At 61.9% G+C, this 111,615-nt stretch carries 112 protein-coding genes, 2 tRNA genes and 1 pseudogene (2 of these 115 cut by a window edge); 59 read left to right on the forward strand and 56 right to left on the reverse strand.

Translation table 11 applies throughout. The features are described from left to right. The 3 genes in view from AACW87_RS13345 to frdD are tightly spaced (at most 16 nt apart) and all read left to right on the forward strand, a layout consistent with a single transcriptional unit that may run on beyond the window. Nucleotides 1-80, forward strand: the final stretch of a protein-coding gene (locus AACW87_RS13345; RefSeq protein ID WP_241325188.1) for a succinate dehydrogenase/fumarate reductase iron-sulfur subunit. The gene continues 655 nt to the left of window position 1, outside the view; only the last 80 of its 735 coding nucleotides appear in the window; the start codon falls outside the window, past its left edge; its stop codon occupies nucleotides 78-80. A gap of 16 nt (nucleotides 81-96) precedes the next feature. Continuing rightward, nucleotides 97-495, forward strand: a complete 399-nt coding sequence (locus AACW87_RS13350) for a fumarate reductase subunit C (protein ID WP_021138209.1) — start codon at nucleotides 97-99, stop codon at nucleotides 493-495. A gap of 11 nt (nucleotides 496-506) precedes the next feature. Continuing rightward, nucleotides 507-863 carry a fumarate reductase subunit FrdD gene (frdD, locus tag AACW87_RS13355; protein ID WP_042867662.1) on the forward strand — a complete coding sequence of 119 codons (357 nt, stop codon included), beginning with the start codon at nucleotides 507-509 and terminating at the stop codon, nucleotides 861-863. Nucleotides 864-917: 54 nt separating this feature from the next. On the opposite strand, the gene AACW87_RS13360 is transcribed toward frdD, so the two are convergent. The 3 genes from AACW87_RS13360 to AACW87_RS13370 form a co-directional block, all read right to left on the reverse strand. Continuing rightward, nucleotides 918-1,694 carry a substrate-binding periplasmic protein gene (locus tag AACW87_RS13360; RefSeq protein ID WP_241325189.1) on the reverse strand — a complete coding sequence of 259 codons (777 nt, stop codon included), beginning with the start codon at nucleotides 1,692-1,694 and terminating at the stop codon, nucleotides 918-920. 56 nt (nucleotides 1,695-1,750) lie between these two features. Continuing rightward, nucleotides 1,751-2,971: a winged helix-turn-helix domain-containing protein gene (locus AACW87_RS13365; protein ID WP_241325190.1), complete on the reverse strand. Its 1,221-nt coding sequence runs from the start codon at nucleotides 2,969-2,971 to the stop codon at nucleotides 1,751-1,753. Nucleotides 2,972-3,104: 133 nt separating this feature from the next. Next, complete coding sequence (locus AACW87_RS13370; protein WP_241325191.1) at nucleotides 3,105-3,743, reverse strand: class I SAM-dependent methyltransferase; 639 nt, start codon at nucleotides 3,741-3,743, stop codon at nucleotides 3,105-3,107. A gap of 219 nt (nucleotides 3,744-3,962) precedes the next feature. Between AACW87_RS13370 and AACW87_RS13375 the strand changes: the two genes are divergently transcribed. The 7 genes from AACW87_RS13375 (at nucleotide 3,963) to AACW87_RS13405 (ending at nucleotide 10,421) form a co-directional block, all read left to right on the forward strand. After that, entirely contained in the window at nucleotides 3,963-4,607 is a 645-nt protein-coding gene (locus AACW87_RS13375; RefSeq protein ID WP_241325192.1) for a thermostable hemolysin, read from the forward strand. Then, complete coding sequence (locus AACW87_RS13380) at nucleotides 4,604-6,070, forward strand: AMP-dependent synthetase/ligase (RefSeq protein WP_241325193.1); 1,467 nt, start codon at nucleotides 4,604-4,606, stop codon at nucleotides 6,068-6,070. The genes AACW87_RS13375 and AACW87_RS13380 overlap by 4 nt, the downstream gene beginning before the upstream one ends. Continuing rightward, entirely contained in the window at nucleotides 6,067-6,726 is a 660-nt protein-coding gene (locus AACW87_RS13385; protein ID WP_241325194.1) for a TenA family transcriptional regulator, read from the forward strand. Before AACW87_RS13380 ends, AACW87_RS13385 begins: the two co-directional genes overlap by 4 nt. Beyond that, nucleotides 6,723-7,568 carry an SDR family oxidoreductase gene (locus AACW87_RS13390; protein WP_241325195.1) on the forward strand — a complete coding sequence of 282 codons (846 nt, stop codon included), beginning with the start codon at nucleotides 6,723-6,725 and terminating at the stop codon, nucleotides 7,566-7,568. The genes AACW87_RS13385 and AACW87_RS13390 overlap by 4 nt, the downstream gene beginning before the upstream one ends. 1 nt (nucleotide 7,569) lies before the next feature. Further along, nucleotides 7,570-8,208: a tetratricopeptide repeat protein gene (locus AACW87_RS13395; RefSeq protein ID WP_241325196.1), complete on the forward strand. Its 639-nt coding sequence runs from the start codon at nucleotides 7,570-7,572 to the stop codon at nucleotides 8,206-8,208. 84 nt (nucleotides 8,209-8,292) lie between these two features. Further along, nucleotides 8,293-8,982 carry a response regulator gene (locus tag AACW87_RS13400; protein ID WP_043555117.1) on the forward strand — a complete coding sequence of 230 codons (690 nt, stop codon included), beginning with the start codon at nucleotides 8,293-8,295 and terminating at the stop codon, nucleotides 8,980-8,982. Next, nucleotides 8,979-10,421 (forward strand): ATP-binding protein, encoded by a 1,443-nt coding sequence (locus AACW87_RS13405; RefSeq protein ID WP_241325197.1) that lies wholly within the window; start codon nucleotides 8,979-8,981, stop codon nucleotides 10,419-10,421. Before AACW87_RS13400 ends, AACW87_RS13405 begins: the two co-directional genes overlap by 4 nt. Nucleotides 10,422-10,499: 78 nt before the next feature. On the opposite strand, the gene rloA3 is transcribed toward AACW87_RS13405, so the two are convergent. Next, a complete protein-coding gene (gene rloA3 / locus AACW87_RS13410; RefSeq protein ID WP_241325198.1) occupies nucleotides 10,500-11,006 on the reverse strand; it encodes a retropepsin-like aspartic peptidase RloA3 in 507 nt (168 codons plus the stop codon). Between the two features lie 393 nt (nucleotides 11,007-11,399). On the opposite strand from rloA3, the gene AACW87_RS13415 reads away from it, so the two are divergent. The 5 genes from AACW87_RS13415 to AACW87_RS13435 all read left to right on the forward strand — a co-directional run bounded on the left by AACW87_RS13415 (nucleotide 11,400) and on the right by AACW87_RS13435 (nucleotide 16,366). Then, nucleotides 11,400-12,443 carry a GMP reductase gene (locus AACW87_RS13415; RefSeq protein WP_042867634.1) on the forward strand — a complete coding sequence of 348 codons (1,044 nt, stop codon included), beginning with the start codon at nucleotides 11,400-11,402 and terminating at the stop codon, nucleotides 12,441-12,443. A 94-nt stretch (nucleotides 12,444-12,537) separates the two neighbouring features. Beyond that, nucleotides 12,538-13,785 (forward strand): elongation factor P maturation arginine rhamnosyltransferase EarP, encoded by a 1,248-nt coding sequence (earP, locus tag AACW87_RS13420; protein ID WP_241325199.1) that lies wholly within the window; start codon nucleotides 12,538-12,540, stop codon nucleotides 13,783-13,785. Nucleotides 13,786-13,830: 45 nt separating this feature from the next. Then, nucleotides 13,831-14,397, forward strand: coding sequence for an elongation factor P (efp, locus tag AACW87_RS13425; protein ID WP_042867629.1), 567 nt, complete (start codon nucleotides 13,831-13,833; stop codon nucleotides 14,395-14,397). Between the two features lie 119 nt (nucleotides 14,398-14,516). Beyond that, nucleotides 14,517-15,281 carry a DUF3530 family protein gene (locus AACW87_RS13430; RefSeq protein WP_103470965.1) on the forward strand — a complete coding sequence of 255 codons (765 nt, stop codon included), beginning with the start codon at nucleotides 14,517-14,519 and terminating at the stop codon, nucleotides 15,279-15,281. Nucleotides 15,282-15,409: 128 nt separating this feature from the next. Next, nucleotides 15,410-16,366: a D-2-hydroxyacid dehydrogenase gene (locus AACW87_RS13435; RefSeq protein WP_241325200.1), complete on the forward strand. Its 957-nt coding sequence runs from the start codon at nucleotides 15,410-15,412 to the stop codon at nucleotides 16,364-16,366. An 80-nt stretch (nucleotides 16,367-16,446) separates the two neighbouring features. Here the strand turns inward: AACW87_RS13435 and AACW87_RS13440 are convergent, their stop codons facing one another. Together AACW87_RS13440 and AACW87_RS13445 are read right to left on the reverse strand one after the other, a co-directional pair. Next, entirely contained in the window at nucleotides 16,447-16,917 is a 471-nt protein-coding gene (locus AACW87_RS13440) for a YMGG-like glycine zipper-containing protein (RefSeq protein ID WP_043555106.1), read from the reverse strand. A 210-nt stretch (nucleotides 16,918-17,127) separates the two neighbouring features. Beyond that, a complete protein-coding gene (locus AACW87_RS13445) occupies nucleotides 17,128-18,687 on the reverse strand; it encodes a sensor domain-containing diguanylate cyclase (protein ID WP_241325201.1) in 1,560 nt (519 codons plus the stop codon). A 288-nt stretch (nucleotides 18,688-18,975) separates the two neighbouring features. Between AACW87_RS13445 and AACW87_RS13450 the strand changes: the two genes are divergently transcribed. Then, complete coding sequence (locus AACW87_RS13450) at nucleotides 18,976-19,578, forward strand: nitroreductase family protein (RefSeq protein WP_103470961.1); 603 nt, start codon at nucleotides 18,976-18,978, stop codon at nucleotides 19,576-19,578. Nucleotides 19,579-19,635: 57 nt separating this feature from the next. Here the strand turns inward: AACW87_RS13450 and AACW87_RS13455 are convergent, their stop codons facing one another. After that, nucleotides 19,636-20,289 carry an HAD-IA family hydrolase gene (locus AACW87_RS13455; RefSeq protein ID WP_103470960.1) on the reverse strand — a complete coding sequence of 218 codons (654 nt, stop codon included), beginning with the start codon at nucleotides 20,287-20,289 and terminating at the stop codon, nucleotides 19,636-19,638. Further along, nucleotides 20,286-20,531 (reverse strand): hypothetical protein, encoded by a 246-nt coding sequence (locus AACW87_RS13460; RefSeq protein ID WP_043135721.1) that lies wholly within the window; start codon nucleotides 20,529-20,531, stop codon nucleotides 20,286-20,288. The genes AACW87_RS13455 and AACW87_RS13460 overlap by 4 nt, the downstream gene beginning before the upstream one ends. A gap of 114 nt (nucleotides 20,532-20,645) precedes the next feature. Here AACW87_RS13460 and AACW87_RS13465 point away from each other — a divergent pair, with 114 nt between their 5' ends. Beyond that, on the forward strand, nucleotides 20,646-21,554 hold the full coding sequence (locus AACW87_RS13465) for a LysR family transcriptional regulator (protein ID WP_043555101.1): 909 nt from the start codon (nucleotides 20,646-20,648) through the stop codon (nucleotides 21,552-21,554). A gap of 28 nt (nucleotides 21,555-21,582) precedes the next feature. On the opposite strand, the gene AACW87_RS13470 is transcribed toward AACW87_RS13465, so the two are convergent. The 4 genes from AACW87_RS13470 to AACW87_RS13485 all read right to left on the reverse strand — a co-directional run bounded on the left by AACW87_RS13470 (nucleotide 21,583) and on the right by AACW87_RS13485 (nucleotide 25,328). After that, nucleotides 21,583-22,539: a sensor domain-containing diguanylate cyclase gene (locus AACW87_RS13470; protein WP_241325202.1), complete on the reverse strand. Its 957-nt coding sequence runs from the start codon at nucleotides 22,537-22,539 to the stop codon at nucleotides 21,583-21,585. A gap of 262 nt (nucleotides 22,540-22,801) precedes the next feature. After that, on the reverse strand, nucleotides 22,802-23,452 hold the full coding sequence (locus AACW87_RS13475; RefSeq protein ID WP_241325203.1) for a cold shock domain-containing protein: 651 nt from the start codon (nucleotides 23,450-23,452) through the stop codon (nucleotides 22,802-22,804). A 118-nt stretch (nucleotides 23,453-23,570) separates the two neighbouring features. Then, complete coding sequence (locus AACW87_RS13480; RefSeq protein ID WP_241325314.1) at nucleotides 23,571-24,131, reverse strand: cysteine hydrolase family protein; 561 nt, start codon at nucleotides 24,129-24,131, stop codon at nucleotides 23,571-23,573. A gap of 33 nt (nucleotides 24,132-24,164) precedes the next feature. Beyond that, nucleotides 24,165-25,328 (reverse strand): FAD-dependent monooxygenase, encoded by a 1,164-nt coding sequence (locus AACW87_RS13485; protein WP_241325204.1) that lies wholly within the window; start codon nucleotides 25,326-25,328, stop codon nucleotides 24,165-24,167. Nucleotides 25,329-25,595: 267 nt separating this feature from the next. On the opposite strand from AACW87_RS13485, the gene miaB reads away from it, so the two are divergent. The 6 genes and pseudogenes from miaB (at nucleotide 25,596) to lnt (ending at nucleotide 31,556) form a co-directional block, all read left to right on the forward strand. Next, complete coding sequence (gene miaB, locus AACW87_RS13490) at nucleotides 25,596-27,029, forward strand: tRNA (N6-isopentenyl adenosine(37)-C2)-methylthiotransferase MiaB (RefSeq protein WP_241325205.1); 1,434 nt, start codon at nucleotides 25,596-25,598, stop codon at nucleotides 27,027-27,029. A 56-nt stretch (nucleotides 27,030-27,085) separates the two neighbouring features. Continuing rightward, nucleotides 27,086-28,126, forward strand: coding sequence for a PhoH family protein (locus tag AACW87_RS13495; protein ID WP_241325206.1), 1,041 nt, complete (start codon nucleotides 27,086-27,088; stop codon nucleotides 28,124-28,126). Further along, nucleotides 28,123-28,593 carry an rRNA maturation RNase YbeY gene (gene ybeY, locus AACW87_RS13500; RefSeq protein WP_241325207.1) on the forward strand — a complete coding sequence of 157 codons (471 nt, stop codon included), beginning with the start codon at nucleotides 28,123-28,125 and terminating at the stop codon, nucleotides 28,591-28,593. Before AACW87_RS13495 ends, ybeY begins: the two co-directional genes overlap by 4 nt. A 104-nt stretch (nucleotides 28,594-28,697) precedes the next feature. Further along, nucleotides 28,698-28,793 (forward strand): annotated as a pseudogene (locus tag AACW87_RS13505) (rRNA maturation RNase YbeY); the annotation flags it as partial. 95 nt (nucleotides 28,794-28,888) lie between these two features. Next, the gene (corC, locus tag AACW87_RS13510; RefSeq protein ID WP_042034712.1) at nucleotides 28,889-29,773 is read left to right on the forward strand and encodes a CNNM family magnesium/cobalt transport protein CorC; all 885 of its coding nucleotides are present in this window, start codon (nucleotides 28,889-28,891) and stop codon (nucleotides 29,771-29,773) included. 286 nt (nucleotides 29,774-30,059) lie between these two features. Next, nucleotides 30,060-31,556 (forward strand): apolipoprotein N-acyltransferase, encoded by a 1,497-nt coding sequence (gene lnt, locus AACW87_RS13515; RefSeq protein ID WP_241325315.1) that lies wholly within the window; start codon nucleotides 30,060-30,062, stop codon nucleotides 31,554-31,556. Nucleotides 31,557-31,631: 75 nt separating this feature from the next. Here lnt and AACW87_RS13520 read toward each other — a convergent pair whose 3' ends face one another. After that, nucleotides 31,632-32,114, reverse strand: coding sequence for a zinc ribbon-containing protein (locus tag AACW87_RS13520; RefSeq protein WP_043135733.1), 483 nt, complete (start codon nucleotides 32,112-32,114; stop codon nucleotides 31,632-31,634). A 145-nt stretch (nucleotides 32,115-32,259) separates the two neighbouring features. Between AACW87_RS13520 and leuS the strand changes: the two genes are divergently transcribed. From leuS to AACW87_RS13600, 16 genes are all read left to right on the forward strand, one after another. Then, nucleotides 32,260-34,839: a leucine--tRNA ligase gene (gene leuS / locus AACW87_RS13525; RefSeq protein WP_241325208.1), complete on the forward strand. Its 2,580-nt coding sequence runs from the start codon at nucleotides 32,260-32,262 to the stop codon at nucleotides 34,837-34,839. Nucleotides 34,840-34,955: 116 nt separating this feature from the next. Then, nucleotides 34,956-35,438 carry an LPS-assembly lipoprotein LptE gene (locus AACW87_RS13530; protein ID WP_042867584.1) on the forward strand — a complete coding sequence of 161 codons (483 nt, stop codon included), beginning with the start codon at nucleotides 34,956-34,958 and terminating at the stop codon, nucleotides 35,436-35,438. Between the two features lie 13 nt (nucleotides 35,439-35,451). Continuing rightward, the gene (holA, locus tag AACW87_RS13535) at nucleotides 35,452-36,486 is read left to right on the forward strand and encodes a DNA polymerase III subunit delta (protein WP_241325209.1); all 1,035 of its coding nucleotides are present in this window, start codon (nucleotides 35,452-35,454) and stop codon (nucleotides 36,484-36,486) included. Nucleotides 36,487-36,562: 76 nt separating this feature from the next. Further along, nucleotides 36,563-37,207, forward strand: a complete 645-nt coding sequence (gene nadD / locus AACW87_RS13540) for a nicotinate-nucleotide adenylyltransferase (protein ID WP_241325210.1) — start codon at nucleotides 36,563-36,565, stop codon at nucleotides 37,205-37,207. 173 nt (nucleotides 37,208-37,380) lie between these two features. After that, nucleotides 37,381-37,722 (forward strand): ribosome silencing factor, encoded by a 342-nt coding sequence (gene rsfS, locus AACW87_RS13545; RefSeq protein WP_043135742.1) that lies wholly within the window; start codon nucleotides 37,381-37,383, stop codon nucleotides 37,720-37,722. A gap of 22 nt (nucleotides 37,723-37,744) precedes the next feature. Next, nucleotides 37,745-38,212 (forward strand): 23S rRNA (pseudouridine(1915)-N(3))-methyltransferase RlmH, encoded by a 468-nt coding sequence (gene rlmH, locus AACW87_RS13550; RefSeq protein ID WP_042034723.1) that lies wholly within the window; start codon nucleotides 37,745-37,747, stop codon nucleotides 38,210-38,212. A gap of 101 nt (nucleotides 38,213-38,313) precedes the next feature. After that, entirely contained in the window at nucleotides 38,314-40,230 is a 1,917-nt protein-coding gene (gene mrdA, locus AACW87_RS13555; protein WP_043135745.1) for a penicillin-binding protein 2, read from the forward strand. Then, nucleotides 40,223-41,326 carry a rod shape-determining protein RodA gene (gene rodA / locus AACW87_RS13560; protein ID WP_043135747.1) on the forward strand — a complete coding sequence of 368 codons (1,104 nt, stop codon included), beginning with the start codon at nucleotides 40,223-40,225 and terminating at the stop codon, nucleotides 41,324-41,326. The genes mrdA and rodA overlap by 8 nt, the downstream gene beginning before the upstream one ends. Further along, entirely contained in the window at nucleotides 41,326-42,324 is a 999-nt protein-coding gene (gene mltB / locus AACW87_RS13565; protein ID WP_241325211.1) for a lytic murein transglycosylase B, read from the forward strand. The genes rodA and mltB overlap by 1 nt, the downstream gene beginning before the upstream one ends. Beyond that, nucleotides 42,266-43,246, forward strand: a complete 981-nt coding sequence (locus tag AACW87_RS13570; RefSeq protein WP_241325212.1) for a septal ring lytic transglycosylase RlpA family protein — start codon at nucleotides 42,266-42,268, stop codon at nucleotides 43,244-43,246. Before mltB ends, AACW87_RS13570 begins: the two co-directional genes overlap by 59 nt. Nucleotides 43,247-43,441: 195 nt before the next feature. After that, nucleotides 43,442-44,632, forward strand: a complete 1,191-nt coding sequence (locus AACW87_RS13575; protein ID WP_043555087.1) for a D-alanyl-D-alanine carboxypeptidase family protein — start codon at nucleotides 43,442-43,444, stop codon at nucleotides 44,630-44,632. 279 nt (nucleotides 44,633-44,911) lie between these two features. After that, nucleotides 44,912-45,175 (forward strand): DUF493 family protein YbeD, encoded by a 264-nt coding sequence (gene ybeD, locus AACW87_RS13580; protein ID WP_042867550.1) that lies wholly within the window; start codon nucleotides 44,912-44,914, stop codon nucleotides 45,173-45,175. A 93-nt stretch (nucleotides 45,176-45,268) separates the two neighbouring features. Next, a complete protein-coding gene (gene lipB, locus AACW87_RS13585) occupies nucleotides 45,269-45,958 on the forward strand; it encodes a lipoyl(octanoyl) transferase LipB (protein ID WP_241325213.1) in 690 nt (229 codons plus the stop codon). 85 nt (nucleotides 45,959-46,043) lie between these two features. Then, nucleotides 46,044-47,009, forward strand: a complete 966-nt coding sequence (gene lipA / locus AACW87_RS13590) for a lipoyl synthase (RefSeq protein WP_042867544.1) — start codon at nucleotides 46,044-46,046, stop codon at nucleotides 47,007-47,009. A 163-nt stretch (nucleotides 47,010-47,172) separates the two neighbouring features. After that, a complete protein-coding gene (locus AACW87_RS13595) occupies nucleotides 47,173-47,676 on the forward strand; it encodes a GNAT family N-acetyltransferase (protein ID WP_241325214.1) in 504 nt (167 codons plus the stop codon). A gap of 137 nt (nucleotides 47,677-47,813) precedes the next feature. Next, the gene (locus AACW87_RS13600; RefSeq protein ID WP_241325215.1) at nucleotides 47,814-48,386 is read left to right on the forward strand and encodes an RBBP9/YdeN family alpha/beta hydrolase; all 573 of its coding nucleotides are present in this window, start codon (nucleotides 47,814-47,816) and stop codon (nucleotides 48,384-48,386) included. A gap of 41 nt (nucleotides 48,387-48,427) precedes the next feature. Here AACW87_RS13600 and nqrE read toward each other — a convergent pair whose 3' ends face one another. The 4 genes from nqrE to AACW87_RS13620 all read right to left on the reverse strand — a co-directional run bounded on the left by nqrE (nucleotide 48,428) and on the right by AACW87_RS13620 (nucleotide 52,289). Continuing rightward, nucleotides 48,428-49,027, reverse strand: coding sequence for an NADH:ubiquinone reductase (Na(+)-transporting) subunit E (gene nqrE, locus AACW87_RS13605; protein WP_042867538.1), 600 nt, complete (start codon nucleotides 49,025-49,027; stop codon nucleotides 48,428-48,430). A gap of 154 nt (nucleotides 49,028-49,181) precedes the next feature. Beyond that, complete coding sequence (locus AACW87_RS13610; RefSeq protein ID WP_240485592.1) at nucleotides 49,182-49,625, reverse strand: hypothetical protein; 444 nt, start codon at nucleotides 49,623-49,625, stop codon at nucleotides 49,182-49,184. A gap of 251 nt (nucleotides 49,626-49,876) precedes the next feature. Then, entirely contained in the window at nucleotides 49,877-51,607 is a 1,731-nt protein-coding gene (gene recJ, locus AACW87_RS13615; RefSeq protein WP_241325216.1) for a single-stranded-DNA-specific exonuclease RecJ, read from the reverse strand. Next, nucleotides 51,573-52,289: a disulfide isomerase DsbC N-terminal domain-containing protein gene (locus tag AACW87_RS13620; RefSeq protein ID WP_043555080.1), complete on the reverse strand. Its 717-nt coding sequence runs from the start codon at nucleotides 52,287-52,289 to the stop codon at nucleotides 51,573-51,575. The genes recJ and AACW87_RS13620 overlap by 35 nt, the downstream gene beginning before the upstream one ends. Nucleotides 52,290-52,549: 260 nt before the next feature. Here AACW87_RS13620 and mscL point away from each other — a divergent pair, with 260 nt between their 5' ends. Then, complete coding sequence (gene mscL, locus AACW87_RS13625) at nucleotides 52,550-52,957, forward strand: large-conductance mechanosensitive channel protein MscL (RefSeq protein ID WP_005317444.1); 408 nt, start codon at nucleotides 52,550-52,552, stop codon at nucleotides 52,955-52,957. Nucleotides 52,958-53,023: 66 nt separating this feature from the next. Here mscL and xerD read toward each other — a convergent pair whose 3' ends face one another. Continuing rightward, nucleotides 53,024-53,935, reverse strand: coding sequence for a site-specific tyrosine recombinase XerD (gene xerD / locus AACW87_RS13630; RefSeq protein ID WP_241325217.1), 912 nt, complete (start codon nucleotides 53,933-53,935; stop codon nucleotides 53,024-53,026). A gap of 207 nt (nucleotides 53,936-54,142) precedes the next feature. On the opposite strand from xerD, the gene fldB reads away from it, so the two are divergent. The 6 genes from fldB (at nucleotide 54,143) to AACW87_RS13660 (ending at nucleotide 58,810) form a co-directional block, all read left to right on the forward strand. Continuing rightward, on the forward strand, nucleotides 54,143-54,661 hold the full coding sequence (gene fldB, locus AACW87_RS13635) for a flavodoxin FldB (protein ID WP_042867526.1): 519 nt from the start codon (nucleotides 54,143-54,145) through the stop codon (nucleotides 54,659-54,661). A gap of 14 nt (nucleotides 54,662-54,675) precedes the next feature. Further along, nucleotides 54,676-54,825 (forward strand): hypothetical protein, encoded by a 150-nt coding sequence (locus AACW87_RS13640; protein ID WP_445206855.1) that lies wholly within the window; start codon nucleotides 54,676-54,678, stop codon nucleotides 54,823-54,825. Nucleotides 54,826-55,014: 189 nt separating this feature from the next. After that, nucleotides 55,015-56,415, forward strand: a complete 1,401-nt coding sequence (locus AACW87_RS13645; RefSeq protein ID WP_241325218.1) for a TldD/PmbA family protein — start codon at nucleotides 55,015-55,017, stop codon at nucleotides 56,413-56,415. Further along, nucleotides 56,415-57,755, forward strand: a complete 1,341-nt coding sequence (locus tag AACW87_RS13650) for a TldD/PmbA family protein (RefSeq protein WP_241325219.1) — start codon at nucleotides 56,415-56,417, stop codon at nucleotides 57,753-57,755. Before AACW87_RS13645 ends, AACW87_RS13650 begins: the two co-directional genes overlap by 1 nt. Nucleotides 57,756-57,904: 149 nt before the next feature. Then, nucleotides 57,905-58,279 carry a VOC family protein gene (locus tag AACW87_RS13655; RefSeq protein ID WP_103471231.1) on the forward strand — a complete coding sequence of 125 codons (375 nt, stop codon included), beginning with the start codon at nucleotides 57,905-57,907 and terminating at the stop codon, nucleotides 58,277-58,279. Between the two features lie 231 nt (nucleotides 58,280-58,510). Then, on the forward strand, nucleotides 58,511-58,810 hold the full coding sequence (locus AACW87_RS13660; protein WP_172955291.1) for a type 1 fimbrial protein: 300 nt from the start codon (nucleotides 58,511-58,513) through the stop codon (nucleotides 58,808-58,810). 72 nt (nucleotides 58,811-58,882) lie between these two features. Here AACW87_RS13660 and AACW87_RS13665 read toward each other — a convergent pair whose 3' ends face one another. The 5 genes from AACW87_RS13665 to AACW87_RS13685 all read right to left on the reverse strand — a co-directional run bounded on the left by AACW87_RS13665 (nucleotide 58,883) and on the right by AACW87_RS13685 (nucleotide 64,616). Continuing rightward, nucleotides 58,883-59,809 (reverse strand): L,D-transpeptidase family protein, encoded by a 927-nt coding sequence (locus AACW87_RS13665; protein WP_043135772.1) that lies wholly within the window; start codon nucleotides 59,807-59,809, stop codon nucleotides 58,883-58,885. 269 nt (nucleotides 59,810-60,078) lie between these two features. Beyond that, entirely contained in the window at nucleotides 60,079-61,362 is a 1,284-nt protein-coding gene (locus tag AACW87_RS13670; protein ID WP_241325220.1) for a glycosyltransferase, read from the reverse strand. Beyond that, the gene (locus tag AACW87_RS13675; protein WP_241325221.1) at nucleotides 61,362-62,237 is read right to left on the reverse strand and encodes a TauD/TfdA dioxygenase family protein; all 876 of its coding nucleotides are present in this window, start codon (nucleotides 62,235-62,237) and stop codon (nucleotides 61,362-61,364) included. Before AACW87_RS13675 ends, AACW87_RS13670 begins: the two co-directional genes overlap by 1 nt. Before the next feature lie 10 nt (nucleotides 62,238-62,247). Next, a complete protein-coding gene (locus tag AACW87_RS13680) occupies nucleotides 62,248-63,222 on the reverse strand; it encodes an L-tyrosine/L-tryptophan isonitrile synthase family protein (protein WP_241325222.1) in 975 nt (324 codons plus the stop codon). 545 nt (nucleotides 63,223-63,767) lie between these two features. Next, the gene (locus AACW87_RS13685) at nucleotides 63,768-64,616 is read right to left on the reverse strand and encodes a patatin-like phospholipase family protein (RefSeq protein WP_241325223.1); all 849 of its coding nucleotides are present in this window, start codon (nucleotides 64,614-64,616) and stop codon (nucleotides 63,768-63,770) included. A gap of 141 nt (nucleotides 64,617-64,757) precedes the next feature. Here AACW87_RS13685 and AACW87_RS13690 point away from each other — a divergent pair, with 141 nt between their 5' ends. From AACW87_RS13690 to fumC, 6 genes are all read left to right on the forward strand, one after another. After that, nucleotides 64,758-66,122 (forward strand): endonuclease/exonuclease/phosphatase family protein, encoded by a 1,365-nt coding sequence (locus AACW87_RS13690; RefSeq protein ID WP_241325224.1) that lies wholly within the window; start codon nucleotides 64,758-64,760, stop codon nucleotides 66,120-66,122. Between the two features lie 224 nt (nucleotides 66,123-66,346). After that, complete coding sequence (locus tag AACW87_RS13695) at nucleotides 66,347-68,041, forward strand: LytS/YhcK type 5TM receptor domain-containing protein (protein WP_241325225.1); 1,695 nt, start codon at nucleotides 66,347-66,349, stop codon at nucleotides 68,039-68,041. Next, complete coding sequence (btsR, locus tag AACW87_RS13700) at nucleotides 68,035-68,772, forward strand: two-component system response regulator BtsR (RefSeq protein WP_043167151.1); 738 nt, start codon at nucleotides 68,035-68,037, stop codon at nucleotides 68,770-68,772. Before AACW87_RS13695 ends, btsR begins: the two co-directional genes overlap by 7 nt. A 215-nt stretch (nucleotides 68,773-68,987) precedes the next feature. Further along, nucleotides 68,988-70,796, forward strand: coding sequence for a carbon starvation CstA family protein (locus AACW87_RS13705; protein ID WP_103470929.1), 1,809 nt, complete (start codon nucleotides 68,988-68,990; stop codon nucleotides 70,794-70,796). A 289-nt stretch (nucleotides 70,797-71,085) separates the two neighbouring features. Next, nucleotides 71,086-71,826, forward strand: coding sequence for a dipeptidase PepE (gene pepE, locus AACW87_RS13710; protein ID WP_241325226.1), 741 nt, complete (start codon nucleotides 71,086-71,088; stop codon nucleotides 71,824-71,826). A gap of 128 nt (nucleotides 71,827-71,954) precedes the next feature. Further along, on the forward strand, nucleotides 71,955-73,349 hold the full coding sequence (gene fumC / locus AACW87_RS13715; protein ID WP_241325227.1) for a class II fumarate hydratase: 1,395 nt from the start codon (nucleotides 71,955-71,957) through the stop codon (nucleotides 73,347-73,349). 65 nt (nucleotides 73,350-73,414) lie between these two features. On the opposite strand, the gene AACW87_RS13720 is transcribed toward fumC, so the two are convergent. Then, nucleotides 73,415-73,789 carry a DUF1090 domain-containing protein gene (locus AACW87_RS13720; protein WP_241325228.1) on the reverse strand — a complete coding sequence of 125 codons (375 nt, stop codon included), beginning with the start codon at nucleotides 73,787-73,789 and terminating at the stop codon, nucleotides 73,415-73,417. Between the two features lie 178 nt (nucleotides 73,790-73,967). Between AACW87_RS13720 and AACW87_RS13725 the strand changes: the two genes are divergently transcribed. Together AACW87_RS13725 and AACW87_RS13730 are read left to right on the forward strand one after the other, a co-directional pair. Then, nucleotides 73,968-74,321, forward strand: a complete 354-nt coding sequence (locus AACW87_RS13725) for a DsrE/DsrF/TusD sulfur relay family protein (RefSeq protein WP_043140215.1) — start codon at nucleotides 73,968-73,970, stop codon at nucleotides 74,319-74,321. Between the two features lie 134 nt (nucleotides 74,322-74,455). Then, nucleotides 74,456-75,538, forward strand: coding sequence for a protoglobin domain-containing protein (locus AACW87_RS13730; RefSeq protein WP_098982811.1), 1,083 nt, complete (start codon nucleotides 74,456-74,458; stop codon nucleotides 75,536-75,538). Here AACW87_RS13730 and AACW87_RS13735 read toward each other — a convergent pair. From AACW87_RS13735 to rlmE, 16 genes are all read right to left on the reverse strand, one after another. Further along, nucleotides 75,535-76,755 carry an MFS transporter gene (locus AACW87_RS13735; protein ID WP_241325229.1) on the reverse strand — a complete coding sequence of 407 codons (1,221 nt, stop codon included), beginning with the start codon at nucleotides 76,753-76,755 and terminating at the stop codon, nucleotides 75,535-75,537. The two genes, AACW87_RS13730 and AACW87_RS13735, sit on opposite strands and share 4 nt — an antisense overlap. Before the next feature lie 132 nt (nucleotides 76,756-76,887). After that, complete coding sequence (gene pnp / locus AACW87_RS13740) at nucleotides 76,888-79,029, reverse strand: polyribonucleotide nucleotidyltransferase (protein WP_043140206.1); 2,142 nt, start codon at nucleotides 79,027-79,029, stop codon at nucleotides 76,888-76,890. Between the two features lie 167 nt (nucleotides 79,030-79,196). Next, on the reverse strand, nucleotides 79,197-79,466 hold the full coding sequence (gene rpsO, locus AACW87_RS13745; protein ID WP_005317514.1) for a 30S ribosomal protein S15: 270 nt from the start codon (nucleotides 79,464-79,466) through the stop codon (nucleotides 79,197-79,199). 129 nt (nucleotides 79,467-79,595) lie between these two features. Next, entirely contained in the window at nucleotides 79,596-80,555 is a 960-nt protein-coding gene (gene truB / locus AACW87_RS13750; protein WP_043140204.1) for a tRNA pseudouridine(55) synthase TruB, read from the reverse strand. A 1-nt stretch (nucleotide 80,556) separates the two neighbouring features. Further along, entirely contained in the window at nucleotides 80,557-80,988 is a 432-nt protein-coding gene (gene rbfA / locus AACW87_RS13755) for a 30S ribosome-binding factor RbfA (RefSeq protein ID WP_042866616.1), read from the reverse strand. A gap of 55 nt (nucleotides 80,989-81,043) precedes the next feature. Beyond that, nucleotides 81,044-83,740 carry a translation initiation factor IF-2 gene (infB, locus tag AACW87_RS13760; RefSeq protein WP_098982805.1) on the reverse strand — a complete coding sequence of 899 codons (2,697 nt, stop codon included), beginning with the start codon at nucleotides 83,738-83,740 and terminating at the stop codon, nucleotides 81,044-81,046. A gap of 20 nt (nucleotides 83,741-83,760) precedes the next feature. Further along, on the reverse strand, nucleotides 83,761-85,263 hold the full coding sequence (nusA, locus tag AACW87_RS13765; RefSeq protein ID WP_043140200.1) for a transcription termination factor NusA: 1,503 nt from the start codon (nucleotides 85,261-85,263) through the stop codon (nucleotides 83,761-83,763). Nucleotides 85,264-85,277: 14 nt separating this feature from the next. Continuing rightward, the gene (rimP, locus tag AACW87_RS13770; protein WP_005317527.1) at nucleotides 85,278-85,736 is read right to left on the reverse strand and encodes a ribosome maturation factor RimP; all 459 of its coding nucleotides are present in this window, start codon (nucleotides 85,734-85,736) and stop codon (nucleotides 85,278-85,280) included. 166 nt (nucleotides 85,737-85,902) lie between these two features. After that, nucleotides 85,903-85,979, reverse strand: a tRNA-Met gene (locus AACW87_RS13775). Between the two features lie 92 nt (nucleotides 85,980-86,071). Next, nucleotides 86,072-86,156: transfer RNA gene (locus AACW87_RS13780), tRNA-Leu, on the reverse strand. Between the two features lie 9 nt (nucleotides 86,157-86,165). Further along, nucleotides 86,166-86,492, reverse strand: a complete 327-nt coding sequence (secG, locus tag AACW87_RS13785) for a preprotein translocase subunit SecG (protein ID WP_025326063.1) — start codon at nucleotides 86,490-86,492, stop codon at nucleotides 86,166-86,168. Then, nucleotides 86,493-87,257 (reverse strand): triose-phosphate isomerase, encoded by a 765-nt coding sequence (gene tpiA, locus AACW87_RS13790; protein ID WP_098982802.1) that lies wholly within the window; start codon nucleotides 87,255-87,257, stop codon nucleotides 86,493-86,495. A 131-nt stretch (nucleotides 87,258-87,388) separates the two neighbouring features. Then, entirely contained in the window at nucleotides 87,389-88,723 is a 1,335-nt protein-coding gene (gene glmM, locus AACW87_RS13795; protein ID WP_043140194.1) for a phosphoglucosamine mutase, read from the reverse strand. A gap of 16 nt (nucleotides 88,724-88,739) precedes the next feature. Further along, entirely contained in the window at nucleotides 88,740-89,585 is an 846-nt protein-coding gene (folP, locus tag AACW87_RS13800; RefSeq protein ID WP_241325230.1) for a dihydropteroate synthase, read from the reverse strand. 62 nt (nucleotides 89,586-89,647) lie between these two features. Then, on the reverse strand, nucleotides 89,648-91,597 hold the full coding sequence (ftsH, locus tag AACW87_RS13805) for an ATP-dependent zinc metalloprotease FtsH (RefSeq protein ID WP_098982797.1): 1,950 nt from the start codon (nucleotides 91,595-91,597) through the stop codon (nucleotides 89,648-89,650). 45 nt (nucleotides 91,598-91,642) lie between these two features. Continuing rightward, a complete protein-coding gene (gene rlmE / locus AACW87_RS13810) occupies nucleotides 91,643-92,272 on the reverse strand; it encodes a 23S rRNA (uridine(2552)-2'-O)-methyltransferase RlmE (protein WP_042866625.1) in 630 nt (209 codons plus the stop codon). Between the two features lie 97 nt (nucleotides 92,273-92,369). On the opposite strand from rlmE, the gene yhbY reads away from it, so the two are divergent. Then, nucleotides 92,370-92,666: a ribosome assembly RNA-binding protein YhbY gene (yhbY, locus tag AACW87_RS13815; protein WP_042035811.1), complete on the forward strand. Its 297-nt coding sequence runs from the start codon at nucleotides 92,370-92,372 to the stop codon at nucleotides 92,664-92,666. Between the two features lie 105 nt (nucleotides 92,667-92,771). Next, nucleotides 92,772-93,365 carry a PilZ domain-containing protein gene (locus AACW87_RS13820; RefSeq protein ID WP_241325231.1) on the forward strand — a complete coding sequence of 198 codons (594 nt, stop codon included), beginning with the start codon at nucleotides 92,772-92,774 and terminating at the stop codon, nucleotides 93,363-93,365. 47 nt (nucleotides 93,366-93,412) lie between these two features. Here the strand turns inward: AACW87_RS13820 and greA are convergent, their stop codons facing one another. From greA to pomA, 3 genes are all read right to left on the reverse strand, one after another. Then, nucleotides 93,413-93,889: a transcription elongation factor GreA gene (greA, locus tag AACW87_RS13825; protein WP_042866628.1), complete on the reverse strand. Its 477-nt coding sequence runs from the start codon at nucleotides 93,887-93,889 to the stop codon at nucleotides 93,413-93,415. Between the two features lie 144 nt (nucleotides 93,890-94,033). Continuing rightward, nucleotides 94,034-94,927 (reverse strand): flagellar motor protein MotB, encoded by an 894-nt coding sequence (locus AACW87_RS13830; RefSeq protein WP_043140185.1) that lies wholly within the window; start codon nucleotides 94,925-94,927, stop codon nucleotides 94,034-94,036. Nucleotides 94,928-94,932: 5 nt separating this feature from the next. Further along, nucleotides 94,933-95,691, reverse strand: a complete 759-nt coding sequence (gene pomA, locus AACW87_RS13835; protein WP_241278569.1) for a flagellar motor protein PomA — start codon at nucleotides 95,689-95,691, stop codon at nucleotides 94,933-94,935. Between the two features lie 220 nt (nucleotides 95,692-95,911). Between pomA and xseB the strand changes: the two genes are divergently transcribed. The 3 genes from xseB to dxs are packed head-to-tail and all read left to right on the forward strand — an operon-like array spanning nucleotide 95,912 to nucleotide 98,941. After that, nucleotides 95,912-96,163 (forward strand): exodeoxyribonuclease VII small subunit, encoded by a 252-nt coding sequence (xseB, locus tag AACW87_RS13840; RefSeq protein WP_005317577.1) that lies wholly within the window; start codon nucleotides 95,912-95,914, stop codon nucleotides 96,161-96,163. Continuing rightward, nucleotides 96,164-97,054 (forward strand): (2E,6E)-farnesyl diphosphate synthase, encoded by an 891-nt coding sequence (ispA, locus tag AACW87_RS13845; RefSeq protein ID WP_241325232.1) that lies wholly within the window; start codon nucleotides 96,164-96,166, stop codon nucleotides 97,052-97,054. Between the two features lie 21 nt (nucleotides 97,055-97,075). Next, nucleotides 97,076-98,941, forward strand: coding sequence for a 1-deoxy-D-xylulose-5-phosphate synthase (gene dxs / locus AACW87_RS13850; RefSeq protein WP_241325233.1), 1,866 nt, complete (start codon nucleotides 97,076-97,078; stop codon nucleotides 98,939-98,941). 211 nt (nucleotides 98,942-99,152) lie between these two features. Here the strand turns inward: dxs and AACW87_RS13855 are convergent, their stop codons facing one another. From AACW87_RS13855 to AACW87_RS13915, 13 genes are all read right to left on the reverse strand, one after another. After that, nucleotides 99,153-100,094, reverse strand: a complete 942-nt coding sequence (locus AACW87_RS13855; protein WP_043140174.1) for an ABC transporter permease — start codon at nucleotides 100,092-100,094, stop codon at nucleotides 99,153-99,155. 89 nt (nucleotides 100,095-100,183) lie between these two features. Continuing rightward, nucleotides 100,184-101,158: an ABC transporter permease gene (locus AACW87_RS13860; RefSeq protein WP_043140172.1), complete on the reverse strand. Its 975-nt coding sequence runs from the start codon at nucleotides 101,156-101,158 to the stop codon at nucleotides 100,184-100,186. 97 nt (nucleotides 101,159-101,255) lie between these two features. Beyond that, entirely contained in the window at nucleotides 101,256-102,812 is a 1,557-nt protein-coding gene (locus AACW87_RS13865) for an ABC transporter substrate-binding protein (RefSeq protein WP_098982787.1), read from the reverse strand. A gap of 70 nt (nucleotides 102,813-102,882) precedes the next feature. Continuing rightward, a complete protein-coding gene (locus tag AACW87_RS13870; protein ID WP_043555038.1) occupies nucleotides 102,883-104,607 on the reverse strand; it encodes a dipeptide ABC transporter ATP-binding protein in 1,725 nt (574 codons plus the stop codon). A gap of 511 nt (nucleotides 104,608-105,118) precedes the next feature. Further along, the gene (locus tag AACW87_RS13875; RefSeq protein WP_043555036.1) at nucleotides 105,119-105,613 is read right to left on the reverse strand and encodes a phosphatidylglycerophosphatase A family protein; all 495 of its coding nucleotides are present in this window, start codon (nucleotides 105,611-105,613) and stop codon (nucleotides 105,119-105,121) included. Further along, complete coding sequence (thiL, locus tag AACW87_RS13880) at nucleotides 105,610-106,569, reverse strand: thiamine-phosphate kinase (RefSeq protein ID WP_043140161.1); 960 nt, start codon at nucleotides 106,567-106,569, stop codon at nucleotides 105,610-105,612. Before thiL ends, AACW87_RS13875 begins: the two co-directional genes overlap by 4 nt. 57 nt (nucleotides 106,570-106,626) lie before the next feature. Then, a complete protein-coding gene (gene nusB / locus AACW87_RS13885) occupies nucleotides 106,627-107,040 on the reverse strand; it encodes a transcription antitermination factor NusB (RefSeq protein ID WP_042035824.1) in 414 nt (137 codons plus the stop codon). Nucleotides 107,041-107,054: 14 nt separating this feature from the next. Further along, complete coding sequence (gene ribH / locus AACW87_RS13890) at nucleotides 107,055-107,525, reverse strand: 6,7-dimethyl-8-ribityllumazine synthase (RefSeq protein ID WP_042866640.1); 471 nt, start codon at nucleotides 107,523-107,525, stop codon at nucleotides 107,055-107,057. A gap of 131 nt (nucleotides 107,526-107,656) precedes the next feature. Beyond that, nucleotides 107,657-108,766 (reverse strand): bifunctional 3,4-dihydroxy-2-butanone-4-phosphate synthase/GTP cyclohydrolase II, encoded by a 1,110-nt coding sequence (ribBA, locus tag AACW87_RS13895; RefSeq protein ID WP_043140152.1) that lies wholly within the window; start codon nucleotides 108,764-108,766, stop codon nucleotides 107,657-107,659. Nucleotides 108,767-108,908: 142 nt separating this feature from the next. Then, entirely contained in the window at nucleotides 108,909-109,562 is a 654-nt protein-coding gene (locus AACW87_RS13900; RefSeq protein WP_241278575.1) for a riboflavin synthase, read from the reverse strand. Between the two features lie 55 nt (nucleotides 109,563-109,617). Then, nucleotides 109,618-110,727, reverse strand: a complete 1,110-nt coding sequence (ribD, locus tag AACW87_RS13905) for a bifunctional diaminohydroxyphosphoribosylaminopyrimidine deaminase/5-amino-6-(5-phosphoribosylamino)uracil reductase RibD (RefSeq protein WP_241325234.1) — start codon at nucleotides 110,725-110,727, stop codon at nucleotides 109,618-109,620. Nucleotides 110,728-110,916: 189 nt separating this feature from the next. Next, a complete protein-coding gene (nrdR, locus tag AACW87_RS13910; RefSeq protein WP_042866644.1) occupies nucleotides 110,917-111,366 on the reverse strand; it encodes a transcriptional regulator NrdR in 450 nt (149 codons plus the stop codon). A 134-nt stretch (nucleotides 111,367-111,500) separates the two neighbouring features. Next, nucleotides 111,501-111,615, reverse strand: partial view of an NIPSNAP family protein gene (locus tag AACW87_RS13915; RefSeq protein WP_098982781.1) — the end only. 218 nt of this gene lie beyond the right edge of the window; only the last 115 of its 333 coding nucleotides appear in the window; the start codon falls outside the window, past its right edge; it ends in the stop codon at nucleotides 111,501-111,503.

Raw genomic sequence — 111,615 nt, forward strand, 5'->3', positions numbered from 1 at the left:
TGGATCCGGCCGCAGCCATCCAGCTTGGCAAGGTCGAGAGCGCCAAGGACTACATGATCGCCATGTTCAAGCCAGATTGAGATCAGGAATGAGACCATGAACAACACCAATAGCAAACGTAAGCCTTACGTCCGCGAAATGAAGAAAGACTGGTGGCTGAAGAATGCCTTCTACACCGGTTACATGATCCGCGAAGGCACCAGCATCTTCGTCTCCATCTATGCCGTCGTGCTGATGTGGGGTCTGCTGCGTCTGGTTCAGGGTCAGGAAGCGTTCAACGGCTGGCTGGAATCCCTGCAAAGCCCGATCGCCATCCTGTTCCACGTCATCGCGCTGGCAGCCTGCCTGTTCCACGCCAAGACCTGGTTCGCCCTGGCGCCCAAGGCCATGCGCATCTTCCGTGGTGAAGACCTGGTGCCGGAGAAGCCGATCGTCATCGCCCAGTATGTGGCGCTGGCAGTGGTATCCCTGCTGATCCTGATCATCGTGGCTTGAGGAGATTAATGATGAGACGTTCTGACGAACCCATTTACTGGGGACTGTTTGGTGCCGGTGGCATGGTGGTTGCCATGTTGCTGCCAGTGATTGTCCTCATTACCGGTCTGCTGGTGCCCATGGGCATCATGGACGTGGAGACCATGAGCTACGAACGCGCACTCGAGTTCGCCAGCTCCTGGTGGGGTGCCTGCATCCTGCTGGTGATCATCGCCCTGCCCATCTGGCACGGCATGCACCGTATCTACCACGGTCTGCATGATCTGGGGATCCATACCACCAAGCTGCACCACTATGTGTTCTATGGCTTCGCCTTCCTGGTGTCTGCCATTACCGTCGGTCTGCTGATGGTGCTGGTCTTCCAGTAAGCGCATCCTGACGCAATGACAAACCGGGCCAAGTGCCCGGTTTTTTTATGGCCATCACTGCACCGGCGGCAAGAATCTGCGCATCACCTCGTCGCTGTAACCGCTGTCCTGAAAGTCGATGAGCACCTGATTGATACGGGTCACCAGCTCATAGGCGCGTGGCGAGCCCTTGCTCACCAGCAGATAGAAGCCCTTGCGACTGGGCAGGGCGAGGTTGAGCAGACCACTCTCGCTCTGGTAGATGCCAAGGCCGATGCCGCTCATCAGCGGCTCGATTTCACTTGGCAGAAAGTCGCAGCGATCCCGCCCCAGCATGTCCAGCGCCTGCTGCAGCTGCTTGACCCGGCGCGGCTCCAGCACCAGCCCATAGGGGGCATAGTTGTAGCCAATCACACCGCACACCCGGGAGCGGTTGACCGTCTGCAGATCGGGCACCTCGGGGAAGCGGCGCTTGAGATAGAAAAATCCGAGGTGGGTGTAGTAGAGCGGCACGCTGTAGAAGGCGAACTCTGCCCGCTCGGGTTTGTAACTGGCATCCCAGGTCAGCTCGCACAGTCCGTTCTGGCGATAATCCGCAAGTTCCTGCTGCACCCGCGCCCAGGGCAGGTAGCGGATCTGGTGTGACAGTCCCAGTTTTTTCAGGGCATCGAGCACCAGTGTGGTGGCCGAGCCGGTGAGGCGGCGGGTGTCGGGCACGCCATCCTTGCGCTCCCAATAGGTGAAGGGGGCCCACTCATTGCCCTCCCCCAGGCAGATCTGCACCTCGGGCTTGGCCGCCTCCACCAGCCCGGCCAAGCCCCATCCCAGCAGCAACAACATGGATCGCGTCATCGTCTCCCTCCTTCGCTTCCCTTGCAGCTTAGTTCAGGCGGGGGTGATGCTCCCCGTCAGGGTGCCCCCTCCTGCCACAGGGCCAGCAGGGGCGCGGGGATGGCGCCGTAGCGCAAGGTCGGGGTCTGGTGCCAGTCGGCCAGCCGCTGCAGCGCTTTGGCCAGATCCTGCGCCAGGGTGCGGGTCACCCTGACCCCCGCCTCCAGATAGAGACTCTTTATCTCGAAGATCCCCTGCTGGCGATGGGCCTTGGCGTCCATCCTGCCCACCAGCTTGCCGCGATGCAGCAGCGGCAGCACGAAGTAGCCGTACTGGCGTTTGGGCGCCGGGGTATAGCACTCGATGCGATAGTCAAAGTTGAACAGTTCACTTGCTCGCTTGCGATCCCAAACGAGCGGATCAAACGGCGACAGCGCCGTGGTGTGGGTCGCCTTGAGGGTGCCTGCCTGGGCCCTCGCCAGCTCATCGGCAAGGGAGGCGTGCACGAAGGCGCCGTGCTGCCACCCCTCCACCCGCACCGGCAGCAGTTCTCCCTCGTCCGCCAGCTGGTGGAGCAGAGCGTCGTATTTGCCGCGCCGCAGCCGATAGTAGTCGGCCACCCAGCCGGTCTTGACCAGCCCCAGCGCCCGGCAACTGGCCCGCACCATGTCCCTTTGAGCTTGTTCCGGGCTCGGCAGATCCCGCTCGTCACGCCAGTCGGGCATGATACGCTCGGCCAGATCATAGACCCGCTGGAAGTTGCGCCGCTCGCGTACCATCAGCTGGCCCGCGGTAAAGAGCACCTCCAGATGGCGCTTCTCCGGCTTCCAGTCCCACCAGCCGTTGCCCTTCCCCTCCTTGCGCTCGAAATCGGCCGCCCGCACCGGGCCATGCTGGCGAATGCGCTCGATGATTTGGCCTATCTCCTGCTGATGGGTGGCGAGCCAGTTGGCCGAAAACTTCCAGCCCATGGCGGCGGGATCCAGCATGCGATGGCGCAGCAGGCGGTAATCCTCGCGCGGCACGAAGCAGGCCTCGTGGGCCCAGTATTCGAAGAGATCGCCGTCGGCCAGCAGTTGCTCCAGCCAGCGCGTATCGTACTGCCCCAGCCGGCTGAACAGCACCAGATAGGGGCTGCGCGCCACCACAGAGATGGTGTCTATCTGCAGCAGCGCCATGCGGCGGATGGTGGCCAGCAGATCGGCCGGGGTCGCTTTGCTGCGACGGGGGGCAAGCAGGCCCTGGGCCGCCAGTTGCAGATGACGGGCGTCCTGCAGCGAGAGATGGGGGATCGACATGAAAAACCACTCCTTGGTGTCGGGGTACGGGCGGCTTGCAGCGCCTGGGGATCAATGCAGGGAAACAGGCAAGCGGACCCCGCCAATCAGGCCATCAGCATGCCCAAGCCACCGCCAAATGAAAATGCCCCGTTCAGGGTTTGGTGATGACCGCCACATCCGCGTGGGGAAACTCGACCTGCGCCTGCCAGCGGGCCGCCAGGGCGCGAAACGAGGCCTCGGCGAAGAAGACGATGTGAGTCGGATCGTGACGGTAGCGCCACTGCCTGAAGCGCTCGTCCCCCAGCACCCGCTGGGTCTGCAACACCAGGATGCCGCCGGGCTTGAGGCAGCCCCACAGCCTCTCCAGCACGGCGCGCGGGGTGGCAATGTGTTCGATCACCTCGGTACTAGTGATGAAGTCATACTGCCGCGTCAGCAGCTCGGGGAAGTCGGCATAGAACTTGTCGTAACCCGCCATCTGGTAGCCCGCCTCCCGCCCCATGGCGATCAGCGCCGGGCCCGGGCCGCAACCGAAGTCGAGGCCGCTGGCCGGCGGCGGCAGCCGGCTCAGCACCTCGCCGAAGGCCCGCATCAGAAAGCTGCGATAGCGGGGATCATCCACCTGGTTGTCGTGGCCGTCATAGACCGCCTTCTCGCGCTCGGGATCCAGGTGCTCGGCCGCATCCAGCCAGACCAGCTCGCAGGCCCGGCAGCGATGATACAGCTTGCCGGCCACCGGCAGCCCATAGGCATCGGTGGCACAGCAGAGCGGGCAGGATAAGGGGATCATGGCATCTTCTCTCGAAAGCGGGGGGCGGTCTGAAATGGCCGCAGCTTGCCTGCCTGTCTGCTGGCTGACAAGGTTTTTGTCCTGCCAATCGGATGGCTCGTTACAGCTTCGCTTCATTTTTCAGGACGTTACATCGCCCTGATACAAATTTTTTACCTCTTAAGGGTTTCTTAAGTTTGCCCCTTTAGTCTGACAGCAACAGATCAGAAGGAGCCATCCATGACCACAGACATTCAAGCCCCCTACCGTTTGGTACTGGCCGATACCCCGCAACAGGTCATGGCATTGCAGGCCTACATACAGGCGGCCTACAGCCAGGAGTTCAACGCCCGCATTCCCCATTTTCTGCCCTGCCTGCTCGGTCTCTACCGGGCAGACGGCATCTTGGTTGGCGCCTGCGGCCTCAAGTTGGCAAGTGATGAACGCCTCTATCTGGAACAGTATCTGGACCACCCCATAGAGGTCGCCATCGAGACAAGGCTGGGTGCCCCCGCCCGGCGAAATCGCATCGTAGAGGTGGGCAATCTCGCCTGCAGCGAACCGGGCAACGCCCGTCTGATGTTTGCTGCGCTCTGCCGCCTGCTGTGCGACAACGACCTCGATTATGTTGTGTTCACCGGCACAGCCCGGCTTCGCAACAGCTTCCATCGCCTCCACCTCACCCCGGTGGAGCTGGCCCCTGCCCAGGCCGACAAGGTGGGTGACGATGCCAGCGCCTGGGGCGCCTATTACCACTGCCAGCCCAAGGTGATGGTCGGGGATCTCGGCCAGGGACGGCAGGCACTGGCCCAGGGCAGCCTGCTGCTCTCCCTGCTGGCCCCCATGCCCTCCCTGTTCAACTGCCCGCACCGGAACGCCCTATGATGCTGTTTGACCAGATAGCCCATTTCGCCCGCCATGCCCCCCACAGCCCGGCCCTGAGTGGCGGCGAGCATAGGATCAGCTACCAACAGTTGTGGCTGCAGATGTCCGCCCTGGCCGAGCGTCTGCAGCAGGCCGGCATAGCCCGGCTGGCACTGCAATTGGACAACGGCCTGCCCTGGGCATTGATCGACTTGGCCTGCGCCAAGGCCGGCATAGTGGTGATCCCGGTTCCCCACTTCTTCAGCCCGGAGCAGCAGGCGTGGCTGCTGGAGAGCAGCGGCGCCGACGCCCTGATCGGCCCCCACCATCCCGGCTGGCAGGCCAGCGAGCCGCTGCAACTGGCGGTCGGCGAGCTGCCGCTGTGGCGCCGCACCCCTGCCAGTCTGCCGCCCCTGCCGGCCGGCACGGCCAAGATCACCTACACCTCCGGCAGCACGGGGCAGCCCAAAGGGGTCTGCCTGTCGCTGGCCCAGATGATGGCGGTCTGTGCGTCGCTGGCCGAGCGGGTCGCCCCGGCCAACGTTGAGAAACATCTGACCCTGCTGCCGCTCACCACACTGCTGGAAAACCTGACCGGCCTCTACGTACCGTTGCTCACCGGCGCCTGCAGCCGCATTCCCTCGCTGGGAGAGCTCGGCTTTGCCGGCTCCAGCAAGCTGGACCCGGCCACCCTGGCCCAGGCCCTGCTGCGCTGGCCCACCCACAGCCTGGTGCTGGTGCCCGAGCTGCTGCGCCTGCTGCTGGCCCTGTGCAGTGCCAACCCGGCGCTGGCCGAGCAGCTGGCCGGCCTGCGCTTCGTCGCTGTGGGCGGCGGCAAGGTCTCGCCCGAACTCATCAGCCGGGCCCGCAAGCTGGGGCTGCCTGTCTATGAAGGTTATGGCCTGTCGGAGTGCGGCTCCGTCGTGGCGCTCAACGGCCCGGATGGACACAGCCTGGGCAGCGTCGGCCAGCCACTGCCCCACTGCCGGGTATCGATCGCCGCCGACGGCGAGATCCTGGTGGAGGGGGCCGCCATGCTCGGCTATCTGGGCAGCGATGAACCTGTGCCAGAACTGGTCGCCACCGGCGATCTGGGCCACCTGGATGATGAGGGCTATCTGCACATCACGGGGCGCAAGAAGAACGTCCAGATCACCGCTTTTGGCCGCAACTTCTCCCCCGAGTGGATCGAGGCGGAAGCCCAGCTCTGTCCCGCCATCGCCCGCATCGTGATCTTCGGTGACGGCCAACCGGCCAACGTCGCCCTGATCCAGCCACTGCCCGGCGCCGACGCCCAGCTGGCCCAGCAGATCGAGCAGCTCAATCACCGCCTGCCAGACTATGCCCGTATCCATCACTGGCTGCCGGTGGCGCTGGATCAGCATCCGGAGCTGCTGACCGCCAACGGTCGCCCCCGCCGCGAGCGGATTTATCACCACTTTTCCCGGCAGATCAGCCAATGCCTTACAGGAGAAACCTCATGAGCTTCTATCAAGTGCTGCAACAAGCCACAGCCCCGGCCCGGGAGCATCTGTTCAAGGCCCCCATCATAGAGGCATGCCGCAAGGGGGAGATCTCCCGCGACATCTACCTGCGCTTCCTCGCCCAGGCCTTCTATCACGTGCGCCACACTGTGCCGCTCTTGATGGCCACTGGCGGCAAGCTGGGCCAGGAGTATGAATGGGTGCGCGGCGCCATTGCCGAGTACATCGACGAGGAGTACGGCCATCAGGAGTGGATCCTGAGCGACATCCGCGCCTGCGGCGGCGATGCCGAGGCGGTGCGCCACGGCCAGCCCGAGCTGCCCATCGAACTGATGGTGGCCTTTCTCTACGACCAGGTGCAGCGCGGCAACCCCATGGGCTTCTTCGGCATGGTGCAGGTGCTGGAAGGCACCAGCGTCGCCATCGCCCTGACAGTGGCCGATCAGCTGAAAACGGGTCTCGGCCTGCCCCCCCAGGCCATGAGCTACCTGAGCTCCCACGGCGCGCTGGATCAGGAGCACCTCAAGTTCTTCGAATCCCTGATGAACCGGGTGGAAGACCCGGCGGATCAGGCGGCCATCATTCACTCGGCCAGGGTGGTCTACCGCCTCTACGCCGACATGCTCTATCAACTGACGGAAAACCAGACATCATGAAGCTTGAAGGAAAACTCGTGCTGCTCACGGGCGCCAGCGGCGGGATCGGCGAAGCGCTGGCCCAGGAGCTGGCGGCCCAGGGGGCACACCTGTTGCTGCATGGACGCAGGGCCAGTGCGCTGGAGCGCCTCTGCAAGGAGCTGCCGCACCCGGAGCGCCACCAGACGGTGATCGCCGATCTGGGCTCGCCCCAGGAGCGGACCAGACTGCTGCAACATCCGGCGCTGGACGAGGGGCTGGACGTGCTGATCAACAACGCCGGCTGCAACCAGTTTGCCTGGCTGGAGGATCAGAGCAGCGAGCAGGTCGAGCGCCAGCTGCTGCTCAACGTCGAGGCGCCGATCCAGCTCACCCGCATGCTGCTGCCCCGCCTGCGCAAGCCGGCGGTGATCATGAACATAGGCTCCAGCTTCGGTGCCATCGGCTACGCCGGCTACAGCGTCTACTGCGCCAGCAAGTTCGCCCTGCGCGGCTTCAGCGAGGCGCTCGGCCGCGAGCTGGAGGGAACCGGCATCCAGGTGCTGCACTTTGCCCCCCGCGCCACCCGTACCCGCCTCAACTCAGAGGCAGCCTACGAGATGAATGCCGAGCTCGGCACTCACACCGACAGCCCGCAGGACGTGGCCGAGGAGGCCGTCATCGCCCTGTGCAACGAGACCCGCCGCAGCTGGCTCGGCTGGCCGGAGAAGCTGTTCGTGCGGCTCAACGCCCTGCTGCCCGGCCTGGTCGATCGGGCGCTGGCCAAGCAAAAACCCATCATAGAGCGCTATGCCCGCCACACGGCGCCCGGTGCCGGCAATCCGGGGCACTCCACTTCCGTCATGACAGAGAAGGAACGTTAAGATGAAGCACGCCACTTTCCGCCCCCGTTTCAGCCACGGCGCCCTCCTGCTGCTCATGCTGGGTTCAGGTCTGGCCCAGGCCGCCGACGCCCTGCCCGTCATCCAGCAGCAGTGGGCCGTCTGTCAGTATCAGCAGACCGGCAAGGCCAAGGAGAACTGCCTCGAGCAGTTGAGCAGTCAGGCCGATCAGGCCAGCGCCAAGGAGGCCTTTCGCACCGACCTGCTGATCTGGTCTGCCATCGTCAAGAGCACCTGGGCCGGCGCCAAGGGCGGGCTGGGGGCGCTGGGCCTGGTCAAGGAGGCCAAGGCCAAGCTGGAGATAGCCCTCAAGCAGGATCCCAAGGCGCTGGAAGGCTCCGCCTACACCAGCCTGGGCTCGCTCTACTATCAGGTGCCGGGCTGGCCGGTGGGCTTTGGCGATGACGAGAAGGCCGAGCAGCTGCTCAAGCAGGCGCTGCTCATCAACCCGACCGGCATAGATCCCAACTTCTTCTACGGCGACTTCCTGCTCGATCAGGGCCGCAAGGATGAAGCCAAAACCTATCTGGACAAGGCACTGGCGGCGCCGGACCGCCCCGGCCGCGAGCTGGCGGATCAGGGCCGTCGCATCGAGATCCGGGACCGCCTCGCCAAGCTATAAAAACAAGCCGGATCAAACAGCTATTTAAACTCTGCCCGCCCGCTTGCATACTGGTGGGCAGCGTCGTTTAAGGGGGGAGTGACTATGCGGATCCTGTTGGTCGAAGATGATGTGATGCTGGGTGATGGCATGGTGGATGCCCTGCGCAGCAGTGGCTACACGGTGGATTGGCTACAGCAGGGGCTGCCCGCCCTGTCGGTGCTCAAGAGCGAGGAGTTTGCGGCCCTTATTCTGGATCTCAACCTGCCGGATATCGACGGCATCAGCCTGCTGCGCAAGCTGCGCCGGGAAGGCCAGACACTGCCCGTGCTGATCCTCACCGCCCGCGACGCCCTGGACGACCGGGTACTGGGGCTGGATGCGGGCTCCGACGACTACATGGTCAAGCCCTTCGCCCTGCAGGAGCTCAACGCCCGCCTGCGCGCCCTGGTGCGACGCAGCAAGGGCCAGGCCCAGGCGATGCTGGAATATGGCGAGCTGCAGCTCTATCCCGAGTCTCAGCAGGTCATCTATCGGGGCGAGCCGGTCAAGCTGACCCCCCACGAATACAAGCTGTTGCAGGAACTCATCACCCAGAGCGGCCGGGTACTGAGCAAGGATCAGCTGCAACAGAGCCTCTACGGCTGGGATGAGGGCGCCGAAAGCAATGCGGTGGAGGTCCATATCCACCACCTGCGCAAGAAGTTCTACAGCGACCTCATCCGCAACATTCGCGGGGTCGGCTACATCATTCCCCAGCTTGAGCAGGCCCAACGCCGGGACGGCCGGGCATGACGAGTCCCCGCTCCATCCGCCGTTTTCTGCTCTCCGGCATACTGGCGCTGGTCAGCGTCAGCCTGGCCATCAGCGCCCTCATCGGCTATCTGGAGGCCAGCCACGAGATGGAGGAGCTGTTCGATGCCCGCCTCGCCCAGTCTTCCCGCATCACCAATCAGCTGCTCAGCCGTTATCTGGAGCAAAATGGCGAGCTGCCCGCCAACGGCACCGTCTACGAAGATTGGGAGCAACACAACCCGGATCAGTGGCAAAAGGACACCAGCCTCAATTTGAGCGGCGAAGACAGGGAGCTGACCCCCTTCGGCCACGAGTTCGAACGCAACCTCTACTTCCAGCTGCTGAACGAACAGGGCAGCATACTGCTGCGCTCCCCCAGCGCCCCCAGCCAGCCACTGGTCGAACTGGCGCCCGGCTTCAACACGGTCGAGAAAGACCAGCATCAGTGGCGCACCTTCACCCTCTACAACCGGGGCGAACATACCTGGCTGGTGGTGGCGGAGCGGGACGACGAGCGCAGCGAACTGGCCAGCAAGATGGCCACCCTGACCATGCTGCCGCTGCTCATCACCTTGCCCTTCCTGCTCGGCCTGCTGTGGTGGCTCATCTCCCGCGGCCTGGCACCGTTGCGACTGCTGGCCCAGGCCATAGGCGAACGCCACCCCGCCAACCTGAGCCCGCTCAACCTGAAGATCCGCGCCCAGGAGCTGACCCCGCTCACCAACGAGATCAACCGCCTGATGCACGCCCTGGCCGACACCATAGAGCGGGAGAAGCAGTTCACCAACGAGGCTGCCCACGAGCTGCGCACCCCGCTGGCCGTGCTGCGCATCCACAGCGAGAACGCGCTGGCCGCCGAGGATGACGCCAGCCGCGAGCAGTCGTTGCAAAAGATGCTGCTGGCGCTCGATCGCAGCGACCGCCTGCTGCGCCAGCTGCTGACCCAGGCCCGCATCGACAACCAGCAGGGGCTGGAGCTGACCGAGCTCAATCTGAACCAGCTGCTGCAAGGCACCCTGGCCACCCTGGCCCCCATAGCCCTGAAAAAGGATCAGCAGCTGTCGCTGGAGGGGGCGGAACCGCTCACCGTGATGGGGCAAGCCACCCTGCTGGAGCTGATGTTCAGCAACCTCATCGACAATGCGTTGCGCTACACCCCGGCCCTGGGCGAGATAGCGGTCGAGGTGCGGCACGAAGGCAACAGGGTCAGGGTCGATATCCGCGACAACGGCCCCGGCATCCCCACCGCCGCCCTGTCACGCTTGTGCGAGCGCTTCTTTCGGGTCAATCCCCAGCAGGGAGACGGCGTCGGTCTCGGCATGGCCATCGTCTCGCGCATCGCCCAGCTGCACGGCGCGGATCTGGACATCCACAACCGGCAAGAGGGAGGACTGGAGGTAAGCGTGCTGCTGCCCGTGCCGCCGCAGCCTTCTTCATGAAACCGCCTCGGCGCGCATGGAAAACGGGGGCCTGAGCCCCCGTTTCTGTTGTCTGCAGCGCCTCTGGTGCGACACCACTCAGCGGCAGCCGGGCTGCACAGTGAAGGTACGGCTCGAATCCACGGCCCCCAGATCCGCCAGCAGACGGCGACCGAGCAGCACCGGATAGATCATCTTGCTGCGATCCCGCAGGGTGAACCACTCCTCATACACCTTGTCACCCAGGCAGATGGCCATGGTGACCGTAGGCCTCTGCTCCATGCCGCCGGCGCCGCGTACCGTCACCATGTGCTCCACCGGCCGCTCCAGGGTCTGGCGCACAGGCTTGTCGGTGTTGGCATCCGTCACCTGCAGGGTAAAGCGCACCCAGGGTTTGCCATCGCGCTTGAAGTGGTGCAGATCCCGCGCATCCATCGAGGAGGTGAGCGCCCCGGTATCCAGCTTCATCTTCACCGCCACGCCGCTTGGCATGATGAGCCCCTTCTCGATCCAGCCATACACGGCGGGAGCCGAGGCTGCATGGGCAGCCCCCGGCAGGGAGAGGCAGGCCAGCAGCAACAGCGGCATCATTCGCGATCCAAACATGTCAGTTCCTCGTCCAGACAGGGCCCAGGCTGGCCCGAGAGGCCCAGAATGGGGATGCAAACGGCGGCTGTCAACTGGCGAAGCGCGGCGGCAGACGAGCTTGTTCTGCCCGCGTCGAAGGCGCGACATGGGCTGGTAAAAAGGCGTGATTGAGGAGTGTGTTCGCGGGGAGGTTCAGGCCGAAAAGCGGTGTTGGATGACACCCGAGGCTGCGCTCAGGTTGTGACGCCAAAGGCTAACACAATGATGAGTGAATTATCAGTCTTGTTCTGGCGGGATTTTTGCCTACACTGTTGTAAACCGGAGGCCATGAAAACCGCCGGTTTTTTTGCGCCTGCCGAAAATTGACCACTGCAAAAGTGACTTTCAACAAGGCTCAATAAGGAATTCGTCATGCGTATCGAAGAAGACTTGAAGCTCGGTTTCAAGGATGTTCTGTTCCGCCCCAAGCGCTCCACTCTCAAGAGCCGTTCCCAAGTCAGCCTGACCCGTCAGTTCACCTTCAAGCACACCCAGACTCAATGGCAGGGCGTTCCCGTCATCGCCGCCAACATGGATACCGTCGGCAGCTTCGCCATGGCCAGAACCCTGGCCGGTTTCGAGATGATGACCGCAGTCCACAAGCACTACAGCCTTGCGCAGTGGCAAGCCTTCGTGAACGAGACAGACCCGGCGCTGCTGGGCCATGTGATGGTATCGACCGGCACCTCCGAAGAGGACTTCATCAAGACCCGCCAGATCCTGGCCATGTCGGCAGCCCTGCGCTTCATCTGCGTGGACGTGGCCAACGGCTACTCCCAACACTTCGTCGAGTTCCTGCGCAAAATACGTGAAGCCTGCCCGAACCACGTCATCCTGGCCGGCAACGTGGTCACCGGCGAGATGGTGGAGGAGCTGATCCTCTCCGGCGCCGACATCGTCAAGGTCGGCATAGGCCCGGGCTCTGTCTGCACCACCAGGGTCAAGACAGGGGTCGGCTACCCCCAGCTCTCCGCCATCATAGAGTGCGCCGATGCGGCCCACGGCCTCGGTGGCCAGATCGTCGGTGACGGCGGCTGCACCTGCCCGGGTGACGTGGCCAAAGCCTTCGGCGGCGGCGCCGACTTCGTGATGCTGGGCGGCATGCTGGCAGCCCACGAGGAGTGCGGCGGCGAGGTGGTGGACGTGGATGGTACCCCCTTCATGAAGTTCTACGGCATGAGCTCATCGAGCGCCATGGACAAGCACGCCGGCGGCGTCGCCGACTATCGTGCCTCAGAAGGCAAAACCGTGCTGCTGCCCTACCGCGGCCCGGTCGAGAACACGGTGCGCGACATCCTGGGCGGTGTGCGCTCCACCTGCACCTACGTCGGCGCCAGCCAGCTCAAAGAGCTGACCAAACGCACCACCTTTATCCGGGTGCGCGAGCAAGAGAACAACGTCTACGGCAAGGAGTAACCTGCCGCAGCCACCGTCACGCGCTGACGGTTAGAAGCCAGCCAACCGGTGTGCTACCCTGCGCACCGGTTTTTTTGCATCTGGATGCCCTGACATGACCAGCCCCCTCCCCCCGTTTGACTGGGATATCTTCTGCTGCGTAGTGGACAACTTCGGCGACATAGGTGTCACCTGGCGGCTGGCCCGCCAGCTGGAGCGGGAAGGGCATGTCCCGACCCACGTTAGCGAAGCAGAAGAAGGGCAAGGACTGGCCCACGGCAGTGAAGCAAACGTCAGGCTCTGGGTGGACGATCTGGCGAGCTTCGCCCGCATCTGCCCGGGACTCGATCCCGCGTTGGATGGCCAGTGGGTCGCGGGCATCTATATCCAGCACTGGCACGACGCGCTGCCGGCGGATGTGATCCCGGCAAAGGTGGTCATAGAGGCGTTCGCCTGCGAACTGCCCGCTCCCTTCATCGAGCGCATGGCCAGCCAGTCCAAGCCCCCCTGCTGGATCAATCTGGAGTACCTCTCGGCCGAGAGCTGGGTCGAGGATTGCCACGGCCTCGCCTCGCCGCAACGTCTCGTTAACCAGAGCCTCGGCAATCTGAGCCTCAACAAATACTTCTTCTTCCCGGGCTTCACCCCTAAAACCGGCGGCCTCTTGTGCGAGCGGGGGCTCATCGCCGAACGTGAACAGTGGCAGCAGGATGAAGCTGGCCTTTCAGCCTATTGGGCCGGCCTGGGCCTGCCACCTCAAGCGAACGACGAGCTGAGGGTCAGCCTCTTTACCTACGAGAGCGACGCGCTGCTGAGTCTGGTCAACAGCTGGTGCCAGAGCCCAACCCCCGTCACCCTGCTGCTGCCCCTCGGCCGCTCCCTCGATGACGTGCTGCGCGGCGCCGGCCTTGAAAGCGCCATCGCCACCGCACAAGCGGGGGACCTGCTGCATTCGGGCAATCTGCGCATCAAGCTGCTGCCCATGACAGATCAGGCCGGCTACGATCGGCTGCTGTGGAGCTGCGATCTCAATCTGGTGCGCGGCGAGGACTCTTTCGTGCGGGCCCAGTGGGCCGGTCGCCCCTTCCTGTGGCACATCTACCCGCAGGAAGAGCAGGCCCACATGGTCAAGCTGGACGGTTTTCTCGATCACTATCTGGCAGACTTGCCCGCGGATGCGGCCCAGTGGCTGCGCGCCTTCAGCCACGCCCTCAATCAGGGGGAAGAGACCCGCGAACTTTGGGCCCAATGGCCGCGATACGGTGCCATTTGGCGGCAACATGCGCGAAGCTGGTCACAGAAGCCACTCGCGGACGGGGATCTCGTCACGCGGTTGGTGAAATTTTTAGAAAGCCGTATATAATCTGGCAGTTTTTATCCGTCCGTTTCACGAACAGGAATTTTTTACATGAAAACCGCACAGGAAATCCGCGCTGGTAACGTAGTCATGATCGGCACCGAGCCGATGGTGGTCCAGAAGGCTGAGTTCAACAAATCCGGCCGTAACTCCGCCGTGGTCAAGATGAAACTGAAGGGTCTGCTCAACGGTAGCGCGACCGAGACCGTATTCAAGGCCGACGACAAGCTGGACGTGGTTCAGCTGGAGCGTAAAGAGTGCACCTACTCTTACTTCTCCGACCCTCTGTATGTCTTCATGGACACCGAGTACAACCAGCATGACGTCGAGAAAGACAACCTGGGTGACGTGCTGAACTACCTGGTAGACGGCATGGAAGACATCTGCGAAGTGACTTTCTACAACGAGAAAGCCATCTCCGTCGAACTGCCGACCACTATCGTGCGTGAAGTCGAGTACACAGAGCCGGCCGCCCGTGGCGACACCTCAGGCAAAGTGACCAAGCCTGCCCGTCTGAAGGGCACCACCTACGAGCTGGCCGTTGCCGCCTTCGTAGAGATCGGTGACAAGATCGAAATCGACAGCCGCACCGGCGAATTCAAGCGTCGCATCTCCTGATCGACCCCTTGAGTTGAATGCAAAAAAGCGAGCCAATGGCTCGCTTTTTTATTGATGCCATACCCGCGCTTCAGAAAACCGGCCCTGTGCCGCTAACCCAGTTAACCGGGGAGCGCACTATGGCCAGATTATCCTTATCACTGCTGTTACTGACCCTGCTGGCAAGCAACCCCTTGCAGGCCAGCGATGTCGCGCCCCCCGTCGCCGAGCCACAGCCCCTCGACTACTGGCAAAACAGCGACTGGCAGGGGCTGCCCAACAGCACCCAGATAGACAAGCAGACTGTGCTGTTTGCCAAGCACGACAGCGACAGCTATGTCGGGCTGGCGATCCTGCTGCCGGACTGGCAGCGCAGCGGCCAGCTGTGGCAGCTGACCCGGGCCCTCGGCCGGCTCGGCTTCGATACCCTGCTGCTGCTCCCCTCCCCCCAGCAGATTGAGCTGGATCCCGCCGCCGAGAAGAAACAGCAGGCCATCGATGACTTTCGCAAGCAGTTTGCCACCCGCATCAGCAAGCTGGGGGACGCCAAGCTGCAGGAGGGGGGCTTCAAGCTGATACTGGCGCAGGGCACCAGCGCTGCCTGGGCCACCAACCTCATTGCCAGTGAACAGTTGCCCGCCCCGGATGCCCTGGTGCTGCTGGACGGCTTCTTCCCCAACCAGCAGAGCAATCAGACCCTGGCCAAGCAAGTGGCCCAGGCCACCATGCCAACCCTGGATCTCTATCAGGAAGCGGGCGGCCGCTGGCCTCTGCTCGCCGCCGAGGCCCGCCAGAGCGAGAGCCGCCGCAGCCACAAGCTCAACTACCGTCCCTACGCCCTGATGGAGCTGGATGAGACGCCAACCCGCATTCAGGGCTGGCTCACCCACCTCGGCTGGCTCTGAGCCCAGCCGCAGCACCAAAATGCTGCCTGCCTCACATCCGTCGCGATCAGATCGCCGCTGTGCCCGTTCGGACTGGCCCCCGAGTGCCCATGTTTGGCATCATGTCCGCACCAATGGCAGGAGGCGTCATGCAGCAAATTGTGTTTCTCGACAGCGATACCCTGGATGCGGGTGTCACCCTGCACCATCCCGGCTTCCCGCACCACTGGCAGAGCCATCCGAGCACAGATCCCGAACAGGTGGTGGAGCGGCTCCAGTGCGCCAGCATCGCCATCATCAACAAGGTGCGCATCGGCGCCACCGAGCTGGCCCAGTTGCCGGATCTGAGACTCATCGCCCTGGCTGCCACCGGCAGCGACAACGTGGATCTGGAGGCATGCCGCGCCGCCGGGGTCGGGGTGTGCAACATCCGCAACTACTCGGGCCCCTCGGTGCCGGAGCACGCCATGGCGCTGATGCTGGCCCTGTCGCGCAATTTGTTCGCCTGGCGCCAGTCCCTGCTGGAGGGGCGCTGGCAGCAGAGCGGCCAGTTCTGCTTCTTCGATCACCCCATCATGGATCTGCACGGCAAGCGGCTCGGCATCATAGGCAAGGGCACCCTGGGCCAGGCGCTCGGCGAGCGGGCCAGGGGGATCGGCATGGAGGTGCGCTACGCCCAGAGCCAGGTGGGGGCCAGTCACGATGAGGATCGGCTGCCGCTGGACGCGCTGCTGCAAAGCGCGGATGTGATCAGCCTGCACTGCCCGCTCACCCCCTATAACCGCCATCTGATAGGCGAGCGGGAGCTGGCGCTGATGAAACCGGGCGCCCTGCTGATCAACGTGGGTCGCGGCGGCCTGGTGGATGAAGAGGCCTTGCTGCGGGCACTGGCCAACGGTCGGCTCGGTGGCGCCGGCTTCGATGTGGCGAGCGTCGAGCCGCCGCCCCCCGATCACCCGCTGATGCAGGCCCTGCAATACCCCAACTTCATCCTGACCCCGCACGTGGCCTGGGCCAGCGAGGAGTCGATGCAGCGCCTCGCGGATCAGCTGATCGACAACATCAACGCCTTCGCCGAGGGACGGCGCCAGCACCGGCTGGTCTGAGTCACACCATGCAAAAAGGGGCCTGTTGGCCCCTTTTGTCTATGCTCGCCACCATGGCGCGCCAGCCAGCACGGCTGACATCAGTCATCGTCGTGCCATCTGTGTTTCTTGTGCTTCTTGTGTTTCTTGTGGTGCCTGTGCTCATCGTCGTAGTAGCGATCGTTGCTGCTCTTGTGACCGTCTCCCGTCTTGGCACCTATGGCCGAGCCGCTGGCGCCGCCGATGCCGGCACCGATCAGCTGACCCGTGCTGCCTCCCACGCTCTTGCCGATGGCCGCTCCACCCAGGGCACCGACGGCGCCCCCCAGGGCGGCTTCATTCTTGTTGCCCTTGTTGGCGGTGGCGGCGCCACCGGCCGCACCACCGACTGCCGCTCCCACCAGGGCGCCGGTATCGCCCCCCAGCTCCTTGCCTATCATGGTGCCCGCCACGCCACCGGCACCGCCGCCGAGTATGGTGTTGAGGGTTTCCGAGGCCTGCACTGCGCCGCTCGCCAGCAACAGGGAGCCCAACAGGGCCAGGGCGCTCATGCCGTGCTTTTTCATCTCCATGGGGTACTCCTGCCAAACCTGATTAATTTCCCCGAACTATACAATTCCCGACAAACGGCGCCACTGTCGCAGGAGAGCGACACACAGCCCCATTCACCTCGTCCAGGCTGACAAGTTGATTTGTAACACATTGAATTTATTTGCCAAAAAAGCACAAGAAGGAAACCGTATGCAGAAGGGGTCCAAGGTTGGCCGAGCGACGGAGATCACTTAACCGTTATCGCTCTGACAGGATCTGTCAGCACCCTCGCCCTGTCGGTTCCGCTCTGTCAGCGACCAGCAGTCGCGCCCCAGCCGCTTGCTCCGATAGAGACACTCGTCGGCCCGCTCGAACAGAAAGAGGGCATCATCCGGATAGTGGGCACCGCCCGCACTCAGGGTGACCTCTGCCCTGAACTCCCGCCACTGCTGATTGCGTACCCGGGCCAGCAGCTGGTTCAGCCGGGGCTCCAGCTCATGGCGCGTCCACGGCAGCAGGGCAGCAAACTCGTCCCCCCCGATCCGGTAGGCGCTGCCGCTGCCAAGCTCGGCCACCATCAGCTCAGCCACCCGGCAGAGCACGCCATCCCCCACGCTGTGGCCCCAGCTGTCGTTGATGCATTTGAAATTGTCCACATCGAACAGCACCAGCCAGTGGGGCGTCCGATTTGCTTCCAGCTCGCTGCGGCGCTGGGTAAAGGCGCGCCGGTTCATGATGCCGGTGAGGGGATCGTGCAGCAGCGCATCCTGTCCCTGCAGGAAGCTGGTGCGGACCTGCTCTATCTCGCTGAGGCTGTTGCGTACAAACCAGGTTTTCAGATGGAGCGAAGGCTTGGGACAACAGGGTGCTTGCACTATGCCGGTCAGCGAACCCGAGACCAGCGCCTGCTCCTGACGGAACACCCGCACCAGAAAATTGATGCTGCAAAACCAGATAATGAAGAGGGAGAGCAGCGGCAACACCACCATCAGCAGGGCCTCGTAGAGACTGTCACGAAACAGGGCGGGAGGCAGATAGATGTTGAGGTCCCAGTCTATGTCCTCCAGCTCGCGCCTCAGGTGGCTGCCATGCCAGATCACATCCAGCCCCAGCAGATGGGGCTCTGCCGTCGCGTGGGCCCTGTCATAGAGCACCATCTTGCTGCCCACCAGCAGCCGGTTGCTGCCCCGCTGGCTGAGGTAGATGGCCGCCTGGTTGCTGCCCATGGCCCGTTGCAGCGCCTGCTGAATGGCGTTGAACGACATGTCCACCATCAAGAGGCCGAGCAGCTTGCCCTCATCATCCTTCACCCGCTTGATCAGGGTGAGGATGCGCTCGTGGGAACTGTACTCCTGATAGGGGCCAAACCAGACCAGCTCGTCCCCTTTCATCGACAACACCCGGTACCAGGGACGCAGGGCGGCGCTGTATTCGGCTGGCTGTTCCCAGAGGGGATAACTGCTGATCCGATCGAAGCGGGAGTTGTAGAAGTAGATGTAGTGATCGTCCCGCTTGATCTGATGGGCTATGGCCCAGATCGGGTTGTCGGCGGGCTCGCCACGGGCGATGGCGGCCTTGTCCAGCGATGCCTCCAGCACGGCCAGCTGACGCTGGTTGGCCAGCACCAGCTCGTGAATGAGCGCCGCCTCTATGGAGGAGATCATGTGACCGTAACCGGCCATCGTCTTGTCTATGCTGCGCAGATAACTGACCGCAGCCAGGGTCAGGGTGGCGACCAGCACCAGAGCGCCCAGCAGGAAGGAGCACGAGGTCAACACATAGTAGCGCCGGTTGAGCACCCACTGGATCATCATAGCTCCCTGAAAACAGCCGACGTGACAGGATTTTATGGTGAATATGCCGGATTAATCATTGATTGAAATCAGCTGAATGAGGGCTAGTTGACAAGAAACATAAAAACATGAGACGGCTCATCCAGACCGCTCATATGAATATCCACAAAAAGTAAAAACAGTGACCACTGTGCGTTGACGGTTCAGCGGGAAGGGGGTGTTATAGTCTATAGCTTGAACAATCGGAGCCGGATGGCCTTCTTGCTGGCCGCCGAATGCGATTTTCTGTCAAACCAAGGAGATGTTATGAGCAGTCCGTTTATCGAACAGATCAAAGTACGTCGTACCATCTATGCCCTGGGCGACCAGGTCTCCCACACGCCGGAGCAGCTCACGGCCCTGATCCAGGATGCCATCAAGCACAGCCCCTCCTCCTTCAACTCCCAAACCTCCCGTGCCGTCATTTTGTTTGGCGCCCAGCACCACAAGCTGTGGGATATCGTCAAGGCGGAGCTGAAGAAGATAGTGCCGCCAGAGGCCTATGCCCAGAGCGAAGCCAAGGTGGATGGCAGCTTCCGCGCCGGTTTCGGTACTGTGCTCTTCTTCGAAGACACGGATGTGATCAAGGATCTGCAACAGAAGTTCGCCCTCTATGCCGACAACTTCCCCATCTGGTCCGAACACGGCACGGGTATCGCCCAGTTTGCGGTCTGGACCAGCCTGGCACAGGAAGGGGTTGGTGCTTCCCTGCAGCACTACAACCCGCTGATCGACGAAGCGGTGCGCAAGGAGTGGAATCTGCCCGCGAGCTGGCTGCTGCGCGCCCAGATGCCCTTTGGCAGCATCAAGCAGCCGGCCGGTGACAAGACCTTCATGGACGACGCAGTGCGTTTTCGCGTCTTCAAGTAACCCGACTCGTCATCCCAAGCCCCCGCTCGCCGGGGGCTTTTTGTTGGCGGCGCCCCATCAGATCAGCAGCGTCACCTGCAACGCGCCCTCAGCCCCATCACCCACACTCACCTGGCGCCAATCCTGGATCACCGCCGCCACGGCCGGATCGAGCCGCCGGTTGCCACCGACCTGCACCACGGTGCAACCGGCCCGCAGGGCACTCTCTATGCCAGCCGGTGCATCCTCGAACACCAGACAGTCGGCCGGGGCAACCCCGAGCCGCGTCGCGGCCAGCAGATAGGGCTCGGGATCCGGCTTGCCCCGCATCACGTCTTCCGCCCCTACCAGCAGGGCCGGCAGTGGCAGACCTGCGCTCGCCAGCCGATGGCGGGCGACCCTCTGACTGGCGGAGGTCACCAGTGCCCAACGTCCGGCGGGCACGCTGGCCAGCACGGCCCGGCACCCCATGATGGCCTCGCCGCGTCCCGTGTGATGGATCTCCAGCTCATCGAGCAGGGCCACCTCCTGCGCCATGTCCAGCTGAGGTGCCAGGGCCCGGATCACCTCCCGCGAGCGCAGGCCGTGACACATGGCCAGCACGGGCTCGGGCGCCAGCTGATGACGTCGACACCAGAGCCGCCACACGGTTTCCACCTCGCCGGTGGAGTGAACCAGGGTGCCGTCCATGTCCAGCAGCAGGGCGGCGGCCCGCAGGGTGAGCCGGGTCATGACGGGGCTCCAGCCAGCACGGGCTCAGCCCCTGCCAGCACGCTGGCGAGGGCCGACTGCTGGGCCGCCTGCTCATAACAGGCCAGCGCCTGCTCGGCATTGCCCGCCCAGACCTGCTGAGGGGCCACCACAAATCCCTGTTGCAGCAGGCTCGCCAGCAGCTCTCCCGTTTCCGGCGCCGCCAGAGGCTGGGCCATCACCAGGGTTCCCTTGATCAAAAACAGATAGCGTTCGCTAGACATGACATGGCTCCTCGTTGTGCGTCAGGCGGGCAGATGGCCCGTTACGAGACCATTAGAACAAGGCGGTTAGATAATTTATAATCAATAAATCGCCACATTGGATAACCAAACGGAATGAAATTCGACTTGAGGCAACTGCAGGCGTTCGTGATGCTGGCCGAGACCGCCAACTACCGGGAGGCCGCCAGCCGGCTGTTCATCACCCAGCCGGCACTGACCAAGCAGATCCAGGGGCTGGAGCTGGCGCTCGGCAGCACGCTGTTCAACCGGGGGCGTCACGGCGCCGAACTGACCGCCATGGGGGCACAGCTGCTCACCCAGGCCAGCGCACTGGTCGAACACGGCAAGGGGTTTGAGCGCCACGCCCTGGCGCTGGCGAGCGGCATAGCCGGGCGGCTCAAGATTGGCTTCGGGCTGTCGAGCTTCGCGCTGGCCCCTTCGCTGGTTGCCCGTTTCAAGCAGCAGGTACCCGATGTGATGGTGCACCTGCAGGACATGACCTCCGCCATCCAGCACGAGCGCTTGCTGTCGGGTCAGTTGCAGCTGGGGTTCATGCGCCGGCCGCACGCGCCGCAACTGCGGGAGCACAGGCTGCTGACCGACCGGCTGGTGCTGGCCGTGCCCAGCCAGATGACGGGGCCGGATCCGGCTGCGTTCGATGTGGAGTGGGCACTGGCCCATCAGCCACTGCTGCAGATGGTCGGCCACCGCTGCCCGGGTCTCAGCCAGCAGATCGCCAGCTTCCTCGGCGCCAACCGGCTGACCGGCATGGTGCAGGAGGCGGAAGATATCCAGACCCTGGTCGCCCTGGTCGCCGCCGGCATAGGCAACGCCATATTGCCGCGCAGCGTCAGCTTCATTGCGGGCCAGGATGTCACCCTCTACCCCTTGTCCGGCCCCTGGTCAGAATGGGAAATCAGCCTGGTCTGGAACCCGGCATTTGCCGATCCCATCCGCGATCGTTTCCTGCAACTGGTCATGGCGGCGCATCCCACGCCATGCTCGGCCGTGCCCGAGCGCTGAGGCGGCTTATGCGCAAAAAAAAGCCCCATCAAGGGGCGGGTAATGACGGACAACCGACGCTGTGGCAGCGGTTCTTGCCCCCCTTTTTGGCCATGTAGAGCGCCATGTCGGCCGCCGCCAGCAGCTCGTTCTCCGAGCCCGGCAGCTGCTCAGGGATCTGGGTGGCAATGCCGATGCTGGCACTGAGTCGGGCATCACCCGCCTCCCGGATACTCAAGGCATGGATCCCGAGGCGGATAGCCTCCCCCATCCGCAAGGCGGCCTCCTTGCCGGTATTGCCGAGAACCAGCGCAAATTCATCGCCCCCGAACCGGCTTGGCAGATCCGCTGGCCGCTGGCACAAGGCGTTGAGCAGGTGGCCCACCTGCAGCAGGAAATCATCCCCGACCTGATGGCCGAAGCGATCGTTGCACGCCTTGAAGTTGTCCAGATCCAGCATGATGAAGGAGATGGGCGTGCGCTCCCGCATGCTGCGGCGCCACTCGTTATGCAGGAAGCTGTTGAACAGACGCCGGTTGGCCAGACCTGTCAGGGGGTCGTGCTGGGAGAGGTGGGTCACGTCCAGCTCCTGCAACTTGCGCTCCGTGATGTTGATGTGGGCTATGGTGTAAAACTCGACATCCACCCCCAGCACGGGCGAGACCCGCATCATGAACCAGCGCTGGATATCCGGGCTGTGGCAGGGATACTCCAGAGAGAAGTGCTCCTGCTCACCACACAGCACGCGGCGGATCCCCTCTGCCGCCATCAGAACCAGGGGATCGACCAGGCTGTCAAACACCCTCAGATAGTTGACCCCCAGCCAGTTGTACCCTGGCGGCATGCCATTTTGCTCGGCAAACCGGTTCCAGGCGAAATTGGTATAGTGGATCACCCCGTCCCGATCAATCACGGATATCTGGTCTTCCAGCGAGTTCAGCAGCGCAGACAGGTATTGCGCCCGATCGGAAAAGTGAAACAGAGAGCCCCGAAAATCATCCACCATGACCGTCATCCTGAAATGAAAACGCCAAGCAAAAATTAGAGACAAATGAGTCATCACCAGAAGTAAAGCAGCCCTGACTCACTTCGCCAAATGCCGTCACCGACCACAGAGGAACAAGGGGATGGCCCCTTCTCCCCGACCATGATGACCCTTCAGGATAAAAGAGCCGCTGATTATCAACCTGTTAGTCGCGGCAACAATTGATCAATCCGGCCTCAGTCACCACACGACTTAGTCGCGGCGGCGAGCGAGCTGGCCGGGCTCAGTGACCACACCACTGGCCCTCGCAGGGAATGCCGTCCCCCTCCCCGTCCATCTTCATATTCGGGCAGTGTTGCAGGAACCAGGTCGCCTCCTCGCAGGAGGTCATCTGGGAGCAGTATTCACGGCCATCGCACTCATAGCTGCGAGCAGGCGTCTGCGGGGTGCTGGCGGCACGGCTCTCGCCGCCGAAGGAGGAAACCGGCAAGGGGGCCATCGACTCGGCCGAGAAGCGGGAGTAGACAGAAAACAGGCCCGCCAGTACCAGCAGGGGGATCAACTTGCCGCGCCAGTTGCTCTTGCGGCGATAGGAGGGGCCAGGGCGGGGCCTGGACGAAACGGGTGGCTGTGCTCCCCTGGCCGTAGGTCGGCGGACCGCGTCCTTGCCGGGCAAGGGGGGCGCTGAGGTATCAGCCAGCGACAGCGGCCGGTCGGGAAAAAACACCTGCACGGCCCTGGGCTTGTCGTCCTTGCCCCTGCCTATCTGGTAGGAGACTCGCTCCCCCGCCTCGGGCAGCCGGCCATCGGATTGCAGCGCCGATATGTGCACGAACAGCTCGCGCCCTTGCTGCTCGCCCCCCTGCTGCTCCGGCGTGATAAAACCGAAGCCTCGCGCCTCGTTCCAGCTCGCGATCCGTCCCTGATAACGCATGCCTCATCCTTGTGGCCATCAATGCTGACTCCATGTTGCCCTAAAACGGCGCCGGCTCAACAGGGGACTGGCGACAAAATGTCAAAATAGTGAGCGAAAACAGCCTTGACCGGCGGGATCACGCCAGCTGGGCCACCTTGATGATCTCGGCGATACGGCCGAGCATCCGCAGCGAGCCCTGGTGCTCGCTGGCGTCGGCGCAGGCATCCTCCAGTATGGTGATGGCGTAGTCCCGATCGTGGCCGTCCCGGGCCGCAGCTTGAATGGCCCAGCTGGTGCTCACCCCGCACAGATAGAGGTGACCGATGCGATTGGCCCGCAGCGCCGGCTCCAGCGCCGTGCCATAGAAGGGGCTGACCCTGGGCTTGGTCAGCACCAGATCGCCGGGTTGCACGTCGAGGTCGGGGTGAAAGTCGGTGCCACTGTCCGCCAGGGAGAGCGCACCAAACTGATTGGCCCGACCAAACATGGGAGACCCCTTGGGTTGCAGCAGGTAGCCGCCGTCAAAGCCGACCTTGATCAGGATCACCAGCCAGCCGTGGGCACGGGCATGGGCCAGCGCCTGATTGGCATGGGTGATGGCATCCTGCTCCAGCACATGGGCCGCCGAGGCGGCGATGCGCCCGTCCGGATGGGCTATGTCATTGATAAAATCGATCGCCAGCAGTGCCTTGTTCATCATCTCTGCTCCCTCGTGATGGCGCCCGGCGCCTTATACCAGCCCCAATGCGTAGCGCAGCGCCATCTCCTTGAGCGGGCCAGCCTTGTCCGCCAGATTGAGGGCCAGATTGCGGGCCAGCTTGAGCGGCCCTATCTCGTTGCTGAACACACCATAGAAGAGATCCATCCCCGACTGCATCAACAGGTTGTCGGGACGACGGCGACGCTCGTAGCGCTCCGCCAGGGCCGGCTGATGCCAGTCGGCGCCCGCCTTTTCCAGCAACCCGGCCCAGCAGGCCACGTCCTTGAAGCCGAGGTTGACCCCCTGCCCCGCCAGCGGGTTGATGGTGTGGGCGGCATCGCCCAGCAGCACCACCCGGCCGGCGTGATAGTCGTTGGCGTGGCGCCGCACCAGCGGGAAACTCCCCTTGGCCGTGACGGTGAAGCCGCCGAGCCGGGCCGGAAAGTGGCGGCGCACCTCCTCCCCCAGCTTCTCGTTGCTCATGGCCGACAGGGCGCGGATGCGGGCCGGGCTGTCATACCACACCAGGGAGCCGTGCCGGCCGGGCAGCGGCAGGAAGGCGCGCGGGCCGCTCGGGGTGAATTGCTGCCAGGTGATGTCTTCCTGTTCGAAGTCGGTATCGATATTGATCAGCATGCAGTGCTGACGATACTCGAAGCGCGACACGCCTATGCCCGCCAGCCGGCGCATCTGGGATTCGGCGCCGTCGCAGGCCAGCACCCAGCGGGCGGCGAGTTCGGAGCCATCGTCCAGGGTCAGCACCGCCTCGTCGGCGCCCTGGCGCAGACTCGTCACCGCCGCCGGTGTGTGGGTCTGGATAGTGGGGAAATCCTCCATCCTCTTGAGCAGGGCCAGCTGCACCAGCCGGTTCTCTATGATGTAGCCGAGCTGGGGCAGGCCGAGATCGGCCGCGTCGAAGCGGGTGGCAAAGCCGTCCAGCTCCCAGGTCTCCAGCCGGCGGTAGGGACAGAGCCGCATCTGCTGCAGGTGCGACCAGGCACCGGCCTGCTCCAGCAGCGCCACCGAGGCCTGGCTGATGGCGGAAACCCGTAGATCCAGCGGCTGCTGTGGGGCGAATTGCTCGGGCAATTGGGTCTCTATGACCCGAATGGAGAGGCCCTGCGCCGCCAGCAGACAGGCGGTGGCGGCGCCGACCATGCCGGCGCCGACGATGGCGATATCACACTGTTCCATAACTTGATTCCTGAAAGGAGACGCCCCGGACAAGGGTAGGCGGGGTAAAACCGAATGGGGACATGATACCGCAAGGGACCGGCAGAAACAGTGAGACAAATTGCGAATTGCCGCGCCAAATCAAGGAGAAAGGCCGAGCAAATAGCGACTGTTCAGGAGGGAGAGAGACCCATGACGGGCTGGATATTAGCTAGGCAGTATCCAGATTGCGGAGTAAAATGCCCGGTCCTTTGACCATGCCGATTTCAAAACAAGTCAAGAGAAGCAATGAGCAAGAAACTTCACATTAAAACCTGGGGTTGCCAGATGAACGAGTACGACTCGTCCAAGATGGCCGACCTGTTGGATGCCAGCAATGGCTATGAACTGACCGAGGAGCCCGAAGAGGCAGATGTCTTGCTGCTCAATACCTGCTCCATCCGCGAAAAAGCACAGGAGAAGGTGTTCCACCAGCTAGGACGCTGGAAAAAACTCAAGGCCAACAAGCCCGGTCTGGTGATCGGCGTGGGTGGCTGTGTCGCCTCCCAGGAGGGGGACAACATTCGCACTCGCGCCCCCTATGTGGATATCGTCTTCGGTCCACAGACACTGCATCGCCTGCCCGCCATGATCAAGCAGGTGCAGGAAGGGCGCGGTGCCCAGGTGGACATCGCCTTCCCCGAGATCGAAAAGTTCGACAGCATGCCGGAACCCCGTGCCGAAGGCGCCACCGCCTTCGTCTCCATCATGGAAGGCTGCTCCAAATACTGCTCCTTCTGCGTGGTGCCCTACACCCGTGGCGAGGAGGTGAGCCGGCCGATGGACGACGTGCTCTACGAGATCGCCCAGCTCGCCGAACAGGGCGTGCGCGAGGTTAACCTGCTGGGCCAGAACGTCAACGCCTATCGGGGCCCGACCTTTGATGGCAGCATCTGCTCCTTCGCCGAGCTGCTGCGACTGGTGGCTGCAATCGATGGCATAGACCGCATTCGCTATACCACCAGCCATCCGATCGAGTTCACCGACGACATCATAGAGGTCTACAAGGACACGCCGGAAGTGGTCAGCTTCCTGCACCTGCCGGTGCAGAGTGGCTCCGACCGTATCCTGACCATGATGAAGCGCCCCCACACAGTGCTGGAGTACAAGTCCAAGATCCGTCGCCTGCGCGCCGCCCGTCCCGACATCACCATGAGTTCCGACTTCATCGTCGGCTTCCCGAACGAGACGGACGAGGATTTCGAGGCCACCATGAAGCTGATCGAAGAGATCAACTTCGACATGAGTTTCAGCTTCATCTACAGCCCGCGCCCCGGCACCCCGGCCGCCGACATGCCCGACGATGTCGACATGGAAGTGAAAAAGGCCCGCCTGGCCCGCCTGCAGCATGTCATCAACAACCAGTCGATGCAGATTGGCCGCGCCATGCTGGGCTCCACCCAGCGCATCCTGGTGGAAGGGCCCTCCCGGCTCGACCCCATGCAGCTGTGTGGCCGCACCGAGAACAACCGGGTGGTCAACTTCGAGGGGCAGCACACCCTGATCGGCGGCTTTGCCGACGTGGAGATCACAGAGGTGCGTCCCAACTCCCTGCGCGGTCGTTTTATCCGCGGCGAGGATGAGATGAATCTGCGCATCGCCACCGCGCCGCGCGAGATCCTGGCCCGCCGCCCGGATAACATACCGGACGCACTGGGCGTTGCCGCCTTCACTCCCCACTAATCTCTTCGTGCCCATCCGGCCTGGCCTGATGGGCACTGCGTCAAGACGAGGATATTTTGAGCCGACACATCTCGACCCTGAACCTGCATCTGGAGCCCGCCGACAATCGGCGCCTCGCCAGCCTGTGCGGTCCCTTCGATGACAACATCAAGCAGCTGGAACGCCGCCTCGGCGTCGAGATCAGCTACCGTGACAACCACTTCCAGCTGGTTGGCAAACAGGCCCAGCTGGATGCCGCGGCCGTCATCCTCAAGCACCTCTATGTGGAAACCCAGCCCCTCAAGGGCGGCAAGGTGACCGACATAGTGCCCGACATGGTGCACCTGGCCATTCAGGAGTCGCGGGTGCTGGAGCAGGATGACGAACCGGCCGCCGGCATTCCTTATGGCAAGGAGGTGACGGTCAAGACCAAGCGCGGCCTCATCAAGCCGCGCAGCCCCAATCAGGCGCAGTACATCGCCAACATAGTCCAGCACGACATCAGCTTCGGCATAGGCCCGGCCGGTACCGGCAAGACCTATCTGGCGGTGGCCGCCGCCGTGGATGCGCTGGAGCGTCAGGAGATACGCCGCATCCTGCTGACCCGCCCGGCGGTGGAAGCGGGCGAGAAGCTGGGTTTTCTGCCCGGCGATCTCTCCCAGAAGGTCGATCCCTATCTGCGCCCGCTCTACGACGCCCTGTTCGAGATGCTGGGCTTTGAGCGGGTCGAGAAGCTGATGGAGCGCAACATCATCGAGGTGGCGCCGCTCGCCTATATGCGCGGTCGCACCCTCAATGACGCCTTCATCATCCTGGATGAGGCCCAGAACACCACCACGGAGCAGATGAAGATGTTCCTGACCCGCATCGGCTTCAACTCCAAGGCGGTGGTGACCGGCGACATCACCCAGGTGGACTTGCCCCGCAGCACCAAGTCCGGCCTGCGTCACGCGCTGGAAGTGCTGCAAGGGGTCGACGGCCTGTCGTTCAACTTCTTTGAATCCAAAGACGTGGTACGCCATCCTGTGGTGGCCCGTATCGTGCAGGCCTATGAGGCGTTCGACGCCGCCCAGGCCGAGTCCATCCCTGCCAAACTCAATAAAGAGAGTGCCCAATGAGTGTGACCCTGGATCTGCAACTGGCCTGCACTCAGGCGGAAGATCTGCCGAGCGAAGCCAAGCTGCAAGGCTGGCTCGACGGCACCATACTCGGTTTCCAGACCGAGGCCGAAGTGACGGTGCGCATCGTCGACGAGGCGGAGAGCCGTGAGCTCAACCTCACCTATCGCGGCAAGGACAAGCCCACCAACGTGCTCTCCTTCCCGTTCGAGGCACCACCCGGCATGGAACTGCCGCTGCTCGGCGATCTCGTCATCTGCCGCCAGGTGGTGGAACAGGAGGCCGTCGAGCAGAACAAACCGCTGGAGGCCCACTGGGCCCACATGGTTGTGCACGGCAGTCTGCATCTGCTAGGTTATGACCATATCGAGGATGAGGAAGCCGAAGAGATGGAGCAGCTGGAGCGCGACATCATGCAAGAGCTCGGTTTTGCCGATCCTTACCAGGACGATGAAGTAACAGAGTAGACAGGAGAACAAAGCCGAAGAGATGGTGCCACGCCTTGAACGCGGCATCATGCAGGAACTCGGTTTTGCCGACCCTTATCAGGACGATGAAGTAACAGAGTAGACAGGAGAACAAAGCCGAAGAGATGGTGCCACGCCTGGAGCGCGACATCATGCAGGAACTCGGTTTTGCCGACCCTTATCTGAACGACGAAGAGTAAAGGACGGGAGAGTCATCGTCTTGAAACAGCCGATGGCCATCCTTATATCACCAAGACAATTTCAAATGTGTTCAAGCGAGTAACCAAGAGAAAAAATGACCGACGATCACCCTAGTACCGGCTCGCCGAAGAAAACCTGGCTCGACAAACTCAGCCAACTCTTCCAGGGCGAGCCAAAAGACCGCAACGATTTGGTGGATGTGATAGCCGATGCCGAGGAGCGCGATCTTATCGATCAGGACACCAAGGACATGATTGAAGGCGTGCTCGAAATTGCCGAGCTGCGCGTTCGCGACATCATGATCCCCCGCTCCCAGATGGTCACCATAGAGAAGTCCCAGCCGGTGGACGACATCTTGCCCGTGATCATCGAATCCGGTCACTCCCGCTTTCCGGTGATCAACGAAGACAAGGATCATGTGGAGGGCATCTTGCTCGCCAAGGATCTGCTGCCGTTCGGTTTCGGCGGCCACCATGCCAGCGAGCCGCTGCAGCTCGAGAAAATCTTGCGCCCTACCGTGATCGTGCCCGAGAGCAAGCGGGTCGACCGTCTGCTCAAGGAGTTTCGTGAAGAGCGCTACCACATGGCCATAGTGGTCGACGAGTTTGGTGGCGTCTCGGGTCTGGTGACCATTGAAGACATACTGGAGCTCATCGTCGGCGAGATAGACGACGAGTTTGACGACATCGAAGATGAGCCGGACGAGATCCGCCGCATCAGCAAGCGGGTCTTCTCGGTCAGCGCCCTCACCGAGATCGAGGATTTCAACGACTTCTTCGGCACCCAGTTCAGCGATGAAGAGGTGGATACCGTGGGCGGTCTGGTGATGCACGCCTTCAGCCACCTGCCGAAAAAGGGCGAGGAGATAGAGCTGGACGGCTACCTGTTCAAGGTGATGCATGCCGACCGGCGCCGCCTGCAGCAGCTGCAGGTGAAGATCCCCGACAACCATGTCGCGGCCCAGTCTGAAGCCCAGTAAATCCAGCGCGGCCCCCGGCCAGCCGTGAAGCATCAGCGCCCCGCTCGTCGGGGCGCTTGCCATTTGGCCACGGGGCAAGGCAACCATATCCTCCAACCCCGCACGTCATCCCCTGCCCGACAGACCGCCCTTTATTTCCCGATCCCAGCCCGGTTGCGCCCGCCACAGCCGGGAGGCTCGCCGTTGACCGCATTTACAGGTTAAGATACCGGCCAATCAACCTGTTGCAGTCCAATCCGAGCCTCTATTGCCCGTGAAATCGAAACTCCTGACAAGCCTCTGTGCCATGGCATCCGGCGCGCTCGCCGTGCTGGCCTTCTCCCCCTTCAACTACTGGCCGCTGGTGATCCCGTCCCTGCTCGGCCTCTATGCCCTGCTGGACAAGGCCAACCCCAAGCAAGCAGCCTGGCGCGGCTTTGGCTATGCCATGGGGCTGTTCCTGCCAGGGCTCTGGTGGATCCACGTCAGCATGACCATGTTTGGCGGCATACCGCTGCCGGTCGCCTTCGTGCTGCTGGCCGGCCTGTCGGCCTATCTGGCGCTCTACCCGACCCTGGCCTGCTGGGCCTTCGCCCGCTTCTTCAGCGGTCGCCACTGGAGCCGCTGGCTGCTCGCCTTCCCGGCGCTCTGGCTGGTGGCGGACTGGCTGCGCGGCTGGGTGATGACAGGCTTCCCATGGCTCTGGTTTGGTTACAGCCAGATCGACGGGCCGCTCAAGGGCCTGGCCCCCATCCTCGGCGTGCAGGGCATCACGCTGGCGCTGCTGCTGTCGGCCTCCGCCCTCTGGCTGGTATGGCAGAGCCGCAAGCCGGTCTGGCTGCTGCTGCCCGTCGCGCTGATCGGTGCCGCTCAGGGGCTGATGCAGCTCAACTGGGTGACCCGCGGCGAGCCGGTCAAGGTCGCCCTGGTGCAGGGCAACATAGAACAGTCCCTAAAGTGGGATCCCGAGGCGCTGGTGCCGACGGTGCGCACCTATCAGGATCTCAGCCGCGAGAACCAGGATGCCGACATCATCATCTGGCCGGAATCGGCGATCCCGGCCATCGAGAAGGAGATGGGCAACTACCTGGAGAGCCTGGACAAGGCGATGAAGGTGAACGACACCGGCCTGCTGGCGGGTATCATTCATTACGATTTCGAGCAGCAGCGCTTCTTCAATACAGTGCTGGGCATGGGAGTGCAGGACGCGGACGGCAAGGAGTCGTATCACTACGAGCACAAGAACCGCTACTACAAGTACCACCTGCTGCCCATCGGCGAGTTCGTGCCGTTTGAAGATCTGCTGCGCCCCATAGCGCCCTTCTTCAACCTGCCCATGTCCTCCTTCAGCCGCGGGAATGAGCAGCAACCGAACCTGATCGCCAAGGGGCTCAAGTTCGCCGCCGCCATCTGCTACGAGATCATCTTCCCGGACGAGGTGCGCCGCAACGTGCAGCCGGATACCGACTTCCTGCTGACCGTCTCCAACGATGCTTGGTTCGGCACCAGCATAGGTCCCTGGCAGCACATGGAGATAGCCCGCATGCGCGCACTTGAGCTGGCTCGCCCGCTGCTGCGCGACACCAACACCGGCATCACAATCGTCACCGAGATCGACGGCAGCATCATAGCCCAGCTCCCCCAGTTCGAGGCCGGGGTGCTGAGAGCCGAGGTGCGTCCCGCCCACGGTTCGACCCCCTACCTGCGCTTTGGCAGCTGGCCGCTGTACGGGCTGACCGCCCTGCTGCTCGGTCTGGCGCTGGCGCTGCGCCCCCGTGCCCACCCCTGGGCCCGCGAGCTCTGAACCGGTGATCCGGTTCGTCGCTGAATAAAAGAGGCGCCCCCTGGGCGCCTCTTTTCATCTGGTTGTCTGAGGGGATCAGGGCGAGAGCGGCTCGCGGTGATACTCATGGCCGCCGCACTCGGGGCAGGTATCGAGCGGCTGCGGGTGCAGCACTGTATGGCGCCAGCCGCACTGCTCGCACACCATGACGCCGAGGCCCACCCAGTCACCCGCCTCGTAGACGCCCTTGTGCTCCAGCTCATCCGCCAGCTCGCGCCACTCCACTTGGGCACGGTCGGTCACGTCCGCCAGCCAGGACCAGGCGGTGTCTTTGAGCGCCAGCATGAAGGCGGACTCCTCCACCTCGGCGCGCCCCTCGTCATAGTTGCCCAGATCCCGCTTCACATACTCGGCGATCAGCGCCAGCTCATCCTGGGTCAGGTCGCCGGCCGCCTCAAGATAGGCCTGCACCTTGGCGATCATCCGGTTGAGGCGCTCCCCCTGGAACTCTTCAGTCTCTTGCCACTGCTTTTGCAGCTCTGCAATGAAGGCTTCGTACCCTTTTTGACGTTTGTCCATGGTCGTTACTCCTCTACTGAACCCTGATCATGCCCGGCATAAGGCCTGACGGATGCTGGCGGTTGTTGCCGCCGCTGGATATGGGTATTCTATTGCGATTTCCCAGCTGATTTATCTATTCATTTCACAGATCCGGATGTCACCAATGCAAGAGCAATACGTTCCCCAATCCATAGAACCAGCAGTGCAAAAGCACTGGGATGCCAAGAAAACCTTCAAGGCGGTGGAGAAAGTAGACAAGGAAAAGTTCTACTGCCTCTCCATGTTCCCCTATCCGTCTGGTCGTCTACACATGGGGCACGTTCGCAACTACACCATAGGTGATGTGATCTCCCGTTATCAACGCCTCAATGGCAAGAACGTGCTGCAACCCATAGGTTGGGACGCATTCGGCCTGCCGGCGGAGAACGCCGCGGTCAAAAACAACACGGCACCGGCGCCCTGGACCTACGAAAACATCGAATACATGAAGAACCAGCTGAAGATGCTGGGTCTGGGCTATGACTGGGATCGCGAGCTGGCGACCTGCAAACCGGATTACTACCGCTGGGAGCAGTGGTTCTTCACCAAGCTGTACGAGAAGGGTCTGGTCTACAAGAAGACCTCCTCCGTCAACTGGTGCCCGAACGACATGACGGTGCTGGCCAACGAGCAGGTGATCGACAACTGCTGCTGGCGCTGTGACACCCCGGTGGAGCAGAAAGAGATCCCCCAGTGGTTCATCAAGATCACCGACTATGCCGAAGAGCTGTTGAACGACATCGACAATCTGGAAGGCTGGCCGGAGATGGTCAAGACCATGCAGCGCAACTGGATTGGCCGCTCCGAAGGGGTCAACATCCACTTCCAGGTCGCCGATCAGGCTGGCGACCTCGAGGTCTACACCACCCGTCCCGATACCCTGATGGGCGTCACCTATGTGGGCATAGCCGCTGGTCACCCGCTGGCCCTGCAGGCTGCCGCCGGTAACCCCGAGCTTGCCGCCTTTATCGACGAGTGCAAGAACACCAAGGTGGCCGAAGCCGAACTCGCCACCATGGAGAAGAAGGGCATGGCCACCGGCCTCTATGCCATTCACCCGCTGGATGGCCGCAAGGTGCCGGTCTGGGTCGCCAACTTCGTGCTGATGAACTACGGCACAGGCGCCGTGATGGCCGTCCCGGCCCACGACCAGCGCGACCATGAGTTCGCCACCAAGTACGGTCTCGAGATCAAGCCTGTCATCAAGCAGGCTGACGGTGAAGCGCCGAACGTGATCGAGGCCGCCTACACCGACAAGGGCGTGCTGTTCGCCTCCGGCGAGTTCGACGGTCTCGAGTTCCAGGCCGCCTTCGATGCCATCGCCAGCAAGCTGGAAGCGATCGGCAAGGGCAAACGCACCGTCAACTTCCGTCTGCGCGACTGGGGTGTCTCCCGTCAGCGTTACTGGGGTGCCCCCATCCCCATGCTGACACTGGCTGACGGCACCGTAGTGCCGACCCCGGAAGATCAGCTGCCGGTACTGCTGCCGGAAGACGTGGTGATGGACGGTATCCAGAGCCCGATCAAGGCCGATGCCGAGTGGGCTAAGACCACTTACAACGGCCAGGAAGCGTTCCGGGAAACTGACACGTTTGACACCTTCATGGAGTCCTCCTGGTACTACGCCCGCTACTGCTCCCCGGACTACGACAAGGGCATGCTGGATCCGGCGGCTGCCAACCACTGGCTGCCGGTGGATCAGTACATAGGCGGCATCGAGCACGCCTGTATGCATCTGCTCTACGCCCGCTTCTTCCACAAGCTGCTGCGTGACGCAGGGCTGGTGAACAGCGATGAGCCGTTCAAGCGCCTGCTCTGCCAGGGCATGGTGCTGGCCGACGCCTTCTACTACAAAGACGAGAAGGGCGGCAACGTCTGGGTCAGCCCGGTTGACGTCAAGGTCGAGCGTGACGACAAGGGTCGCATCACCAAGGCCATCGACAACGAAGGCCGTGAAGTCATCCACTCCGGCATGACCAAGATGTCCAAGTCCAAGAACAACGGCATAGACCCCCAGCTGATGGTGGAGCGTTACGGCGCCGATACCGTCCGTCTGTTCATGATGTTCGCCTCGCCGGCCGAGATGACCCTGGAGTGGTCCGACTCCGGCGTGGAGGGGGCCCAGCGCTTCCTGCGTCGCCTGTGGCGCATCACCTTCGAGCACGTCAGTGGCGGTGCCGCCCCGGCGCTGGATGTGACGGCACTCAGTGCCGACCAGAAAGCCGTTCGCCGCGAACTGCACAAGACCATCGCCAAGGTGAGCGATGACGTGGGTCGTCGTCAGACCTTCAACACCGCCATCGCAGCCATCATGGAGCTGATGAACAACCTCTCCAAGCTCGGTACCGACGAGCAGGATCGCGCCCTGATGCAGGAAGCGCTGGAAGCCGTGGTGGTCATGCTCTCCCCCATCACCCCGCACATCGGCTTCGAGCTGTGGAAGATGCTGGGCAAGGGCGACGACCTGGACCACGCCGCCTGGCCGGTGGCCGACGAGGCCGCCATGGTCGAGACCGAGAAGCTGGTGGTGGTGCAGATCAACGGCAAGATGCGCGGCAAGCTGACAGTGCCGGCCGAGATAAGCCAGGCCGACGTCGAGAAACTGGCCATGGCCGATGCCTCTGTGCAGAAGTTCACCGATGGCCTGACCGTTCGCAAGGTCGTCTATGTGCCGGGCAAGCTGCTCAACATAGTGGCCAACTGATGCCATGTCGCGTGGCAACGCAAGCTGACTGCCTGGTTGCCAAGCGGTAACGACAAACGGATGATAACGGCGGGCCCTGCGCCCGCCGCTTTCCCCTAATGCAAAGAGGATTTCATATGGGCACCCCCCTCATTCGCTGGATGGCCATAGTGCTGATGGGCCTGCTGCTGCAGGCTTGCGGTTTTCAGATGCGCGGCACCGCCATCCCGCCCGAGTTGATGACCATGAAGGTGGTCGGTGACAACAAGAGCGACTTCTACCGGCTGGTCACCACCCGCCTCAAGGCGGCTGGCGTCAAGCTCGCCGACAAGGAGGGCATACCTGTGCTGACCCTGTCCGGCGTCGGCAGCACCAGTCAGGTTGCCTCGGTCGACTCCATAGGCCAGGCCCGTGAGTACGTGCTGGGCTACAACACCCAGTTCACCGTCTCCATGCCGGGCAAACCGACCCAGGTCTTCCCCATCACCTTCAACCGCAGCTTCCTGAACAAGCCGGATGCGGCACTGGCCTCCTCCCGCGAGCAGGAGCAGCTTGGCAAGGAGATGCAGGAGCAGGCCGCCAGCCTGGTGATCCGCCAACTGAGCCAGGTCAAGTTCTGATGCGAGTATCTTGATGAGAGTCTATCCCGAGCAGTTTGCGGATCATCTCAAGGCAGGGCTCAAACCCTGCTATCTCGTTTTTGGTGACGAGCCTCTGCTCAAGCTGGAGGCCATCGACGCCATCCGTCAGGCCGCCCGCAAGCAGGGGTTCGATGAGCGCCATACTTTCGTGGTGGAGCAGGGCCTGGACTGGAATCAGGTCTACGATGCCTGTCAGGCCATGAGCCTCTTCTCCGCCCGCCAGATCATAGAGCTGGAGCTGCCGGCCAAGGTCGACAAGGATCTGGCCGCCCGCATCACTGAAATTGGCAAGCAACTGCATCCGGATCTGCTGCTGGTACTCAGCGGCGCTCGCCTCAACCAGACCCAGATGAAGGCAGCCTGGTTCGACAAGCTCAGCCAGAACGGCACCTATGTGCCGGTCAATCACCCCGAGCCCCGCTTCTTTCCGCGCTGGATGAGCGCCCGCTTCCAGCGTTTCGGCCTCAAGGCGCTGCCGGATGCCATCAACTTCATGTGCCACTCCTACGAGGGCAACCTGCTGGCCGCCAGCCAGGAGATAGAGAAGCTGACCCTGCTGGCACCGCCCCAGCCCATCAGCGTCGCCTATCTGCAAGAGACCATCATACGCCACGCCCATTTCACGCCGTTCCAGCTCATCGATACCCTGCTGGAGGGCAAGGTGAACCGGGCCCAGCGCATCCTGCTGGCCCTGCGCGCCGAGGGCACAGAGCCCGGCATGCTGGCCTGGGCCCTGTGCCGCGAGCTGGAGCAGCTCACCGAGCTGGCCCTGGCCGCCAGAGCCGGCCAGCCGCTGGTGGAGCACTTCTCCCGCCTGCGCATCTGGCAGAGCCGCCAGCAGCTGATCCAGCAGGCCCTGACCCGGCTGCCCTTCACCAAGTTGCAGCAGCTGTGGCAGCTGATGGCCCGGCTTGACGACGCCCAGCGTCGCTTCGACACAGAACAGGCCTGGCTGATGTTGCAGACCCTGGCCCTGGGTTTTCGCGATGGTACGCCGCTGCCCCTGCTGGAACCCGCCGCATGCTGAAGGCCCCCATCGACCGGCTGGCCCGAGCCACCTTAGACCCCATCCACATAGGTTCCCTTCCTGCTGAGGACTGCTCATGCTGAAGCCACCTATCGGGCTGCTTGGCGGGACCTTCGACCCCATCCATATCGGCCACCTGCGACCGGCCATAGAGGCGCGGGACGCCATAGGGCTGGCCGAAATCCGGCTGATCCCGAACCATATACCGCCCCATCGCGCCAACCCCTTCTGTTCGAGCGAGCAACGCCTCGCCATGGTCAAGCTGGCGGCGGCGGAGAATGCGGGATTCGTGGTGGATGAGCGGGAACTGAAGCGGGACACCCCCTCCTGGACCATAGACACCCTCATCGAATTGCGGCAAGCGCTGCCGGGCACCCCGCTCTGCTTTCTGATGGGGATGGATTCCCTGCTCGGCCTGCCGAGCTGGCACCGCTGGCAAGAGCTGCTCGACTATGCCCATCTGGTGGTGAGCGTGCGGCCGGGCTGGCAACCTGACTACCCGGGGGAGGTGGCCGAGCTGCTGGCTCGCCATCACACCACGGATGCCACCGCGCTGCACCGGCGCCTTGCCGGCCATATCTGGCTGGCGGACAACCAGCCCATCGAGCTGTCGGCCACCCGGCTCAGAGCCCTGCTGGCAGCCGGGGAGGATCCCCGCTACCTGCTGCCGCCGTCGGTGGCCGATTACATTCGCCAGCAAGGCCTCTACCAGCCAAGCTGACCACAACCGGCACCGACTATTGTCCCGGCCGGTTGCGCACTATATTGATCAACAGGGGCCTGGTTTGCCACACGGGCACGGCCCCCGTTCCACTCCCCTTCACCGGACTGGGAAACGGGAGTGACCATGATATAATCCGCCGCCCTCAGGCGTCGGAACACAGGAGAAGATCATTGCAAGGCCAAGAACTGCATGCCTTTATCGTCGACAAGATCGATGACATGAAAGGCCGCGACATCATCACCCTCGATGTGCGCGGTAAATCCAGCATCACAGACACCATGATCGTCTGTTCCGGCAACTCCAGTCGCCACGTCAGCGCCATCGCCCATCACCTGGCCAGCGAAGCTCGCCATGCCGGGCTCGATCTGCTGAGCGTGGAAGGCCAGCTCACGGGGGAATGGGTACTGGTGGACTTGGGGCAAGTCATAGTGCACGTGATGCAGGACGAATATCGCGACTTCTACCAACTGGAAAAACTCTGGGGCGCTACCGCTCAAGTGAATGCGCAATAACAGAGCATAAGTGTAACAAACGATGAAGATCCAGTTGATTGCAGTGGGCACCAAGATGCCTGCCTGGGTAGAGCGTGGCTTCGAAGAGTACCGTCGCCGTTTCCCCAAAGACATGCCGTTCGAGCTGGTCGAGATCGGCGCCGGAAAGCGCGGTAAAAATGCCGATATTCCCCGCATCCTGCAAAAGGAGGGGGAAGCCATGCTGGCCGCCGCCGGCCGTTCGCGCATCGTGACCCTGGATATTCCCGGCAAGCCCTGGACCACGGAGCAGCTCGCCGTACAACTGGAAGCCTGGAAGCTGGATGGGCGCGACGTGGCGCTGCTGGTCGGGGGCCCGGAGGGGCTGTCACCCGAGTGCAAGGCCGCCGCCGAGCAGAGCTGGTCGCTGTCGCCGCTGACCCTGCCCCACCCGCTGGTACGGGTGCTGGTGGCCGAGAGCCTCTATCGCGCCTGGAGCATTACCACCAATCATCCGTATCACAGGGAATGAACCATGCACATCTGGCGCATCACCCCCTTATATCACCCGTATCACAGGGAATAACCCATGGGGTTTTTGTCTTCTCCCTTCGTCTGTCATAAGGTAGCGGCATGCTGAAGAATCGCATCGAAATGCGCGACCACAGCGCCGAGGGTCGCCTCTTCTTCCGACGCACCTTGGTCGCCTACATCGGCATGATAGTGCTGATGCTGGTGCTGCTGGGCAATCTCTATTACCTGCAGGTCGAATCCTTCGAGACCTATCAGACCCGCTCCAACGACAACCGGATCCGGGTCGTGCCCGTGGCGCCGCCACGGGGCCTCATCTATGACGCCAACGGCGTGCTGCTGGCGGAGAACCGCCCCGTCTACAGTCTCGAAATCGTGCCGGAAGAGACCAAAGATCTGGACAAGACCGCCGACGAGCTGATCACCCTGCTGGCCCTGCCGGAAGGGACCAAGGAGAAATTCCTGGCCGAGGTCAAACGCCAGCGCCGCTTCAAGCCGGTGGCCCTGTTCGAGAAGCTGACCGAGTATCAGGTCGCGCTCTTCTCGGTCAACCAGCACAACTATCCGGGCGCCAGCATAGAGGCCTACCTCAAGCGCTACTATCCGTTTGGTGACACCCTCACCCATGCGCTGGGCTACGTAGCCAAGATCAACACCCGCGACGTGGAGCGCCTCGACAAGGAGGACAAGCTCGCCAACTATGCCGCCACCAAGGATATCGGCAAGCAGGGGGTGGAGAAGTTCTACGAGGATCAGCTGCACGGGGTGGCCGGTTATCAGGAGGTCGAGGTCAACAACCGCGGCCGCGTGGTACGCACCCTCAAGTTCCAGCCGCCGGAGCCCGGCAAGGACATCTACCTCAACATCGACATTCGCCTGCAACTCAAGGCCCAGCAACTGCTGGCCGGTCGCCGGGGCGCCATCGTCATGATGGATCCCAATACCGGCGCCATCCTGGCCATGGAGTCGAGCCCGAGCTATGACCCCAACCTGTTCGTGACCGGCATCTCCAACACCAACTATTCGGCGCTGCTCAACGATCCGGCCCGTCCGCTGGTGAACCGCACCACCCAGGGCATCTATGCCCCCGCCTCCACCGTCAAGCCCATGATGGCGGTGATGGGACTGAACGAGGGGGCCATCACCCCCAACTACCGCTACTTCGGCGGCCCCAGCTTCTCCATCCCCGGCACCACCAAGAAGTTTCGCGACTGGCGCCGCTGGGGCCACGGCTGGCTCGACGTCTACCGCGCCATCGAGGTGTCGGCGGATACCTATTTCTACGATCTCGCCTATCGGGTCGGCATCGACAAGATCCACAGCTACATGACCAAGTTCGGTTTCGGTCAGTACAGCGGGGTGGATCTGTACGAGGAGACCAAAGGGGTGATGCCCTCTCGCGACTGGAAGATGGCACGCTGGCGCCAGCCCTGGTATCAGGGTGACACCATCTCCATCGGCATAGGTCAGGGCTACTGGAGCGCCACCCCGATCCAGCTGGCCAAGGCGATCAGCATACTGACCCAGAACGGTCACGACGTGACGCCGCACCTGCTCAAGAGCACGGCCTCGCTGGATGGGGTGGTCAACGCCCCCGTCAACCCGAACATGGCGCTCAAGGCCAAGAACGATGCCTATTGGCAGGTGGCCAAGGACGGCATGTGGCGCGTCATCAACGGCAATGAAGGCACAGGGCGCCGCGCCTTTGCCAACACGCCCTACAAGGCCGCGGGCAAGTCAGGTACCGCCCAGGTGGTAGGCCTGAAAGAGAACCAGGTCTACAACGCGGCCACCACCAAGGTGGAGCACAGGGATAACGCCCTGTTCGTCTCCTTCGCCCCGTTCGAGGCACCCAAGGCCGTGGTGGCCCTGGTGCTGGAGAACGCCGGGGGCGGCAGCAGCATGGCCGCGCCCGTGGCACGCCAGATGCTGGATGCCTATCTGGTGCCACCAGAGCCCCAGTTGCCACCCGCTCCCAAGCAGCCGTCCCCATCACGCGAGGCCGTTTCCCATGAGTAATTCCGCGCAGCGACAGAGCATCTGGTACCGGCTGCATATCGACCTGCCGCTGTTTCTCGGCCTGCTGGCCCTGATGTCCCTCTCCATGGTGGTGCTCTACTCCGCCTCCGGTCAGAGCGTGGACTCCATAGTGCGCCAGCTGGTGCGTGGCGGCCTGGCCTTCGCCCTGATGATCGGCATGGCCCAGCTACCCCCCTCCCTCTACGCGCGCTGGTCCGTGCCCCTGTTCGTGGTGGTGGTGCTGCTGCTCATCGCGGTGGACGTGTTCGGCCATATCGGCAAGGGCGCCCAGCGCTGGCTGGATCTCGGCTTTATGAAGTTCCAGCCCTCCGAGGTGATGAAGCTCTCCATGCCCATCATGGTGGCCGCCTGGCTCAGCCGCCATTCGCTGCCCCCCAAGTTCAGCCATGTGGTGATCGCCCTGGTGATGGTGCTGCTGCCCACCCTGCTGATCGCGGCCCAGCCCGATCTTGGCACCTCCATCCTGGTGGCCGCCTCCGGCTTCTTCGTCATCTTCCTGGCGGGGATCAGCTGGTGGCTGATCGGGCTGGCGGTGCTGCTCATCTGCGCCTTCATGCCGGTGCTCTGGTTCTTCCTGATGCACGACTACCAGCGCCAGCGGGTACTGATGCTGCTCGACCCGGAGAAAGACCCGCTCGGCCGCGGCTATCACATCATCCAATCGAAGATTGCCATCGGCTCCGGCGGCGTCTTTGGCAAGGGCTGGCTGCAAGGCACCCAGTCCCAGCTTGAATTCCTGCCCGAGCGTCACACCGACTTCATCTTCGCGGTGTTCAGCGAGGAGTTCGGTCTGGTGGGCGTCGCCCTGCTGCTGGTGATCTACCTCTACATCATCAGCCGCTGCCTGTTTATCTCCATGCAGGCCCAGAACAGCTTCGAGCGCCTGCTCGGTGGCGCCCTGACCCTCACCTTCTTCGTCTATGTGTTCGTCAACATGGGCATGGTGAGCGGCATACTGCCTGTGGTGGGGGTGCCCCTGCCGCTGGTGAGCTACGGCGGCACCTCCATGGTGACCCTGATGGCCGGTTTCGGCATCCTGATGTCCATCCAGACCCACAGAAGGCTGCTGGCCTGATGAGAGGTGCCTGGCTGGCGCTCTCCCTGTGCTCGCTGACGGCGAGTGCAGCCCCTGTGCCCGAGCGGCTGGCGTTGCTGGCCGAGCAGCAACAGGTGCCGCTGGCCGAATTGCAGGCGGCCACGGCGCAGGCCCGGCTGCGACAGGAGATACTCGACACCATCAGCAAGCCGTGGGAAGCCAGGCCCTGGCACAGCTACCGGCCCCTGTTCGTGACCCAGGCCCGCATTCAGGACGGGGTCAGCTTCTGGCAACGCCATGCCGATGCCCTGACGCGGGCCGAGCAGCACTATCGGGTGCCCGCCTCCCTCATAGTCGCCATCATAGGCATAGAAACCTTCTACGGCCGCCAGATGGGCCGCCACTCTGTGCTCGACAGCCTCTACACCCTGGGATTTCACTACCCAGCGCGCGAGGAGTTCTTCGCCAAGGAATTTGCCCAGCTGGTGCTGCTGGCCAAAGAGGAGAAGTGGCCACTCACCCGCCTCAAGGGCTCCTACGCGGGCGCCATGGGCATGGGGCAGTTCATGCCCTCCAGTTACCGCCACTACGCGGTCGATTTTGACGGAGATGGCAAGCGGGATCTGTTTGCCAATCCGGTGGATGCCATCGGCAGCGTCGCCAACTATTTCGCCCTGCACCAGTGGCGCTGGGGCGAGTCGGCCGTCGAGCCCGCCTTGATCGGGCTCGCGCCAGTAAGTACCCTGCTTCGGCCCGAACCCGAGCTCAAACAGCAGTGGGCAGAGCTGGCTGCAGCCGGGATTGAACTCGCCACCCCGCTGGCACCCGACACGCCGGTGAAACTGCTGGCATTGGAACAGGCCGATGGACCGGAATACTGGGTCGCGCGCCACAATTTTTATGTGATCACCCGCTATAACCGCAGCCCTCTCTATGCGATGGCGGTGCATCAACTCAGTCAAGCAATCCAGGAAGCGTATGCATTACAGCCACAAACTTCTCCCGCTCAGCCTGAGCTTGTTGCTGGCCGCCTGTAGCAGCCAGCCGGAACAGGCTCCCCTGCCGCAGGAACCCGTCCAGCAGGAAAAACCCCAGGTCATCGAGATCCCGCAAGCCACGGGCGCCATACCGCGTCCCGAGCCCCTGAGTGCCAGCGGCAACCGGGACTACTGGATAGGCAAGCAGAAGAACGAGGTGTGGCGCGACATCAAGCACTACACGGAAGAGGGTACCGCCAGCTGGCTGGCCCAGGATCTGGACGGTCAGCAGACCGCCAACGGCGACGTGCTGGACAGCAAGCTGTTCAGCGCCGCCCACCGCAACCTGCCGCTGCCAAGCTATGTGCGGGTCACCAACCTGACCAACGGGCTGGAGACCATAGTGCGGGTCAACGATCGCGGCCCGTCCGACAGCACTCGCCTAATCGATCTCTCCTACGCCGCCGCCAAACAGCTGGACATGGTGGAGAGCGGCGAGGCGCGCGTGCGGCTGGAGCTGATCAACGACAAGCCGGATCAGATGGTCGAGATGGTGCCCATGATGACGATGCAGCCCATGCAAGCGGCGCAGAGCCCGGTGACCCCGGCCGCTCCGCAGGCTGCGGCGCAGGAGGGTTTTCTGGGTGAACCGACCGCGCTCGCCATGGCCACGCCGGCCGCCGCTGAACCGGCCCCCGTCAAGGCCCCCGCGGCCAAACCCGCCAAACCGGCACCGACCAAGGCGGCCGCCCCCGCCAGCAGCGGCGACGGCAAGATGATCCAGGTGCTGGCCAGTGGCTCCCAGCCCAGAGCCGAGGCCATGGGCAAGGTGATGACCCAGCGCTACGGCGTGCCCTATCAGGTGGTGGCCCACGGCGCCATCTTCCGGGTCCTGCTGGGACCTGTCGCCGCCGATCAGCAGGCAAGCCTGCTGGAACAGATCCGTCAGGGGGGGCTGGAGCAAGCCTTTATCGTCCCCTGACACCAGCTGGCTCACCTCGGGTGAGCCACCGCCGGGCACCTGTCGTCACGTCGTTTCCCGGCGTGACGACGGCTCCCGATGGATAAAAAACCAGACCAGATGGCACGTCGGACTATGACCGACGGTCGCTTCTGGTATAGTGAAGCCCGCATTTTTAACTTGGGTTACCCCCATCCAGGCTCCAGGAATTTCAAGATGTCCAAATTTGCCCGTTCAGTTATTCTGGCCTCCCTGTTAAGCGCCACCGCCCAGGCCAACCAGCCTGTACCGACCCCGAACGCAACCCCCATGGTCGTTCCCGCCGCGCCGGAGATCTCCGCCAAGGCCCATATTCTGATCGATTACTACTCGGGTCAGGTGCTGGCCGAGCAGAACGCCGAAGAGCGTCTGCCGCCCGCCAGTCTGACCAAAATGATGACCTCCTACATCATCGGCCAGGAGCTGCTGAAGGGGAACATCAAGCGCACCGACATGGTGACCATCAGCCAGAACGCCTGGTCCAAGAACTACACCGACTCCTCCAAGATGTTCATCGAGGTGGGCAAGCAGGTCTCCGTCGATGACCTCAACAAGGGCATCATCATCCAGTCCGGCAACGATGCCTGCGTCGCCATGGCCGAATTCCTGGCCGGCAGCACAGACTCCTTCGCCAGCCTGATGAACTCCTGGTCCGCCAAGCTCGGCATGAAGGACAGCCACTTCATGAACCCGCACGGTCTGGATGCGGAAGGCCACTACAGTACCGCCCACGACATGGCCCGTCTGGGTCAGGCCCTGATCCGCGATCTGCCTGAGGAGTACAAGATCTACTCCCAGAAATCCTTCGTGTTCAACGGTATCACCCAGCACAACCGCAACCGCCTGCTGTGGGATCAATCCCTGCAAGTGGATGGCATTAAGACCGGCCACGTCAGCCAGGTCGGCTACAACCTGGTCTCCTCCGCCACCAACAACGAAGGCATGCGCCTGATCGCCGTGGTGCTGGGCGCCAGCAGCGAGGGTTCCCGCGCCGCCGAGAGCAAGAAGCTGCTCACCTACGGTTTCCGTTTCTTCCAGAGCCTGACCCCGTACAAGGCCGGCACCGAGCTGGTCACCCAGAAGATCTGGATGGGCGACAAGTCTGAAGTGAAACTGGGTGTCGACAAGGACGTGTCCGTGCTGGTCACCCGTGGTCAGGGCAACAACCTGAAGGCGGACTTCCAGCTCGAGAGCGAACTGAAAGCCCCGCTGGCCAAGGGCCAACGGGTCGGTACCGTGTTCCTCAAGCAGGGCGACAAAGAGATCAAGCAGGTTCCGCTGGTCGCGCTGGAAGAGGTGCAGGAAGGCGGACTGATGAGCCGTCTGTGGGATTACTTGGTGATGCTGGTCTCCAGCTGGTTCAAGTAAGAGAGACGCACAATCCTGACCAAACAGCGGCGCCAACAGGCGCCGCTGCTGTCTTTACCCGGTCATACCAGCGAATAACCCTGCAATCTGCAGGTTCCGCCGACTGGCGATTTGTGGTAAAAAGCAGCATCTCCATGTCTTGTCGCGCGGCCCGGGCCTTGATCTCTGCCCGGGCTATGCCCATATAGACTTGTACATGACGGCCTGATGAGCCATAGGCCACCAGCCACGCAAGATTAAAGATGAAGTCATCCCGTGATGACGCCAAAAGGTGAGTAGATGAATACCAAGTTTGATGAACTGCTGGAGTTCCCCTGCAAGTTCCCGTTCAAGGTGCTCGGCATTGCCGACCCGGCCCTGCCGGATCAGGTGGTTGAAGTGCTGCAGCAACACGCCCCCGGCACTTACAGCCCGACCGTTCAGCCCAGCTCCAAGGGCAACTACCACTCGGTCCGCGTAACCGTGACAGCCCAGAGCAAAGAGCACATCGAAGCTATGTACCATGCCCTTGGCAAGATCGAGCTGGTGAAATACGTACTGTAATTTCTCTCTCGCCCCGCCAGGGGCGATTGATTTTGCGTCACCCCCGAGCGCTGACCCATGGTGCCGACTCAAGCGCCAGCCTGTGAGGAAAAGATGTCACCCCAGATCCCCGCCCAGCCACAGCTGCTCGTCAGACACCTGGGTCGCCGCCCCTACCAGCCGGTATGGGACGCCATGAAGGCCTTCACCGACAGCCGCACCAGCGACACCCCGGACGAGTTCTGGGTGGTGGAGCACGACCCCGTCTACACCCAGGGCCAGGCCGGCAAGGCCGAGCACCTGCTCGCCCCGGGCGACATCCCTGTGGTGCAGAGCGATCGCGGCGGTCAGGTGACCTATCACGGCCCCGGCCAGTTGGTGCTCTACGTGCTGGTGGATGTGCGCCGCAGCAAGCTCACGGTGCGCGAGCTGGTGACCTGCCTGGAAACCGCCATCATCAAGACCCTGGCCAGGAGCGGTATTGAGGCCTATGCCAAGCCCGACGCCCCCGGCGTCTACGTGAAAAGCGAGCTTGGCGCCTCGCTGCAGACAGAAGCCAAGCTGGCCTCGCTGGGCCTGCGCATCCGCAAGGGCTGCTCCTTCCACGGCCTGGCACTCAATATCAACATGGACATGACCCCCTTCCTGCGCATCAATCCGTGCGGTTATGCGGGCATGGCCATGACCCAGACCAGCGCCCTGGGCGGCCCGCAGAGCGTGGCCGAGGCGCAGGCCATTCTGGTGGCCGAACTGGCCAGCCTGATTGGCTATGAGACGATCACCCATACCGAAGAGGCGGCATGAGCAAGCCCATGCTGCGTGGCCATGAGGGCACAGAGATGACCCCGACGGCTATCTACCAAACAATAACAAACACCGAGAGTGAATCATGAGCAAACCCGTTCGTATGGAGCCGGGCGTCAAGCTGCGCGATGGCGACAAGATGGCCCTGATCCCGGTGAAATTCATGCCGGATCCCGACGAGGAAGTGCTGCGCAAGCCGGACTGGATGCGGATCAAGCTGCCGCCGTCGAGCCAGAAGATCGAGCACATCAAGAGCACGCTGCGCAAGAACAAGCTGCACTCAGTGTGTGAAGAGGCCTCCTGCCCCAACCTGGCCGAGTGCTTCAACCACGGCACGGCCACCTTCATGATCATGGGCGCCATCTGCACCCGTCGTTGCCCCTTCTGCGACGTGGCCCACGGCCGCCCGCTGGCGCTGGATCCCGACGAGCCGCACAAGCTGGCACTCACCATCAAGGAGATGGGGCTGAAATACGTGGTCATCACCTCGGTGGACCGCGACGATCTGCGCGACGGCGGTGCCCAGCACTTCGCCGACTGCATCAAGCAGATCCGCGAGCACAGCCCGCAGACCCGCATCGAGATCCTGACCCCGGACTTCCGCGGCCGGATGGAGCAGGCGCTGGAGGTGTTCCGCGAGACGCCCCCTGACGTGTTCAACCACAACCTGGAAACAGCCCCGCGCATGTACCGGGTCGCCCGCCCCGGCGCCGACTACAAGTGGTCCCTCGAGCTGCTGCGTCGCATCAAGGAGATGCACCCCCATGTACCGACCAAGTCCGGTGTCATGATGGGTCTGGGCGAGACCAACGAAGAGATAGTGCAGGTGCTCACCGACCTGCGCGAGCACGGCGTCAACATGCTGACCCTGGGTCAGTATCTGCAGCCAAGCCGTCACCACCTGCCGGTGAAGCGCTACGTGCCGCCCGCAGAGTTTGACGAGCTCAAAGACGTCGCCATGGGGCTGGGCTTCTCCCACGCCGCCTGCGGCCCCTTCGTCCGCTCCTCCTATCATGCGGACCTGCAAGCCAAGGGCGAAGAGGTGAAATGACCTCATCCACCCCTGGTCAAAAAAGAGCGCCCTTGGGCGCTCTTTTTTATGGGCCAGCCGCGGGCTGACGCCGTTCCGGCACCCGACAACAGCCTGCGCCGTTTGCGCTCACTTCGCCGCCGGGTTAACGTGAACCCCCTTCTCCCTTTGAGTGATGTGCAGTATGCCAACCCCTCTCGTTCGCCTGCTCCCCATGAGCCAGGCCCACTACCCCGCCTATTGCACCTACTTCATCGAGGATTACGCGCAGGATATTGCCAGCAATCATGGCCATGATCTCGCCACCGCCCGTCGCAAGGCCGAGGCCTCCCTGCTGCACTCCCTGCCGCAGGGGGTAGCCACCGCCGGCCACAGCCTGCTCTGCATCCTGCCCGCAAGCGAAGAGGAAGCGGTTGCGACCTCAGAGGTGCAGCCACTGGGCTATCTCTGGCACGCCATCGACCCCGATGCCAGCGCCACCTTTATCTATGACTTCTATGTCGCGCCGGCTCACCGCAGCCAGGGCATCGGCAAGGCCGCCATGGCGGTGCTGGAGGCCGAGCTCAGGGCCAGTGGCATCAGCCAGATCAAGTTGCGGGTCGCGTACGACAACCCGCGTGCCCTGGCGCTCTACCAGGAGGCGGGCTTCGCCATCACCGGCTACAACATGGCCAAGCGGCTGGACTGAGCGGTTTGCCCCTCCCCTGTATCACCCGGACGGGGGCGTGTCGGCACCCAGGGGCGCTGGTATTATGTGGCCGCCCCGGCCAGTTGCCGCAGCGGCACGGTTTTTCATTCCCTGTTGCCCGTTTCAGGATCATGCTCATGTCACACACCCGCGTCTTCATAGTGCACGGCTACACTGCCTCCCCCCAGTCCCACTGGTTCCCCTGGCTCAAGGAGAAACTTGAAACCCGCGACATTCAGGTCGAGGTGCTGACCATGCCGGACCCGCACCGGCCGGAACCGGCCGCCTGGGATGCCGCCATGGACAGCCTGGTGCGGGATCACGATGAGCGCACCTTCCTGCTGGGCCACAGCCTCGGCTGCATCGCCATACTGCGTCAGCTCAGCCGCCTGCCCGCCTCCCGCCGGGTGGGCGGGATCCTGCTGGTGTCCGGTTTCGACCAGCCGCTGCACACCCTGCCGGAGCTGGATCCCTTCATGCAGCCGGGCTACGACCCGGCGCACATCATGACCCTGGCTCCCCAACGCGTCGTGGTTGCCTCCCGCGACGATGCCATAGTGCCCTATCGCTACTGCCAGCACCTGAGCGAGCAGCTGGCCGCGCCGCTCTACAGCCTGGAGCAGGGTGGCCACTTCCTCGACCGGGACGGCTTCCTGACACTGCCGCTGGTCCACGACCGGCTGCTGGGGATGATAGCCGCCGACGAATAGCAAAACGGCCACGCAAGTGGCCGTTTTCACTGGTGGCGTGCCTAGAGCGACATGCCGGAGAAGGACATGAAGCCGAGCGACATCAGCCCGGCCACTATGAAGGTGATACCGATACCGCGCAGCCCCTCGGGTACATCCGAATACTTCATCTTCTGGCGCAGGCCGGCGATGGCGACGATGGCCAGCAACCAGCCAAGCCCTGAACCCGCCCCATACACTATGGATTCGATGAAATCGTAATCCCGCTGGGCCATGAACATGACGCCGCCGAAGATGGCGCAGTGCACAGTCAAGAGCGGCAGATAGATGCCCAGCGCGTGATGGAGCGCCGGGAAATGCTTGTCGAGCACCATCTCCATCACCTGCACCAGCGCGGCCAGTACCCCTATGTAGACGATGAAATCGAGAAAGCTGAGATCAAACTCGCCGAGGAAGGTGCTCTCGGGCCGCAGGATATGGCGGTAGATCAGGTTGTTGAGGGGAATGGCGATCACCATGACCACCAGCACCGTCAGGCCCAGGCCGAAGGCGGTATTGATGTTCTTGGAAACGGCCAGGAAGGTACACATGCCCAGAAAGAAGGCCAGCGCCAGGTTTTCGACAAAAATCGACTGAATAAACAGGTTTACATAATAATCCATCGGATCGGCTCACAGCTTGTGCAGATAAGGGCCCGGCTCCCGCACGGCGGGTGGGATAGCAGGGGCAACAAGGCGCGGCAACCGATCGCAGGCGTCAGCCGGCAGAGGGGTCAAACAGTCAGTCGACGGGGAAACGCCGGGATCCGGTGCGCGCTCAGCAGCAAGCCGGACGCGAGTGGCCGTGGCAGAAGCGAAATTGCAGGTGATGGCAGACCAGCAGGCGTTTGTGCAGGTAACCGAAATAATCGGACAGCTGCCTGAGGTAGATGAGGGGCAGGAAGAACAGCAGGCCGCAGAGCAGACCCAGGATCTCGTGCTGGAACCAGGCCAGCAGCATCTGATAAAGCTCGGGGTGGCCGGCGCTCTCCAGCCGCCGCCCCTGCTCGAAGCTGAGCCGCCACTGGCCGCCCGGCGGCAGGCTGACGCTGTTGACGAACCCGGGATCGGACGGCTCGTGCAACTGCATCGCGGCGCCCTGGCCGACCGAGGCCTGACGAACGGCTGCACCGACCTCTGCCGCGGCGAAGGCGGCAAGCCACAGCAGACTGGCGATGGCGAGAGCCATCGCCCAGGTCGAGAGTCGGCCAGAGGGTGACAAGCGGGCAGTCCCTTCTTGAAAAGAGGATTCAGCGAGGCCGAATATATCACAATCCATCTTTTTATTGAATTTGAAACCCTGCAAATCAGCGTGAATTGATACTAAAAACCCTCGTTATCAATAAAGCCGGCAATTTAAAACCAGCATGAGCGAAGGGTACATTCACTATGTGCCCCGAAGTGCAACCGCCCACAACAACACGGCCACCCCGAGGGATGGCCGTGACAAGACAGCTGACAAGCGACCAACGGCTAGAGACCGGCCGCCTCCAGATGCTCCACCAGCAGCTGCACGCTGCGGTTGCCGCGCCACTCGTTGACATCGAGCCGATAGACCAGCCGCACCCGCTTCACCGAGGCGTCCGGCCAGCGCTTGAGATCGACCCCGAAGGCGATGGCATCCACCGCATGACCGGAATCCGTGGTCAGCATCATCTTGAGGTGCTTCTCCCCCACCAGCCGCTGCTGCACCAGCACGAATTCGCCGTCAAACAGCGGCTCGGGGAAGGCCTGACCCCAGGGGCCGGAGGCGCGAATAAGCTCCGCCAGCTCAAGGCTGAGCTCATCGGGCAGCAGTTCACCGTCGGTGAGCAGCACCCCGGTCAGCAGCTCCGGCGTCACCAGCTCGCTTATCACCGCCTCGAAGGCCCGGCCGAACGCCTCGACATTGGCCTTGGGCAGGGTCAGCCCGGCCGCCATGGCATGACCGCCAAACTTGCCCATCAGGCCCGGATGACGGGTATCGAGCAGCTCGAGGGCATCGCGCAGGTGCACGCCGGGGATGGAGCGACCCGAGCCCTTGAGCTCGGTCTCGCTGCTCTCGGCGAAGGCGATCACCGGTCTGTAGTACTGCTCCTTCACCTTGGAGGCCACCAGCCCCACCACCCCCTGATGCCACTCGTCTCTGTGCAGCACTATGCCGGAGGGCACCTCGCCGTCCCGGAAACGGATCTGCTCCAGGGTGGCGAGCGCCTCCTGCTGCATCCCCTGCTCGATCTCCTTGCGCTCCTGGTTCAGGCTGTCCATCTCGGAAGCGAGCTGGCGCGCCAGATTGATGTCATCGCTGAGCAGACAGGCGACCCCGAGGGACATGTCATCGAGCCGGCCCACGGCGTTGAGGCGCGGCCCCAGCGCAAAACCGAGATCGGCGGCGCACAGGCGGCGACCATCGCGGCCCGACACGTCCACCAGCGCCTGGATGCCGGGACGGCAGCGGCCGGCCCGGATCCGCTGCAGCCCTTGGTGCACCAGGATGCGGTTGTTGCCATCCAGCGCCACCACGTCGGCGACCGTGCCAAGCGCCACCAGATCCAGATAATCCGCCACATTGGGGGCGCGAATGCCTTGGCGCTCGTACCAGCCCAGCTGACGCAGGTGGGTGTTGAGGGCCGCCATCAGATAGAAGGCCACCCCCACCCCGGCCAGGGACTTGGAGGGGAAGTCGCAGCCGTGCTGGTTGGGGTTCACTATCGCATCGGCGTCAGGCAGCTCCTGGCCCGGCAGGTGATGATCGGTGACCAGAACCTGCATGCCGGCCGCCTTGGCCGCCGCCACCCCGGCGATGCTGGAGATGCCGTTGTCTACCGTGATGAGGAATTCGGCGCCGCGTGCCACCGCCAGCTCGACTATCTCGGGGGTGAGGCCGTAGCCGAACTCGAAGCGGTTGGGCACCAGAAAGTCGATGTGCTTGCCACCCATGGTCCGCAGCGCCAGCACGCACAGGGCCGAGCTGGTGGCGCCGTCGCAGTCGAAGTCACCGACGATCAGGATGCGCTGCTGGGCGATGAGCGCCGCCGCCAGCAGCGGCACCGCCTGCTCCATGCCGAACAGGCGCTGGGGTGGCAGCAGCGAGCTTGCACTGCGCTCCAGCAGGACGGGATCCTCTACGCCACGGCTGGCGAAGACTTGACGAAGCAGTGGATGCAGGGTGGCGGGCAGATGGGAATCATCAACTCGCGGACGACGACGGATTTGCAGGGGCATTGATGTGATCCAGTATCTTGAGCAGTTGTTCAGGGCTCTGATAACCCCGTACCAGATCCCCGTTTGGCAGGACCCAGCTCGGCAGCGCCTTGATCCCGAGCCACTGGCTCAGGCCGATATGATGGGCAAGGATCTCATTACAACCGGCCGCAGGCAAACGATCACTGAGACTGAGTTCACTGAACAGAGCGGGATCGCACCAGCGCGCCTGCGCCTCGGCCAGATCGGCGAAGGTACTCAGCGCTGGCAACAGCTGCACGCTCACCCCCTGCGCCTGCAGTATGGGCAGCTCATCGAGCGAGGTACGGCAGCTGCGGCAGGTCAGATCGGTAAAGAGTGTGATGCTGTGACGCTCGGGCACCGCCTTGAGCTGCATACGCCGTTCGCCGATCTGGGTCAGGGCCCGCTGCCGTTGTTGACGCTGGCCCAGCATGGTGAGGTTTTTCATGTCGTGGCCCAGATCCAGCATGATGCCCTGGAGCACATAGTCTCCCTTGGCATCGGCATAGAGCGGCCCCTGACTGGTGCCCAGCATGAAGAGGCCGGGCATGGGGGTCGCATCCACCAGATAGACCTGAACCCCGAGCCGCTGCTCTATACGCTGTTTCAATAATTGGGGATCCATCCCCGCGCTGGCAGCAAAGGTGCACAGCAGCATCATTCCCAGTAGTAAATGCTTCACTCTTTTACTCACTTGGCATGAACGAATGGACTCACAAGGTAACTCAGGCCATATACTGGCCTCAACCTGTTAATTACTGATTGATTAATAGCGAGGGCTACAAAAAAATCCCTCCCTGACAGGTTGCCAATTGGGCAGAGGCCCAGCAAGCTAACCGTGACGACAGGAAACAAGACGGTCATCCCTCTGTTTTCCTGATGCTTTATTATTCAAACCTTGGTGCGGCAGCGGCCGCACTCTGCCCATTTTTGGAGGGAAACATGAGTCTGATTCAAGAGTTCAAGGCCTTTGCAGCCAGGGGCAACGTCATCGACATGGCGGTCGGTATCATCATAGGTGCCGCCTTCGGCAAGATAGTCTCCTCCTTCGTGGGTGATGTCATCATGCCGCCAATTGGTCTGATCCTGGGAGGAGTGGACTTCAGCGATCTCGCCGTGACCCTGAAGGCCGCCGAGGGTGCCACCCCGGCCGTGGTCATCGCCTACGGCAAGTTCATCCAGACCATCATAGATTTTCTGATCATCTCCTTCGCCATCTTCATGGGGCTCAAGGCCATCAACACCCTCAAGAAGAAGCAGGAAGAGGCAGCCGCTCCCGCCGGTCCCACCAAGGATCAGGAGCTGCTGAGCGAAATCCGCGATCTGCTCAAATCCCAGCAGGGAAAATAAGCGCCAACTCCTGTCGTGTGTTTAAAAAAACCGCCCTCGGGCGGTTTTTTGTTGCGCGTCGACGGCTCAGGCGCGGGGGTGGTGCTCCCCGTGCAGCGCCTTGAGTCGCTCGTTCGCCACATGGGTGTAGATCTGGGTGGTGGATAGATCCGCATGACCCAGCAGCATCTGCACCACCCGCAGATCGGCGCCGTGGTTGAGCAGATGGGTGGCAAAAGCGTGGCGCAGGGTGTGAGGAGAGAGCTCGCCCTGGATCCCGGCGCGCAGGGCATAGAGCTTGATGCGATGCCAGAAGGTCTGGCGGGTCATCATGCGGGCCAGCCTGGAGGGGAACACCACGTCCGAGCTGATGCCCCCCAGCAGCAGGGTGCGGACCTCCCGGTAGTAACGCTCAAGCCAGTGGATAGCTTCTTCCCCCATGGGCACCAGCCGCTCCTTGTTGCCCTTGCCCACCACCCGCACCAGCCCCTGGCGCAGGCTGACATGCTCGGCGGTGAGCCCCACCAGCTCGGAGACCCGCAGCCCGGTGGCGTAGAGCAGCTCCAGCATCGCCTTGTCCCGCAGCTCCAGCGGATCGTCCACCTGCGGTGCCGCCAGCAACGCCTCCACCTCCCCTTCACTGAGATCGGAGGGGAGCTTCTTGGGCAGCTTGGGCCCCTCCAGCAGCACGGTCGGGTCATCACTGCGCAGTTTTTCGCGGTTCAGATACTGATAAAAGCGGCGCAGGGCAGACAGAAAGCGGGCCGTGCTGCTGGCGGCGAACTGGTGATCCACCCGCCAGGCGAGGTAGTGCTGGATCTCGTCCATCCCGGCCAGCAGCAAAGAGCTGCCCTGCTCATCGAGCCAGAGGGCAAACTTTTCCAGATCGCTGCGATAGGAGCTGACAGTGTTGTCAGACAGACCCCGCTCCAGCCAGAGGGCGTCGAGGAAGGGTTCGATCAGGGGATGATTGTGCACGGCAGGCGCTGGCTTGGTCATGGTACTGGGTCTTGGGCAAACGGTGGCCCATTGTAGCGCGCCCGGCGCCGGGCGACAGCGGGATCTGATGAGGCCAGCACCACGCTTGCCCCGTGAAGGGTGCCGGGCAATCTGTTAAACTGGCGCCCCTCCCTGCTGCCTCCGCGCGCGCCAGCCCCACGCGCCGCCAGGATAAAGAGCTATCTGTTTTACGGTAAGGACAGTGCGATGAAGATAGGTTTGTTTTACGGTTCCACCACCTGTTACACCGAGATGGCCGCCGAGAAGATCCGCGCCCTCATAGGCCCGGAGCTGGTCGATCTCCACAACATCAAGGATGTGCCCCTCATCCGCATGCAGGAGTACGACATCCTGATCCTGGGCATCTCCACCTGGGACTTTGGCGAACTGCAGGAAGATTGGGAATCCCGCTGGGAGGACATCAAGGATGTCCATCTGGAGGGGCGCATCATAGCCCTGTTCGGCCTGGGCGATCAGCTGGGCTATGGCGAATGGTATCAGGATGCCCTCGGCCTGCTGCACGATCAGCTGGTGCCCAAGGGGGTCAAGCTGGTGGGTTACTGGCCCAGCGAGGGGTACGAGTTCGACGCCTCCAAGGCGCTGATCGACGATGGCCGTCACTTCGTAGGCCTGGCGCTCGATGACGCCAACCAGTACGACCAGACCGAATCCCGCATCGAACAGTGGGTCGACCAGATATTGAGCGAGATCCACGAGCTGCTCTGATCCAGGTGGCTTGCATGCTCGATGCCCCCTTGGATGCGGATCGACGATGGCCGTCATCTTGCGTCGGTCTGGTCCTCGACGACGCCAGCCAATGGGACCAGACCGAATCCCGCATCGAACAGTGGGTCGACCAGATCCTCGGCGAGATCCACGAGCGGCTCTAACCTCTCCTGCCGGTGGCCTGGAGCTGGGCCGCCGGGCGCACGAATCGCACCGATTTTCTCAATCGGTATCATCGCATGACGCTATAGCGACTTTTTTGTGCTGGTCTGCAACAATGCAATCGACACCCCATAACACAATCAGAACGGGTGTCGGAAGCAAACAGGAAACAGACCAGAAAAGGATATTCTATGACCTCATTCTCCCTGTTGGCCCCCGCCATTGCCCGCGACGTGCTCGATCACGCGCTGGCGCTCGGTGCCGACTTCGCCGAGCTGTTTGTGGAGCGCAAGCGCCGCAGCCAGCTCAGCCTGCTCTCCAGCCAGATCGAAAATATCAGCGGCGGCCTCGATTTCGGCATAGGCGTGCGCCTGTGCTACGGCCACAAGGTGCTCTACGGCTACACCAACCTGGCCGATCGCAACGAGCTGCTGCGCATCGTCACCCTGCTGGCGGCCAAGGACAGACGCGACCCAGTGGTGATCGCCACCGCCTTCGACTTCAGCCGTTTCACGGACCGCAACCCGGTCACCCTGCCGCTCGGTGCCGACAAGCTGCTGGAGCAGAAGATTGCCTATCTGCACGCCATGGATGCCGCGGCCCGCGCCGAGAGCGTCAAGATAAGCCAGTTCTCGGGCAATGCCCTGGGCTGGGAGCAGGAGGTGGAGATCTTCAACAGCGAAGGGCTGCAAGTGGCCGATCGTCGCCACTACAACCGCATCATGGCCCAGACCATAGCCATGGAAGGGAGCGAGCAGAGCGTGGGCTACGAGGCCCCCGGCGCCATGATGGGCTGGGAACACGCGGCCCTCATAGACCCGCGCGAGCTGGCCCTCACCGCCACCCGCCAGGCGCTGGTGAAACTCGGCGCAGCCCCCTGCCCGAGCGGCACCCTGCCGGTCATCATGGAGAGCGGCTTTGGCGGCGTCATCTTCCACGAGGCGTGCGGCCACCTGCTGGAGACCACCTCGGTGGCCAAGAAGGCCTCGGTGTTCCACGACAAGATGGGCCAGCTCATCGCCAACCCCGTGGTCAACGCGGTGGACGAAGGCTTGCAGGGCAACGCCTGGGGCTCCATCAACGTCGATGACGAGGGCATGGCGACCCAGCACACCCAGCTCATCAAGGATGGCGTGCTGACCGGCTTCCTGGTCGATCGCATGGGGGCGCTTAGAACCGGCTACGCCCGCACCGGCTCGGGAAGACGCGAATCCTATCGCTTCGCCCCGGCGTCGCGCATGCGCAACACCTATATCGAGGCGGGTAGCCACAGCCTGGACGAGATGCTGGCGACGGTGGAACACGGCATCTATGCCAAGCGGATGGGCGGCGGATCTGTGCAGCCGGGCACAGGCGAATTCAACTTCAACGTGCAGGAGGCCTACCTCATCGAGGGGGGCAAGATCACCCGGCCGCTCAAGTCGGCCACCCTGATCGGCACAGGGCCCCAGGTGCTCAAAGAGATCTCCATGGTGGGCCGCGATCTCGCCATCGCTGCCGGCATGTGCGGCTCTGTCTCAGGCTCGATCCCGGCGTCCGTCGGCCAGCCACCACTCAAGGTCGACAATATTCTGGTCGGAGGGAACGCCTGATGAGCCAACTCGATATGAATACTCTGCTCACCCGCCTGCTGGACAAGGTCGCCGATATCAATGCCGAGGCGGACATCATAGCCAATCGGGACAAGGCTTTCTCCCTCAAGGCCGACAAGGGCGAGCTGGGTGAATACAAGGTCACCAGCAGCCAGCAGCTCGGCATCCGCCTCATCAAGGATGGCCGGGTCGGCATCGCCTACTCGGAATCCCTGGATGAGCCGGCGCTGGATGCCATGCTGCAGGATGCGCTCGATGCCAGCCGCTTCGCCAAGCTGGATGCGGATCAGCGCATCTCGGTGGCCAACAGCCGGATCACCACCGACTGCGCCGAGATAAACCAGCCCGACACCACGGCGGCGGAGGAGAAAATCGCCCTGGCCCTGCGCCTCGAGGCAGACATGCTGGCCCTGCCGGACGTGACAGGCGCGCCTTACAACAGCTTCTTCGAGGGGGAGAGCCAGCTCTGGCTCGCCAACAGCCTGGGCAGCCGCTGCCAGCACAGTGAATTCAGCGTCGGCTGCTACACCTCGGCGCTGATCGAGCGGGCTGGCCGCCAGTCCATGCATTCCCAGGGGCAGTATGGCCGTCGCTTCGACGAGCTCGACAGCCAGTCCCTCATAGCGCAGATCCATGCCGTGGCCGATGGCCTGCTGCCGGGGGAAGCCGTGCCGAGTGGTCACTACAGCGCTCTTTTCAGCACCAACTGCTTCGCCAGCCTGTTTGGCTGCTTCCAGGCGGCGCTGTCGGGCAAGTGGGCCCAGCAGGGGATCAACCCCTGGCGCAGCAAGCTGGGCCAGTCTGTGGCCTCCCGCTGGCTCACCCTGGAGAGCCGGGCCTATATGCCGGGCGGCATGAACATCAAGGCGTTTGACGGTGAAGGGGCCCCCACCTCGGATCTGCTGCTGATTGGCGAGGGCGAGCTCAAGACGCTGCTGCACAACAGCGCCACCGCCCACCACTTCGGCCTGGCCAGCAACGGCGCGGCAGCGCGCAGTGCCCGCGGCGCGCTGGATGTGACGGCGCGCCACCTGGTGTTTGGCACAGGCCCCCACAGCGAGGCCGAGGTCAAAACCGGCGAGTATCTGGAACTGGTCAAGCTGGACGGTCTGCACTCCGGTGCCGATGCGGTGAGCGGCGACTTCTCGTTCGGGGCGTCGGGCTTCCTGTGCCGGGACGGCGTTCGCATCCGGCCGGTGCGCGGCATCACTGTGGCGGGCAACTTCTATCGCCTGCTGGGCGAGCTGGAGGCGGTCGGCGATCGGCTGCACCATGACGATGGCAAGGGCTTCTATGCGCCCCTCATCCGCTTTGGCGGGCTGAACATCGCAGGCAAGTAACTGTATATCGAGGGGAAAAGACTTCACTTCCCCACCCAAAAACGGCGCCATCAGGCGCCGTTTTTTTGCCTCTGGCGCCCCTCGGTGGCCACTCCTACCCTCTAAGAGCCACCGGCCGCATCGGCCGGTAACATCTGGAGATCACCAAGATGGACAATACCCTGGTCTGGGCCGACATTCCGACACGGGATCTGGATCGCGCCATGGCCTTCTACTCGGCCCTGCTCGACGTGCCGGTCACGCCGATACAGGAGGAGATACGCTTCGCCATGCTGCGCCACGATGGCAACAACGCGGCGGCCTGCCTCGGCCCCATGGATAAATACCACCAGCCGGGCGGCACTGGTCCTCTCATCTATCTCTCCCTCGGAGACAGGCTGCAAGCGGCGCAAGAGATGGTCCCAAGGCTCGGCGGACGCGTGCTCGAACCCTTGCACAGCATCGGCAGCGGCCATGGATCCCGGGTCATCATAGAAGACACCGAAGGCAACTGGCTTGCCCTCTACGCCCCTCCCACCCCCTGAGCAAGATAAGCGCCGCGTCTGGATGCACGCGGCCTTGTCACCCGCAGCCGGCGGCCATAGCAAGGGCAACCTCTGGGTTGCCCTGTTTTTTTTCAGTCAACCCGCCAGCGCCGGGCGACATGGCAAGCGGTCAAATAACGCTCAGCTCCCTTCTGATCAGGTCGATAGTGACAGTGCAAGGCAATGAAAAAGTGGTTTCCTACCAACGTGCAAGACAATCAGGAGGTCTGCATGAAGACAATCGCAGTGGCGCTCACCCTCGCCACCATCTCCACGGCACAGGCGGTGCCGGCGACCAGTACGGGACGCATCAGCTTCAGCGGAGCCATAGTGGAAGATGCCTGCCGTATCCAGCAGCAACAGGATCAGATGCAGGTCACCTGCCTCTCGGGCCCAGCGCAAACCACAGAGACACTCAATCTGCAGCAGTTGGCGAAGCAGTCGCCACTGCGTCTCGCCAGCAGCCAGGTTTCCTGTCGATGGATTGACCCGCGCCATACCATGGCGGTGATCACCATCAGCCACGAATAGCTCTCACCAAGGCCAGAAACAACAACGGCGACCACAAGGTCGCCGTTGTTCATTACCGGGTCTCCCGGGCCATCAGGCCTGCGGGTTGAGACGGGTCGGCATGCCGGTACGCTGTTCCAGCACCTGCTTGACCACATTGGAGTCGCTGTCCATGTGGGCGATGAAGCGGGTGATGGCCGGGGTCATGGGCAGCGGCACGGACGTGGTGGAGTTGAACTCCTCCTCGTTGCGCGACAGCGGCTCATGGACTTCCATGTAGCGACCGCCATCCGGCTCGACCGTGGACTTGACCGGCTGGTTGACGAACTGGACACGGGTACCGACCGGAACCTTGTCGAACAGGTACTTGATGTCGTCGGCACGCAGACGCACGCAACCACTGCTCACCCGCAGACCTATGCCGAAGGTGGCGTTGGTGCCGTGGATGGCATACAGGTTGCCGATGTAGAGGGCGTGCAGACCCATGGGGTTGTCCGGACCGGCCGGCCAGACCGCAGGCAGTGTCTTGCCCTGGGCGGCGTAGCGGCGACGGATGTTCTCGGTCGGGGTCCAGGTCGGGTTGGCGCGCTTGCGCTCCACCTTGGTGATCCAGTTTTCCGGGGTATTCACACCCAGCTGGCCTATGCCGATGGGCAGCACTTCCACCACGTTCTTGCCTTTGGGGTAGTAGTAGAGGCGCATCTCGGCCACGTTGATGACGATCCCTTCACGGGGCGCATTCGGCAGGATCAGCTGATGGGGGATGACCAGCTTGCTGCCCGGTGTCGGCAGATAGGGGTCGACGCCCGGGTTGGCTTCCATGATGTTGGTCAGGCCCAACTGGAAGTCGGAGGCGATCTGCTCCAGCGGACGGTTGTCCGCAGGCACCACGTATTCCTGGTTCTCACCGATCAGGCGGCTGTTGGCCGCGGGCAGTGTGTATTCAACGGCGGCGGCCTGATGGCTGACCAGCGTCAGAGTACATAAAAGGGCCGAAGCGGCAGTGCGAAGGGGATTCATAAAATTCCTGTGTGGTTTCCTGTACCAAGTTGGCCGGGGGCCGTGTCATCCTCGGTCTGGCCTCTGACGAGTCACCCTGCGCCCGAGGTCAATAACCGAGCGCGCATTCTTTCCTGAGTCGGCCAAAAATTCAACGTCGGGATGGCTCTTTTTGCATGAAAAAGTGCATCCATCGCCGCCGGCGCCTGCTCTTTAGCTGGCAAGCAGGCTAACAACCGCAAACTGAGCAGAAGCTGAACAAAAAGGGAGGCCAGATCGGCCTCCCTCCGTTATCGGGGGCTGGCGAGCAAAGTCGTCACCGCCCCGGCGATGGCGGCCCTGGCATCCAGCCTTCCCATCTCGTCGGCCAGCAGGCGCGCCCGTGCCCGATAGCGCGGCTCGTGCACCAGCTTGCGCACCGCGGCGGCCACGGCCTCTGCCATCGGCTCGTTGCTGTGCAGATTGATGCCAACGCCACTCCACGCCACCCGGGTCGCTACCTCGGCCTTGTCCTCCCCCGTGCCCGCCACCACCAGCGGCACCCCGTGCGCCAGTGCAGCCTGCACAGAGCCATAGCCGCCGTTGGTCACCAGCACGGCGGCACGGGGCAGCGCCAGCTCGAACGGCACATGCTCGGTGACGATGGCATTGGCGGGGATGGATGGACCCAGCAGCGCCGGATCCCGCCCGCCCGTGGTCAGCAGCAGTTGCAGCTCGTCACCCGCCAACCCCCGCATGGCCGGGATCAGCAGCTGCCCCAGATCCACATTGGCCAGGGTGCCCTGGCTGACGATGACCAGCGGCCGTTCATCCAGTTGCTCCCACCAGGGCGGCGGCACCAGCTCAATCCGGGGTGGCAGCAGGGGGCCGACATAACGGATCACCCCTTCCAGCTCCGGTCGCTCATATTCAAAACCGGCGCAGGAGAGTTGCAGGAAGGCATCCGGCGCCGTCACCATCACATCGGTGAAGGGGGCCGTCAGCGGCGACGCCCCCGCCTCGGCCAGCGCGGTATCGAAGCACTGCTGAACCTCCCTTTGCAGTCGCCGGGTCTGTTCATCCAGCCAGGGCCGCTCGCCAAGGGAGCGGCGCAGCTCGGGGGCGATGCGCGGGCCGTAGAAGATGGCATCCGGGCTCGAGAAGGAGACAGGGTTCACCCCCAGCATCAGTATGGGAAGGCGCCGGCTGCGCGCCTGCAGCAACAGCGGCAGCACACCGTAGAAGCCGTTCTCCACCAGCAGCAGATCCACCCCCTCTTCCGCGATCAGCGCCCGCAAGCGGCGGTCGTGCTGCGGGATGGGCGCGGCGAAGAAACGCCTGAGCGCCAGCGCCATCTGGGCGGTACCGCTCAGGCTGGCCCGCTCGGGGAAGTGCTGCTCCAGCGCCCGGTAGTCAAAATCCAGCTCGGGGGAGAAGGGCACAAACTCGGCGCCGCTCTGGCGGATGCGCTGCTCGAACAGAGCGCCGCACAACATCAGCACCCTGTGCCCCTCCCCCACCAGCAGACGGGCCGCCGCCAGCATGGGGTTGACGTGGCCTGGGGTGGCGGTGGCCGCCAGCAAAATGGTCGCCATCAGGCCGCTCCTTGCGGCGCCAGCGCCGGGTTGAAGCAGAGCGGGCTGGCCTGGATGTGGACCCGCTGGATGTGGCGCGCCGAGCGGGCGGTGAAGCCTTCCCGCCCGTGCAGCAGGCCGAGGTTGTCGGCGATCACCACGTCTCCCGGCTGCCACTGGTGGGCATAGAAGTAGCGCGGATCGTAGAGTCGCTCGTGCAGATCCTGCAGGAAAGCGTCCTGCTCATCGGGCGGGATCCCCTCAATCTGCAGCGCATGCTGGTTGAGGAAGCGCACCCCCTCGCGCGGCGGCTCGTTGTAGCGCATGACGGTTTCGCCGCTCACCGGGTGGGGCACCAGCAGGGGCGAGCTCACCTCGCCGCCGTAGTGCACCACCTGCTTGATGCGATAGGTGATCCGTATCCGCTCCCAGCGGGCCAGCCGCTCGCCATCGAGATCCACCAGCAACTGGCGAGTATTGATGAAGGTGGTGCGCCCCCCCTCGTCGGCAGCCGGGGCGTGCACGCAGTGAAACAGCTGGAACTCGGGCAGGGTCGGCTTGTACATGCCGTCCCAGTGCAGCGGCACATAGCTGGAATCGAAGATGTGATCGGTGGCGTTCTCGTGTTCCTTCACGTCCAGCACGGCGCCGAACGGCCACATCATGATCTCGCCCCACGCCTCGCCGTAGCGGGTCAGCCGCTCTGGGTCGGTGAAGCCGGACTCGAATCCGCGCAGGATCAGCACGCCGTGACGACGGGCCAGTTCACACAGCGCTTCGACCGGCAGGGCCTGCACAGCCTGCCCCTCCCGGGCCGGTTCGATCAGCAGACCGAAGGGGGCCTGGGGGTGAATGCGGCAGTGCTCGCCGCCGAGGGGAATGATGGATGCTGTCATGGTGAACTCCTCAGGCGGCGGCCTGCTTGCTGTGGATCAGGTAGTGACTGGGACGGCCATGGATGTGGACCAGCTCATGCTCCAGAGCCAGCACGTCGCGCCGTTTCATCAGCACGAACTGGCCATCCAGATTGGCCGCCACCCCGTGCCAGGGGGTAAGCCAGTCATCCCGGGTCGGCAGCATGTGAATGCCCATCTTCAGGCTGTGGCTGGCCTGGGGGTGGATGGAGAGACGGATCGCCTCGGGGAAGCGCTCAGCCAGCAAGTTGCCCCAGGCGCGGCTGCGCTGGATCACGGCATGGGTGCGCGCCTTGGCATCCCGCTGCAGCGCCGTGTTGGAGAGTGGCGTGTCCGGCAGCTGGCTGTCTTCATAGAGGAAGCGAGTCATGGCGCGATAGAGACGAACCCCCTCCTCGGTGGTCTTCACCTCTTCACTGATCTGCGCCAGCGGCTCGGCATAGCGCTCGACCAGCTGTTCACGCAGGGTGTCGAAGTCGCGGCTGGCGCAAAACTCGGCCATGCCCGCCACCATCCCCAGGTGGAAGACCCCGAGGTGGGTCGCCCCCAGCTCCAGGATCAGCTGCTCGATATGGGCCTGATAGGCATCGATGGCCGGATCCGGCACCCGGATGAGGTCACCGAACACGTGGCCATCCGAGCAGATGAGGATCCGCATGCCGGGCCTGTAGTGCAGCTGGATGCGCTGGCAGAGGTGATTGAGAAAGCTGAGGGAGAGGCGCTCCGCCATGTCCGGCAGGGTGCCCAGCACCTTGTTCGGGTTCGGTGACTTGGTGGGGAAGGCGGGCAAGACGCAGGTGATGGTCTCGCCCCGCTCGATGAAGGCCTGCAGCCGGGGGATCTGGATGGCGGCCACCTCCTTCTCTTCGCTGTGTCGATCCAGAATGGGATCGGGGAAGCGGCGACGATAGGGCAACAACTCGGCAAATATCTCACGGGCAATTTGATGGGAAGATAAACCACTCATTATTCCGGCTCCTTTGGCAGGATTAAAATCAATAAAGATGACTCTTTATCAATGCGTCCAGTTTCTGTCGTTATTATTGGCGTATCCGTTTGCTACCCAAACGAATCGAGAGGGGACAGTAGCCGAGATGAAGTCAGGCTATCAATTCGCCATTAATGTAAAGAGATTCAACCCAGCGCTAATAATCTATTTCGCATAAGTTAACTCACTCTATGCATATGAATAAAAACAGATTTAATGAATAATTTGGCGTATTAAAAAACACCAGTCAGGAAAGTTCCCCACCGGCTTTATTATTCAGTCACAATTTGACTCGTGGATTATTTAGCTCAACTTAATAGTGATATTTCTTCATGCCGATAATGCTGACCATTTCGCTTTAAATATCGCAAACAATTATCCAGCTGCATATTAAGCGGACGAACAAAAGCTGGCTCTGGTCATCAAGACGGAGAGTGGCGGGTGGGATGATTCATCCCTGACCCGCAGCGGCATCGCCATGGTTTTTCATGGTGACGGCCCCGGGCGGAGCCGCCCAAACAGGTTCAAGGCTGGGCCGGGTCGGCCGCCAGATAGTCCAGGGCCGCCTGCCAGCCCATCTGGTAGCCCTGCTCCAGCCGCCCCTTGTCTGTGGTCATGCGGCCGACCCGAAAACCCGCCGGCGGCACTATGACCCGGATGCGGCAATCGGCCGGTGGCTGGCGGATGAAATCGATGGCGTCGTTGTAGCTGCGGTGGCGCGCCAGACTGGCGCGGGCCAGAGCCGGGGTCTGGCGCAGCAGATAACGGTGCAGGGCCGGCAGACGTGGCGCCCGCTTGCGATAGCCGAAGGGGCGGGAGAGCACCACTGTGATGTCGCGCGCCCCCTGTTCGTAGGCATGACGCACAGGAATGGAATCGGCCACCCCGCCATCCGTCATGGCTTCCCCGCCGATGCGCACGAAGTCGCGATAGACCAGGGGCACAGAACAGGAGGCCTTGATCTGCTGCTCCAGCTCGGCCGCATCCCCCTTGAGGTAGGCGGCCTGACCATCCGAGACCCGGGTGGCCACCACGGTCAGCGGCACCGGATTGGCGGCGAAGCGGGCCAGATCGAGTCGGCACTCGCGGATGGTGATCGCCCACAGCCAGTCGAGATCGAGCCAGTGGCCGCCGCGCACGAACCTGGCCAGACTGATGAACTCGGGGCGGCAGGAGTAGTCCGTGATGACACTGTGGTTGCGCCCCCGCTGGCCGGCCAGAAAGGCCGCCAGATTGACCGCCCCCGCCGAGACCCCGATGCAGTGATCGAACGCCGTCCTGCCCTGTGCCAGAAAGGCATCCAGCACACCGGCGGCAAAAATGCCGCGCATGGCGCCCCCCTCGACCACCAGGGCCGTTTGTCGCCGACTCATCTCGCCTCCCCTCATTGCTCTGTGAATGGACTCACACTTTGGCTCATCCGGCGCCCGGCCCGGGGCCGGGATCCCTATAATGGGCGCGTCTCAACGCTCGTACCAACGAGATATAACTTATTGATGCTACGGAATATTATAATGAAAAATATCAGCAAGTCCCTACTCGCCGCTGCCATTTCCCTCGGATTGATGGCAGGCTGTAACAGCCAAAACGACTCCGAGACCCCGACCCCCATGGTTCGCTTCGCAACTTTCAACCTCTCCTTTGATCGCACCGCCCCCGGCATGCTGAGCGGGGAACTGGCCCTGACCCGCGCCGAGCAGGACACCCTGCTGGCTCGCCTCGCCGACGGCACCTTGAGCGGCGCAGAGAAGACCAAGGCCCTGGACGTGCAGCAGATCCGCAATATCGCCGAGATAGTGCAGCGCACCCGGCCGGACGTCTTCCTGCTCAACGAGTTCGACAACGACGGCAAGGGCGCCGGCACCGCCGATCTGAAGGCGTTCAACGACAACTATCTGGCCCACGCCCAGCACGGCGAGGTGACCGCCATCAGCTACCCTGTGCTGCAAAATTTCGCCACCAACACAGGCCTGATGAGCGGCCATGACCTCAACCTGGATGGCAAGGTCAACAACGGGCCGGACGACGCCTGGGGCTTTGGCAACTACCACGGCCAGTACGCCTTTGCCGTCATGTCCCAGTATCCCATCGATACCAAGCAGATCCGCACCTTCCAGCACTTCAAGTGGAAAGACATGCCGGGCGAGCAGAACCCCGTCATCGACGACTGCAACAACTCCAAGGCCCCGATCCCGGCCGGCCGCCAGTGTGGCGATGCCTGGTATGACGACGCCGCCTGGCAGGCCTTCCCGCTCTCGTCAAAGAACCACGCCGACGTGCCGGTGCGCATCAAGCGCGGCAACAAGGAGGAGGTGATCCACTTCCTCGTCTCCCACCCGACCCCGCCCATCTTCGGCAACGCGGCGCGCCACAACGTCAAGCACAACCGCGCCGAAGTCGCCTTCTGGCAGGACTACGTGGAGACCGCCAGCTACATGGTGGATGACGCCGGCAAGGCCGGCGGCCTGGCCGAGGGCGCCAAGTTCGTCATCGCCGGCGATCTCAACGCCGATCCCCAGATCGGTGACGGGGATCTCACCGCCATCCAGGATCTGCACAACCATGTGCTGGTCAATCAGGCGGTCACCAACGGCGCCATCATACCGGTCAGTCAGGGCGGCCCCGAGTGCCTCGCCAGCCAGCCGGATCAGTGCAAGCGCAACAACAACCGCCCCACCCCGGAGCGCATCACCAGCAGCAGCGGCCTGCAGCTCGATCATGTGCTGCCCTCCGCCAACCTGAACGTGGTCGCCTCCGGCGTGTTCTGGCCGGCCAGCTTCGAGCCGGGCTACCACCTGGTGTACGACGCCAAGCTGGGCATCGCCAAGGGAGTCAGCTCGGATCACCGGCTGGTGTGGGTCGACTTCAAGCTCGACTAATTTGATGGTGTTATCAACAATCAGGGGGCCCGCGGGCCCCCTGATTGGTTACAGCTTTCGTGAATGGGCAGGCCAGGCGGCAACATGGGATGCCTTTGGCTCAGGCTGTCAACCAAATCTGTGCGCAGGCGCGCTATTCCGGCGCCCGCAGCTTGCAGCGCAAATCGGGGTTTGCTAATACTCCGCGTCCATTGGATGAGCATCCCCTTTCGAGATAGTGTGCCGTGGCTTTCGAACAATTCGCGCTCGTGATATCTCTCTTCCAGCAGCTCTGCGTCTATCTGGTGATCGCCTGGCTGCTCTCCAAGACGCCGCTATTCATGCCGCTGACTCAGGTGACCCTGAGCTGGCCCCACAAGATCCTCTGCTACCTCATCTTCTCCGGCTTCTGCGTGATGGGCACCTATTTTGGCCTGAGAGTCGAGGATTCCATCGCCAACACCCGCGCCATCGGCGCCGTGCTGGGCGGCATAGTCGGCGGCCCTGTGGTGGGGCTGCTGGTGGGGCTCACCGGCGGCATCCATCGCTATTCGCTGGGGGGCTTCACCGCCCTGGCCTGCACCTTCTCCACCATCGCCGAGGGGCTGCTCGGCGGCCTGGTGCACCGCCACTTCGTCGCCCGCCATCGGCTCGATCTGCTGTTCAGCCCCTGGGTGGTGGGATCTGTGGCCCTGGTCGCCGAGCTGATGCAGATGGGCATCATATTGCTGGTGGCCCGCCCGTATGACGACGCCATCCACCTCATCGAGAACATCATAGCCCCCATGCTGGTGGCCAATACGCTGGGGGCCGCCATGTTCATGCGGATGATCCTCGATCACCGCGCCATGCTGGAGAAGTACTCGGTCGCCTTCTCCGCCCGCGCCCTCAAGATCGCCGAGCGGGCGATGCGGGTGCTGGACAAGGGCTTCACCCAGGAGGCGTGCCAGCAGATGGTGCGCATTCTCTACGAGGAGACAGGGGTGGGCGCCGTCGCCATCACGGATCGGGAGAAGCTGCTCGCCTTCATCGGCATTGGCGAGGATCACCACCTGCCGGGCACCGCCATCAACTCGGCCCACACCTTCAAGGCGATCCAGCACAACGAGGTGGTCTATGCCGACGGCAACCTGATCCCCTACAGCTGCAACCTGCATCCCCAGTGCCGGCTCGGCTCCTCCCTGGTCATTCCGCTGCGGGGGGAAGAGGGATCCGTGGTGGGTACCATCAAGCTCTACGAGCCCAAGCGCAAGTTCTTCTCCTCCATCAACCGCACCCTGGGGGAAGGGATCGCCCGGCTGCTCTCCGGCCAGATCCTGGCCAGCAAGTACAACGAGCAGAAGCGGCTGCTGGCCCAGTCGGAGATCAAGCTCTTGCAGGCCCAGATCAACCCGCACTTTCTGTTCAACGCCCTCAACACCCTGGCGGCGGTGATCCGGCGCGACCCCGAGGATGCCCGCACCCTGGTGCACCACCTCTCCACCTTCTTTCGCAAGAACCTCAAGCGCCAGGGGGACGAGGTGACCCTGGCCGACGAGCTGGAGCACGTGAACGCCTATCTGCATATCGAGCAGGCCCGTTTCGCCGAGCACCTGAGCGTGGAGATCCATATTCCCGAGCCGCTGCTGGAGTACCGGCTGCCCACCTTCTCCCTGCAACCCATAGTCGAGAACGCCATCAAGCACGGCATCTCCCAGATGTTCGAACCGGGCCGGCTGAGCCTGACGGCGCGGCAGGAGGGCGAGCAGCTGGTGCTGGAGGTGTGCGACAACGCCGGCCTCTATCAGGCCAAGCGGGAGGAGAACGGCCTTGGCATGAACATAGTGGACAGGCGCATCAAGGCCCGTTACGGCGCCGAGTACGGGGTCACCATTCACTGCGAGCCCCATCAATCCACCCGGGTGAGGATCACCCTTCCCCTGCAGGAGAGTCCATGCTGACCGCCCTTATCGTCGACGATGAACCCCTCGCCCGCGAGGAGCTGCGGCTGCTGCTGGAGCAGGCGGGCAACATCCGCCTGCTGGGGGAGTGTGCCCACGCCATGGAGGCGCTACCCGCCATCCACCGCCTCAAACCCGACCTGCTGTTTCTCGACATCCAGATGCCGCGCATCAGCGGGCTGGAGCTGGTGAGCATGCTGGATCCTGACTTGCGTCCCCACATCGTCTTCATCACCGCCTACGACGAGTTTGCCCTGCGCGCGTTCGAGGAGAACGCCCTCGACTACCTGCTCAAACCGGTCACCAGCGAACGGATGAACAAGGCGCTGGAGCGCATCCAGCGGCTACTCTCGCCAAAAGGTGAGCTGGCGGGCCAGCCGCTGCCGGACCCGACCCGCATCGCCCAGCCCCTGCGCAGCATTCCCTGCAGCGGCCACAACCGCATTCTGCTACTGCCCCTTGGCGAGGTGGAGTTCGTCCACAGCGATCTGGCCGGCAACAAGGTGGTGAGCGCCCAGCAGCAGGGCACCACCGAGTTGACCCTGCGCACCCTGGAGGAGAAAACCGGCTTCGTGCGCTGTCACCGCCAGTACCTGCTCAACCCGGGCCAGATCCGCGAGATCCTGCTGCTCGACGGTGGCCTGGCGGAAGTGGTGACCCAGGGCGGCCACAAGGTGCCGGTGAGCCGGCGCTACCTCAAGCCCCTCAAGGAGCTGCTGGAGATCCCCTGAGGACCGGGCAACTCTCCCCGCTCCTGCTCTGCCAGCCACCGCTCACCCGCCTCCCACACCCGCCGGCTCATCCCTCAAACCACTCGGGGCCGCTTTTCTGCCGCTCGCGGGCGACCCTCTGCCACTGACCTTTTCTGCGCTCCCCTTTCGCCACCGCCTGCGTAGAGTGCAGCCTGAGCCCGGCCAGATTGGCCGCAGGAAAAGGAAACTCCGTCATGCAACACGCAATCACCTTCGTCATTGCGGCCCTCTGCATCCTCGCCATCGCCTATCGCCTCTACGGCGTGTTCTTTGTGCGCAAGGTGCTGATGGCCGACGACAAGCTGGTCACCCCCTCCCACCAACTGGAGGATGGCAAAAACTATGTGCCGACCAACAAGTGGGTCAACTTCGGCCAGCACTTCGCGGCCATCGCCGCCGCCGGCCCCCTGGTGGGCCCGGTGCTGGCGGCCCAGTACGGCTACCTGCCGAGCTTCCTCTGGCTGCTGATCGGCTGCGTCATCGGCGGCGCCGTGCACGATACCGTGGTGCTGTTCGCCTCCATGAAGCATCAGGGCAAGTCCCTCTCCGAGGTGGCCAAGGCCGAGCTCGGCCCCATCGCCGGCTGGTGCACGGGCCTTGCCATGCTGTTCATCATCACCATCACAATGGCGGGCCTCTCCATGGTGGTGGTGCACGCGCTGGAGCGTAACGCCTGGGGCGTGTTCGCGGTCTTCATGACCATCCCCATCTCCATGGTGGTGGGGATCTGGCACAAGCTGACCGGCAACCTGCAAGCCGCCTCCTGGGTGGGCTTCGCCGCCGTGCTGGCCTGCGTCTTCTTCGGCCCCTACGTGCAGGAGAGCGCCTTCGGGGTCTGGCTGACCCTGCGTGCCGAGACCATCAGCCTAGCGCTGCCGGTCTACGCCTTCTTCGCCACCGCGCTGCCGGTCTGGCTGCTGCTCACCCCCCGCGGCTACATCTCCAGCTTCATGAAGATAGGCGTGTTCGGCGCCCTGGTGATCGGCGTCATCTGCATCAACCCGGAGATCCAGTTCCCCGCCATGACCCAGTTCGTCCACGGCGGCGGCCCGGTACTGGGCGGCCCGGTCTGGCCCTTCATCTCCATCACCATCGCCTGTGGCGCCATCTCCGGCTTCCACGCCTTCATCGGCTCAGGCACCACCCCGAAACTGGTGGACAAGTGGAGCGACATACTGCCGGTCGCCTTCGGTGCCATGCTGGCCGAGTGCGTGGTGGGCGTGATGGCGCTGATCGCCGCCACCGCCCTGCACCCGGCCGACTACTTCGCCATCAACGCCACCCCGGAGGCCTTCGCCAAGCTGGGGATGCAGGTGGTGGATCTGCCCTTCCTCTCCCAGGAGATCGGCATGGACCTGAACGGCCGCACCGGCGGCGCCGTCACTTTGGCGGTGGGCATGTCCTACATCTTCACCAAGGTGCCCTGGTTCAGCAATCTCGCCTCCTACTTCTTCCAGTTCGTGGTGATGTTTGAAGCCGTCTTCATCCTCACCGCCGTCGACTCCGGCACCCGGGTCTCCCGCTACCTGATCCAGGACTTCTTCGGCGAGTTCTACCCGCCCCTCAAGCGCATCGACTGGATGCCGGGCGCCATAGGTGCCAGCGTGCTCGCCTGCGTGATGTGGGGTTATCTGCTGATGTCCGGCGATATCGGCTCCGTGTGGGCACTGTTCGGGGTATCGAACCAGCTGATGGCCTCGGTCGGCCTGATCATAGGCGCCACCATCATATTACGACTGGCCAGCAAGCGCCGCTACATGCTGACCTGCCTGATCCCGCTGGCCTACCTGTTCGTCACCGTCAACTACGCCGGTTACTGGATGGTGAGCCACGTCTACTTCAACCCGGAATCCAAGGGCTACAACCTGCTCAACGGCGGCATCTCGCTGCTGATGCTGGGGCTGGGCGCCATCATACTGGTGTCGGCCATCCGCAAGTGGATTGAGCTGTGGAAGCTGCGCCAGCAGCCCGAGTTCCAGATTGCCCCGGCCAGCGCCAGCTGACGGGAACCGTCCTCAAGGATCAAGGCCCCACTTCGGTGGGGTCTTTCGTATTTGAAACGTGGCGGGAGGCAGATCACCGCCGGTTGCGGCGGCCCGGCGGATACATATAGAGCCACTGGTAGATGGCGCAGAGAGTGGACGGCTTGATAGCCCGGCCAGAGGGCAGGCTCATCGGGATACATGAACCGATCACAGAACCCTGCGGCCAATCGGGTTAGAATGGGGGCTCCTGTCGCCACGGCACGCCCTGGCGGCGCCTCCTCCGCTTTCACTCATGAGGACACTTTTCATGGAACTGCTTCTTCTCAGCAACGGTAAAGCCACCGAGTTTCCGGGTCTGCTCGGCTGGGCACGGGATCGGGTGCAGACCCTGCTCGCCCGCAAACAGGTCAAGCGCATCCTGCTCATCCCCTACGCCGTGATCCGCAGCGACTGGGATGCCAGAGCCAATGAGCTCGGCGAAAGTCTGGGGGTGGAAGCCATCAGCATCCATCAGTTTGACGATCCGGTGGACGCCATCAACCAGGCCGACGCCATCTTTGTCAGTGGCGGCAACACCTGGCGCCTCAACCAGCTGCTGCACGAGAACGGCCTGATCGTGCCGATCCAGCGCGCCGTGCGCGAGCGGGGCGTGCCCTATGTGGGCTGGAGCGCAGGTTGCAACGTGGCCACCCCCAGCATTCGCACCACCAACGACATGCCGGTCTGCAACGCCGCCGTGCTGCCCGCCCTTGGCCTGTTCCCGCTGCAGATCAACCCCCACTATCTGGACGCCAGCATCAGCGGCCACATGGGGGAGACCCGCGACGAGCGTCTGGCGGAGTTCTGCGCCATCAACCCGAGCGAACATGTGGTGGCCCTGCGTGAAGCCAGCCTGCTCCAAATAAGTGGCGAGAGCAGCGGTGAGACCCTCGAATACTGGAGCGCCCGCGGCGAGAGCTTCAAGATCTTCAAGCACGGCGAGGCGATTCAGGAATGCATGGATGCCAGCCCGCTGGCGGCGCTGACGCCGTTTCGCCCCCACGGCTGAACCATCATGATGCAAGAGGGCACGCCACAACGTGAGGCGCCATTCTGAGCGACCTGGCCTGTGGTTTGCCATGCTGTGAGGGGCAAGGGATATTCCCTCGCCCCTTTTCTTTTCGGCGGGAGGATGTAATGACGACACGGATAGAACACGACAGCTTCGGGGAGATAGCCGTTCCGGCCGAGCGGCTGTGGGGGGCACAGACCCAGCGCTCCCTGCACCATTTCGACATCTCGGGAGAACGTCAGCCCATGGAGCTTATTCATGCCCTGGCGCGCATCAAGTCTGCCTGTGCCCGGGTCAATCACGCCAAGGGACTGCTGCCCGCTCGCACGGCCCAGGCCATAATGAGTGCCGCCGATGAGGTCCTCTGCGGTCAGCACGGGGAAGAGTTTCCGCTCAGGGTCTGGCAGACAGGCTCGGGCACCCAGACCAACATGAACGTCAACGAGGTGCTGGCCAACCGGGCCAGCGAGCTGCTCGGCGGCCCGCGCGGTGAAGCGCGTCTGGTGCACCCCAACGACGAGGTAAACAAGAGCCAGTCGAGCAATGACGTCTTCCCTAGCGCCATGAACCTGGCGGCCGTCAGCGCCATCACGCTGCAACTGCTGCCCGCCCTGATCACCCTGAGCGCCACCCTGGCCCGCAAGGCGCACGCTTTCGACGACATAGTCAAGATTGGCCGTACCCACTTGCAGGACGCCACCCCGCTCACTCTGGGGCAGGAGTTCTCCGGCTGGGTCGCCCAGCTGGAACAGGCTGAGCGCCATATCCGGGCCGCCCTGCCCCACCTGTGCGAGCTGGCGCTGGGAGGCACGGCCGTCGGCACGGGCCTGAACACGCCACCCGGCTTTGCCGACGAGGTGGCAGCCACCCTGGCGGAGCAGACGGGCCTGCCGCTGGTGAGCGCCCCCAACAAGTTCGAGGCGCTGGCGGCGAGCGATGCCCTGGTGCATGGCCACGGCGCCCTCAAGACGCTGGCCGCATCGCTCATGAAGATCGCCAACGACGTGCGCTGGCTGGCCAGCGGCCCTCGCAGCGGGCTGGGAGAGCTGCTGATCCCGGAAAATGAGCCCGGCTCCTCCATCATGCCCGGCAAGGTCAATCCGACCCAGTGCGAGGCGCTGACCATGCTGTGCGCCCAGGTGATGGGCAACGACGTGGCCATCAACATAGGCGGTGCCAGCGGCAACTTCGAGCTGAACGTGTTCCGCCCGCTCATCGCCCACAACTTTCTGCAGAGCGTGCGGCTGCTGGCTGACGGCATGCAGAGCTTCCACGATCACTGCGCCATCGGCATCGCGCCGAACCGGGCTCGCATCGATGATCTGCTGGCCCGCTCCCTGATGCTGGTCACGGCACTCAACCCCCACATCGGCTACGACAAGGCGGCCGAGATAGCCAAGCGGGCACATCATGAAGGGCTCAGCCTGCGGGAGGCGGCCATCGCCTCCGGCCATCTCACGGCGCAGCAGTTCGATGCCTGGGTGGTGCCGGTCAACATGGTCGGTCGACGGGGAGCATGATAGGAGGGATCACTGAACAGCAAAAAGCCGGGCATGCCCGGCTTTTTCACGCTGCAATGCGGCGATCAGTGGGTGATCAGCTTGCTCAGCGCATCCAGCTCGTTCTGGGCTGCCAGCAATTTGGTCTGGGCTTCTTCCAGCTTGGCCTGCTTCTTGGCGATCTTGTCAGGCTTGCCCGACACCCGCGCATTTTGCAGTTCGATCAGCAGCTCGTTCACCTGCGCTTTCAGCTCGGTCACCCGTTGCTGTTGCTCCTTGAACAGGCCCGCATCGGTGCAGTGAGCCTCGATATTGCGCAGCGCCCGCTCCAGCCCGGCCACCTGATCCGCGTTGTTGTGCGCCTTGGCGAAGACCAGCTGATCCGCCACCGCCTGTTGCCGTGCCTTGCAGCCCACCTCCTGGCTGCCATAAGCCTGACCGGCCAACAGCAGCATACTCATTCCGATAACCTTCCACATAACGACCTCACTCCTCTGTCATGTTTGATGGCCGCCTATCAGACCGCACTCGGCCTAGCGGGTCAAGCCGTGTGCCAACCGGTACGACAGAGTTTGTGCAACATCACGCCAGCGCGGCCCCGACGAGTCTACAATAGCGGCTTTCAGGATGGAGTCTTTTATGAATCAACGTATTGTCATCATCGCCAACGGCGCACCCTACGGTAGCGAATCCCTGTTCAACACCCTGCGGCTGGCCATTGCCCTGGGCGAACAGGGCGGTGCCAGCCTGCAACTGTTCCTGATGTCCGATGCGGTCGGCGCCGCGCTGGCAGGGCAAGCCCCGGCCGAGGGGTACAATCTGCGCCAGATGCTGGAGATACTGCTGGCACAGGGCGCCATCATCCGCCTGTGCAAGACCTGTACCGATGCCCGCGGCATCACGGCCCTGCCGCTCATCGAGGGGATCGAGATCGGTACCCTGCCGCTGCTGGCCCAGTGGACCCTGGCGGCCGACAAGGTGCTGACCTTCTAGTAGATAGAGCGATGGGTGCAGAGGTTGATCTGCAACAAGCCTGCGCCATTTGAAGACCTGCCCCTTGCTGTTAATGTCTACACTGTCAGTTAGATAACAAAGTACGCGCCGTCATTTTCGTTCAGGGAACAGCCATGAATCCAACCGAACAGACTCTGCTGGAACAGATGCGGATCACAGAGTTCGAAATCGCCCATCGCAAGGAGCTGTTGCTGCTGGGCGAGGACGATTTCACTCTGCTCGCCAGTTATCGCGTCAAGATAGAGCCCCACATAGATGCGCTGGTCGACAAGTTCTATATGCTGCAGACCGGGATCACCGAGATTGCCCTGCTGATCGGCGATGCCGATACGCTCACCCGGCTGCGGTCGGCCCAGCGCCGTTACATCCTCGACCTGTTCAGCGGCCAGTATGATCTGGAGTACGTCAACAACCGGTTGCGGATCGGGCTGGTGCACAAGCGGATCGGGGTGGAGCCCAAGCTCTATCTGGCTGCCATCAACACCCTCAAGGGGCTGCTCATCGAGGATATCTTCACCCAGATAGACCATGAGCCGGACCGCATCACAATGCTGACCGCCCTCGACAAGCTGTTCCTGTTCGACATCACTCTGGTGTTCGAGACCTATATCCGCAGCCTGGTGTCGGAGATAGAGTCCTCCAAGGAGAAGTCGGAGATCTACGCCAAGTCGCTGGAGGAGAAGGTGCGCGAGCGCACCCAGCAACTGGAGGAGATGAGCCGGACCGATGCCCTCACCGGCCTGCTCAGCGTGCGCCACCTGCAGGAGAACCTGACTCGCACCCTGCGCACCTGCCAGCGCCGCGCCGAGCCCGTGGTCATCGCCTACCTCGACATCGACGACTTCAAGCAGATCAACGACACCCAGGGACACCAGCGGGGAGATGAGATACTGCGCATCGTCGGCGCCTGCATTCGCAAGGTGTCGCGGGCGGAGGATTGCTGCTTTCGCTACGGCGGGGATGAGTTCTGCCTGATCCTGCCCAACTGCAACGAGGATCAGGCCAGGGACGTCTATCTGCAACGGCTGACCCACACCCTGGCAGAGCAGCTAGGGGACGTGACCCTCAGCATCGGCATGGTGCAGACGGGCCCCATCCAGTTCGACGAGGGCAACAGCCTGATCCGGCTGGCCGACGAGCGCATGTATGCCGCCAAGAAGGCGATGAAGCAGGTCAACCTGAAGGAGACCCACTAACCCTCGCGGGAACAGGCTTTCGCCACCTCGGGGCGCGGGATCCGCGCCCCCCACTCGTACAGCAGAAAGGTCAAGATGCAGCACAGCGCCATCAATATGTAGAGTGATGGCCCGCCCCACAGTTCCAGGATCCAGCCCCCCAGCACGGCCCCGATGGCACCGCCCAGCCCGGCCAGCGCACCGGCCCCGAAATAGCTCCCCTTCAGATGAGGGGGCGACATCTGATCGATCAGCACGTTGAGCAGCGGGAACAGTATGGTCTCCCCCACGCTCAGCAGCAGCACGGCTCCGATCCAGTGCGACCACTGCGCGGGCTCCCCCAGCGCAAACAGCACCTGAGCCCCCAGAAACAGCATGATGCCAAGCTGCAGCCGCACCTTGCCGGGCCAGCGGGCGAGCAGATGCAGCAGCGGGAATTGCAGCAAGACCACGGTCAGCGCGTTGATCGTCACCAAGATGGCGACCAGCCGCGCCACCTCGGGGGTCTCGGCCCGGGTCAGGTACTGCACCAGGGGTGAGTGAAACTGGGAGTAGACCAGCACCATCAGCAGGTTTGCCATTACCAGCAGCAGAAAGCCCCGATCCAGCCACAGCACCTTGATGGCGGCCCGCAGACCCAGGCCGCCACCGCGCCGCTCTTCCTCATTCAGCCTGCGAAAGCCCCAGACGAAGGCGGCCCCCAGCAGCAGATAGCTGCCGGAAAGCAGCAGGAAGGTCTGCTGCTGGGCGCTGATGCCCAGGGTCACCCCGAGCAGGGGCCCTGTCGCCGCCCCCAGGTTGAGCAGGAAGTAGCGCATATGCAGCGCCAGCTCCCGCGCCTTGGCCGAAGCGAGGCTGTCGGCCATCAGCGCCTTGCCCGGTGCATCTATGAGACCGGAGGAGAGACCGCTGCCGATCACCCCGACCCCGAGCCAGAGCACTGAGTGGGAGAAGCCGAGCAGGCCGTAGCAGAGCAGCGCCACCAGGCAGCCGGCCAGCAAGATGTTGCGCCGCCCCAGCCGGTCCGACAACCAGCCGCCATAGAAACTGATCAGGGTGGAGAGCGCCGCGCTCGCTCCCAGCATGGCCCCTATGCTGGTGGCCGAGAGGGCATACTCCCGATAGAGCAAGATGGAGAGAAAAGGCCAGACCATGTAATAGCTGGTGCGCACCATGAAGGTACCCAGGATCACGGTCCAGACCAGCGGGGGAAACTGCCTGAGGAGGGCCCACGACATCATACTGCTCCTTGTTGCCCGTCGCGCGGGGAGCCCATTGTTGTAACAGAGGGCTTCATAAGAAACAACATCGCCACCGAGCAGGCACAAAAAAGCCGACCCTGAGGTCGGCTTTTCAACGGCACGGCAGCCTTATTCGGCAGTCGGCTCTTCGGCAACGGCCACGTCAGCAACCGGTGCGGCGGCTTCGGTCGGTGCATTCGCTTCCTTGATGGAGAGACGCACGCGGCCTTGACGGTCCACTTCCAGTACCTTCACCTTCACAACATCACCGATCTTCAGGAAGTCGGCCACGTTCTGCACGCGGGCATCGGTGATTTGGGAGATGTGTACCAGACCGTCTTTACCCGGCAGGATATTGACGAAGGCGCCGAAGTCGGCCAGACGCACAACCTTGCCTTCATAGATGCGGTTCACTTCGATCTCGGCGGTGATGGCCTCGATGCGACGGATGGCTTCCATGGCGGCTTCGTTGGCAACGGCGGAGATGCGGACGGTGCCGTCATCATCCAGCTCGATGTTGGTGCCTGTCTCTTCGGTCAGGGCACGGATCACGGAACCACCCTTGCCGATCACGTCCTTGATCTTCTCAGGATTGATCTTGATGGTGTGGATGCGCGGGGCGAAATCGGAGATTTCGCTACGCGGCGCCTGGATGGCTTCGTCCATCACTTTCAGGATGTGCAGGCGAGCACCACGGGCTTGCTTGAGGGCAATCTCCATGATCTCTTTGGTGATGCCTTCGATCTTGATGTCCATCTGCAGCGCTGTGATACCTTGAGTAGTACCGGCCACCTTGAAGTCCATGTCTCCCAGGTGATCTTCGTCACCCAGGATGTCGGACAGCACGACGAAACCTTCTTCTTCCTTCACCAGACCCATGGCGATACCGGCAACGGAGGCCTTGATCGGCACACCCGCGTCCATCAGCGCCAGGGAGGAACCACAGACAGAGGCCATGGAGGAGGAACCGTTGGATTCGGTGATTTCAGACACCACGCGCACCACGTACGGGAACTCGGCGGCGCTCGGCATCACGGCAGCAACGCCGCGCTTGGCCAGACGACCGTGACCTATTTCACGACGCTTCGGGCTACCCATCATGCCGGTCTCACCGACGCAGTACGGCGGGAAGTTGTAGTGCAGCATGAAGCGGTCGGCACGGTGGCCAGCCAGCTCGTCGATGTTCTGGGCGTCACGCTCGGTACCCAGGGTCGCAACCACGATGGCCTGAGTCTCACCACGGGTGAACAGGGCGGAGCCGTGAGCGCGCGGCAGAATGCCGGTGCCGACGGACAGGGCGCGGATCATTTCCGGATCGCGACCATCGATGCGCGGCTCGCCACGGACCACACGGCCACGGACGATGCGGCTTTCCAGGCTGTGGAACTCTTCGCCGATCTTCTTGGCATCTTCTTCCACACCGGAGGCGATGACTTGCTCAACCACACGGGACTTGATGGCACCGATGGCGGCGTAACGCACGGCCTTCTCGGTGATGCGGTAAGCTTCACCCAGTTCGGCGGTGGCCAGCTCGGCAACTTTGGCTTTCAGCGCTTCGTTGGTCGCAGGCGGGGTCCAATCCCACGGCTGGGTACCCACCTCGGCGGCGAATTCGTTGATGGCGTTGATCACGACTTGCATCTGCTCGTGGCCATAAACGACGGCGCCCAGCATGGTCTCTTCAGACAGGATGGCCGCTTCGGATTCGACCATCAGTACCGCGTTGGCGGTACCGGCAACCACCAGATCCAGATCACTCTGCGGCAGTTCGGCTGTGGTCGGGTTCAACACATACTGACCGTTCATGTAGCCCACGCGAGCAGCTGCAATCGGGCCGCCGAACGGGATGCCGGAGATGGCCAGTGCAGCAGAGGCACCGATCATGGCAACTATGTCCGGGGAAACCAGCGGGTTCACGGACATGACGGTGGCAACCACCTGAACCTCATTGAGGAAGCCTTCCGGGAACAGCGGACGAATAGGACGGTCGATCAGGCGGGAGGTGAGGGTTTCGCCTTCGCTCGGACGGCCTTCACGACGGAAGAAACCACCCGGGATACGACCAGCAGCATAGGTACGCTCCTGGTAGTTGACGGTCAGCGGGAAGAAATCACGACCGTGATCGGCCTCTTTCTTGCCTACTACGGTCACAAATACGCAGGTATCGTCCATGCTGACCATTACGGCCGCAGTGGCTTGACGGGCCATCACACCGGTTTCCAGAGTGACGGTGTGTTGACCGTACTGGAATGACTTTACAATAGGATTCACGTGAATTTCCTTTTTACAATTTGGCTCTTTAAATTCGCGTGCAAGTATACTTGATTCGAACCAAAAGGTAAGCAGTGACACAAATTCTGTGAAGCCGGCAACAGCCTGACGCGCAATAAAAAAGGGGAACCCTGAGGTTCCCCTTTTTCGCGAAATCTGATGGTCGATTAACGACGCAGACCCAGCTTGGCGATCAGAGCAGCATAACGCTGAACATCTTTACGCTTCAGGTAGTCCAGCAGCTTGCGACGCTGGGAAACCATGCGCAGCAGACCACGACGACCGTGGTGATCTTTAGCGTGCTCTTTGAAGTGACCTTGCAGATGGTTGATCTGGGCAGTCAGCAGGGCAACCTGCACTTCGGGGGAGCCAGTGTCGTTGGCGCAACGAGCGTTGTCAGCAACGATGGAAGCTTTGATCTCAGCATTTAGAGACATGGTATTACTCCAAGTAGAGTGTTTAAAGGTTCACAGCCAATCTCTAATTCAGCCGTGAAATGAGGGCGGTATCATAATCGTCCCCGTCACTTTTCGCAACGGGAAAGACGCCCAGATACCGCCTGAGGATCACTCCTCGTCGTGATCGTCGTGGTAGCGCACCAGACGCTTGGGGGCAACCCGCCCTTCGTCGTCGATCTCGCCCACCCCGATGAACTCACGCTCAGGGCCGACGGTCATGCGAACTTGGCCGCTTTGCGGCGCGCCAGCTACCTGCACGGCCTGACCCTGGTTCACATAGGCGGCCACCGCCGCCAGCATGTTCACCTCGGGCAGCGCGGCCACGGCGGTATCCATCGGCAGCAACAAGGGGTCGAGCTGCTCCCGTGGCGGGATGCTTTCAGCCTTGGCCTGTTCGAAGATGCACTCGAGCTGTTCCAGGGTCAGCATCCGCTCATAGGGATAGCTGGCCACCTGGGTGCGGCGCAGCTGGGTGACGTGAGCGCCACAACCCAGCACTTCCCCCAGATCGTCCACCAGGGAGCGAATGTAGGTGCCCTTGCTGCAGTGCACCTCCAGCTTGACCTCATCCCCTTCAAAGCTGATGAGCTTGAGCTCGAACACTGTGATGGGACGGGCTTCACGCTCTATCTCTATGCCTTCACGGGCATATTCATAGAGCGGGCGACCGTTGTGCTTGAGGGCGGAGTACATGGACGGCACCTGCATGATGGGGCCGCGGAACTGGTCCAGCGACTCGATCAGGGTGCCCACGGCCACGTTCACCGGCCGGGTGGAGACCACCTCGCCGTCGGAGTCGCTGGTGTTGGTGCGCTCGCCCAGCTTGGCGGTCACCTCATAGCGCTTGTCCGCTTCCAGCAGATACTGGGAGAACTTGGTGGCCTCGCCGAGACAGATCGGCAGCATGCCGGTCGCCAGCGGATCCAGAGCACCGGTGTGACCGGCCTTGGCGGCGTTGTAGATACGCTTGACCTTCTGCAACACATCGTTGGAGGTCAGACCGGTCGGCTTGTCCAGCAGCAGGATGCCGTGTACGTCACGACCCTTGAAACGGCGTCTACGAGACATCTCAGGCTTTATCCTCTGTATCATCCGGTGCGGCTTCGTCTTCTTCACGGCCGGCTTCGGCCATGCGACGCTTGTCGTCACGCACTGTGTTGGACACCAGGTTGGAGATGCGCATCCCCTCGACCAGGGTCTGGTCGTAGTAGAAGCGCAGCTCGGGCACCACCCGCAGGCGCATGGCGCTGCCGAGCAGGCTGCGGATGTAGCCGGCCGCTTCGGTCAGGCCCTTGAGCCCTTCCGCGATGCGCTCGGCATCGATATCCAGCTGCAAGAAGGTGACATAAACCTTGGCATAGTTGAGGTCCTTGGACACTTCCACGTCCGAGACGGTTACCATGCCGATGCGCGGGTCCTTGACCTCACGCTGCAAGATCAGCGCGATTTCACGCTGGATCTGCTGGCCGACCCTGTTGGTCCGGCTGAATTCTCTGGCCATATTCTATCCTGCGATAAAAGGGGGCCGCGGCCCCCTATTTTGTCTAACTCTCGGCTTACAGAGTCCGTTGAATTTCAATGGTCTCGTAAACTTCGATCTGGTCGCCTTCGCGTACGTCGTTGTAGTTCTTGACCGCGATACCACACTCGTAACCGTTGCGGACTTCGTTGACGTCATCCTTGAAGCGGCGCAGGGATTCCAGCTCGCCTTCATAGATAACCACGTTGTCACGCAGAACACGGATACGGTTGGAACGCTTGACCACACCTTCGGTAACCATACAGCCTGCAACGGCGCCGAACTTGGGTGACTTGAAGACGCTACGCACTTCAGCCAGACCGATGATCTCCTGACGATACTCAGGAGCCAGCTTGCCGCTCATGGCCTGCTTCACTTCGTCGATCAAATCATAGATGACGGAGTAGTAACGCAGATCCAGGCTCTCGGACTCGATGACCTTGCGCGCAGAGGCGTCGGCACGGACGTTGAAGCCCACCAGGATGGCGCTGGAAGCCGCAGCCAGAGTGGCGTCGGTTTCGGTGATGCCACCGACACCCGAGCCCACGATCTTGACCTTGACTTCGTCGGTAGAGAGCTGGACCAGCGCATCGCAAATCGCCTGCACCGAACCCTGTACGTCGGCCTTGATCACCACGTTCACTTCGGACACTTCGCCCTCGGTCATGTTGGCGAACATGTTTTCCAGCTTGGCCTTCTGCTGGCGAGCCAGCTTGACATCGCGGAACTTGCCCTGACGATAGAGAGCCACTTCACGGGCCTTCTTCTCGTCACGTACAACGGTGGCTTCATCACCGGCAGACGGCACCCCGGACAGACCCAGGATTTCCACCGGCAGGGACGGACCCGCTTCCTTGATTTCACGACCCAGCTCGTCACGCATGGCACGGATACGACCGTATTCCAGACCACACAGTACGATGTCGCCCTGGCGCAGAGTACCTTCTTGTACCAGCACGGTGGCAACCGGACCACGACCCTTGTCCAGGAAGGATTCGATCACGACGCCGCTGGCCATGCCATCGACAACCGCTTTCAATTCCAGTACTTCGGACTGGATCAGGATGGCTTCCAGCAGGTCGTCGATGCCTTCGCCAGACTTGGCGGAGACGTGAACGAACTGGCTGTCGCCACCCCAGTCTTCGGACATGACGTTGTAACGGGCCAGCTCGGTCTTGACGCGATCCGGATCCGCTTCAGGCTTGTCGATCTTGTTGACCGCAACCACGATGGGCACTTCGGCCGCCTTGGCGTGCTGGATGGCTTCGATGGTCTGCGGCATGACGCCGTCATCGGCAGCAACAACCAGAACGACGATATCGGTCGACTTGGCACCGCGAGCACGCATGGAGGTAAAGGCCGCGTGACCCGGGGTATCCAGGAAGGTGATCATGCCACTGTCGGTTTCGACGTGGTAAGCACCGATATGCTGGGTGATACCACCGGCTTCGCCAGCAGCGACCTTGGCTTTACGGATGTAGTCCAGCAGCGAGGTCTTGCCGTGGTCGACGTGACCCATGATGGTCACGACAGGTGCGCGCGGCTTGGCTTCGGAGGTCTCGTCACGATCGGACAGTACCGCCTCTTCCAGCTCGTTCTCACGACGCAGCACAACCTTGTGACCCATCTCTTCGGCGACCAGCTGGGCTGTCTCCTGATCGATCACCTGGTTGATGGTCGCCATGGCGCCCATCTTCATCATCGCCTTGATGACTTCTACGCCCTTGACGGCCATCTTGTTGGCCAGTTCGGCCACAGTGATGGTTTCGCCGATGACGACGTCACGGTTAACCACGGCCGCAGGCTTGTTGAAGCCGTGCTTCATGGCATTGGGCATGGCCACCTTGCCGCGCTTGCCTTTACGGGCACGCGGGTTGCGAGAGTCGCGATCATCTTCACGACGACCGGCCTTTTTCGGCGCCTTGACGGCGGCGGCGGCGGTACGACGGCTGGTCTCTTCCTTCCGGTCCAACTCGTCTTCTGCGGCTTGCGCATGCTTGTTGGTGGTCAGATGATAGTCACTGCTCTCTTTGGCGCGAGCAGCTTCTTCTTCAGCCCAGCGAGGGCCGTTTTGTTCCGCCATGACGCGAGCCTCTTCGGCTTTCTTCGCGGCGAGTTCTTCTGCTTTTTGCAAAGCGGTTTGATCCTGTTGGCGCTTCAGTTCTTCTGCTTCGCGCTTGGCCATCTTTTCTGCCTCTTGCTGAGCTGTGCTACTGGCTGCTTTGGCGGGCTGTGGAGCCTGTCGAGCCTTTTGTTGTGCCTCGATCCGCGCCTTTTCCTCAGCTTCACGACGAGCCTGCTCAGCCTCACGGCGAGCCTTCTCTTCAGCATCGAGACGAACCTTGTTTTCGGCCTCGCTACGAGCTTTTTCTTCTGCTTCCAAACGCGCTGTTTCCTCGGCTTCCGCCTGGCGCTGTTCATCTTCCAGCGCCGAGCGTCTTACGTAGGTGCGAGATTTACGCACTTCAACCTGCACTTCCTTGTTCTTGCCGCCAGTCCCCTGAACACTGATGGTGCTCTTGGTCTTGCGCTGCAAGGTCATGCGGGCAGGTGCGGTGACCTCGTCACCTCCATGCTGTTTCTTCAGATGGGTCAGCAGAGTCTGTTTCTCAGACTCGCTAACCATGTCGTCGGCCTTGCTCTTGCTGATACCGGCATCGACAAACTGCTGGAGAAGACGATCAACCGGTGTGTCGATGTCAGTGGCAAGTTGTTTGACTGATACTTCTGCCATTCATTTTCCTCCGTTTGATCTTACTCAGACTGCTCTTCTCCGAACCAACAGATATTACGAGCAGCCATAATCAGCTCACCGGCTTTCTCTGCCGTCAGCCCTTCAATATCAGCAAGGTCATCGATGCCTTGCTCTGCCAAATCTTCCAGGGTGCCGATACCGCGAGCGGCCAGGGCATACGCCATGTCACGGCCAAGGCCGTTCAGATTGAGCAGATCTTCGGAAGGTTCTACACCTTCAAAGGATTCTTCTTTGGCCAGAGCCTTGGTGGTCAGCGCATTCTTGGCGCGCTGGCGCAGCTCTTCAACCATGTCTTCGTCCAGGCCATCGATGGCCAGCAGCTCGTTGACCGGTACGAAGGCGATCTCTTCCAGGGTAGAGAAGCCTTCTTCCATCAGCAGACCGGCGAAATCGTCATCGATGTCGAGGGTGCTGGTGAACAGGGTCAGGATGCGGTCGTTCTCGGCCTGGTGCTTGGCACGCATGTCCTCAACGGTCATGACGTTCAGCTCCCAACCGGTCAGCTGGGATGCCAGACGCACGTTCTGACCGTTGCGACCGATGGCCTGGGCCAGGTTGGCGGCTTCCACGGCGATATCCATGGTGTGGTTGTCTTCATCCACTATGATGGAGGCCACATCGGCGGGCGCCATGGCATTGATCACGTACTGGGCGGGGTTGTCATCGTACAAGACGATGTCGGCACGCTCACCGCTCAGCTCGGCGGAGACGGCTTGCACACGGGCACCGCGCATGCCGATACAGGCACCGATCGGGTCGATACGACGATCGTTGGTCTTCACCGCTATCTTGGCGCGGGAGCCCGGGTCACGGGCGGCGCCCATGATTTCGATCATCTCTTCACCGATTTCCGGTACTTCGATGCGGAACAGCTCTTTCAGGAAGTCCGGGCTGGAACGGCTGACGAACAGCTGGGAACCACGGGCTTCGGGACGCACGGCGTAGAGCAGGCCACGGATGCGGTCGCCCGGACGGAAAGTCTCGCGCGGCAGCATGTCGTCACGGAAGATCACGGCCTCGGCATTGCTGCCCAGATCCAGGATCACGTTGTCACGGTTGCTCTTCTTGACCACACCGCTGATGATGGTGCCTTCCTTGTCCTTGAACTGGTCAACGACTTGGGAACGCTCGGCTTCGCGCACTTTCTGCACGATAACCTGTTTGGCGGTCTGGGTGGTGATACGGTCGAAGGTCACAGAGTCGATCTGGTCTTCTACATAGTCACCGAGCTGGATCTCGGGCTGCTCGATCTGAGCGGCTTCGAGGGTGATTTCACCGTACGGGTTCTCCATTGCAGCCTGATCGGCCACCACAACCCAGCGACGATAGGTATCGTAGTCACCGGTCTTGCGATCGATTTCGACCCGAACTTCAATCTCGCCTTCATATTTTTTCTTGGTCGCAGTCGCCAGCGCGGTCTCCAGAGCCTGGAAAATTTTCTCGCGGGGCACAGCTTTCTCGTTGGATACTGCGTCAACGACCAGCAAAATCTCTTTATTCATATCCGATAGCCTCGTTAACCAAAGTTCGGCACTATGTTCGCTTTTTGGATATTGGTGAAAGCCAACACGTCGTCCTTACCATCTACTGTCAGGGTGATCATGTCGCCTTGCACAGCTTTGATTACGCCTTTGAACTTGCGGCGGTTATTTGTTGCCATCCGCAGCTGCACCGCCGCCTCTTGGCCAACGTATTTTTCGAACTGGGCAACCTTGAACAGCGGACGATCCAGACCAGGGGAGGATACTTCCAGGAAGTATTCTTCTGTGATGGGATCCTCGACATCCATGATGGCGCCAACCTGATGGCTGACTTCAGCACAGTTCTCGACAGTCACACCATTCTCGCCGTCGATAAAGACACGCAAAGTGGAGTGGTTACCCGCGCGGATAAACTCAATACCCCAAAGTTCAAAACCCAAGGCAACGACCGGAGCCTCGAGCAGATCGGTCAAACGTTGTTCCAACGTAGCCAAAGTCACCCTCCGAAAAACAAAAAAAGGGCATAAAGCCCAGATAGAGATCGATTCAGAGTAAATCGCACATAACAAAAAGCCCCGATGTCAAATCGGGGCTTGGCGCTTTACCCTGATTGTCGCCTCGCAGCGACCGCCTTCCTGAGCGTAGGAAATGCGTGAAATTTGGTTGCGGGGGCCGGATTTGAACCGACGACCTTCGGGTTATGAGCCCGACGAGCTACCATGCTGCTCCACCCCGCGTCCGAAATCGTGCGAGATTATAGCCAGTTCATTCTCTTCACACAAGACTGACTGGCTATAATATACCCGGTTGCCCGAGCTCACTACTTAATTGGTGCCGTGGGCGGGACTCGAACCCGCACACCCTAGAGCACTACCCCCTCAAGATAGCGTGTCTACCAATTCCACCACCACGGCAAAACTCACTTATTCGGGAACGTCAGTGTCTTTCTTTACTGGCGCTTTGGTCTGCTCAACCTGTTGAGTTTGTTGCAGATTTTCCCATTCACTACCCTGTTTGACCTTGTTGCTGGACATAGAGCCGAGCACCAAGCTAATCAGAAAGAACAGAGTAGCCAAAATTGCTGTTGTTCGGGTCAGGAAACTGCCTGAACCACCGGAGCCGAATACGGTATTCGATGCCCCTGCGCCGAAGGAGGCGCCCATGTCAGCCCCTTTACCTTGCTGAATCATCACCAGACCAATCAGAGCCAGTGAAACCAGCAGATAAACGACTAAAAGAATTTCGTACATTTAACTTGCACCCTTTGCCGCTTCAACAATTCCTAAAAACGTCTTGTCATCGAGACTCGCTCCACCAATCAGGCCGCCATCAATGTCGGGCTGGGCAAACAAATCTCTCGCATTGGTCGGTGTGACGCTCCCACCATAGATGATTCTAACTTTCTCACCTATTACCGGAGTATCCTCCGCCAAGCGACCACGTATAAAGGAATGAACCTCTTGTGCCTGCTCGGGTGTGGCGCATTTACCTGTACCTACAGCCCAAATCGGCTCGTAGGCGATGATAGCATTATCGAAAGCCATCGCGCCATTTTTCTCTATGACGATATCCAGCTCTTCGGCGATCACCTCGAAGGTTCTTCTCGCCTGCCTCGCTGCGCCCGATTCACCCAAACAGAGGATGGGGATCAAGCCTGCCGCTCTGGCTGCCGCAAACTTCTCTGCGACGATAAAGCTGGTCTCACCAAAGAGACGCCTGCGCTCGGAGTGTCCTACCAGTACGTAACGACACCCTGCCTCAACCAGCATCTGACACGAGACTTCACCCGTGTAAGCGCCAGCCTGGTGCTGACTCACATTCTGAGCCCCCAACTTCATCACCTTCTGCTCGTTGAGCAGAGCGGCCGTGAAGTCGAGATGCACATGGGATGGACACAAGACCACATCTACTCGCTCATCCATGCCTTGCAGGCACTGGCCAGTAAACTGCTCTAACTGCGACCTACTACCGTGTAACTTCCAGTTGGCTGCTACAAACGGCTTGCGATGTCCCATCGGCAACTCCCTTGCGAAAGCGGGGCTGATAATATCCAGAGGATTGTCAGCTGACAAGCGCTATTTTTGAATTTTCGAATCGTTTGAACAAGATACAACCAGGGCGGCTAAAAAGCCGCCCCTTTTGTTCATTAAAACGCCGATTCGACCTGTTGAGCGATGCGTTGTGCCATGTCACGCACCTGCTGCTCATGCTCACCTTCCACCATGACCCGGATCAGGGGTTCGGTGCCGGATTTGCGCAGCAGGACGCGGCCACGGCCAGCCAGCTCCTGTTCCACCTTGGCCACTTCCTGGTTGACGGCATCAGCCGCCAGCGGATCCTTGCCCTCGGCAAAACGGACGTTCACCAGCACCTGCGGGAACTTGCTCATGCCGGAACGCAGCTTGGCCAGCGGCATCTCGGCGGTGCAGATGGCCATCAGTACCTGCAGGGCAGCGACGATACCATCCCCTGTGGTGGTCTGATCCAGGCAGATGATATGACCGGAGTTTTCACCCCCGATACGCCAGCCCTTCTCGTTCATCATCTCCAGCACGTAGCGGTCACCCACCTTGGCACGGGCGAACGGGATGCCCAGGGTCTGCAGCGCCAGCTCCAGGCCCATGTTGGCCATAAGGGTACCGACCACACCGCCCTTGAGGCGGCCGTTGCGCAGCGCATCGCGGGCGATGATGTAGAGGATCTCGTCACCGTCGATGATGTAACCCGTGTGGTCCACCATCACCAGGCGATCGCCGTCACCGTCGAAAGCCACGCCGAGATCGGCCTTGCACTCCAGCACCTTGGCCGCCAGCGCGTCGGGAGCGGTCGAGCCGACACCGTCGTTGATGTTGAGGCCATCCGGGCTGCAGCCGATGGCTATCACCTCGGCGCCCAGTTCGCGGAACACGGAGGGGGCTATGTGATAGGTAGCGCCATTGCCGCAGTCGACCACCATCTTCAGCCCTTCCAGGCTCAGATGGGAGGGGAAGGTGCTCTTGCAGAACTCGATATAGCGACCCGCCGCATCCTCGATGCGCACGGCTTTGCCCAAATCGGCAGACTCGACGCACTTGATCTCGTGATCCAGCTCGGCCTCGATGGCCATCTCGACCTCGTCAGGCAGCTTGGTGCCATCGGCTGAGAAGAACTTGATGCCGTTGTCATAGTAAGGGTTGTGGGAGGCGCTGATGACGATGCCGGCCTCGGCACGGAAGGTGCGGGTCAGGTAGGCAACGGCCGGCGTGGGCATGGGGCCCATCAGTATGGCCTTGAGACCGGCGGCGGAGAGACCCGCTTCCAGCGCGGACTCCAGCATGTAGCCGGAGATGCGGGTATCCTTGCCGATCAGCACTTTACGGGTGCCCTTCTTGGAGAGCACCTTGCCTGCGGCCCAACCCAGCTTCATCACGAAATCAGGGGTGATCGGGAATTCGCCAACCTTGCCGCGGACACCATCGGTGCCAAAATACTTTCTTGCCATTGTCGGTTCTCGTTTTTTATTTGGATATGAAATCTTGTCCCGTCAATACCATCCAGCCGGCACGCAGGGCATCCATAGTCTCTCGCACATCGTGCACCCGGATGATACGGGCACCACGCTGCATCCCGATGAGCGCACAGGCCAGACTGCCGGCCAGCCGTTCATCAACCGAACGGCCAAGCAGGTTGCCTATCATAGACTTTCGCGACATACCGACCAAGAGCGGAAGCTGGTAATCGAGCAACTTCTCCTGCCAGGCCAGCAGTTGATAGTTGTGCGCCAGCGTCTTGCCAAAGCCGTAGCCCGGATCCAGCAACAACTGCTGGCGCCCTATCCCGGCGGCCAGACAGGCGGCGATACGCTCGTCGAAGAAGGCCCTCACCTCCCCCAGCAGGTCGTCATAGTGGGGCTCGGCCTGCATGGTTCTCGGCTGGCCTTGCATGTGCATCAGGCACACGGGTACGTCAGCTTCTGCGGCGGCGGCCAGGGCGCCGGGTTCGAGCAAGGCCCGCACGTCGTTGATGAGGTGGGCCCCCGCCTTGCAACCTTCCCGCATCACGGCAGCCTTGGAGGTATCGAGGGAGATCATCACATCCAGCTCGGCGACCATCCGCTCGACCACGGGGATCACCCTGTCCAGCTCATCCTGCTCGCTCACGTCGGGGGCACCCGGACGCGTCGATTCCCCGCCGATGTCGATGAGCGTTGCCCCGTCGGCGATCATCTGGCGAGCATGGGCCATGGCCCGGTCAATCTGATTGAAATTGCCGCCATCGGAGAAGGAATCGGGTGTCACATTGAGGATCCCCATCACATGGGGACGATCGAGGGAGAGGCTGAGCCCCTTGCTGGTTAGCTGCATCTTCACTTCCATTTACATAAAGAAAAACCCCGGGACCAGCCCGGGGTTTGCATCATCACGATTTATTTGGCCGGGAGATCGTTGGCCTTGTCGATGTCGACATCCGCCACCGGCTCCACGTCGGTCACTGCCGGTTTGGCATCCGCCGCGACAGTGGCACCGCCTTGCGGAGTGTCGCTGTGCTCGTCATGCCAGTTGCTGGGAGCACGCACCTCGCGACGGGCCATCAGATCGTCGATCTGCTTGGCGTCGATGGTTTCGTACTTCATCAGCGCATCTTTCATGGTGTGCAACACGTCCATGTTGTCCAGCAGGATCTGCTTGGAGCGGGCATAGTTGCGATCGATGACCTGCTTGACCTCGGCGTCGATGACGCGCGCCGTGTCATCGGACATGTGCTTGGCCTTGGCCATGCTGCGACCGAGGAACACTTCGCCATCTTCTTCCGCATAGAGCATGGGACCGAGACGCTCGGACATGCCCCACTGGGTCACCATCTTGCGGGCGATGTCGGTCGCACGCTCGATATCGTTGGATGCACCGGTCGATACCTTCTCGGCACCGTAGATCAGCTCTTCCGCCAGACGACCGCCGTACAGGCTGGAGATCATGGACTCCAGGTGCTGCTTGGAGTGGCTCCAGCGATCCTGCTCGGGCAGATACATGGTCACACCCAGCGCACGACCGCGCGGTATGATGGAGACCTTGTAGACAGGGTCGTGATCCGGTACCAGACGACCTATGATGGCGTGACCCGCCTCATGGTAAGCCGTCATCTCCTTCTCGGAGTCTCTCATCACCATGGAGCGACGTTCCGCACCCATCATGATCTTGTCCTTGGCCTTCTCGAATTCGGTCATGGAAACCACACGACGGCTCTCACGGGCGGAGAAGAGGGCGGCTTCGTTGACCAGGTTGGCGAGATCGGCACCGGAGAAACCTGGGGTACCGCGGGCAATCAGGGCCGCATTGACATCATCTGCCAACGGCACCTTGCGCATGTGCACCTTCAGGATCTGCTCGCGACCGCGCACATCTGGCAGACCGACCACGACCTGACGGTCGAAACGGCCCGGACGCAGCAAGGCAGGGTCCAGAACATCGGGACGGTTGGTGGCGGCGATGACGATGACGCCTTCATTGCCTTCAAAACCATCCATTTCGACCAGCATCTGGTTCAGGGTCTGCTCACGCTCATCGTGACCACCGCCGAGACCGGCGCCACGCTGGCGACCGACCGCATCGATTTCATCGATGAAGATGATGCAGGGGGAAGACTTCTTGGCCTGCTCGAACATGTCACGCACCCGGGAGGCACCGACACCCACGAACATCTCGACGAAGTCGGAACCCGAGATGGTGAAGAAAGGCACCTTGGCCTCGCCCGCAATGGCCTTGGCCAGCAGGGTCTTACCGGTACCGGGAGGACCTACCAGCAGTACGCCGGTGGGGATCTTGCCACCCAGTTTCTGGAACTTGCTCGGATCGCGCAGATAGTCGACCAGCTCTTTCACCTCTTCCTTGGCCTCATCGCAGCCTGCGACGTCGGCAAAGGTGGTCTTGATCTGATCTTCACTCATCAGGCGAGCCTTGCTCTTGCCGAACGACATGGCACCCTTGCCACCACCGCCCTGCATCTGACGCATGAAGAAGACCCAGACACCGATCAGCAACAGCATCGGGAACCAGGAGATGAAGATAGAGGTCAGCAAAGACGGCTCTTCCGGCTTCTCGCCCATCACTTTGACATTGTGATTGAGCATGTCGTTGAGCAGCTGGGGATCCGGCGCCGGTATGATGGTGGTGAAGCGTTCACCAGTGCGCTTGACGCCATTAATGACCTTGCCATCCATCCGCACTTCACGGATCTGCTCTTGGGTCACTTCTTTAACGAAGCTGGAATAGTCCAGCTGGCGACTGGTGGTATCGCTGGGGCTGAAGCTATTGAACACCGACATCAACACGACGGCGATGACCAGCCACAGGATTAGGTTTTTCGCCATGTCACTCAAATCAATGACCTCGCAGACTGACAGTTAACGATGAAGGTTAGGGTACTACAGTTTAAAACCGGTAGCCACAATGTAGACTTCTCGTGAACGGGCACGAGACGAGTCTGGTTTACGAATCTTGACAGCAGAGAAAAGCTTACGAATTTCATTGAGATAGGCATCAAACCCCTCTCCCTGGAATACCTTCACCACGAAGCTGCCATTACTGCGCAATACCTGGTTGCACATGTCGAGCGCCAGCTCGACCAGGTACATGGCGCGGGCCTGATCCACCTGCTGGGTGCCACTCATATTGGGCGCCATATCAGACATGACCAAATCCACCTTGTCCGGACCGACACGGGCCAGCAAGGCGCCGAGTACAGTTTCCTCCCGAAAGTCCCCTTGCAGGAAATCGACACCGGCAATGGGATCCATCGGCAAAATATCACACGCGATGACCCGTCCATCGTCACCCACCTGCTCAACGGCAAACTGGGACCAGCCACCCGGGGCCGCCCCCAGATCCACCACTGTCATGCCGGTACGGAGCAATTTGTCCTTGCCCTGGATCTCATCAATCTTGAAAACAGCGCGGGAACGCAGCCCCAACTTCTGGGCTTTTTTGACGTATTGATCGTCGAAATGTTCTTTTAACCAGCGGCTTGAGCTGGGGGAACGTTTTTTCTGGGTCATGATTGTCGACTTTAAAAAACCACAAGGGTTATTAGTATTAAGGGCTAAGTGGGGGTAGAATACGCCCCTTTCAACCCTGACTTATGAAGAAATTGCCATGATTCTCAACAATAAACAGAAACAGTACCTCAAGGGCCTTGCCCACAGTCTGAAGCCCGTTGTCCTGCTGGGTCAACATGGTCTGACCGAAGGCGTACTGGCCGAGATCGATCTGGCCCTGAACTACCACGAGCTGATCAAGGTTAAGGTTGCGTCTGAAGATCGTGAGATGAAACAGCTGGTTATGGATGCAATCGTCCGTGAAACCGGCGCGGTCAAGGTACAGAGCATCGGCCACGTGCTGACCATCTACCGTCAGGCCAACGAGCCGAAAATCCAACTGCCCCGCAAGTAACAGGAAAGAGCCTCGCTCTTTCCTTCATTTCCCTTCTTCCCAAGTCGCTTGCCAAAGTAGTCTCCAGGCCCTTAACCTGCGATGAATACTCGTGGACACCCCGCTATGGATCACCATCAGATTCTCACCGAAGATGAACTGGCCATGTTACGGGACTTGGGGAGCAGTCAGGAGACGGCCGCCGGACAATCCCTGAGCGGTTATCTCGCCACCCCCTTGCTCGGACTGCTGCAACGCGCCGATCAACTGGTGCTCGAAGCCCGCTTCGCCGGGCATCAACTCCGCTTTCCGCTGCGCTTCACCCAGGGGGACGATGGCTTTGTCGAACCGCGCATTGCCGCGCCCGTCATCAAGGAGCTGGGTTATCCCCATCTGCGCGCCTGGCGCCTCGACCAAGAGGCGCGCCTGAAGGTGGCCGATACCGAGTGTCTGGTGCACAGCCTGTCGCTGGACGGATTGGTGGTGGAGGGCTTGCCCGCCAGCCTGACGATCGGCGCCACCCTCAGTGGCACCCTGCTCATTCATGAACTTGCCCCCCTGCCCCTCTGCGCCGAGCTGGTCAGACACATCCATCAACGCAATGGTGTACAGGGCTGGGCGCTGCACTTCCAGATGGCCAAGCCGGATCTTGAGCAACTGCGCAGCTGGATGTTCCAGCGCCATCAGGACGCCTTCACCCAGGCTTACCAGCCCCGCTAAATACAAACAGGGGAGCCGGGCTCCCCTGTTTCAGGCATCACCTCACATCAGAGGTAAGCGACAGCCAGAACTTCGTATTCCACATCGCCGGCCGGCGTCTTGACGATGGCCACATCGTCCACTTCCTTGCCGATCAGGGCACGGGCGATGGGCGAGTTTACCGAAATCATGTTCTGTTTGATGTCAGATTCGTCGTCACCCACGATACGGTAGACAACTTCCTCTTCCGTCTCGCTTTTCAGCAGAGTCACGGTCGCCCCGAAGATGACGCGACCATTGTTGGTAATTTTGGTGACATCGATCACCTGGGCATTGGAGAGCTTGCTCTCAATTTCCTGAATGCGGCCTTCACAGAAGCCCTGCTGCTCACGGGCGGCATGGTACTCGGCGTTTTCTTTCAGATCACCATGTTCACGGGCATCTGCAATCGCTTCGATAATCTGCGGACGAAGCTCGCTCTTCAGATAGTCGAGCTCTTGACGCAGCTTTTCAGCGCCGCGAACAGTCATCGGAGTATGATTCATAGTCGAAACCTGGGTTGCTTGAAAAGAGAAGCTGCGGCTATCAAAGAGAGCCGCAGCTATCGGTTCGGATGAGGCATCTTAATATGAAGCCGGCACAAAATCCATGTCAGTCCCTGCGAGCGGGATCGCGCTTTGTCATCGACACTACTTCTGCTCAGAGACGCCGATTGGCGCTGATACTGTCGGCTTGCCCTGCATGATGGCGATCTCCACCCGCCGGTTCATGCGCCGGTTTTCCGGGGTGGTGTTCGGCACCAGCGGCTGGGAATCGGCCATGCCCTGCACCACCAGTCGCCCGCCGTCGAAGCCGGGGACCTTGATCATCTGATGGGCCACCGCCACCGCGCGCTGGGAAGAGAGCTCCCAGTTGGACTGAAACAGCTCATCCTCGGTAGCCACATCATCGGTATGACCCGAGATGGTGATCTCCCCCGGTACATCCTTGAGCAGAGTCGCCACCTTGCGCACCACGGGCCAGAACTGGGGCTGCAGGAAGGCGGAGCCCGCCGGGAAGGCCGCCTTCTCGCGGATCCGTATGATAATCTGCTGACCCAGCGCCTCCACTTCGATGGCACCATCCTGGATCTGGGCCTTCATCTGCTCCGCCAGCTCCTTGGCCAGGGCATTGGACTGCTCCTGCTGTTTCTGCGCCTCCTGCCGGGTGTCGCCCCCCACCAGCTTGTCTTCGCTCTTGTCATGACCCCCGGCCTGATCGGCGTCACCTGGCTGGAAATCCAGCTCTGTCTGGGTCATGTCCATGGTCTGCTGCATGATGGTGTCTATGGGGGTCGGCTCGGGGCGACCCGGCCTGAACTCGAGTGCAACGACGGACGTCCCCTTGGGAATGTCTTTGACCTCCAGAATATTCTGCACCCCGAACGCCTTCTCCATGGAGCCGGCGATCTGCTTGAACTTCTGCACATCCATCTCGGCGAAGGAGAGCAGCAGCACGAAGAAGCACATCAACAGCGACATCAGATCGGCGAAGGTGCCCATGTAACCGGGCAGACCAGGTGGCGGACACTTGCACTTAGCCATGGGGATTACTCGCTGCCATTGTTGCGTTTGGACTGGTTCAGGTAATTTTGCAGCATGGACTGGATCACCCGCGGGTTCTGGCCATCCTGAATGCCCATGATGGCGTCCAGCACCAGACAGCGGCTCAGCTGCTCTTCACCGCTGCGCAGCTCCAGCTTGTCGGCTATGGGGATCGCAATCATGTTGGCCTCGATGGCGCCATAGAGGGTGGTGAGCAAGGCCACCGCCATGGCCGGGCCTATGGATTTGGGATCGCTCATGTTGGCCAGCATGGCAACCAGGCCCACCAGCGTGCCTATCATCCCCATGGCGGGCCCCAGATCCCCGAGCGCGCGAAACACCTTGATGGCGATGACATGCCGTTCGGCGGTGAGCTCAATGTCCTTCTCCATCACGCCGCGGATGACATCGGCGTCGTGCCCGTCCACCAGCATGTCGATGCCTTTTTTCATGAAGGTATTCGGCACTTCAGCGGCTTCCAGCGCCAAAAAGCCCCCTTTACGGGCCGCATCGGCCAGTTCAACCGCCTTGATGATGAGGTCATCCAGCTTGTCGCCCTTGTAGATGAATGCCTTGCCCGCCACCTTGAACGCCATCAGGAACTGACCGATGTTGAACTTCATCATGCAGATAAAGAGGGAACCCAGTATGGTGATATAGACCGAAGGCATATCCACATACATGCTCATGGGGCCACCCAGCAACATGCCGTACACCACGACCCCAAATCCCAGCACTATGCCAATCAGACTACCTAGATCCACATCCCTACTCCTGTCAGCTGAAATTCGTTGTATCTGCAGTTTGTTGAATTTTCTGCTATTGGCTCATCAGCGGCAAGGGCCACCACGTTTTTCCTAGTTCACAAGATGGCTTATTATCGGCCACTTTTCCGAGAGTTTAAGCCGACCGCACTTTTCAGCCTCCCCCCTGCCCGCCGTCGATGTTAAGATAAGCCGTTTTTTTCAATCCCCGAGGATGGACATGGCCAGTAAAAAAATCGACCGCCTGAGTTTTGATGCCACTCTGGAAGAGCTGGAAACCATAGTTCATCAACTGGAACAAGGTTCCTTACCGCTGGAAGAGGCGCTCAAGCAGTTCGAACAGGGTGTCCACCTGGTGCGGGCCGGCCAGCAGAAGCTGGAACAGGCCGAACAGAAGATCCAGATCCTGCTGACTCAGGCCGATGGCACAGAGCAAGCGGTTCCCTTCCAGCCAGAGCAAGGAGAGGAGTGAGTGACGCTGGACGATTTTTCCCGCCTGCATCGTCAACGTATTGACGACTGCCTGTCTGCACAACTTGAATCCTTGCCCGCCATGGCCCCGCGTCTGCGCGATGCCATGCGCTACGGCCTGCTGCTCGGCGGCAAGCGGGTGCGCCCCTTCCTGGTCTACGCCGTAGGAGAGATGCTGGGCGTCAAGAGCGAGCTGCTGGATGGCCCCGCCGCCGCGGTGGAGTGCATCCACGCCTACTCCCTGCTGCACGACGACCTGCCCGCCATGGACAACGACGACTTGCGTCGCGGCCAGCCGACCGTGCACAAGGCATTTGACGAAGGCACCGCCATCCTGGCCGGCGATGCCCTGCAGACCCTGGCCTTCGCCATTCTGGCCGATCATCCCCTGCCCGACCGGCTTCTGGCAAACCGGGTGCGGATGCTGAGCTCCCTCGCCCGTGCCTCCGGCTACCTTGGCATGTGTGGTGGTCAGGCGCTGGATCTGCAGGCCGAAGGGCGCCAGATCAGCCTGGCCGAGCTGGAGCAGGTGCATCGCCACAAGACCGGGGCCCTGATCGAATGCGCCGTGGCACTGGGTGCCCTGTGCAAGCCCGACGTGGACGACGCCACCCTGGCGGCGCTGCAAACCTATGCGGCCGCCATAGGCCTCGCTTTTCAGGTACAGGACGATATCCTCGACATCACGGGCGATACCGCCACCCTGGGCAAGCCGCAAGGCTCGGATCTGGCGCAGGAAAAGAGTACCTACCCGGCCCTGCTCGGACTCGACAATGCCCGTGAGCTGGCTCGCGAACTGCACGGTAAAGCCTTAACAGCCTTGCAATCTTTGCCCTACAATACCGACATTCTGGAAGCGTTTGCCGATTACATCATCGAGCGAACCCACTAAACGCTGGATAACAGTAACAATATGAGCGTTGATATAAGCAATTTCCCCAACCTGGCCCTCGCGGATACGCCGGTCGAGTTGCGATCCCTGCCCTTCGAGCGACTGCCCGTACTGTGCAACGAACTGCGTGAATATCTGCTGCGTTCGGTGAGCCGCTCCAGTGGTCATCTCGCCTCCGGGCTCGGCACAGTCGAACTGACGGTGGCGCTGCACTACGTCTACAACACGCCGTTCGATCGACTGGTGTGGGACGTGGGCCATCAGGCCTATCCCCACAAGATCCTGACCGGTCGTCGCGACCGTATGCAGAGCATCCGCCAGAAAGACGGCCTGCACCCCTTCCCCTGGCGCGGCGAGAGTGAGTATGACGTGCTCAGCGTCGGCCACTCCAGTACCTCCATAGGTGCGGCGCTCGGCATGGCGGTCGCCGCCGAGAGCGAGGGTCTGGGTCGCAAGGTGGTGGCGGTGATAGGTGACGGCGCCATCACGGCCGGCATGGCCTTCGAGGCGCTCAATCACGCCGGCGATGTCCACAAGGACATGCTGGTGGTGCTCAACGACAACGAGATGTCCATCTCCGAGAATGTCGGGGCGCTCAACAACCACCTGGCCCGCATCATGTCAGGCAAGCTCTACACCACCATACGCGAGGGTGGCAAGAAGGTGCTGGCGGGTCTGCCGCCGGTCAAGGAGCTGGCCAAGCGGGCCGAAGAGCATCTCAAGGGGATGGTGGTGCCTGGCACCCTGTTCGAAGAGTTCGGCTTCAACTACATAGGCCCCATCGACGGCCACGACATCAACGCCCTGGTCGAGACACTGCGCAACATGCGCAACCTCAAGGGGCCGCAGCTGCTGCACGTCAAGACCAAGAAGGGCAAGGGCTACGAGCCTGCCGAGAAAGACCCCATCGGTTATCACGGCGTGCCCAAGTTCAATCCGGACGAGTGCACCCTGCCCAAGGCGAGCGGCGGCAAGCCGAGCTTCTCCGCCATCTTCGGCCAGTGGCTATGTGACATGGCCGCGAAAGACGAGAAGCTGGTCGGCATCACCCCCGCCATGCGCGAGGGCTCAGGGCTGGTCAAGTTCAGCCAGCAGTATCCGGATCGCTACTTCGACGTGGCCATCGCCGAGCAGCATGCGGTCACCTTCGCCGCCGGCCTCGCCATCGCCGACAAGAAGCCGGTGGTCGCCATCTATTCGAGCTTCCTGCAGCGTGCCTATGACCAGCTGATCCACGACGTGGCGCTGCAGGAGCTGCCGGTGCTGTTCGCCATCGACCGAGCCGGTCTGGTGGGCGCCGATGGCCCGACCCATCAGGGGGCGTTCGACATCAGCTTCCTGCGCACCGTGCCCAACATGGTGGTGATGACACCGTCCGACGAGAACGAGTGCCGCCAAATGCTCTACACCGGCTATCAGTGCAACCAGCCTGCGGCTGTGCGCTACCCCCGCGGCAGCGGCACCGGCATCGAGGTGCAGACCGAGATGCAAGCGCTGACGCTCGGTAAGGGCCGTGTCATTCGCGAGGGCAAGGGCACCGCCATACTGGCGTTCGGCACCCTGCTGCAACAGGCCAGGGCCGCCGCCGAGGCGCTCGATGCCACCCTGGTGGACATGCGCTTCGTCAAGCCGATGGATGAGGCGCTGGTGCTCTCCTTGGCCGCCAGCCACGACCAGTTCGTGACCATAGAGGACAACGCCATCATGGGCGGCGCCGGCTCTGCGGTGAACGAGCTGCTGATGCGCAGCAAACAGTGCAAGCCTGTGCTCAATCTGGGCCTGCCGGATCGCTTCGTGGAGCAAGGCACCCAGGAGGAGATCTACGCGCTGCTGGGACTCGACAGCACTGGCATTCAAGCCAACATCGAGGCCTGGCTGCTGGCCTGATCAGGCACGTTGACGAGCAAATAAAGAAGGGCGCCTGATGGCGCCCTTCTTGTTATCCATTATTTCAAACCTGTGCACACACTGTCGCGAGAAGGGCGTCAGCAAGGTGAAGAGCAGCGCAGGAACCGGAGCGTATAGACATACGTGAGGATTCCGAGCAGCACATGAGCCTTGATCACGCCCTCGCAGTAAGTGTGAGGACAGGTTTTTATCAGCCCTTGTAGATCTTGGGGTTGAACACATCCCGCAGCCAGTCACCCAGCAGGTTGATGACCAGCACCAGCACCACCAGACAGATGCCCGGGAAGGCGGTGATCCACCAGGAGCCGGAGAAGATGTAGTTGAAGCCGACGCTGATGAGCGAGCCCAGCGATGGCTGATCCACCGGCATCCCCAATCCGAGGAAGGAGAGTGCCGCCTCGCTCATGATGGCGTTGGCCACCTGCACCGTGGAAATGACCAGGATGGGTGACAGACAGTTCGGCAAGATGTGGCGGAACATGATGCGCGGGGCACGGAACCCCATCACCTGCGCCGCTTCCACATACTCCTTCTTCTTCTCCGCCAGCACGGAGGCACGCACGGTACGGGCGTACTGCGGCCACTCGGCGATGCCGATGATCACCACCAGCATGACGATGGCAAATTCGGAGTAAACCTCGGAGCCAAAGCTGGCCTGGAAGATGGCGGAGATGATGATGGCTACCATCATGGTGGAGAACGACAGTTGCACATCGGCGAAGCGCATCAGCAGGTTGTCGATGCGGCCACCGAAGTAACCGGCGATCAGGCCGATGACGATGCCGAGCACCAGTTGCAGCCCCACCGCAAACAGCCCTATGGTCAACGAGATGCGGGCACCGTAGAGGATGGTGCTCCAAATGTCGCGGCCCTGGTTGTCGGTGCCGAGCCAGAAGCGCTCCTCGCCCCCTTCCAGCCAGGAGGGCGGCAGCTCGGCATCCATCAGATCGAAGCTGGTCTGATCGTAGACGTTGTGCGGCGCCAGCCAGGGTGCCAGCAGCGCGGCCAGCACGAACACCACGAACACGGCGAAGCTGAACATGGCGACTTTATCGCGCAGGAAGTAGTAGACGATGTCGGAATTTTTAAAACGTGCCCAACGGCTTGGGCTTGCAGTTACTGCGTTACTCATGCTTACCCCTTCGTAGCCGGGTTGATGGCAAGACCCGCGTGGTTGCGCCATGTCAAACAGCGGCTCACAGTCACAGCGTTAGTCATCTGTTACCCCTTGGCGGTCAGGTTGACGGTCGGGTTGATGAACCCGTAGAGCAGGTCGACCAGGGTATTGGTCACCACGAAGATCAGGCCGACGAAGATGACGTAGGCGGTGATCAGCGGCGTATCGACCCTGTGGATCGCCTCGAGGAACAGGAAGCCAGTCCCCGGCCACTGGAACACGCTCTCGGTCAAGATGGTGTAGGCAACCATGGTGCCGATCTGCACGCCGCCGACGGTAATGACCGGCAGCATGGTGTTTTTGAGGGCGTGCTGGTAGTAGACCTTGTTGTTGTCCAGCCCCTTGGCACGGGCAAACTTGACGTATTCGGAGGAGAGCTGCTCCAGCATCTCGGAGCGCACCAGCCGGATGAACAGCGGCAGCATGATGGAGGAGAGCGACACCGCGGGCAGGATCAAGTGCTTGATGCCATCCCAGGTGAAGAAGCCCGACTCCCAGCCCAGCAGGTTAAGGGTCTCGCCACGGCCATAGGCCGGCAGCCAGCCCAGCTGGATGGAGAACAGATACATCAGCATGATCGCCGTCAGGAAGACAGGGATCGAGATGCCGATGCTGCTCACCGCCATGATGAGCTTGGTCAGGAAGCTGCGTGGCCTTATCGCCGAGTAAACCCCCAGCGGAATGGAGACGGCGACGATGATCAGTGCAGCGGCAAAGACCAGCTCAAGGGTAGCCACCAGCTTGTCGAGGATCACCTCGAGAGCGGGTCGCTTGAAGAAGTAGGAGGTGCCCAGATCCCCTTGCACTGCATTTTGCAAGAAGCGGCTGTATTTCACCAAAAAGGGATCGTTAAGGCCCATCTTTTCGCGCAACTCATGGCGCACGGACTCGGAGACGGATTGTCCCACCAGCTCGCGCAGCGGATCCCCCAGGTTGTCCTGGATGGAGAAGGCGACCAGGCTGATGACGAACATCACTATCACGGCCTGATAGAACCGTTTCAGCAGGAATGTAAACATGCTTGTCCTTCTACGTGGCCTGTGTCTTGGCACAGGCTTCTGTTAATGGCGGGGGCAGCCATGGCCGCCCCCGCCAGGTCCTTCTTTACGACTCTGCTTACTTGTTGACCACCAGGTCACCCAGGTAAGGGAAGTTCATCACGTTGACCACAGGCTTGATGTCGACGTTTTTCTTGGCGCCATAGGCCAGGTCTTCCCAGTGCAACGGCACATAGGCAGCGTCGTCGATCAGCATGGCTTCCACCTTCTGCAGGATGGCGGCACGCTTGGCCGGATCGGTTTCGGCGTTGGCATCCATCACCAGCTTGTCAGCCTCTGCGTTGGCATAACCGCCGCAGTTGTACTGACCCATGCCGGTCTTGGCATCCTTGGTGAAGGTCAGGAACTCGAAGAAGTTCGCACTGTCTTCGGTGTCTGAGTGCCAGCCGATCAGCTGCATGTCTGCCGCACACTTGTCAAACTCGGGCCAGTACTGGGCCACCGGCATGGTCTTCAGATCGACCTTGATGTTGATCTTGGACAACATGGCGGAGACAGCCTGGGCAATCTTGACGTCGTTGACGTAGCGGGCAGCCGGGGAGATGAAGCTCATCTTGAAGCCCTGCTCGAAACCGGCTTCCTTCATCAGCTGCTTGGCCTTGGCCAGATCATACTGGGGCTTGAGCGCCTCGTTGTGACCGGCATAGCCTTTCGGGCTCAGCTGGCCGGCCGGAGTGCCGAAGCCTTTGTTGATCTTGTCGACTATGCCGACTTCGTTGATGGCCAGGTTGATCGCCTGACGCACGCGCTTGTCTTTCAGCGCCGGGTTGGTGTTCTGGTTCAGCTCTATGATGATGGCGCGGGTACCGGACAGGGTCACCAGTTGGGAATCCTTGCCATTCTTCACGCGCTCCAGATCGTTCGGGGCAACCGGGTAGATCATGTCCACGTCACCGCCCAGCAGGGCGGCCACACGGGTGGCATCTTCCTTGATCGGTACCACGGTCAGGTTCTGAACGTTGCCCTTGGAAGCCTTGTCCCAGTAGTTGGCGTTGCGCACGTATTCCAGCTTGACGCCCTGCTCGCGGAACTTGACGCTGAACGGACCTGTACCGGAAACATGGGTGGAGGCATAGGAGCTGCCGTTCTTGACGATCTCGGCCTTGTCTTTGCCGGCTTCATCCTTGCCGGTGTAGAACTTGGAGTCCATCGGGAAGATATAGGTAACGGTCTGCAGCACCAGCGGGAACGGCTTGGCGGTGATCAGATCGACGGTCAGGTCATCGACCTTCTTCACTTCGGCGATGGGGTCGAAGATGGCCTTGAAGTCGGGAGAGGCCTTCAGGCGGTTGACGGTCCACACCACGTCGTCGGCGGTGAAATCATTGCCGGAGTGGAACTTGACGCCCTTGCGCAGGTGGAAACGCACCGTCTTGTCGTCGATACGTTCAAACTTCTCGGCCAGACGCGGCTCGAACTTCAGATCCTGGGTGTAACGCATCAGGGGATCGAACACCAGGTGAGACATCTCCAGGGTCTGACCGGAGAGCTGCTCCTGCGGATCCAGCGAGGTGGCGTCGGAGGCGACGGCCACTGTGATGTCGGCGGCAGAGACGTTAAACGCGAGACCCGCGGCGAACAGCGCCATGGCAATCTTGGATAATCCTTTCTTCATGTCTTTCTCCATGCTTTTGGCTTTTTATTGACACTTTTTGTGACAAGCAGACCGGCGAGCCGGCTCTTTCCTAGCTTGCGATTTCCAGCCCCTCGCGGGACATTCCCTTGAACTCCGGCATCAGCGAGATCAGCTTGCGGCTGTACTCATGCTCGGCATTGGTAAACAGTTTTTCGGTCTCGGCCACTTCCACCAGATGACCGTGCTGCATCACGCCGATGCGATCGCACATCTGGCGGATCACCGGCAGATCGTGACTGATGAACAGCATGGTCAGCCCGAGTTCCTGCTGCAGATCCTTGAGCAGGTTGAGGATCTGGGCCTGTACCGACACATCCAGCGCCGAGGTGGGCTCGTCGCAGATGAGGAAGCGCGGCCGGGTCGCCAGGGCGCGGGCGATGGAGATGCGCTGACGCTGACCGCCGGAGAACTCGTGGGGATACTTGACCCCGGCACCGCGGCCGAGCCCGACGTGATCGAGCAGATCGTTGACGATGCCCTCGATCTGGCTCTCGCTGCCTGCCAGCTTATGGAAGCGGATGGGCTCGGCGATGATGTCACGCACCTTCATGCGCGGGTTCATCGAGGAGTAAGGGTTCTGGAACACCATCTGCATCTGGCGGCGCAGCGGACGGCGCTCGTGCTCCCCTTTCAGAGCCGTCAGATCGATCCCCTCGAAGAAGATCTTGCCGGTATCGGGCGGATAGAGGCCTGTGATGGCACGGGCTATGGTGGATTTGCCGGAACCCGACTCCCCCACCAGACCGAAGGTCTCCCCTTCGAAGATCTCGAAGCTGATGTTGTTGCAGGCGCGCACATACTGGCGGCGGCTCGGGAAGATGGAGTCCTTGGTGACGAACCTCAGATCCACGTTCTCCACCCGCAGCAGGGCCCCCTCGTAGGTGCGCTCGTCCTGACTCTGGCCGAGCCAGTGGGTCTTGAGATCGATATTGGTATCCGGCGCACTGGCATCCTCGATATAGGAGACCAGCGGGAAGCGCACCAGCTTGACGTCCGAGCGGGGCACAGCCGAGATGAGACTGCGGGTATAAGGGTGAGTGGGGCGACCCAGCACCTGTTCGGTGGTACCGAACTCAACCAGATCGCCGCGATACATGACCGCCACCTTGTCGGTGACGTTGGAGACCACCCCCATGTCGTGGGTCACCAGCATGCAGCCCACCTGACGCTCTTTGCAGAGGTTGCGGATGAGCTGGAGGATCTGATCCTGAATGGAGACGTCGAGGGCCGTGGTCGGCTCATCGGCGATGATGAGCTCGGGATCACACGACAGCGCGATGGCGATGACCACCCGCTGACGCATGCCGCCGGAAAACTGGTGCGGATACTGCTTGATGCGCAGCTCGGGCTGCGGGATCCCGACCGCGCCCATCAGCTCGATCGCCTTGGCAAAGGCGGCATCGTGAGAGAGCTTGGTATTGGCCAGTATGGTCTCCACCAGTTGCTGTTCTACGGTGAACAGCGGATTGAGGGAGGTCATGGGATCCTGGAAGATGAAACCGATGCGGGAACCACGGATGGCCCGCATCTCGTTCTGGCTCTTGCCGGAGATGAGTTCGCCGTTGAGATAGATGTCACCACGGGCGATGCGGCCCGGCGGGCTCAGCAGATCGATGACGGCATTGCCTATGGTGGATTTACCGGCGCCAGATTCGCCCACCACACCGACGATCTCCCCTTTTTCGACACACAAAGAGAGATCTTTGACCGCGGCCAGCACCCCATAGCGGGAGGGGTACTCGATCCGCAAGTTTTTCACTTCGAGCAAGGACATGTTTACCTCTGCGGGGGACATCCGTCCCAAATAATTCGTCCGTAAATCGGCCGCAGATGCCGGTTGTGCCTTGAGTACTGATCTTGAGTGCTTTTCTGAGTAATAAACGCTCAATCCATGAGGCAGCGAAACCAGCGATCCGGGCGGGTTTTTTGCATTTTTTTGGAATAACCCGCGAGTAACTTAGACGGTTTGACCGCGAGTGTAAATGATCGGGTTATACAATTTCGCAATACTTTGCTCAGTCAGTGGCCATTGCGGCAGTCATAAATGATGACTTGTGTCACATAACCAGACTATATGACCACCATCAAGATTTTTTAGTGCTTTTACTTTCAACAAAGACGCAACAGGCGGGAATAATCACTATTGGCACAATAGCATTAAGCTTCGAATGAGTAGTGAATATTTATGTGAAATGATTTTTTAACGGCAGCATATGCCGATGAATGAAAACTAAACAGAGCTATATAGGGGGATGCCAGGCTGGCGATCCCCCTTGCGGGGAGATTCACCCCAGCCAGTATGCCAGCAATTGCATACAAAACAGGGCGAACAGGCCGGCGATGAGATCGTCCAGCATGATGCCGAGTCCGCCGTGAATGCGGCGGTCGAACCAGGAGATGGGCCAGGGCTTGAATACATCGAACAGCCGGAACAGCACGAAGCCGGCCAGCACCCACTGCCAACCGGCTGGCGCCGCTATCATGGTCACGCCAAAACCTATCACCTCGTCCCAGACGATGGCACCGTGATCCGGCATGCCGATGGCATCGGTGGCACTCTGGCAGATACGAATGCCCGCCACGAACCCCACCGCCAACAGGGCGATGAACCAGGGCGTCGGCAGACCGCTCACCAGCAGATAGAGCGGAATGGCGACCAGCGTCCCCATGGTGCCCGGTGCCCTGGGGGAGAGACCTGAGCCAAACCCCACCGCCAGCAAGTGCAGCGGGTGCTTCAGGTTCAGTCGTGTCAGTTCGGGCTTTATCCTGAACAAGCTCATGCGAAGTGATCCCACCCTTTCAGTTGCAGTTCAACCACTTGCTCGCCTCTCAGGTAGTCGATGCCCACCTCGCCCGCTACGATGCGGCCGATGCGGGTGAACTTGACGCCACAGTTGGCCAGCGCCGTATCCAGCGCGCCGCGATACTCCTCCGGCACTGTGAAGCAGAGCTCGTAGTCATCGCCACCGGCCAGCGCCAGCTGCCAGGCATCCTGCTCGGGCACCGCATCCTGCAGCACGGGCGAGAGGGGCAACAGGCCGAGATCTATCTGTGCCCGCACCCCGGATGCCTTGAGGATGTGGCCAAGATCCGAGGAAAGCCCGTCGGAGAGATCCAGCGCACTGCTCGCCAGCCCGCGCAGGGCCTGCCCTGCCAGAATGCGGGGATGGGGATGATCGAGCCGTGGCAGCACGGCGGCCAGTTGGTTCTCGTTGAGGCTGCGCTTGCCGAGCAGATGGGAGAGCGCCAGGGCGGCATCCCCCAGGGTGCCGGTGACATAGATGCCGTCGCCGGCCTTGGCACCGCTGCGCATCAGGGCGCGACCGGCGGGGACGGATCCCTTCACCGAGACAGTGATGGAGAGCGGGCCGCGGGTCATGTCCCCACCCACCAGCGCCACGTTGTAGTATTCGGCCAGTTCGAGAAAGCCTTCGGCAAAGCCGGCGACCCAGGGTTCGTTGATGGCAGGCAGCGTCAGTGCCAGCGACACCCAGCGCGGCTCGGCGCCCATGGCGGCAAGGTCGGACAAATTGACCGCCAGCGCCTTGTAGCCGAGATCCACCGGATCCATGTCGGGGAAGAAGTGGACGCCGCTCACCAGGGTATCCGTGCTCACCGCCAGCTGAGTATCGGCCGGCAAGGTCAACAGGGCGCAGTCATCTCCAGGGCCCATCACCACGTCCTTGCGGGCGTGGGGGACCTTGAAGTACTTATCAATCAGCTCAAATTCACCCATACAGTAAAAAGCCAGCGGTTAGGCTGGCTCCTCTCTTAATGCTGACGGACAGCAGGATCAACGCTTGGCCAGCGTCTTGATCACCTTGTCCAGTACACCGTTGACAAACTTGTGGCTGTCATCGGCAGCAAAGGCCTTGGCCAACTCGATCGCTTCGTTGATCACCACACGCGGCGGCACATCATCACGACGGGTCAGCTCATAGGTCGCCAGACGCAGGATCGCCTTGTCCACCATGTCCACTTCTTCCAGCGGACGGGAGAGGAAAGGGGAAAACACCTTGTCCAGCTCGTTGCAGTGGAGGGCTACCCCGAACAGCAGATCTCGGAAATAGTTCAGGTCCACACCCTTGGTGTCCTGATCTATCTTGAACTGCTCTTCGATGTCGCCCACGTTGGCCCTGGTCATCTGCCACTGGTAGATGGCCTGGGTGGCGCAATGGCGGGCTTTACGGCGCTCGGACGGTTTCAATGTACTTCTCCTCGTTACACGTCCAGCTGTTTCAGGACGTTGATCATTTCGAGCGCGCTCAGTGCAGCCTCTGCACCCTTGTTACCCGCCTTGGTACCGGCGCGCTCGATGGCTTGTTCAATGTTTTCTGTGGTCAGTACGCCGAAGGCAACCGGAATTTCATATTCCATCATTACCTGGGCCAGGCCCTTGCCGTTCTCGCTCGCCACCAGCTCGAAGTGGTAGGTGCCACCACGGATGACGGTGCCCAGCGCGACTATGGCGTCGTATTGACCACTCTTGGCCAGCTTCTTGGCTGCCAGGGGGATTTCGACGGCGCCCGGCACGCGCACCAGGGTCAGATTGCTGTCCTGGATCTGGCCTTGACGCTTCAGCACGTCCACAGCACCGTCCACCAGGCTTTCGTTGATGAAGCTGTTGAAACGGGCAACGACAATAGCAACGCGCGCCTCAGGAGCGGCGATATTTCCTTCGATAACCTTCATTGGAAATCCTGTATCTGTGCAATCAAAAGGGGCCGGAGTCAAAAGTGCGCACATTCTAGCACAACAGACCCACGACAAAAACCATGGCCGCAACGGGCGGCCATGATCTCAATGTCATTCGAACGACGCGCTTATTCGCCCACGTATTCCACCACTTCCAGGCCGAAACCACCGAGGGCGTGATACTTCTTGGGGGAGCTCAACAGCCGCATCTTGCCGACCCCCAGTGTCTTGAGGATCTGGGAGCCCACGCCGACCCGGCGCGAGGTGCCCTGCCACTTGGCCCCTTCCGGTTGCAGCCCCTTGTCGGCAGCTTCAAAGCCCTTGACCCTGGCCAGCAACTCCTCGCCGTGGGCCTCGGCCCCCAGGATCACCAGCACGCCACCTTCCTGGGCGATGCGGGCCATGGATTTGGGCAACGGCCAGCTGCGGGCGGCGTGACGGTCGGTCAGCAGCAGATCGCTCAGCACGTCGTGCAGATGGACCCGCACCAGGGTCGGCTGCTCGGCCTGTACTTCGCCTTTCTTCAGAGCAAAGTGCACCTGGTTGTCTATGGTGTCGCGGAAGGTGATGAGGTCGAACTCGCCGTATTCGGTAGGCAGCTTGCACTCGGCCACCTTCTCGACCGTGGTCTCGTGCTGGTTGCGGTATTCGATAAGGTCGGCAATGGTGCCAAGCTTGATGCCGTGCTGCTCGGCGAAGATCTCCAAGTCAGGACGGCGCGCCATGGTGCCATCCTCGTTGAGGATCTCGACGATGACGGAGGCCGCCTCGTAGCCCGCCAGCCGGGCCAGATCGCAGCCCGCTTCGGTGTGACCGGCACGGGTCAGCACGCCGCCATCCTGCGCCATCAGCGGGAATATGTGGCCCGGCTGCACCAGATCGGCGGCCTTGGCATTGGGCGCCACCGCAGCCTGTACCGTGACGGCGCGATCGGCAGCCGAGATGCCTGTGGTCACCCCTTCTGCCGCTTCTATGGTGACGGTGAAGGCGGTGGAGAACTGGGCATTGTTGCGATCAACCATCAGCGGCAGCGCCAGCTGCTTGCAGCGATCCCGGGTCAGGGTCAGGCAGATGAGACCACGGCCATAGCGGGCCATGAAGTTGATATCCTCCGGGCGGACACAGGAGGCGGCCATGATGAGGTCCCCTTCGTTCTCCCTGTCTTCGTCATCCATCAGGATCACCATCTTGCCAGCCTTGATATCGGCAATGATTTCCTGGGTTGTGCTCAGCGCCATGGGTTACTCCATCAACATGCTTGGGGGATTGAGCCTGCCGGCTCGACTTGATACGGGATTATTCTGCTCTAGATGGGGGCACAAGGCCCCATTTCAATCGGAGCGGGATCACAGAAAAGCGTTTTTCCCGCGGCATCGGCCGTTACAGGAAGCCGGACCGGGCCAGCTTTTCCAGCGTCAGGGTCGATGACGAGCTGTCATGGGCCTTGCCTTGCATCAGTCGCTCCAGATAGCGGGCTATCTGATCCACCTCGAGATTCACGCTATGGCCCGGTTTCCAGCGGGCTATGGTAGTCTCCTGCGCCGTGTGGGGCACTATGGTGAGGCGGAACAAGTCCCCCTGCACGGCGTTGACCGTCAGGCTGATGCCGTCCACCGCGATCGAGCCCTTCTCTGCTATGTAGCGGGAGAGCGACCCTGGCGCCTTGATCCAGTATTCGATGGCGCGGCCGCTGCTGGACTTGCTCTTCACCTCCCCCACTCCGTCCACATGACCGGAGACCAGATGGCCGCCCAAGCGGGAGCTGGGCATCAGCGCCTTCTCCAGATTGACGGGATCGCCAACCTTGGCCGTGGCAAAGCCGGTGCACGACAGGGTCTCCAGCGACACGTCGGCGCTGTAGCGCTGGTCGCCAAGGCCAATCACAGTCAGGCAGACACCGTTGGTGGCGATGGAGTCACCCAGTTTGACGTCACTGAAATCCAGGGTCGGGGCCTGGACGGTGAGAACCATGTCTTCACCCTGGCGACGCAGCTCGGCCAGGGTGCCCACAGCTTCGATAATTCCGGTAAACATGCAGATCACCTTGCTGATGACGGGGCCGGGCAGGCCCCAGATAAACATTGAAAAGTCAGGCTATTTTCGCCGTGATGCGAATGTCCTGCCCCACCAGCCGCACATCCTTGACGTTGAGCTTGGGTGCCTGGAACAGCCGGGTGAGTTCGGGCAGATGGAACAGGCCACGCCCCTCATCCCCCATCAGTCTGGGCGCCTGGTAGAGCACCAGCTCATCCACCAGCCCCTTGTTCAGCAGGGCGCCACACAGCCGCGGCCCCGCCTCCACCAGCACCGAGTTGATGTGCTGCTTGGCCAGCAGCATGAAGAGGCTGACCAGATCCAGCTTGCCATCCAGCAGCGGCAGCTCCAGTTGCTGCACCCAAGCCGGCCAGTCGCCGGCAGCCTTGTGGCGAGCCAGCAAGACAGGGCCTGTGCTCTGGAACAGGGGCAGGTCCGGGGTGAGCCGGTTTTGCGAGTCGACTATGACCCGCAGCGGCTGGCGCAACGTCTCTTTGGGGTAGCTGGCCTTGACCGAGGGGGGCAGCTCGTCCCAGCGCACGGTCAGGGAGGCGCCATCGGCCAGCACGGTTTCGGCGCTGGAGAGCACGGCGTCGTGACGGGCCCGCAGTCGCTGCACATCGGCACGGGCCAGGGGCCCCGTTATCCACTGGCTCTCGCCGCTTGCCATGGCGGTGCGACCATCCAGGCTGGCGCCGAGCTTGACAGTCACCTGTGGGAAAGCGGTGCGCATCCGCTTGAAGAAGCCCGGATTGAGTGCCTCGGCCTCGGCGCTGAGCAGGCCGAAGTCAGTCTTGATGCCGGCCTCAGACAACATGCGCAGCCCGCGTCCACCCACCTCTGGATTGGGATCGACCATGGCGGCCACCACCCGGGTCACCCCGGCCTTGATCAGCGCCTCGGCGCAGGGCGGGGTACGGCCATAGTGGGAACAGGGTTCCAGGGTCACATAAGCGGTGGCGCCACGGGCCTGTTCACCGGCGGCATGCAGGGCATAGACCTCGGCATGGGGTTCGCCGGCACGCTTGTGCCAGCCCTCACCGACCACAACGCCGGCTTTCACCAGCACGGCACCGACGCAAGGGTTGGGCGCCGTGGTATAGCGGCCGCGGCGGGCCAGTTCGAGGGCCCGACTCATCCATTGGTAATCATCTTGACTAAACATCTGAGCTCCCGTTCAAAGCGAGAAAATGGGCGTTGCAGGTTCGATTAGCGCAGCGAGATCGGACGTTGAGAAAGCTTGTTTCTCCAACTTCGTAATCTCTTCGCCGCTTCTTGCCATAAACAAGGCGAATCTCTTCGACGCCGCGATAGGGGGAAACGAAGCAGATATCAGCTTGCCCACCCGACTGCGTTACTTCTCCAGCTTGGCGATCTCTTCGCCAAATTCACGAATGTCTTCGAAGCTGCGATAGACGGAGGCGAAGCGGATATAGGCGACCTTGTCCAGGCCCTTGAGCTCATCCATCACCAGGTTGCCCACCAGCTGGGAGGCGACTTCGCGCTCACCTGTGGCCCGCAGGCGGGACTTGATGTGATTGACCCCCTTCTCGATGGCCTCCATGCTCACCGGCCGCTTCTCCAGTGCCCGCAGTATGCCGGCACGCAGCTTGTCTTCGTTGAAGGGTTCACGGGAGCCGTTGGACTTGATGACGCGGGGCATCACCAGCTCGGCCATCTCGAAGGTAGTGAAGCGCTCGTGACAGAGCAGACACTCACGACGGCGGCGCACCTGATGGCCTTCTGCCACCAGACGGGAATCGATCACCTTGGTATCAACGGCACTACAGAAAGGGCAATGCATCTGACCTCCGGCGTTAACTGAAAAGGCACCTGCCCCGCGGGGTCAGGATCTTGGTCGGCCAGTGTAGCACGGCCATCCAAAGCCGGTAAAAGCCCAGAAAAACAATATGTCACCGCAGCTGCGCCTTGGCCGTCTCAGCCAGTGCGCAGCGCCTCTATGGCCTCGCCTGGCAACCAGAGCACAGTATTTGCATCCCCCTCGATCAGCGCAACGATGGCCTCTCTCGGGCCTGTTTGCCAGGCCTCGGTC

The sequence above is a fragment of the Aeromonas sp. MR7 genome, assembly GCF_963899385.1.
Lineage (GTDB): Bacteria > Pseudomonadota > Gammaproteobacteria > Enterobacterales > Aeromonadaceae > Aeromonas > Aeromonas bestiarum.

Excerpts from the sequence above, each read along its gene's own strand:
- AACW87_RS13350 (WP_021138209.1), top strand. The coding sequence starts at position 97 with ATGAACAACACCAATAGCAAACGTAAGCCTTACGTCCGCGAAATGAAG.
- frdD (WP_042867662.1), top strand. The coding sequence starts at position 507 with ATGAGACGTTCTGACGAACCCATTTACTGGGGACTGTTTGGTGCCGGT.
- AACW87_RS13360 (WP_241325189.1), bottom strand. The coding sequence starts at position 1,694 with ATGACGCGATCCATGTTGTTGCTGCTGGGATGGGGCTTGGCCGGGCTG.
- AACW87_RS13365 (WP_241325190.1), bottom strand. The coding sequence starts at position 2,971 with ATGTCGATCCCCCATCTCTCGCTGCAGGACGCCCGTCATCTGCAACTG.
- AACW87_RS13370 (WP_241325191.1), bottom strand. The coding sequence starts at position 3,743 with ATGATCCCCTTATCCTGCCCGCTCTGCTGTGCCACCGATGCCTATGGG.
- AACW87_RS13375 (WP_241325192.1), top strand. The coding sequence starts at position 3,963 with ATGACCACAGACATTCAAGCCCCCTACCGTTTGGTACTGGCCGATACC.
- AACW87_RS13380 (WP_241325193.1), top strand. The coding sequence starts at position 4,604 with ATGATGCTGTTTGACCAGATAGCCCATTTCGCCCGCCATGCCCCCCAC.
- AACW87_RS13385 (WP_241325194.1), top strand. The coding sequence starts at position 6,067 with ATGAGCTTCTATCAAGTGCTGCAACAAGCCACAGCCCCGGCCCGGGAG.
- AACW87_RS13390 (WP_241325195.1), top strand. The coding sequence starts at position 6,723 with ATGAAGCTTGAAGGAAAACTCGTGCTGCTCACGGGCGCCAGCGGCGGG.
- AACW87_RS13395 (WP_241325196.1), top strand. The coding sequence starts at position 7,570 with ATGAAGCACGCCACTTTCCGCCCCCGTTTCAGCCACGGCGCCCTCCTG.
- AACW87_RS13400 (WP_043555117.1), top strand. The coding sequence starts at position 8,293 with ATGCGGATCCTGTTGGTCGAAGATGATGTGATGCTGGGTGATGGCATG.
- AACW87_RS13405 (WP_241325197.1), top strand. The coding sequence starts at position 8,979 with ATGACGAGTCCCCGCTCCATCCGCCGTTTTCTGCTCTCCGGCATACTG.
- rloA3 (WP_241325198.1), bottom strand. The coding sequence starts at position 11,006 with ATGTTTGGATCGCGAATGATGCCGCTGTTGCTGCTGGCCTGCCTCTCC.
- AACW87_RS13415 (WP_042867634.1), top strand. The coding sequence starts at position 11,400 with ATGCGTATCGAAGAAGACTTGAAGCTCGGTTTCAAGGATGTTCTGTTC.
- earP (WP_241325199.1), top strand. The coding sequence starts at position 12,538 with ATGACCAGCCCCCTCCCCCCGTTTGACTGGGATATCTTCTGCTGCGTA.
- efp (WP_042867629.1), top strand. The coding sequence starts at position 13,831 with ATGAAAACCGCACAGGAAATCCGCGCTGGTAACGTAGTCATGATCGGC.
- AACW87_RS13430 (WP_103470965.1), top strand. The coding sequence starts at position 14,517 with ATGGCCAGATTATCCTTATCACTGCTGTTACTGACCCTGCTGGCAAGC.
- AACW87_RS13435 (WP_241325200.1), top strand. The coding sequence starts at position 15,410 with ATGCAGCAAATTGTGTTTCTCGACAGCGATACCCTGGATGCGGGTGTC.
- AACW87_RS13440 (WP_043555106.1), bottom strand. The coding sequence starts at position 16,917 with ATGGAGATGAAAAAGCACGGCATGAGCGCCCTGGCCCTGTTGGGCTCC.
- AACW87_RS13445 (WP_241325201.1), bottom strand. The coding sequence starts at position 18,687 with ATGATCCAGTGGGTGCTCAACCGGCGCTACTATGTGTTGACCTCGTGC.
- AACW87_RS13450 (WP_103470961.1), top strand. The coding sequence starts at position 18,976 with ATGAGCAGTCCGTTTATCGAACAGATCAAAGTACGTCGTACCATCTAT.
- AACW87_RS13455 (WP_103470960.1), bottom strand. The coding sequence starts at position 20,289 with ATGACCCGGCTCACCCTGCGGGCCGCCGCCCTGCTGCTGGACATGGAC.
- AACW87_RS13460 (WP_043135721.1), bottom strand. The coding sequence starts at position 20,531 with ATGTCTAGCGAACGCTATCTGTTTTTGATCAAGGGAACCCTGGTGATG.
- AACW87_RS13465 (WP_043555101.1), top strand. The coding sequence starts at position 20,646 with ATGAAATTCGACTTGAGGCAACTGCAGGCGTTCGTGATGCTGGCCGAG.
- AACW87_RS13470 (WP_241325202.1), bottom strand. The coding sequence starts at position 22,539 with ATGGTGGATGATTTTCGGGGCTCTCTGTTTCACTTTTCCGATCGGGCG.
- AACW87_RS13475 (WP_241325203.1), bottom strand. The coding sequence starts at position 23,452 with ATGCGTTATCAGGGACGGATCGCGAGCTGGAACGAGGCGCGAGGCTTC.
- AACW87_RS13480 (WP_241325314.1), bottom strand. The coding sequence starts at position 24,131 with ATGAACAAGGCACTGCTGGCGATCGATTTTATCAATGACATAGCCCAT.
- AACW87_RS13485 (WP_241325204.1), bottom strand. The coding sequence starts at position 25,328 with ATGGAACAGTGTGATATCGCCATCGTCGGCGCCGGCATGGTCGGCGCC.
- miaB (WP_241325205.1), top strand. The coding sequence starts at position 25,596 with ATGAGCAAGAAACTTCACATTAAAACCTGGGGTTGCCAGATGAACGAG.
- ybeY (WP_241325207.1), top strand. The coding sequence starts at position 28,123 with ATGAGTGTGACCCTGGATCTGCAACTGGCCTGCACTCAGGCGGAAGAT.
- corC (WP_042034712.1), top strand. The coding sequence starts at position 28,889 with ATGACCGACGATCACCCTAGTACCGGCTCGCCGAAGAAAACCTGGCTC.
- lnt (WP_241325315.1), top strand. The coding sequence starts at position 30,060 with ATGGCATCCGGCGCGCTCGCCGTGCTGGCCTTCTCCCCCTTCAACTAC.
- AACW87_RS13520 (WP_043135733.1), bottom strand. The coding sequence starts at position 32,114 with ATGGACAAACGTCAAAAAGGGTACGAAGCCTTCATTGCAGAGCTGCAA.
- leuS (WP_241325208.1), top strand. The coding sequence starts at position 32,260 with ATGCAAGAGCAATACGTTCCCCAATCCATAGAACCAGCAGTGCAAAAG.
- AACW87_RS13530 (WP_042867584.1), top strand. The coding sequence starts at position 34,956 with ATGGGCACCCCCCTCATTCGCTGGATGGCCATAGTGCTGATGGGCCTG.
- holA (WP_241325209.1), top strand. The coding sequence starts at position 35,452 with ATGAGAGTCTATCCCGAGCAGTTTGCGGATCATCTCAAGGCAGGGCTC.
- nadD (WP_241325210.1), top strand. The coding sequence starts at position 36,563 with ATGCTGAAGCCACCTATCGGGCTGCTTGGCGGGACCTTCGACCCCATC.
- rlmH (WP_042034723.1), top strand. The coding sequence starts at position 37,745 with ATGAAGATCCAGTTGATTGCAGTGGGCACCAAGATGCCTGCCTGGGTA.
- mrdA (WP_043135745.1), top strand. The coding sequence starts at position 38,314 with ATGCTGAAGAATCGCATCGAAATGCGCGACCACAGCGCCGAGGGTCGC.
- rodA (WP_043135747.1), top strand. The coding sequence starts at position 40,223 with ATGAGTAATTCCGCGCAGCGACAGAGCATCTGGTACCGGCTGCATATC.
- mltB (WP_241325211.1), top strand. The coding sequence starts at position 41,326 with ATGAGAGGTGCCTGGCTGGCGCTCTCCCTGTGCTCGCTGACGGCGAGT.
- AACW87_RS13570 (WP_241325212.1), top strand. The coding sequence starts at position 42,266 with ATGCATTACAGCCACAAACTTCTCCCGCTCAGCCTGAGCTTGTTGCTG.
- AACW87_RS13575 (WP_043555087.1), top strand. The coding sequence starts at position 43,442 with ATGTCCAAATTTGCCCGTTCAGTTATTCTGGCCTCCCTGTTAAGCGCC.
- ybeD (WP_042867550.1), top strand. The coding sequence starts at position 44,912 with ATGAATACCAAGTTTGATGAACTGCTGGAGTTCCCCTGCAAGTTCCCG.
- lipB (WP_241325213.1), top strand. The coding sequence starts at position 45,269 with ATGTCACCCCAGATCCCCGCCCAGCCACAGCTGCTCGTCAGACACCTG.
- lipA (WP_042867544.1), top strand. The coding sequence starts at position 46,044 with ATGAGCAAACCCGTTCGTATGGAGCCGGGCGTCAAGCTGCGCGATGGC.
- AACW87_RS13595 (WP_241325214.1), top strand. The coding sequence starts at position 47,173 with ATGCCAACCCCTCTCGTTCGCCTGCTCCCCATGAGCCAGGCCCACTAC.
- AACW87_RS13600 (WP_241325215.1), top strand. The coding sequence starts at position 47,814 with ATGTCACACACCCGCGTCTTCATAGTGCACGGCTACACTGCCTCCCCC.
- nqrE (WP_042867538.1), bottom strand. The coding sequence starts at position 49,027 with ATGGATTATTATGTAAACCTGTTTATTCAGTCGATTTTTGTCGAAAAC.
- recJ (WP_241325216.1), bottom strand. The coding sequence starts at position 51,607 with ATGCCCCTGCAAATCCGTCGTCGTCCGCGAGTTGATGATTCCCATCTG.
- mscL (WP_005317444.1), top strand. The coding sequence starts at position 52,550 with ATGAGTCTGATTCAAGAGTTCAAGGCCTTTGCAGCCAGGGGCAACGTC.
- xerD (WP_241325217.1), bottom strand. The coding sequence starts at position 53,935 with ATGACCAAGCCAGCGCCTGCCGTGCACAATCATCCCCTGATCGAACCC.
- fldB (WP_042867526.1), top strand. The coding sequence starts at position 54,143 with ATGAAGATAGGTTTGTTTTACGGTTCCACCACCTGTTACACCGAGATG.
- AACW87_RS13640 (WP_445206855.1), top strand. The coding sequence starts at position 54,676 with ATGCTCGATGCCCCCTTGGATGCGGATCGACGATGGCCGTCATCTTGC.
- AACW87_RS13645 (WP_241325218.1), top strand. The coding sequence starts at position 55,015 with ATGACCTCATTCTCCCTGTTGGCCCCCGCCATTGCCCGCGACGTGCTC.
- AACW87_RS13650 (WP_241325219.1), top strand. The coding sequence starts at position 56,415 with ATGAGCCAACTCGATATGAATACTCTGCTCACCCGCCTGCTGGACAAG.
- AACW87_RS13655 (WP_103471231.1), top strand. The coding sequence starts at position 57,905 with ATGGACAATACCCTGGTCTGGGCCGACATTCCGACACGGGATCTGGAT.
- AACW87_RS13660 (WP_172955291.1), top strand. The coding sequence starts at position 58,511 with ATGAAGACAATCGCAGTGGCGCTCACCCTCGCCACCATCTCCACGGCA.
- AACW87_RS13665 (WP_043135772.1), bottom strand. The coding sequence starts at position 59,809 with ATGAATCCCCTTCGCACTGCCGCTTCGGCCCTTTTATGTACTCTGACG.
- AACW87_RS13670 (WP_241325220.1), bottom strand. The coding sequence starts at position 61,362 with ATGGCGACCATTTTGCTGGCGGCCACCGCCACCCCAGGCCACGTCAAC.
- AACW87_RS13675 (WP_241325221.1), bottom strand. The coding sequence starts at position 62,237 with ATGACAGCATCCATCATTCCCCTCGGCGGCGAGCACTGCCGCATTCAC.
- AACW87_RS13680 (WP_241325222.1), bottom strand. The coding sequence starts at position 63,222 with ATGAGTGGTTTATCTTCCCATCAAATTGCCCGTGAGATATTTGCCGAG.
- AACW87_RS13685 (WP_241325223.1), bottom strand. The coding sequence starts at position 64,616 with ATGAGTCGGCGACAAACGGCCCTGGTGGTCGAGGGGGGCGCCATGCGC.
- AACW87_RS13690 (WP_241325224.1), top strand. The coding sequence starts at position 64,758 with ATGAAAAATATCAGCAAGTCCCTACTCGCCGCTGCCATTTCCCTCGGA.
- btsR (WP_043167151.1), top strand. The coding sequence starts at position 68,035 with ATGCTGACCGCCCTTATCGTCGACGATGAACCCCTCGCCCGCGAGGAG.
- AACW87_RS13705 (WP_103470929.1), top strand. The coding sequence starts at position 68,988 with ATGCAACACGCAATCACCTTCGTCATTGCGGCCCTCTGCATCCTCGCC.
- pepE (WP_241325226.1), top strand. The coding sequence starts at position 71,086 with ATGGAACTGCTTCTTCTCAGCAACGGTAAAGCCACCGAGTTTCCGGGT.
- fumC (WP_241325227.1), top strand. The coding sequence starts at position 71,955 with ATGACGACACGGATAGAACACGACAGCTTCGGGGAGATAGCCGTTCCG.
- AACW87_RS13720 (WP_241325228.1), bottom strand. The coding sequence starts at position 73,789 with ATGAGTATGCTGCTGTTGGCCGGTCAGGCTTATGGCAGCCAGGAGGTG.
- AACW87_RS13725 (WP_043140215.1), top strand. The coding sequence starts at position 73,968 with ATGAATCAACGTATTGTCATCATCGCCAACGGCGCACCCTACGGTAGC.
- AACW87_RS13730 (WP_098982811.1), top strand. The coding sequence starts at position 74,456 with ATGAATCCAACCGAACAGACTCTGCTGGAACAGATGCGGATCACAGAG.
- AACW87_RS13735 (WP_241325229.1), bottom strand. The coding sequence starts at position 76,755 with ATGTCGTGGGCCCTCCTCAGGCAGTTTCCCCCGCTGGTCTGGACCGTG.
- rpsO (WP_005317514.1), bottom strand. The coding sequence starts at position 79,466 with ATGTCTCTAAATGCTGAGATCAAAGCTTCCATCGTTGCTGACAACGCT.
- truB (WP_043140204.1), bottom strand. The coding sequence starts at position 80,555 with ATGTCTCGTAGACGCCGTTTCAAGGGTCGTGACGTACACGGCATCCTG.
- rbfA (WP_042866616.1), bottom strand. The coding sequence starts at position 80,988 with ATGGCCAGAGAATTCAGCCGGACCAACAGGGTCGGCCAGCAGATCCAG.
- infB (WP_098982805.1), bottom strand. The coding sequence starts at position 83,740 with ATGGCAGAAGTATCAGTCAAACAACTTGCCACTGACATCGACACACCG.
- nusA (WP_043140200.1), bottom strand. The coding sequence starts at position 85,263 with ATGAATAAAGAGATTTTGCTGGTCGTTGACGCAGTATCCAACGAGAAA.
- secG (WP_025326063.1), bottom strand. The coding sequence starts at position 86,492 with ATGTACGAAATTCTTTTAGTCGTTTATCTGCTGGTTTCACTGGCTCTG.
- tpiA (WP_098982802.1), bottom strand. The coding sequence starts at position 87,257 with ATGGGACATCGCAAGCCGTTTGTAGCAGCCAACTGGAAGTTACACGGT.
- glmM (WP_043140194.1), bottom strand. The coding sequence starts at position 88,723 with ATGGCAAGAAAGTATTTTGGCACCGATGGTGTCCGCGGCAAGGTTGGC.
- folP (WP_241325230.1), bottom strand. The coding sequence starts at position 89,585 with ATGCAGCTAACCAGCAAGGGGCTCAGCCTCTCCCTCGATCGTCCCCAT.
- rlmE (WP_042866625.1), bottom strand. The coding sequence starts at position 92,272 with ATGACCCAGAAAAAACGTTCCCCCAGCTCAAGCCGCTGGTTAAAAGAA.
- yhbY (WP_042035811.1), top strand. The coding sequence starts at position 92,370 with ATGATTCTCAACAATAAACAGAAACAGTACCTCAAGGGCCTTGCCCAC.
- AACW87_RS13820 (WP_241325231.1), top strand. The coding sequence starts at position 92,772 with ATGGATCACCATCAGATTCTCACCGAAGATGAACTGGCCATGTTACGG.
- greA (WP_042866628.1), bottom strand. The coding sequence starts at position 93,889 with ATGAATCATACTCCGATGACTGTTCGCGGCGCTGAAAAGCTGCGTCAA.
- AACW87_RS13830 (WP_043140185.1), bottom strand. The coding sequence starts at position 94,927 with ATGGCTAAGTGCAAGTGTCCGCCACCTGGTCTGCCCGGTTACATGGGC.
- xseB (WP_005317577.1), top strand. The coding sequence starts at position 95,912 with ATGGCCAGTAAAAAAATCGACCGCCTGAGTTTTGATGCCACTCTGGAA.
- dxs (WP_241325233.1), top strand. The coding sequence starts at position 97,076 with ATGAGCGTTGATATAAGCAATTTCCCCAACCTGGCCCTCGCGGATACG.
- AACW87_RS13855 (WP_043140174.1), bottom strand. The coding sequence starts at position 100,094 with ATGAGTAACGCAGTAACTGCAAGCCCAAGCCGTTGGGCACGTTTTAAA.
- AACW87_RS13860 (WP_043140172.1), bottom strand. The coding sequence starts at position 101,158 with ATGTTTACATTCCTGCTGAAACGGTTCTATCAGGCCGTGATAGTGATG.
- AACW87_RS13865 (WP_098982787.1), bottom strand. The coding sequence starts at position 102,812 with ATGAAGAAAGGATTATCCAAGATTGCCATGGCGCTGTTCGCCGCGGGT.
- AACW87_RS13870 (WP_043555038.1), bottom strand. The coding sequence starts at position 104,607 with ATGTCCTTGCTCGAAGTGAAAAACTTGCGGATCGAGTACCCCTCCCGC.
- AACW87_RS13875 (WP_043555036.1), bottom strand. The coding sequence starts at position 105,613 with ATGAGCTTGTTCAGGATAAAGCCCGAACTGACACGACTGAACCTGAAG.
- thiL (WP_043140161.1), bottom strand. The coding sequence starts at position 106,569 with ATGGGTGAATTTGAGCTGATTGATAAGTACTTCAAGGTCCCCCACGCC.
- ribH (WP_042866640.1), bottom strand. The coding sequence starts at position 107,525 with ATGAAGGTTATCGAAGGAAATATCGCCGCTCCTGAGGCGCGCGTTGCT.
- ribBA (WP_043140152.1), bottom strand. The coding sequence starts at position 108,766 with ATGGCGCTGAGCACAACCCAGGAAATCATTGCCGATATCAAGGCTGGC.
- AACW87_RS13900 (WP_241278575.1), bottom strand. The coding sequence starts at position 109,562 with ATGTTTACCGGAATTATCGAAGCTGTGGGCACCCTGGCCGAGCTGCGT.
- ribD (WP_241325234.1), bottom strand. The coding sequence starts at position 110,727 with ATGTTTAGTCAAGATGATTACCAATGGATGAGTCGGGCCCTCGAACTG.
- nrdR (WP_042866644.1), bottom strand. The coding sequence starts at position 111,366 with ATGCATTGCCCTTTCTGTAGTGCCGTTGATACCAAGGTGATCGATTCC.